At 58.7% G+C, this 115343-nt stretch carries 102 protein-coding genes and 2 tRNA genes (1 of these 104 running past the window's edge); 45 read left to right on the top strand and 59 right to left on the bottom strand.

Annotation, left to right across the window (positions count from 1 at the left end):
• The 3 genes from glcE to rmf all read left to right on the top strand — a co-directional run.
• Positions 1 to 228, top strand: the 3' portion of a protein-coding gene (glcE, locus tag RLO07_RS15595) for a glycolate oxidase subunit GlcE (protein WP_462293066.1). Its footprint begins 834 nt before the window's first position; 228 of the gene's 1062 nt are visible here — the last part of the coding sequence; the start codon falls outside the window, past its left edge; the stop codon is at positions 226 to 228.
• A 22-nt stretch (positions 229 to 250) separates the two neighbouring features.
• Complete coding sequence (gene glcF, locus RLO07_RS15590; protein WP_462293065.1) at positions 251 to 1465, top strand: glycolate oxidase subunit GlcF; 1215 nt, start codon at positions 251 to 253, stop codon at positions 1463 to 1465.
• Between the two features lie 181 nt (positions 1466 to 1646).
• Positions 1647 to 1850, top strand: a complete 204-nt coding sequence (rmf, locus tag RLO07_RS15585) for a ribosome modulation factor (RefSeq protein ID WP_462293064.1) — start codon at positions 1647 to 1649, stop codon at positions 1848 to 1850.
• 59 nt (positions 1851 to 1909) lie between these two features.
• Here the strand turns inward: rmf and RLO07_RS15580 are convergent, their stop codons facing one another.
• On the bottom strand, positions 1910 to 6754 hold the full coding sequence (locus tag RLO07_RS15580; RefSeq protein ID WP_462293063.1) for an NAD-glutamate dehydrogenase: 4845 nt from the start codon (positions 6752 to 6754) through the stop codon (positions 1910 to 1912).
• Positions 6755 to 7000: 246 nt separating this feature from the next.
• Between RLO07_RS15580 and RLO07_RS15575 the strand changes: the two genes are divergently transcribed.
• Genes RLO07_RS15575 through RLO07_RS15550 form a run of 6 tightly spaced genes read left to right on the top strand, consistent with a single transcriptional unit; the run spans position 7001 to position 13924 of the window.
• Positions 7001 to 7957, top strand: coding sequence for an AAA family ATPase (locus tag RLO07_RS15575; RefSeq protein ID WP_462293062.1), 957 nt, complete (start codon positions 7001 to 7003; stop codon positions 7955 to 7957).
• Positions 7958 to 7966: 9 nt separating this feature from the next.
• On the top strand, positions 7967 to 8905 hold the full coding sequence (locus RLO07_RS15570; protein ID WP_462293061.1) for a DUF58 domain-containing protein: 939 nt from the start codon (positions 7967 to 7969) through the stop codon (positions 8903 to 8905).
• Complete coding sequence (locus tag RLO07_RS15565) at positions 8902 to 9384, top strand: DUF4381 domain-containing protein (protein ID WP_462293060.1); 483 nt, start codon at positions 8902 to 8904, stop codon at positions 9382 to 9384. Before RLO07_RS15570 ends, RLO07_RS15565 begins: the two co-directional genes overlap by 4 nt.
• Positions 9381 to 10424, top strand: a complete 1044-nt coding sequence (locus RLO07_RS15560) for a vWA domain-containing protein (protein ID WP_462293059.1) — start codon at positions 9381 to 9383, stop codon at positions 10422 to 10424. The genes RLO07_RS15565 and RLO07_RS15560 overlap by 4 nt, the downstream gene beginning before the upstream one ends.
• The gene (locus RLO07_RS15555) at positions 10417 to 12246 is read left to right on the top strand and encodes a vWA domain-containing protein (RefSeq protein WP_462293058.1); all 1830 of its coding nucleotides are present in this window, start codon (positions 10417 to 10419) and stop codon (positions 12244 to 12246) included. Before RLO07_RS15560 ends, RLO07_RS15555 begins: the two co-directional genes overlap by 8 nt.
• A complete protein-coding gene (locus RLO07_RS15550; RefSeq protein ID WP_462293057.1) occupies positions 12230 to 13924 on the top strand; it encodes a BatD family protein in 1695 nt (564 codons plus the stop codon). The genes RLO07_RS15555 and RLO07_RS15550 overlap by 17 nt, the downstream gene beginning before the upstream one ends.
• Before the next feature lie 24 nt (positions 13925 to 13948).
• Here RLO07_RS15550 and pepN read toward each other — a convergent pair whose 3' ends face one another.
• From pepN to lipA, 7 genes are all read right to left on the bottom strand, one after another.
• Positions 13949 to 16609, bottom strand: a complete 2661-nt coding sequence (gene pepN / locus RLO07_RS15545) for an aminopeptidase N (RefSeq protein ID WP_462293056.1) — start codon at positions 16607 to 16609, stop codon at positions 13949 to 13951.
• A gap of 8 nt (positions 16610 to 16617) precedes the next feature.
• A complete protein-coding gene (locus RLO07_RS15540) occupies positions 16618 to 17451 on the bottom strand; it encodes a DUF2797 domain-containing protein (RefSeq protein WP_462293055.1) in 834 nt (277 codons plus the stop codon).
• Between the two features lie 2 nt (positions 17452 to 17453).
• Positions 17454 to 17723: a YeaC family protein gene (locus RLO07_RS15535; protein WP_462293054.1), complete on the bottom strand. Its 270-nt coding sequence runs from the start codon at positions 17721 to 17723 to the stop codon at positions 17454 to 17456.
• A gap of 67 nt (positions 17724 to 17790) precedes the next feature.
• Positions 17791 to 18651 (bottom strand): rhomboid family intramembrane serine protease, encoded by an 861-nt coding sequence (locus tag RLO07_RS15530; protein WP_462293053.1) that lies wholly within the window; start codon positions 18649 to 18651, stop codon positions 17791 to 17793.
• On the bottom strand, positions 18651 to 19535 hold the full coding sequence (locus RLO07_RS15525) for an NAD(+) kinase (protein ID WP_462293052.1): 885 nt from the start codon (positions 19533 to 19535) through the stop codon (positions 18651 to 18653). The genes RLO07_RS15530 and RLO07_RS15525 overlap by 1 nt, the downstream gene beginning before the upstream one ends.
• A 75-nt stretch (positions 19536 to 19610) precedes the next feature.
• On the bottom strand, positions 19611 to 20444 hold the full coding sequence (locus RLO07_RS15520) for a 1-aminocyclopropane-1-carboxylate deaminase/D-cysteine desulfhydrase (RefSeq protein ID WP_462293051.1): 834 nt from the start codon (positions 20442 to 20444) through the stop codon (positions 19611 to 19613).
• A 77-nt stretch (positions 20445 to 20521) separates the two neighbouring features.
• The gene (gene lipA / locus RLO07_RS15515; RefSeq protein WP_462293050.1) at positions 20522 to 21511 is read right to left on the bottom strand and encodes a lipoyl synthase; all 990 of its coding nucleotides are present in this window, start codon (positions 21509 to 21511) and stop codon (positions 20522 to 20524) included.
• Positions 21512 to 21697: 186 nt separating this feature from the next.
• Between lipA and RLO07_RS15510 the strand changes: the two genes are divergently transcribed.
• The gene (locus RLO07_RS15510) at positions 21698 to 23101 is read left to right on the top strand and encodes an MBL fold metallo-hydrolase RNA specificity domain-containing protein (protein WP_462293049.1); all 1404 of its coding nucleotides are present in this window, start codon (positions 21698 to 21700) and stop codon (positions 23099 to 23101) included.
• Positions 23102 to 23152: 51 nt separating this feature from the next.
• On the opposite strand, the gene RLO07_RS15505 is transcribed toward RLO07_RS15510, so the two are convergent.
• On the bottom strand, positions 23153 to 24142 hold the full coding sequence (locus tag RLO07_RS15505) for an aromatic ring-hydroxylating oxygenase subunit alpha (protein WP_462293048.1): 990 nt from the start codon (positions 24140 to 24142) through the stop codon (positions 23153 to 23155).
• A 233-nt stretch (positions 24143 to 24375) separates the two neighbouring features.
• Between RLO07_RS15505 and RLO07_RS15500 the strand changes: the two genes are divergently transcribed.
• The 5 genes from RLO07_RS15500 to RLO07_RS15480 all read left to right on the top strand — a co-directional run bounded on the left by RLO07_RS15500 (position 24376) and on the right by RLO07_RS15480 (position 28677).
• Complete coding sequence (locus RLO07_RS15500; protein ID WP_462293047.1) at positions 24376 to 24813, top strand: PPOX class F420-dependent oxidoreductase; 438 nt, start codon at positions 24376 to 24378, stop codon at positions 24811 to 24813.
• A 70-nt stretch (positions 24814 to 24883) separates the two neighbouring features.
• Positions 24884 to 26095, top strand: coding sequence for a thiolase family protein (locus tag RLO07_RS15495; protein ID WP_462293046.1), 1212 nt, complete (start codon positions 24884 to 24886; stop codon positions 26093 to 26095).
• Complete coding sequence (locus RLO07_RS15490) at positions 26092 to 26502, top strand: Zn-ribbon domain-containing OB-fold protein (protein WP_462293045.1); 411 nt, start codon at positions 26092 to 26094, stop codon at positions 26500 to 26502. The genes RLO07_RS15495 and RLO07_RS15490 overlap by 4 nt, the downstream gene beginning before the upstream one ends.
• 123 nt (positions 26503 to 26625) lie before the next feature.
• A complete protein-coding gene (locus RLO07_RS15485) occupies positions 26626 to 27393 on the top strand; it encodes a crotonase/enoyl-CoA hydratase family protein (RefSeq protein WP_462293044.1) in 768 nt (255 codons plus the stop codon).
• 51 nt (positions 27394 to 27444) lie between these two features.
• Positions 27445 to 28677: an acetyl-CoA C-acetyltransferase gene (locus RLO07_RS15480; protein WP_462293043.1), complete on the top strand. Its 1233-nt coding sequence runs from the start codon at positions 27445 to 27447 to the stop codon at positions 28675 to 28677.
• A gap of 83 nt (positions 28678 to 28760) precedes the next feature.
• Here RLO07_RS15480 and RLO07_RS15475 read toward each other — a convergent pair.
• Together RLO07_RS15475 and RLO07_RS15470 are read right to left on the bottom strand one after the other, a co-directional pair.
• A tRNA-Asp gene (locus tag RLO07_RS15475) sits at positions 28761 to 28837 on the bottom strand.
• Positions 28838 to 28854: 17 nt separating this feature from the next.
• Positions 28855 to 28930 (bottom strand) — tRNA-Val (locus RLO07_RS15470).
• A 171-nt stretch (positions 28931 to 29101) separates the two neighbouring features.
• On the opposite strand from RLO07_RS15470, the gene queD reads away from it, so the two are divergent.
• Positions 29102 to 29461 (top strand): 6-carboxytetrahydropterin synthase QueD, encoded by a 360-nt coding sequence (gene queD, locus RLO07_RS15465; RefSeq protein WP_462293042.1) that lies wholly within the window; start codon positions 29102 to 29104, stop codon positions 29459 to 29461.
• Positions 29462 to 29892: 431 nt separating this feature from the next.
• Positions 29893 to 30522 carry a LysE family translocator gene (locus RLO07_RS15460; protein WP_462293041.1) on the top strand — a complete coding sequence of 210 codons (630 nt, stop codon included), beginning with the start codon at positions 29893 to 29895 and terminating at the stop codon, positions 30520 to 30522.
• Between the two features lie 15 nt (positions 30523 to 30537).
• Here RLO07_RS15460 and RLO07_RS15455 read toward each other — a convergent pair whose 3' ends face one another.
• Both RLO07_RS15455 and RLO07_RS15450 read right to left on the bottom strand, forming a co-directional pair.
• Positions 30538 to 30864, bottom strand: coding sequence for a DUF3301 domain-containing protein (locus RLO07_RS15455; RefSeq protein ID WP_462293040.1), 327 nt, complete (start codon positions 30862 to 30864; stop codon positions 30538 to 30540).
• A gap of 23 nt (positions 30865 to 30887) precedes the next feature.
• A complete protein-coding gene (locus tag RLO07_RS15450; protein WP_462293039.1) occupies positions 30888 to 31658 on the bottom strand; it encodes an alpha/beta fold hydrolase in 771 nt (256 codons plus the stop codon).
• Between the two features lie 63 nt (positions 31659 to 31721).
• Between RLO07_RS15450 and RLO07_RS15445 the strand changes: the two genes are divergently transcribed.
• Positions 31722 to 32513 carry a hypothetical protein gene (locus RLO07_RS15445; RefSeq protein ID WP_462293038.1) on the top strand — a complete coding sequence of 264 codons (792 nt, stop codon included), beginning with the start codon at positions 31722 to 31724 and terminating at the stop codon, positions 32511 to 32513.
• A gap of 108 nt (positions 32514 to 32621) precedes the next feature.
• Here the strand turns inward: RLO07_RS15445 and RLO07_RS15440 are convergent, their stop codons facing one another.
• Positions 32622 to 33437 carry a crotonase/enoyl-CoA hydratase family protein gene (locus tag RLO07_RS15440; RefSeq protein ID WP_462293037.1) on the bottom strand — a complete coding sequence of 272 codons (816 nt, stop codon included), beginning with the start codon at positions 33435 to 33437 and terminating at the stop codon, positions 32622 to 32624.
• 38 nt (positions 33438 to 33475) lie between these two features.
• The gene (locus RLO07_RS15435) at positions 33476 to 34033 is read right to left on the bottom strand and encodes a nitroreductase family protein (RefSeq protein ID WP_462293036.1); all 558 of its coding nucleotides are present in this window, start codon (positions 34031 to 34033) and stop codon (positions 33476 to 33478) included.
• A gap of 315 nt (positions 34034 to 34348) precedes the next feature.
• On the opposite strand from RLO07_RS15435, the gene RLO07_RS15430 reads away from it, so the two are divergent.
• Complete coding sequence (locus RLO07_RS15430; protein ID WP_462293035.1) at positions 34349 to 36682, top strand: TonB-dependent receptor; 2334 nt, start codon at positions 34349 to 34351, stop codon at positions 36680 to 36682.
• A 45-nt stretch (positions 36683 to 36727) separates the two neighbouring features.
• Here RLO07_RS15430 and RLO07_RS15425 read toward each other — a convergent pair whose 3' ends face one another.
• Positions 36728 to 38593 carry a beta-ketoacyl synthase gene (locus RLO07_RS15425; RefSeq protein ID WP_462293034.1) on the bottom strand — a complete coding sequence of 622 codons (1866 nt, stop codon included), beginning with the start codon at positions 38591 to 38593 and terminating at the stop codon, positions 36728 to 36730.
• Between the two features lie 129 nt (positions 38594 to 38722).
• On the opposite strand from RLO07_RS15425, the gene RLO07_RS15420 reads away from it, so the two are divergent.
• The 8 genes from RLO07_RS15420 to ribB all read left to right on the top strand — a co-directional run bounded on the left by RLO07_RS15420 (position 38723) and on the right by ribB (position 50449).
• The gene (locus RLO07_RS15420) at positions 38723 to 39709 is read left to right on the top strand and encodes a GlxA family transcriptional regulator (protein WP_462293033.1); all 987 of its coding nucleotides are present in this window, start codon (positions 38723 to 38725) and stop codon (positions 39707 to 39709) included.
• 120 nt (positions 39710 to 39829) lie between these two features.
• Positions 39830 to 41389, top strand: a complete 1560-nt coding sequence (locus RLO07_RS15415; RefSeq protein ID WP_462293032.1) for a tetratricopeptide repeat-containing sulfotransferase family protein — start codon at positions 39830 to 39832, stop codon at positions 41387 to 41389.
• Between the two features lie 300 nt (positions 41390 to 41689).
• Positions 41690 to 44149: a TonB-dependent receptor gene (locus RLO07_RS15410; protein WP_462293031.1), complete on the top strand. Its 2460-nt coding sequence runs from the start codon at positions 41690 to 41692 to the stop codon at positions 44147 to 44149.
• A 14-nt stretch (positions 44150 to 44163) separates the two neighbouring features.
• Positions 44164 to 46074: an NAD(P)-binding protein gene (locus tag RLO07_RS15405; protein ID WP_462293030.1), complete on the top strand. Its 1911-nt coding sequence runs from the start codon at positions 44164 to 44166 to the stop codon at positions 46072 to 46074.
• Positions 46075 to 46079: 5 nt separating this feature from the next.
• Positions 46080 to 47450, top strand: coding sequence for a Na+/H+ antiporter NhaC family protein (locus RLO07_RS15400; RefSeq protein ID WP_462293029.1), 1371 nt, complete (start codon positions 46080 to 46082; stop codon positions 47448 to 47450).
• Between the two features lie 25 nt (positions 47451 to 47475).
• Complete coding sequence (locus tag RLO07_RS15395; protein ID WP_462293028.1) at positions 47476 to 47925, top strand: cupin domain-containing protein; 450 nt, start codon at positions 47476 to 47478, stop codon at positions 47923 to 47925.
• A 185-nt stretch (positions 47926 to 48110) separates the two neighbouring features.
• On the top strand, positions 48111 to 49292 hold the full coding sequence (locus RLO07_RS15390; RefSeq protein WP_462293027.1) for an acetyl-CoA C-acyltransferase: 1182 nt from the start codon (positions 48111 to 48113) through the stop codon (positions 49290 to 49292).
• 44 nt (positions 49293 to 49336) lie between these two features.
• Positions 49337 to 50449 (top strand): 3,4-dihydroxy-2-butanone-4-phosphate synthase, encoded by a 1113-nt coding sequence (ribB, locus tag RLO07_RS15385; protein ID WP_462293026.1) that lies wholly within the window; start codon positions 49337 to 49339, stop codon positions 50447 to 50449.
• Positions 50450 to 50464: 15 nt separating this feature from the next.
• Here the strand turns inward: ribB and RLO07_RS15380 are convergent, their stop codons facing one another.
• From RLO07_RS15380 to RLO07_RS15345, 8 genes are all read right to left on the bottom strand, one after another.
• Positions 50465 to 51223 carry an enoyl-CoA hydratase-related protein gene (locus RLO07_RS15380; RefSeq protein ID WP_462293025.1) on the bottom strand — a complete coding sequence of 253 codons (759 nt, stop codon included), beginning with the start codon at positions 51221 to 51223 and terminating at the stop codon, positions 50465 to 50467.
• A 10-nt stretch (positions 51224 to 51233) separates the two neighbouring features.
• The gene (locus RLO07_RS15375; protein ID WP_462293024.1) at positions 51234 to 51908 is read right to left on the bottom strand and encodes a nitroreductase; all 675 of its coding nucleotides are present in this window, start codon (positions 51906 to 51908) and stop codon (positions 51234 to 51236) included.
• Positions 51909 to 51997: 89 nt separating this feature from the next.
• The gene (locus RLO07_RS15370; protein WP_462293023.1) at positions 51998 to 52816 is read right to left on the bottom strand and encodes a crotonase/enoyl-CoA hydratase family protein; all 819 of its coding nucleotides are present in this window, start codon (positions 52814 to 52816) and stop codon (positions 51998 to 52000) included.
• Between the two features lie 15 nt (positions 52817 to 52831).
• Entirely contained in the window at positions 52832 to 54460 is a 1629-nt protein-coding gene (locus RLO07_RS15365; protein ID WP_462293022.1) for an acyl-CoA synthetase, read from the bottom strand.
• A gap of 11 nt (positions 54461 to 54471) precedes the next feature.
• Positions 54472 to 55632, bottom strand: coding sequence for a thiolase domain-containing protein (locus RLO07_RS15360; RefSeq protein WP_462293021.1), 1161 nt, complete (start codon positions 55630 to 55632; stop codon positions 54472 to 54474).
• Entirely contained in the window at positions 55632 to 56690 is a 1059-nt protein-coding gene (locus RLO07_RS15355) for a lipid-transfer protein (RefSeq protein WP_462293020.1), read from the bottom strand. The genes RLO07_RS15360 and RLO07_RS15355 overlap by 1 nt, the downstream gene beginning before the upstream one ends.
• Before the next feature lie 3 nt (positions 56691 to 56693).
• The gene (locus RLO07_RS15350) at positions 56694 to 57209 is read right to left on the bottom strand and encodes a Zn-ribbon domain-containing OB-fold protein (RefSeq protein WP_462293019.1); all 516 of its coding nucleotides are present in this window, start codon (positions 57207 to 57209) and stop codon (positions 56694 to 56696) included.
• Entirely contained in the window at positions 57206 to 57661 is a 456-nt protein-coding gene (locus tag RLO07_RS15345) for a Zn-ribbon domain-containing OB-fold protein (protein ID WP_462293018.1), read from the bottom strand. The genes RLO07_RS15350 and RLO07_RS15345 overlap by 4 nt, the downstream gene beginning before the upstream one ends.
• A gap of 231 nt (positions 57662 to 57892) precedes the next feature.
• Between RLO07_RS15345 and RLO07_RS15340 the strand changes: the two genes are divergently transcribed.
• Entirely contained in the window at positions 57893 to 58798 is a 906-nt protein-coding gene (locus tag RLO07_RS15340; protein ID WP_462293017.1) for a VOC family protein, read from the top strand.
• On the opposite strand, the gene RLO07_RS15335 is transcribed toward RLO07_RS15340, so the two are convergent.
• Genes RLO07_RS15335 through RLO07_RS15325 form a run of 3 tightly spaced genes read right to left on the bottom strand, consistent with a single transcriptional unit; the run spans position 58799 to position 61792 of the window.
• Complete coding sequence (locus RLO07_RS15335) at positions 58799 to 59557, bottom strand: transporter substrate-binding domain-containing protein (protein ID WP_462293016.1); 759 nt, start codon at positions 59555 to 59557, stop codon at positions 58799 to 58801. It lies immediately after the preceding gene.
• A gap of 33 nt (positions 59558 to 59590) precedes the next feature.
• Positions 59591 to 60931, bottom strand: a complete 1341-nt coding sequence (locus RLO07_RS15330; protein ID WP_462293015.1) for an MFS transporter — start codon at positions 60929 to 60931, stop codon at positions 59591 to 59593.
• 3 nt (positions 60932 to 60934) lie between these two features.
• The gene (locus tag RLO07_RS15325) at positions 60935 to 61792 is read right to left on the bottom strand and encodes a PA4780 family RIO1-like protein kinase (protein ID WP_462293014.1); all 858 of its coding nucleotides are present in this window, start codon (positions 61790 to 61792) and stop codon (positions 60935 to 60937) included.
• Positions 61793 to 61943: 151 nt separating this feature from the next.
• Between RLO07_RS15325 and RLO07_RS15320 the strand changes: the two genes are divergently transcribed.
• From RLO07_RS15320 to RLO07_RS15280, 9 genes are read left to right on the top strand one after another with little or no spacing between them, the layout of a single operon-like run.
• Positions 61944 to 62423, top strand: a complete 480-nt coding sequence (locus tag RLO07_RS15320) for a Na+/H+ antiporter subunit E (RefSeq protein WP_462293013.1) — start codon at positions 61944 to 61946, stop codon at positions 62421 to 62423.
• Positions 62423 to 62734: a monovalent cation/H+ antiporter complex subunit F gene (locus RLO07_RS15315; protein ID WP_462293012.1), complete on the top strand. Its 312-nt coding sequence runs from the start codon at positions 62423 to 62425 to the stop codon at positions 62732 to 62734. Before RLO07_RS15320 ends, RLO07_RS15315 begins: the two co-directional genes overlap by 1 nt.
• Complete coding sequence (mnhG, locus tag RLO07_RS15310; protein ID WP_462293011.1) at positions 62731 to 63081, top strand: monovalent cation/H(+) antiporter subunit G; 351 nt, start codon at positions 62731 to 62733, stop codon at positions 63079 to 63081. Before RLO07_RS15315 ends, mnhG begins: the two co-directional genes overlap by 4 nt.
• Positions 63078 to 64055, top strand: a complete 978-nt coding sequence (locus RLO07_RS15305; RefSeq protein ID WP_462293010.1) for a DUF4040 domain-containing protein — start codon at positions 63078 to 63080, stop codon at positions 64053 to 64055. The genes mnhG and RLO07_RS15305 overlap by 4 nt, the downstream gene beginning before the upstream one ends.
• A gap of 6 nt (positions 64056 to 64061) precedes the next feature.
• Positions 64062 to 64421 (top strand): cation:proton antiporter subunit C, encoded by a 360-nt coding sequence (locus RLO07_RS15300; RefSeq protein ID WP_462293009.1) that lies wholly within the window; start codon positions 64062 to 64064, stop codon positions 64419 to 64421.
• Entirely contained in the window at positions 64418 to 65908 is a 1491-nt protein-coding gene (locus RLO07_RS15295) for a monovalent cation/H+ antiporter subunit D family protein (protein ID WP_462293008.1), read from the top strand. The genes RLO07_RS15300 and RLO07_RS15295 overlap by 4 nt, the downstream gene beginning before the upstream one ends.
• Positions 65908 to 67374, top strand: a complete 1467-nt coding sequence (locus tag RLO07_RS15290; protein ID WP_462293007.1) for a proton-conducting transporter transmembrane domain-containing protein — start codon at positions 65908 to 65910, stop codon at positions 67372 to 67374. Before RLO07_RS15295 ends, RLO07_RS15290 begins: the two co-directional genes overlap by 1 nt.
• On the top strand, positions 67371 to 67619 hold the full coding sequence (locus tag RLO07_RS15285; protein WP_462293006.1) for a hypothetical protein: 249 nt from the start codon (positions 67371 to 67373) through the stop codon (positions 67617 to 67619). Before RLO07_RS15290 ends, RLO07_RS15285 begins: the two co-directional genes overlap by 4 nt.
• Positions 67612 to 69300 (top strand): Na(+)/H(+) antiporter subunit D, encoded by a 1689-nt coding sequence (locus RLO07_RS15280; protein ID WP_462293005.1) that lies wholly within the window; start codon positions 67612 to 67614, stop codon positions 69298 to 69300. Before RLO07_RS15285 ends, RLO07_RS15280 begins: the two co-directional genes overlap by 8 nt.
• A gap of 473 nt (positions 69301 to 69773) precedes the next feature.
• Here RLO07_RS15280 and RLO07_RS15275 read toward each other — a convergent pair whose 3' ends face one another.
• A complete protein-coding gene (locus RLO07_RS15275) occupies positions 69774 to 70892 on the bottom strand; it encodes a hypothetical protein (RefSeq protein WP_462293004.1) in 1119 nt (372 codons plus the stop codon).
• A 160-nt stretch (positions 70893 to 71052) separates the two neighbouring features.
• The gene (locus RLO07_RS15270) at positions 71053 to 73284 is read right to left on the bottom strand and encodes a TonB-dependent receptor (RefSeq protein ID WP_462293003.1); all 2232 of its coding nucleotides are present in this window, start codon (positions 73282 to 73284) and stop codon (positions 71053 to 71055) included.
• A gap of 170 nt (positions 73285 to 73454) precedes the next feature.
• Between RLO07_RS15270 and RLO07_RS15265 the strand changes: the two genes are divergently transcribed.
• Positions 73455 to 73931: a MarR family winged helix-turn-helix transcriptional regulator gene (locus RLO07_RS15265; RefSeq protein WP_462293002.1), complete on the top strand. Its 477-nt coding sequence runs from the start codon at positions 73455 to 73457 to the stop codon at positions 73929 to 73931.
• Positions 73932 to 73948: 17 nt separating this feature from the next.
• Here the strand turns inward: RLO07_RS15265 and RLO07_RS15260 are convergent, their stop codons facing one another.
• Positions 73949 to 74752, bottom strand: a complete 804-nt coding sequence (locus RLO07_RS15260; RefSeq protein ID WP_462293001.1) for a cupin domain-containing protein — start codon at positions 74750 to 74752, stop codon at positions 73949 to 73951.
• 290 nt (positions 74753 to 75042) lie between these two features.
• Between RLO07_RS15260 and RLO07_RS15255 the strand changes: the two genes are divergently transcribed.
• Complete coding sequence (locus RLO07_RS15255; RefSeq protein WP_462293503.1) at positions 75043 to 75231, top strand: Lrp/AsnC family transcriptional regulator; 189 nt, start codon at positions 75043 to 75045, stop codon at positions 75229 to 75231.
• 161 nt (positions 75232 to 75392) lie between these two features.
• Here RLO07_RS15255 and boxA read toward each other — a convergent pair whose 3' ends face one another.
• From boxA to RLO07_RS15230, 5 genes are all read right to left on the bottom strand, one after another.
• The gene (gene boxA / locus RLO07_RS15250) at positions 75393 to 76601 is read right to left on the bottom strand and encodes a benzoyl-CoA 2,3-epoxidase subunit BoxA (protein ID WP_462293000.1); all 1209 of its coding nucleotides are present in this window, start codon (positions 76599 to 76601) and stop codon (positions 75393 to 75395) included.
• Between the two features lie 19 nt (positions 76602 to 76620).
• A complete protein-coding gene (gene boxB, locus RLO07_RS15245; RefSeq protein WP_462292999.1) occupies positions 76621 to 78075 on the bottom strand; it encodes a benzoyl-CoA 2,3-epoxidase subunit BoxB in 1455 nt (484 codons plus the stop codon).
• Positions 78076 to 78078: 3 nt separating this feature from the next.
• Positions 78079 to 79728, bottom strand: a complete 1650-nt coding sequence (boxC, locus tag RLO07_RS15240) for a 2,3-epoxybenzoyl-CoA dihydrolase (protein WP_462292998.1) — start codon at positions 79726 to 79728, stop codon at positions 78079 to 78081.
• 109 nt (positions 79729 to 79837) lie between these two features.
• The gene (locus RLO07_RS15235; protein WP_462292997.1) at positions 79838 to 81379 is read right to left on the bottom strand and encodes a benzoate-CoA ligase family protein; all 1542 of its coding nucleotides are present in this window, start codon (positions 81377 to 81379) and stop codon (positions 79838 to 79840) included.
• Positions 81376 to 81846, bottom strand: coding sequence for a 4-hydroxylaminobenzoate lyase (locus RLO07_RS15230; RefSeq protein WP_462292996.1), 471 nt, complete (start codon positions 81844 to 81846; stop codon positions 81376 to 81378). Before RLO07_RS15230 ends, RLO07_RS15235 begins: the two co-directional genes overlap by 4 nt.
• Positions 81847 to 81979: 133 nt before the next feature.
• Here RLO07_RS15230 and RLO07_RS15225 point away from each other — a divergent pair, with 133 nt between their 5' ends.
• Entirely contained in the window at positions 81980 to 82930 is a 951-nt protein-coding gene (locus tag RLO07_RS15225) for a helix-turn-helix transcriptional regulator (RefSeq protein WP_462292995.1), read from the top strand.
• Positions 82931 to 83281: 351 nt separating this feature from the next.
• Here the strand turns inward: RLO07_RS15225 and RLO07_RS15220 are convergent, their stop codons facing one another.
• Complete coding sequence (locus RLO07_RS15220) at positions 83282 to 83410, bottom strand: DUF4372 domain-containing protein (RefSeq protein ID WP_462293502.1); 129 nt, start codon at positions 83408 to 83410, stop codon at positions 83282 to 83284.
• Positions 83411 to 83621: 211 nt separating this feature from the next.
• Here RLO07_RS15220 and RLO07_RS15215 point away from each other — a divergent pair, with 211 nt between their 5' ends.
• Complete coding sequence (locus tag RLO07_RS15215) at positions 83622 to 83936, top strand: hypothetical protein (protein ID WP_462292994.1); 315 nt, start codon at positions 83622 to 83624, stop codon at positions 83934 to 83936.
• A 24-nt stretch (positions 83937 to 83960) separates the two neighbouring features.
• Here the strand turns inward: RLO07_RS15215 and RLO07_RS15210 are convergent, their stop codons facing one another.
• The gene (locus tag RLO07_RS15210) at positions 83961 to 85046 is read right to left on the bottom strand and encodes a Rieske 2Fe-2S domain-containing protein (protein WP_462292993.1); all 1086 of its coding nucleotides are present in this window, start codon (positions 85044 to 85046) and stop codon (positions 83961 to 83963) included.
• A gap of 242 nt (positions 85047 to 85288) precedes the next feature.
• Here RLO07_RS15210 and RLO07_RS15205 point away from each other — a divergent pair, with 242 nt between their 5' ends.
• Positions 85289 to 86221, top strand: coding sequence for a helix-turn-helix transcriptional regulator (locus RLO07_RS15205; protein ID WP_462292992.1), 933 nt, complete (start codon positions 85289 to 85291; stop codon positions 86219 to 86221).
• A 296-nt stretch (positions 86222 to 86517) separates the two neighbouring features.
• On the opposite strand, the gene RLO07_RS15200 is transcribed toward RLO07_RS15205, so the two are convergent.
• From RLO07_RS15200 to RLO07_RS15180, 5 genes are all read right to left on the bottom strand, one after another.
• On the bottom strand, positions 86518 to 86826 hold the full coding sequence (locus tag RLO07_RS15200; RefSeq protein ID WP_462292991.1) for a hypothetical protein: 309 nt from the start codon (positions 86824 to 86826) through the stop codon (positions 86518 to 86520).
• A gap of 126 nt (positions 86827 to 86952) precedes the next feature.
• The gene (locus RLO07_RS15195) at positions 86953 to 87543 is read right to left on the bottom strand and encodes a cytochrome b (RefSeq protein WP_462292990.1); all 591 of its coding nucleotides are present in this window, start codon (positions 87541 to 87543) and stop codon (positions 86953 to 86955) included.
• 107 nt (positions 87544 to 87650) lie between these two features.
• Positions 87651 to 88946 carry a homogentisate 1,2-dioxygenase gene (hmgA, locus tag RLO07_RS15190; RefSeq protein WP_462292989.1) on the bottom strand — a complete coding sequence of 432 codons (1296 nt, stop codon included), beginning with the start codon at positions 88944 to 88946 and terminating at the stop codon, positions 87651 to 87653.
• A gap of 79 nt (positions 88947 to 89025) precedes the next feature.
• Positions 89026 to 90726 (bottom strand): arylsulfatase, encoded by a 1701-nt coding sequence (locus tag RLO07_RS15185; RefSeq protein ID WP_462292988.1) that lies wholly within the window; start codon positions 90724 to 90726, stop codon positions 89026 to 89028.
• A 91-nt stretch (positions 90727 to 90817) separates the two neighbouring features.
• Positions 90818 to 92170 (bottom strand): multidrug effflux MFS transporter, encoded by a 1353-nt coding sequence (locus RLO07_RS15180; RefSeq protein ID WP_462292987.1) that lies wholly within the window; start codon positions 92168 to 92170, stop codon positions 90818 to 90820.
• 235 nt (positions 92171 to 92405) lie between these two features.
• Here RLO07_RS15180 and RLO07_RS15175 point away from each other — a divergent pair, with 235 nt between their 5' ends.
• Positions 92406 to 93473 carry a glutathione S-transferase family protein gene (locus RLO07_RS15175; protein WP_462292986.1) on the top strand — a complete coding sequence of 356 codons (1068 nt, stop codon included), beginning with the start codon at positions 92406 to 92408 and terminating at the stop codon, positions 93471 to 93473.
• A 101-nt stretch (positions 93474 to 93574) separates the two neighbouring features.
• On the opposite strand, the gene RLO07_RS15170 is transcribed toward RLO07_RS15175, so the two are convergent.
• The 16 genes from RLO07_RS15170 to RLO07_RS15095 form a co-directional block, all read right to left on the bottom strand.
• Positions 93575 to 95251 carry a thiamine pyrophosphate-dependent enzyme gene (locus RLO07_RS15170; protein WP_462292985.1) on the bottom strand — a complete coding sequence of 559 codons (1677 nt, stop codon included), beginning with the start codon at positions 95249 to 95251 and terminating at the stop codon, positions 93575 to 93577.
• 57 nt (positions 95252 to 95308) lie between these two features.
• A complete protein-coding gene (locus RLO07_RS15165) occupies positions 95309 to 96811 on the bottom strand; it encodes an aldehyde dehydrogenase family protein (protein ID WP_462292984.1) in 1503 nt (500 codons plus the stop codon).
• Between the two features lie 78 nt (positions 96812 to 96889).
• Positions 96890 to 98317, bottom strand: coding sequence for an SMP-30/gluconolactonase/LRE family protein (locus tag RLO07_RS15160; RefSeq protein ID WP_462292983.1), 1428 nt, complete (start codon positions 98315 to 98317; stop codon positions 96890 to 96892).
• Between the two features lie 9 nt (positions 98318 to 98326).
• Positions 98327 to 98731, bottom strand: a complete 405-nt coding sequence (locus RLO07_RS15155) for a Zn-ribbon domain-containing OB-fold protein (protein ID WP_462292982.1) — start codon at positions 98729 to 98731, stop codon at positions 98327 to 98329.
• Entirely contained in the window at positions 98728 to 99891 is a 1164-nt protein-coding gene (locus RLO07_RS15150) for a thiolase family protein (protein WP_462292981.1), read from the bottom strand. Before RLO07_RS15150 ends, RLO07_RS15155 begins: the two co-directional genes overlap by 4 nt.
• 39 nt (positions 99892 to 99930) lie before the next feature.
• Positions 99931 to 100953: a 4-hydroxy-2-oxovalerate aldolase gene (dmpG, locus tag RLO07_RS15145; protein ID WP_462292980.1), complete on the bottom strand. Its 1023-nt coding sequence runs from the start codon at positions 100951 to 100953 to the stop codon at positions 99931 to 99933.
• The gene (locus RLO07_RS15140) at positions 100946 to 101893 is read right to left on the bottom strand and encodes an acetaldehyde dehydrogenase (acetylating) (protein ID WP_462292979.1); all 948 of its coding nucleotides are present in this window, start codon (positions 101891 to 101893) and stop codon (positions 100946 to 100948) included. Before RLO07_RS15140 ends, dmpG begins: the two co-directional genes overlap by 8 nt.
• 11 nt (positions 101894 to 101904) lie before the next feature.
• The gene (locus RLO07_RS15135) at positions 101905 to 102747 is read right to left on the bottom strand and encodes an alpha/beta fold hydrolase (RefSeq protein WP_462292978.1); all 843 of its coding nucleotides are present in this window, start codon (positions 102745 to 102747) and stop codon (positions 101905 to 101907) included.
• Between the two features lie 25 nt (positions 102748 to 102772).
• A complete protein-coding gene (locus RLO07_RS15130) occupies positions 102773 to 103681 on the bottom strand; it encodes a VOC family protein (protein WP_462292977.1) in 909 nt (302 codons plus the stop codon).
• A 13-nt stretch (positions 103682 to 103694) separates the two neighbouring features.
• Positions 103695 to 104546, bottom strand: coding sequence for a 3-(cis-5,6-dihydroxycyclohexa-1,3-dien-1-yl)propanoate dehydrogenase (gene hcaB / locus RLO07_RS15125; protein WP_462292976.1), 852 nt, complete (start codon positions 104544 to 104546; stop codon positions 103695 to 103697).
• On the bottom strand, positions 104543 to 105748 hold the full coding sequence (locus tag RLO07_RS15120) for an NAD(P)/FAD-dependent oxidoreductase (protein ID WP_462292975.1): 1206 nt from the start codon (positions 105746 to 105748) through the stop codon (positions 104543 to 104545). Before RLO07_RS15120 ends, hcaB begins: the two co-directional genes overlap by 4 nt.
• Positions 105741 to 106055 (bottom strand): bifunctional 3-phenylpropionate/cinnamic acid dioxygenase ferredoxin subunit, encoded by a 315-nt coding sequence (locus RLO07_RS15115; RefSeq protein WP_462292974.1) that lies wholly within the window; start codon positions 106053 to 106055, stop codon positions 105741 to 105743. The genes RLO07_RS15120 and RLO07_RS15115 overlap by 8 nt, the downstream gene beginning before the upstream one ends.
• 50 nt (positions 106056 to 106105) lie before the next feature.
• Entirely contained in the window at positions 106106 to 106672 is a 567-nt protein-coding gene (locus RLO07_RS15110) for an aromatic-ring-hydroxylating dioxygenase subunit beta (RefSeq protein WP_462292973.1), read from the bottom strand.
• A 33-nt stretch (positions 106673 to 106705) separates the two neighbouring features.
• On the bottom strand, positions 106706 to 107977 hold the full coding sequence (locus RLO07_RS15105) for an aromatic ring-hydroxylating oxygenase subunit alpha (RefSeq protein ID WP_462292972.1): 1272 nt from the start codon (positions 107975 to 107977) through the stop codon (positions 106706 to 106708).
• Positions 107978 to 108003: 26 nt separating this feature from the next.
• On the bottom strand, positions 108004 to 108777 hold the full coding sequence (locus RLO07_RS15100; protein ID WP_462292971.1) for a 2-keto-4-pentenoate hydratase: 774 nt from the start codon (positions 108775 to 108777) through the stop codon (positions 108004 to 108006).
• A complete protein-coding gene (locus RLO07_RS15095; RefSeq protein WP_462292970.1) occupies positions 108774 to 110405 on the bottom strand; it encodes a class I adenylate-forming enzyme family protein in 1632 nt (543 codons plus the stop codon). Before RLO07_RS15095 ends, RLO07_RS15100 begins: the two co-directional genes overlap by 4 nt.
• Before the next feature lie 171 nt (positions 110406 to 110576).
• Here RLO07_RS15095 and RLO07_RS15090 point away from each other — a divergent pair, with 171 nt between their 5' ends.
• Both RLO07_RS15090 and RLO07_RS15085 read left to right on the top strand, forming a co-directional pair.
• Positions 110577 to 111377 (top strand): transposase, encoded by an 801-nt coding sequence (locus RLO07_RS15090; protein ID WP_462292969.1) that lies wholly within the window; start codon positions 110577 to 110579, stop codon positions 111375 to 111377.
• 314 nt (positions 111378 to 111691) lie between these two features.
• Positions 111692 to 112465: an enoyl-CoA hydratase/isomerase family protein gene (locus tag RLO07_RS15085; protein ID WP_462292968.1), complete on the top strand. Its 774-nt coding sequence runs from the start codon at positions 111692 to 111694 to the stop codon at positions 112463 to 112465.
• A 55-nt stretch (positions 112466 to 112520) separates the two neighbouring features.
• On the opposite strand, the gene RLO07_RS15080 is transcribed toward RLO07_RS15085, so the two are convergent.
• Complete coding sequence (locus RLO07_RS15080) at positions 112521 to 114857, bottom strand: TonB-dependent receptor (RefSeq protein WP_462292967.1); 2337 nt, start codon at positions 114855 to 114857, stop codon at positions 112521 to 112523.
• Between the last annotated feature and the right edge of the window lie 486 nt (positions 114858 to 115343).

Raw genomic sequence — 115343 nt, 5'->3', positions numbered from 1 at the left:
ATTGACTGGGCCGGTGCCCTGCGCTGGTTCGCTGTCGACGGTTTCGACGCCCACGGCTATGCTGGCGACCACGGCGGCCACGCCAGCCTCTGGTGGCCCGGCGCGAACCGGGATGGTGAGACCGCGCAGCCGCTGTCACCCCCCTTGCAGGCGCTGCACCAGCGACTCAAGCTGACCGTTGATCCGGATCGCATTCTCAATCCCGGCCGCCTTTACAGCTGGCTCTAGGTGGGGCCGCCAAGGCAATCCTATGCACACTGAACTACACCACCACTATGCCAACAACAGCGATGCCCAACGGGCCCGGCACTTGCTCAGCGCCTGCGTTCACTGTGGCTTTTGCCTGGAAACCTGCCCCACTTACCTGGAGACCCGGGACGAACGCGACAGCCCCCGGGGCCGGATCTACCTGATCCGGCAACTGCTGGAAACCGGTGCCGCGGCAGCCCCCACCAGCCATCACCTGGACCGCTGCCTCACCTGCCGCAGTTGTGAGACCACCTGCCCTTCCGGTGTGCAGTACGCACAGCTTGCGGAGATTGGGCAGCACCTGGCCGAGGACGCCGCCCCAAGGCCTCGTCTGCAGGCTGCCCTGCGCCAGATGCTGAGGGCGGTCATTAGCCGGCCCGGGTTATTCCGCTCGCTGTTGCGCATCGGCCAATTGCTGCGCCCGGTGCTGCCCGCCGTCCTGCGTCAGCAGATTCCACCGCGGCAGCGACGACTGCCGCTGCCCACAGCAGCCAGTAGCCGCACGCTGCTGGTCCTCGAAGGCTGTGTTCAGGCCGCGGCCACCCCCCGTACCAACGACGCCGCACGCCGGGTCTGCGCCGCTCTTGGAATCACTCTGCAGGCAGCGCCACAAGCCGGTTGCTGCGGCGCAGTACAGCAACACCTCGGTGGCGCGGCTGCCGCCCGTGACAACATGCGCCGCAATATCGACGCCTGGTGGCCAGCCATCGAGGCGGGCGCAGAAGGCATAGTCACTACCGCATCCGGCTGCGGGGCCATGCTGGCAGACTACGGCCGCCTGCTCGCCGACGACCCGGTCTACGCACAGCGCGCGGCGCAGGTATCAGCCCTGGCCCGGGATCTGGGCGAGGTGCTTCTCGACGCAGACTTGAGTGTACTGGCCGCGGATACCAGCTGCGGCAAAGTGGCGGTTCATACCCCCTGCTCCCTGCAGCATGCCCTGCACCAGCCCGAGTTGTTGGCGACGCTGCTCCGGAGTGCCGGATTTACTCTCGCACGGACCGAGGAAACCCATATCTGCTGCGGCTCGGCCGGCACCTACTCGCTGCTGCAGCCCGAACTGAGCCAGCGCCTGCGACGACGCAAGCAGGCAGCCTTGACGGTGGATACGCCAGCCCTGATCGCCACCGCCAACGTGGGCTGTCAACTGCATCTCGCCAGCGCCGAGGTGCCCGTGGTGCACTGGATAGAGCTATTGGATCCTGCACGCCCCTGACTGAGCAAGAGAAGAGACGGGGGGCCCATTCAGATTCCTTTCCGGACGCATTTACCGTTGGATACGGTTTGGTTATAAGCATCCTGAATCTTGTTCCAAATCGGTAGTGGCCCGGGCGATGACAGTCTGGTTACATGAGGTTGCGTCGCTCGACGCCATGTCATGAACGGAGACACTATCTATGAGAAGACAGAAGCGCGACACCAGTTCCCGGGCGTACGACCACGGCTATCGGGCCGGTGTTTCCGGCCGCAGTATCGATTTCTGCCCCCACGCCCAAGAGGAACAGCGTCAGCAGTGGGTATCCGGCTGGCGAGAAGGTCGTGTAGATCAATGGGACGGCCTGACGGGTGTGTCAGGGGTCCACAAGATGAGGATTTCCTGAGGCGGCCATCCGCCCCCGGCAATAACGCAAGGAATGACGGGCGCCAGTGGCGCCCGTTTTCATGTCCGCAGGCTGCTCTGCGCCAGGTCCAGCAACTCCCTGACCGCTACCGCATACATGGCAAAGTCCGGTGCATCCGTGGTGTGCAACTCGGTAAGCATGTCCTGCCAGCGGGACAACAGCATGAATTGCTGCTGTTCCCAGGCCTCCAGGCAGCCCTCCAGGGTACCGGCTTCGTCCAGATAACGCAGGGCGCCGACCGCCAGGGTCCGCTGCTGCCACTCCAGGTCCTCCAGATAGGTATCCCGCGCCAGCGCCTGCCATTCGTTGTCGACCTTGCTGGCCAGAATCTGGCCGCTGAACCAGTCCAGCTCAAGCCGTTCACCCATCTCGAAGTAGAGCTCGGCAACCTGCAACAGCGGCGCCTCGGTCTCGCAGGCGGCGTGAATGATTCCCAGGGTGGTAGAACCCTGCAGTGCACAGGCAACCGCTTCTGCCAGTGCCGGCTCGACACCGGTTTCCTGCCAGCGCCGGGACAGTGCCCGGTACTGCTCCACCGCCCGCCCGCGCAGCATGCCCGGCAGGGCCTCGCTCAACTGGGCAACACCCTCGCTGAATTCGGCGATGGAGCGGGTCGGCGCCAGTTCATGGCGCCGATTGCGCAACAGCCAGCGGCTGGCACGGCGTACCAGGCGGATCAGGCTGTGCATCATCTCCTGCTGCACCACCGCGTCAACCTGGTGGTCCAGGCCCTCGATACGCAGCCAGAGGGCATCCACGGCGTAGATCTTCATCACCGAGGTATAGGCACGGGCAATATCGGCGACCGAGGCGCCGGTCGCCTTGCGCAGGCGTGGAATGAAGTTGAATCCCACCCGGTTGACGATGTCATTGGCCACCTGGGTGCACATGATTTCCCGGCGCAGGCGGTGCTCCGCCACTTCTTCCGGGTAGCGCTCCAGCAGGCGCGGCGGGAAAGCCGTCGCCACTGCTGCCGCCAGGTGCGGATCAATGCCCAGGTCGGAGGCGATCAGCTCCTCCTTGAGAATTGCCTTGCTGTAGGACACCAGCACCGCCAGTTCGGGCCGGGTCAGGCCGTGGCCCTGTACCCGCCGGTCGGCCAGCTCCTGGTCGGTCGGAATGAACTCCAGCGCCCGGTTCAGCTTGCCCGCGGACTCCAGGTTACTGATCAAACGCCGGTATTCGCCGTTGCGTTCCGTGGCTTCCAGCTCGGCCAGGCTGATGGCCTGGGTCTGGCGATAATTGTTCTGCAGCACCAGCTGCGCCACGCTGTCGGTCATTTCCTGCAGCAGGCTGTCGCGCTGCTTGCCGGTGAGATCACCGCGATCCACCACCGCATTCAACAGGATCTTGATGTTGACCTCATGGTCGGAGCAATCCACACCCCCGGCATTGTCGATGAAATCGGTATTGGAGCGGCCGCCCCGCAGGCCGTATTCCACCCGCGCCAGCTGAGTCATGCCGAGGTTACCACCCTCGCCGATCACCCGGCAGCGCAGCTCGGTGGCATCGACCCGCACAGCGTCGTTGGACTTGTCACCCACGTCCGTGTGCGATTCGCGGCTGGCCTTGATGTAGGTGCCAATACCGCCATTCCAGAGCAGATCGGCCTGTGCCCGCAGCAAGTGGGAGATCAGCTCGTTCGGCGTCAGGTGATCGGCCTGAATGTCAAACCGGGCACGCATTTCCGGAGTAATGTGGATCGCCTTGGCGGCACGTTCAAATACCCCCCCTCCGGCAGAAATAAGGCTGCGGTCATAGTCGGTCCAGCTTGAGCGCGGCAGATCGAACAGACGCTTGCGCTCGACAAAACTGCCGGCGGCATCCGGCTCCGGATCAATGAAAATGTGCAGATGGTTGAACGCCGCAAGCAGGCGAATGTGCGGTGACAACAGCATGCCGTTGCCAAATACGTCCCCTGCCATGTCACCGATGCCGACCACGGTAAAATCCGTGCTCTGGACGTCAATGCCCAGCTCGCGGAAATGCCGCTGTACCGACACCCAGGCGCCGCGTGCGGTGATGGCCATTTTCTTGTGGTCATAGCCGGCGCTGCCACCGGAGGCAAAGGCATCGCCCAGCCAGAAGCCGTACTCTTTGGAAAGCCCGTTGGCGATATCGGAAAAAGTAGCGGTGCCCTTGTCCGCTGCAACCACCAGGTAAGGGTCCTCGTCATCCTTGGCAACTACCAGCGGCGGCCGCAGGATGCCGCCCTCGCTGCGGTTGTCGGTGATGTCGAGCAGGCCGCGAATAAAGGTACGGTAGCAGGCGATCCCCTCTTCCTGGACCTGGTCGCGACTCATGTCCGGCGTCAGGGATTTGGCGACAAAGCCGCCTTTGGCGCCTACCGGTACAATAACCGCGTTCTTCACCTGCTGCGCCTTGACCAGGCCCAGCACCTCGGTACGGAAATCCTCCAGCCGGTCCGACCAGCGCAGGCCGCCGCGGGCGACCTTGCCGCCGCGAAGGTGGACCCCTTCCACCCGCGGTGAATAGACAAATATCTCGTACAGCGGCACCGGCGCAGGCACATCGGGAATGTCCCGCGGGCTCAGCTTGAAGGAGAAGTAGGGTTTGAGCAGTCCGTCCTCGCCCTCCTGGAAGAAGTTGGTGCGCAGGGTCGCCTTGATGACCAGGATGAACTGGCGGATGATCCGGTCCTGACCCAGGTTCTGCACCTGTTCCAGCGCCGCCAGAATGCGCTGCTCCACCGCTTCCTCCCGCTGCGTGCGCCAATCCTCGTCACCGTCGAATACCGGCGAGAAGCGGGTGAGGAACAGCTCGACGATACCTGCGGTGATGTGCAGGTGGTCCGCCATGGTCTCGGCGATGTACTCGACGCTGTAGGGGAAGCGGATCTGGCGCAGGTAGCGGGCGTAGGCGCGCAGCAGGGCAATTTCCCGCCAGCTCAGACGTGTGCCCAGCAGCAGCCGGTTGAAGGAGTCGTTCTCCGCCTCACCAAACCAGATGCGGGCAAAGGCGTCCTCGAACTCATCGCGCACCTGTTCCAGATCGATGTTGTCCGACAGCGAGTAACTGAGACTGAACTCCTGGATCCAGAAGCGCTCGCCGTCGCTGCTGCGAACGCCATAGGGACGCTCGGACATTACCCGCAAGCCCAGGTTCTCCAGAATGGGCAGCACATCGGACAGTGGCAGCGACTCGCCGCAGTGGAACAGCCGCAGGCGCAGGCGGTCGGCATCCTCCTCCAGCATCCGGTACAGCATCATGCCGAGGGACTGGCCCTGACGCAGTTCCAGCAGATGCTTGATGTCATGCACCGCGATGCGGGGATCAAAGTCATCGCGGTAACCGGGCGGGAATCCGTTGCCGATCTCGCGCGCGTACTGTTCGCCGCTCTCCTCGCCAAATTCCTCTATCAGGCGCAGCCGCAGCCGGTCTTCCCATGCCAGTGTCGCCTGCACGATCTGCTCCTCGATTTCGTTGACGTCATAGGCCTGCTCCACCGCTGGATCCACCCGCAGGACAAAGTGGCAGCGCACCAGCACCGACTCGGAGAAGTAGGTGGTGAACTCGGATTCCTCGGCACCCAGCGCGCGGCACAGAATATTCTGCATGACCCGGCGTTGCTCGGTGCTGTAGCGATCCCGCGGCATGTATACCAGGCAGCTGAAGAACTTGCCGTGGGCGTCCCGACGCACAAACAACCGGGTCTGGCGCCGCTCCTGGATACGGTTGACTGCGAGCACGGTATTGCCGAGCTCACGGATGCTGGACTGGAACAGCTCGTCGCGCGGGAACAGCTCCAGCACTCGCGCAAGCTCGCGGCCATCGTGCTCGCGCGGGTCCAGTCCGGATTGCTGGATGACTTCCTGCACCTTGCGTCGCAGGATGGGAATCAACATCGGATTGGTGGTGTAAACAGAAGAAGTATAGAGCCCGAAAAAACGGTGCTGGCCGATGACCTCGCCTGCTTCATTGAACAACTTGACCTCGACATAGTCGGGGTAGGCCTGTCGGTGCACCCGTGAGCGGGTGCCGGACTTGGCGAAGCTCAGCTGCCGCCGCTGTTGCTCTTCCGGCGCCATGCTGTGCAGGTCCGCCTGCAGGTCCCGGGCACCGCGGGTGGAGCGCAGGCGCAACATCCCGAGGCTGCGCGCCGGGTCTGCCGCCACTTCAATCTCCGCGCCCGTTCGCTTGACCTCAAGATACTCGTAGCCGAGAAAGGTCATGCGATCAAACTCGAGCCATTTCAGGAACTCCATGGCCTCGTCGCGGTTGTCCGGGTCGACACAGCTGCTGGTGGCAACCGCGTCCACAGCCTCCTGCAGACGGGCGCGCATGGGTCCGAAGTCATCCACCACCAGGGCCACTTGCTGCAGGATATCGCGCAGGCAGTCGCGCAGCTCGCCCAGCTGGTCGGGCCGTGAGTGGCGCCCGATCTCGAAGTACAGCAGACTCTCATGGGAGCTGTCAGGGAAGGCTTCCTGGCCCACTTCCAGCACCTCTTCCAGCGCGCCCTGGGCAGTGCGCCGGGCCTCCAGGTTGCAGCTGGCAAGACTGTGAATGCGGATATTGCGCTGGTTCAGTTCCCCGCGGATCGATGCCGTACAAAACGGCAGGTCCCGGCAGAGAATGACAATGACCGTGTATTTGCTCTCCCAGCCATGGCCCTGGATCTCGGGATTGAAGATACGCACCTTGGGCTCGGGAGCCTGCCAGTCCTGCATGAAGTGCAACAGGCCGTAGAGGCAGCCGTAAAGATTCTCCACTGAGCGATGGCGCAGATCCTCCGCGGGAAAGCGGCTGAAAAAGGAATCCGCCAGCTGCAGCAGTGATTGCCGGTCAGCGTCATCGCTGCGCCGCTCAATCAGGGCTGTGAGTTCTTCCAGCAGTCTGTTTTTGTAAGCGTCCCATGCCATGACTCGCGCGTGCACCTCCGGCCGCTACCGGGCCGTGACTGAATCATTATCGTTGTCGCGTAGTCTAGCGCAAAGCGGCCCCGCATGTCGGGAGAGTAAACTGGAACTTTTACCCTGCCGGCCGGTCCCAGCGAGTGCTCGCGCGCGGTACGTGAACTCCGGCAGGGCTTTGGCTACAATGCCGCACGCGCCACCCGGCGCGAGAGGCCTCGCCGCCACGGCGATCAACCGGCATAAGGAGACTGCGTGGCTAGTGCAGACATACGTACCCTGGAAACCTGGCTCAGCGGCCAGATCATCGGTCAGGCGCATCTGGTGGAGCGCCTGCTGATCGCGCTGCTCGCAGACGGTCATCTGCTGGTGGAGGGCGCGCCCGGCCTGGCCAAGACCCGGGCCATCAAGGCACTGGCAGACGGGATTGAAGGCAGCTTCCACCGCATCCAGTTCACACCCGACCTGTTGCCCGGCGACGTCACCGGCACCGAGATCTATCGCCCCCAGGAGGGCAGCTTCCACTTCCAGCGCGGACCCATTTTTCACAACCTGGTACTCGCGGATGAGGTCAACCGCGCGCCGGCCAAGGTCCAGTCCGCCCTGCTCGAAGCCATGGCTGAACGCCAGGTGAGCGTGGGCAGCGAGACCTTTCCCCTGCCCCCCCTGTTTCTGGTGATGGCCACCCAGAACCCGATCGAGCAGGAAGGCACCTATCCTCTGCCGGAGGCACAACTGGACCGTTTCCTGATGCATGTGCGCGTGGGCTACCCCGATGCCGCCGCGGAAACCGCCATCCTGCGCCTGACCCGTACCGAGGCCAGCGGCGGCAGCGCCAGTGCCCCGCCGCCCCTGCGCCAGGACGCGGTGTTCGAAGCCAGGCGCGAGGTGCTGGCACTGCATATGGCGGAGACCGTCGAGCAGTACATCGTGCAGCTGGTGATTGCCAGCCGGCAGCCCGAACTTTACGCCGAGGAACTGGGCGGCTGGATCGAATACGGGGCCAGTCCCCGGGCCACGATCGCCCTGGATCGCTGCGCGCGGGCCCACGCCTGGCTGCGGGGCCAGGATTTTGTCAGCCCGGACGATGTCCAGGCGGTGGCCGGCGATGTCCTCCGCCACCGGCTGATCCTGAGCTTCGAAGCCGAGGCCAACGGTGTCACCCCGGACCAGGTCATCAACGAGTTGCTGACCCTGGTCCCGGCCGCGTAGGGGCCCGGCGTGCGCCTGGCCGATGTCAGCCAACCCGCGACCGGTGCCTATGTGACGCTGGAAACCCTGATCGGGCTTCGCTTTCCCGCCAGCCAGCTGCAGCTGACCCGGCGCAATCGTGCCCTGAGTGCCCTGGCCGGCCCCAACAAGGCCAATTTCCGCGGCCGCGGCATTGATTTCGAGGAGGTGCGCAGCTACCAGGCAGGCGATGATATCCGCACCATCGACTGGCGCGTCACCGCACGCACCGGGGCCGCCCACACCAAGGTTTTCCGCGAGGAGCGCGAGCGCCCGGTACTGGTGGTGGTCGATCAGCGCGGCAGCCAGTTCTTCGGTTCACAGCACTGCTTCAAGTCAGTACTGGCGGCGCACCTGGCCGGCCTGCTGGCCTGGAGCGCACTGGGCAACGGTGACCGGGTCGGCGGCCTGGTGTTCAATGACAGCCGCCACCGGGAAGTACGCCCGCGCCGCAGTCGCAAGACCGTGCTCACCATTCTATCCCAGATCGAGGCCTTCAACCGCAGCCTGCCGCCCGCCAGCGGCGACGACCACAGCCTCGCGGCCATGCTGGACAACCTGCGGCGCATTGCCCGGCCGGGTACCAGCATTTATCTGGTCAGCGACTTCTACGGCGCCGAGGATCCCGCGGTGCGCGAGCACCTGTTCCGGCTGGCACAGCACTCGGAAATTACTGCCCTGGCCTGCGCCGACCCGCTGGAGACCGAGCTGCCACCGGCGGGCCGCTACGCCTTTACCGACGGTCACCGCCGCGCCGAGCTCCGCACTGCCGACCGCCACCTGCGTCACAACTATTCCCGGGAACAGGCGCAGCGAATGGTCGCGCTGGGCACCGACCTGCAACGCCTGGGCATCCCCCTGCTGCAAGCCTCCACCACGGAGTCACCCTACCTGTTGCTGCAACGCTATTTCGGGGAGCAGCGCCGATGAATCCACAGGATCCGCTGGCGGCACTGCACCCGTTGCGAACACCGGAGCCTGTGCCCTGGTGGCCCCCGGCACCGGGCTGGTGGCTGCTCGCCGGGCTGCTGCTGGCGGCGCTGGTCTGGACCGTCTGGCGCGGTTGGCGGCACTACCGCAGCAACCGCTACCGGCGCACCGCCCGCCAGGCCGTGCAGGTAATCCTCGCGCGCCACGCCGGGCACGGCGATTCGGCGCGCACCCTGGGTGAGCTCAACTCGGTACTGAAGGCGGTGGCCCTGCAGTCCTGTCCGCGCGCCGAAGTCGCCTCACTCAGTGGTGAGCGCTGGCGCAGCTTCCTCAATGCAGGCCTGGAGCGGGCACGCTCGCCGCTGCGGTTTCCCGAGGCTGTCGCCCGCGCCCATGCGCCCGATCCAGGCCCTATCGACAGCGTCGCCCTGCAGCGCTGTAGCGAAACCTGGCTGCGCCGCCACAAGAGGGTGCAATGATCACCTGGCTCTGGGCCTGGGTGGCGCTGTTGCTGCCGCTGCCACTGCTGATGCAGCGCTTCTGGCCCGCGGCACACAGCGAGGAACCCGCATTGCGGGTACCATTTTTCCAGCGCTGGCAGGCGCTGGGCCAACAGCAGTCACGGCGCGGCGGCAACGGCAACCGCACGACCCTGTTCCTGCTGTGGCTGCTGTGGATCTGCCTGCTGCTGGCTGCGGCGAGACCGATCTGGATCGGGGATCCCGTCGAGTTGCCCAAGAGCGGGCGCGACCTGATGCTGGCCGTGGACCTGTCCGGCAGCATGCGGGTGGAAGACATGCAGGTGGGCAACAATCTGGTCCGGCGCATCGATGCAGTGAGAACCGTCGGTGCCGACTTTATCAGTCGCCGCCAGGGCGACCGGGTGGGGCTGATCCTGTTCGGCAGCAATGCCTACGTGCAGTCACCATTGACCTTCGATGTGGCCACCGTCGAGCAGTTTCTGCTGGATGCCCGGATCGGCTTCGCCGGCCAGGAAACTGCCATCGGTGACGCCATCGGCCTGGCGGTGAAACGCCTGCGTGAGCGTCCGGCGGAGAGCCGGGTGCTGGTGCTGCTGACCGATGGCCAGGACACTGCCAGCACCATCGGCACCATGGACGCTGCGCGCCTCGCTCAGGGGCTGGGAATCCGCATCTACACCATTGGCATCGGTGCCGATCAGCTGGCACTGCCGGGACTGTTCGGTTCCAGCTTCGGCAGTCGCCGGGTCAATCCGTCCAGCGACATGGACGAGGCCGCGCTGCAGGAAATCGCCAACACCACCGGCGGACGCTACTTTCGGGCCCGGGATCCCCAGGAACTGGTCGGTATCTACCAGTTGCTGGACGAACTCGAGCCCATAGAGCAGGAGGCGGCCACCTACCGACCGCGCCGGGCCCTGGGCCACTGGCCGCTGCTGCTGGCACTGTTGCTGAGTTTCGTCCTCGCCTGGCGACAGCGGGGGCAACAGCCCGCGCGCTCTGGTGCTTCCGGGGAGGTGCAGAAAAACCATGCCTGAAACCCTGTTCGGACTCCACCTGATGCGACCACTGTGGCTGCTGTCCGCCGTACCGGCGCTGCTCCTGACCGCGCTGCTGTGGCAACAGCGCGGCCGGGCCGGCGGCTGGAACCGGGTCATCGCACCCGAACTGCTGCGCCACCTGGTCCCGGAACAGCAACAACGACGGCGCAGCAACCTGCTGCTGCTGGTCTGCGCGGGCTGGCTGCTGGCCAGCATCGCCGCCGCCGGGCCCAGCTGGAAAAAAATTCCGCAACCGGTTGAGCAGGTGGAAGACGCGCTGGTGCTGGTGCTGGACCTCAGCTATTCGATGAAGGCCACGGATCAGCCGCCCTCGCGCCTGGACCGGGCGCGGCAAAAACTGCTGGACCTGCTCGCTACCCGGCGCGAGGGCCAGACCGGGCTGGTAGCCTATGCCGGGGACGCCCACGTGGTCACACCACTGACCGACGACACCGGCACCATCGCCAACCTGTTGCCGGCGCTAAACCCGGACATGATGCCCCTGCCGGGCAGCGATACTCCCGGCGCCCTGCGCCTGGCTCTGGAGTTGCTGGAATCCGCGGGCGTCAGCGGCGGCCGTATCCTGTTGCTGTCCGATGGCGTCGAGGAGGCGCAGGTACCGCGCATGGCGCGGCAGATACGCAGTGCAGGCGTCACGCTCTCGGTGCTCGGACTCGGCACCGATAATGGCGCGCCCATGCCCCTGCCCCGCGGCGGGTTTTTGCGCGACGACGCCGGTGCCATTGTCATCCCGCGCCTCGACGAGGAACCCCTGCAGGCTCTGGCGCAGGCTGCCGGCGGGCGTTATCAGCGTCTGCAGGTGGACGACAGCGACCTGGAAACGCTGCTGGCGCAGTCCGCTACCGCCACCGAGACCCGCCTGGCGGAGGACCTGTCGACGGACGCCTGGGAAGACCAGGGCTACTGGTTGATCATTCTCTTGCTGCCTCTGGCGCTGGCCCTGTTCCGGCGCGGCTGGCTGCTGGGTCTGCTGCCACTCCTGCTGTTGTTGGAGCCCGCAACCGCGCGCGCCGAACCCTGGCAAAACCTCTGGCTCACCCCCGACCAGAGGGCCCAACGCGCCCTGGAAGCGGGCGACCCGGAGCGTGCCGCGGCCTTGTTCGAGGATCCCGCCCGGGCCGGTGCTGCCGCCTACGAGAGCGGCGACTATGCAGGGGCAGCGGAACGTTTCCGGGCGGATGACAGCGCCGACAGCTGGTATAACCGCGGCAACGCCCTGGCCCGCGCCGGCGATCTGGAGGGTGCCATGGACGCCTACCAGCGCTCTCTGGAGCTGCAGCCGGGACAAGAAGATGCCGTCGCCAACCTGGCCCTGGTGGAGAAACTGCAACAACAGCAGGAGCAGGAGCAGGAGCAGCAAGCAGGCGAGGACGGCGAGCCGCAGCCGGACAGCGGCGAGGAAAACCAGGGCCAGGAGCAGGGTCAGCCCGACGCAGAAAAACAGCAGGAAGAACAGCAGGAAGAACAGCAGGAAGGAGAGCCGCAGCAGCACGCAGGTGATCCGGAGCAGGGCTCGCCCCGGGACTCTGCCGCAGAATCAGAGGATGCGGGCACGGCGGATGAGGACTCCGGTGCCATGCAGCCGGAACCAGCGCCGGAGCCGACCGCCGCACCGGAACCGCTGACCAATATCGAGGTGCCGGAGCTGTCGCTGGAAGAGGCCGAGCGCAACCAGGCCATGGAACAGTGGCTGCGACGGGTCCCGGATGACCCTTCCGGCCTGCTGCGAGAAAAATTTCGCTACGAGAGCCGCAAGCGGCAACAACAACCCGGGAGTGGAAATGAGCGTGACTGGTAGCCGCACATGGCTGGGACTGGGACTATTGCTATGGCTGTGGTGCGCGGCGCCACAGGCGGCACTGGAAGTCGCCGTAGACCGTCAGCAGGTGGCGCTGGGAGACAGTCTGCGCCTGGTGATCACCGCTACCGGAGACGAGGACCTGGAGGGCCTTGAGCTGCGCACCCTGCTGGCGGACTTCGAGATCCTGCAACGCAGCATGAGCAGCAGTACCAGCATTATCAACGGCCAGACCACGCGCACCCGGCAGCTGTCGCTGGACCTTACGCCGCGGCGGGAAGGCACACTGGCAATACCGGCGTTCCGCGCCGGCGTGGAGACCACGCAACCGGTCGCCATCGAGGTTGGCCCCCCGCCCACCCCGGCCGACGCCGACCAGCAGGTGCTGTTCAGTGCCGAGGTCGATCGCAGCGAAGTCTATGTACAGGGACAGCTGCTGCTGACCCTGCGCATCCAGCAGGCAATCAACCTGGACTCCCGCAGCGTCAGTGAGCTGCAACTGGATGGCGCTTTCGTGAAGCCGCTGGAGCAGAATTCTTTCCAGCGCACGATCGACGGCCGGCCGTGGCTGGTGCACGAAGTACGCTATGCCATCTTTCCCGAGCAGAGCGGCACCCTGGAGATACCGGCCCAGCTGTTTACCGCCCGCGAGAGCAGTGGCCGCCGCAGCGTGTTCGACATTGGCGGCGGCGGTCGCCAAATCCAACGGCGCACCCAGCCGGTCGTGATCACCGTGCATCCGCGCCCGGCCGCGTTCCCCGCGGGCAGTACCTGGCTGCCGGCGCGCAATCTCACCCTGGAGGAAGACTGGTCCACCCCCCCGGACCAATTGCAGGCCGGCGAGTCCGCCACCCGCACCCTGCGTTTGCGCGGCGAAGGCGTGCACGGCGCGCAACTGCCCCCGGTGGAGTTCACGGCGCCAGACGCCCTGCGCTACTATCCGGACCAGCCGCTGGTGGATGACCGCGAGGACAGCAATGGCGTGGTTGGTCTGCGCCGGGACAGCGCGGCCCTGGTGGCGAGCCGGGCCGGCAGCTGGACACTGCCGGAAGTGCGCATTCCCTGGTGGGACACGGAAACCGACAGCCTGCGCCATGCGGTGCTGCCGGCCCGGGAAATCAGCATCGCCGCCGCTCCCGGCAGCGCTGCCGGGTTGGACCCGGTGACCGTGCCTGGCACTGCCCCGACATCTCCTGTAGCCACGACTGCCGGCGACAATGTTGGGCAGCGGCCATGGCAGGCGCTGGCGGCGGTACTTGCCCTGGGCTGGCTGGCGACACTGGCCTGGCACTGGCGGGTCACGCGCGGCGCGGGCGCTGCACCTGCAACGCACACGGTACCGAACGCCAATCCGGGGGAGGCACGCGCCTTCAAACAACTGCAGGCGGCCTGCGCCAGCAACAGCACACCCCAGGCCCGACGTGCCCTGGTTGCCTGGGGCAGGGCGCGTCTGCCTGGACCCGCAGGAGCGAATGCCGCGGCACTGGCTGCCAGCTTCGGTGATGCCGCCCTGGAAGCGGCAGTGGCAGACCTGGACCGCGCCCTGTACCGGGACTGTGGCAGCGCCTGGGACGGAGCCGCGCTGCTGGCAGCGGTCAAGCGCCTGCGCAAAGCTGAGCCCAGGCACGACGCCAGTACCGGCGACAACGCCCTGACGCTCTACCCCCGAGGCACTTGAAACAACGCCGGAGAATAGCGCCGCTCAGGCGGCGAGCGCCTTGTCCAGCACCTCGTAGACATCCCGTGATACGTTTGGCAGATCCGCCAGGCGCTGCAGCTGCGCGCGCATGAGCTGTTCCCGGCCCCAATAGTTGCGCCACTTGGTAAGGGGCGTCAACAGGCGGGCGGCTATCTGTGGGTTGCGGCTGTCCAGTTCTTCGATCCGGTCTGCCAGGAAGCGGTAGCCGGCGCCATCAGCACGGTGAAAATTGACCGGGTTGGCACTGCAGAACGCGCCGATCAGGGCCCGCAGCTTGTTGGGATTGCGGCTGTCGAAAGCCGGGTGCTGCAGCAGCCGCTGCACCCGCTCCAGGGTATCCGTCGCGGGCAACGTCGCCTGCACCTGCAGCCACTGATTCACCACCAGCGTCTCGTGCTGCCAGTCCTGGTAAAACCACTCGAGTGTCGCATCGCGCTGCGCCGCACTACCGTGGCTGGCGAGTGTCTGCAGGGCGGCCAGGCGATCAGACATGTTGTCGGCATCGGCAAACTGGGCCGCCGCCAGGGCCAGGCCCTCCTCCCCCGCCAGGGCCAGATAGTCCAGGCAGATGTTGCGCAGGCTGCGCGCGCCGATCTGGGCGGAATCCGGCGCATAGGGTTCAGTGCTTGCCAGGCGCTGGTAGCAGTCCATGAATGCCGCGCCGTGGCGCTGCGCCAGGGCTGCCCGCACGGCATTGCGGGCGGCATGAATAGCGTCCACATCGGCGCCGCCGCGGCTGGCGGCCAGTTCGGCGAGATAGCTTTCACCCGGCAGGCGCAGCATTTCCGCGACCATGGCCGGATCCAGCGCGGCATTCGCCAGCAGCTCTCCGCAGGCCTCGAGGTACAGGGCGTCAACCGCCACCGCGGCATTGGCCGCCAGCTGCTGCTGGGCCGTGTCGAGCACCCGCAGGGCCAGCTGCTGGGCGGCATCCCAGCGTACGAAGCCATCGTCTTCCAGGCTCATCAGGGCGCAGAGCTCGGCGCTGCTGTAGTCGTAGTCCAGGCGGACGGGTGCGGAAAAGCCCCGCAACAGTGCCGGCACCGGCGGCTCCATCACCCCCTCGAAGCAGAAGGTCTGCTCCTCCCCGGTCAGCACCAGCACCCGATGGGTGTTGTCTGCGTTCTCTCCATCCGGCGTCTCGCCCGCCAGTCGCAACGGCAGATTGCCCGCGGCCCCGAGCAAGCCCAGGGCGACCGGAATCATCAGCGGCACCTTGTCCGGCTGTCCCGGCGTGGCCGGCGTACTCTGGCTCAGGGTCAGGGTATAGCGCCGGGCCTGGGCATCGTGCTCGCCACGGGCGCTTAGCCGGGGGGTGCCGGCCTGGGAGTACCAGCGCCGGAACTGGGTGAGGTCTATACCCGAGGCGTCCTCCATCGCCCGCACGAATTCCTCGCAGGTCACGGCCTGACCGTCGTGGCGCTCGAAATACAGGTCCGAACCCGCGCGGAAGCGCTCTGGCCCCAGCAGGGTGTGGATCATGCGCACCACTTCCGCACCCTTCTGGTAGATGGTCGCGGTGTAGAAATTGGAGATCTCGACAAAGGAATCGGGCCGCACCGGATGCGCCATGGGGCCCGCGTCCTCGGCGAACTGGGCGCTGCGCAATACATTCACCTCCTCCACCCGCTTGACCGTTGGCGAACCCATGTCCGCGGAAAACGCCTCGTCCCGAAACACGGTGAAGCCTTCCTTGAGACTGAGCTGGAACCAGTCCCGGCAGGTGACCCGGTTGCCCGACCAGTTGTGGAAGTACTCGTGGGCGACAATGGACTGTACCCGCTCGAAACCGGCATCGGTGGTGGTTTCGGGGCTGCACAGCACACAGGAGCTGTTGAAGATATTCAGCCCCTTGTTTTCCATGGCGCCCATGTTGAAATCATCGACCGCGACAATGTTGAACACGTCGAGGTCGTACTCGCGGCCGTACACGTCCTCGTCCCAGCGCATGGACTGCTGCAGCGAGCGCATGGCATGGTCGCACTTGTCCAGGTCCTTTTCCTCGACGTAGATGCGCAGAGTGACATCGCGACCACTGGCGGTACGGAACCGATCCTCGATATGGCGCAGGTCTCCGGCCACCAGCGCGAATAGATAGGCCGGCTTGGGGAAAGGGTCGTGCCAGCTGGCACGGTGGCGGCCGTTGCCCAGCGGCTCCAGCGTCAGTGGATTGCCGTTGCTCAGCAACACCGGATAGCGGTCCTGGTCGGCCTCGATGGTAACGTGGAATTCCGCCATGACATCGGGGCGGTCCAGGTACCAGGTTATTTTGCGAAAACCCTCCGCCTCACACTGGGTGCAGAACATGGCGCGGGATTTGTACAGGCCATCCAGGGAGGTGTTGTCCTGGGGCCGGATGCGAGCCTCGCTGCGCAACTGAAAGGCATCCGGAACCGCTGACAGCACCAGCCCCTCGGCGCTGAGTTGATACTCTGCGGGCGCCAGCTCGCGTCCGTCAATCGCCAGTGACAGCAGCTCCAGCTCCTGGCCATGCAATTCCAGCGCCGCACCAGGCTCGCCCTCGGGATTGCGCCGCAGATGGAGACAGGCGCTGACCAGGGCGTGGTCCTCGTGCAGGTCGAAGGCCAGCTCGGTGCGTTCGATCAGGAACGCCGGTGCCCGATAATCCTTGCGGTGAATAACTTGCGGCTGTGCATCGCGCATGGTTTACCTCAATGTTGTGACAGGGCGACCTGATAGCCGCCGAATTTGCGAAGATTGATGACGCCGGTATCCAGGATCAGGTACTGACCCTTGATCCCCAGCAGGGTTCCGGCCACCTGCGCGTCCTTGTCGAAATTGAACGAGGTGACCTTGCGCGGGTACTCCAGTACCGGATACTCGATCGCGGTCACAGCCTGTTGCTCGAGCGGGGCCAGCGCCTGCAGGCCAAACTGTTGTTGCAGCGCGGCGATTTCAGCCGCGCAAACCGCCATCAGGCGTTGCCGTTCAGACTCAAGGTCGGCTGGCCCGGAGGGTCCCTTGAGCATCGCCTGCCAGTTGGTTCTGTCGGCGATATGCGACTTGAATACTGTTTCCACCAGCCCGGACTGGCGGCGACTGGCGACCCGGAAGATCGGCAATGCCTGGGTCGCCCCCTGGTCCATCCAGCGCGTGGGGACCTGGCTGTGGCGGGTGATGCCCACCTTGAGACCGGAGGTGTTGGCCAGGTACACGAAGTGGTCAATCATGCAATTGGCTTCGCCCCACTCCGGCTCCCGGCAGGTACCCAGGTGGTAGTGACACTTTTCCGGGCTCATGATGCAGCTGTCGCACTGTGCCAGGCGGCGAAAGCAGGGATAGCAGTAGCCCTGGTTGAAGCTTTTGCTGGTAAGGCGGTCGCAGTGGATACAGTTGATCGCACCGAGGAACTCCAGCTGCAGCGATTGCCCCAACAGCGCGTTGAGGGGCACCCGGCTATCGCCCAGCACCATCTCGTAGGCCACCGGTGCCTCGAGCCGGGTTTGCATCTTGCGCAGGACCCCGCGGGCCAGTTCTGCTGCCATGGCTATTGACCACCGGGCGTGTCGCGCCAGCGCAGCGGTTCTGGCTGCGGATCATCGCATTCGCTACCGGCCTTGCTGCCCTTGTCGATATAACCGACACGCTGCTCCGGCGGCAGATGACGCTCCCCCCAGGCAATCAGCGCCTGCAGGGCATTCGCACGCTGCTCGGGCGACACCGGGCGGCCATCGGGCCAGCGCCCCAGCTCCACCGAGCGCTTCAGGCTTTTGTAGACCTCCGGGGTAAGCTGATTGATGACGTCCTCGTATTCCATGATGGCTCCGGGGCAGAAAAGCCGCGCATTATAACCGCCTGCGGCCGCCCCTGTCCCACCCGCGACCTCAGCCGGGCCGGGCTCGCGACAGCAGGGCCATGCCGGCCCCCAGGGCCCCACCTGAGAGCAATCCGCCGACGTGAGCCGCGTTGGCGATCGCACCGAAGCCCAGCACCTCGATCACTCCCACCATGCACAACACCAGCCAACCCACCATCAGCAGCATGATCGGGCGGCTGGGTTCGAAGGTCCAGCGCGGCTGCAAGCGGGCTCCGACAAAGCTGAAGCCCAGCAGACCGTAGACCACCCCGGACATGCCACCGAAGATGGATGGGCCCCCGAACAGGTACTGGCAGGCGTTGGAGACCAGGGCGATGGCAAAGAACAATCCCAGCATGTGCACCGCGCCGAGAGTGCGCTCCACCTTGTTGCCCAGCTCCCAGAGCCAGAGGCTGTTGAACACAATATGCAGCCAGCCGAAATGCAGAAACGCGGGCGTTAGCAAACGCCAGTACTCGGAGCCCATGCTGCCAAAGCTGATGGCACCGTCCTGCAGGGTAAAGGGAGCGAAGGTGAACAGTGACAGCCAGGCCATCGGCGCGCGCAGATACACCAGCAGGAAACCGGCCACGCTGAGCGCCATCAGTAGCAGGGTGACCGGGGCGGACAGCACCCGCTGCAGGGTGCTGGAGCCCTGCTGGGTTGTCGATGGCGCCTGTGCCGCAATCTGCAGCTGCAGCTCGCCCGAGCGCCAGGCGCGATAAAGGTTCCTCACCCCCTCGACCTGGGCCGGATCAGCCACCTCCAGCACTTGCTCGCCCCCGGCTTCATAGACTCGATGCGGGACCCGCCGCTGCTGCAGCAGGACCAGGAGGGGCAGCAAATCCTCGCTTGCCGGCACCCGCAATACCGTGCAACCTCGCGCCATCAGCTCACCAACGCAGTGCTCCAGCGCAGTTTGTCCCTGCAGCTGGCGTAAAAGCTGTGTCCGACCGGGTGCAGCAGGGTCAGGCGGTGCGGTTTTTTGGTAATGACCACGGAATCACCCGGGCGCGCGGTCATGTTGACCTGGCCATCGCAGGTGACCGGGGGGTGGATGCGGTTGCGCTCAAGTATGTCCAACCGCAGTTCACTGTTGCCGTCCACCACAATGGGACGACTGCTGAGGGCGTGGGGAAACATGGGCACCAGTACCACCGCGTCCAGGGTCGGATGCATGATCGGCCCGCCACCGGACAGGGAATAGGCTGTGGACCCGGTGGGGGTGGAAATTATCAGTCCATCAGCCCGCTGGCGATAGACAAACACCCCGTTGATGTAGAGCTCGAATTCGATCATCTGCGCCGAGGTGCCGGAGTTGACCACGACATCGTTGAGGGCATCGGCGCGCGCCACGGTCTTGCCGTCGCGCAGTACCCGCGCGTCCAGCAGGAACCGGCTTTCCCGCGCAAACTCGCCCGCCAGCACCGCGGGCACCTGGGTAGCGATGTCATCGGGGGTGATGTCGGTCAGGAAGCCCAGGCGGCCACGATTGACCCCCAGTACCGGGGTCTCGTACTTGGCGAGGGTGCGGGCGGCGCTGAGCAGGCTGCCATCGCCGCCGACAACGATCACCAGATCGCTGTCTTCGCCAATCTCATCCAGCGTAGCCCGGGGAATGCCGGTATCGGCCACCAGCTCGCCGAGTCGGGCCTCCAGCACCAGCTCCTTGTCATGCGCCTGCAACAGACTGATCAGCTGCTCCAGCACTTCCTCCAGGCCGTCCTGCTGGCTGCGCCCGACCAGGCCGATCTTGTCAAAACCAGTTTGCATAACCGCACTGCCCTGTTCGCAAGCGAACGCCATTATAAACACACACCCGGTAGCCGACACACGCGCCGCGGCCTCTCAGTCCAACCAGGGGTAGCCGCGCCGCCCCTGCAGTCCACCGCTGTGTACCAGAATGATCGGTTCCCGCGCGGACCATGTCCCCCCGGCGAGTAAACTGTGCAGGGCCAACAGGGCCTTGCCGGTGTACACCGGCTCCAGCTCCAGGCCCAGCTCCCGGTCACAGTGACGCATGAGCGCCCGCAGGCGCGCATTGGTACGGGCGAAGCCGCCGCAGTGGAAGTCGCGGTGCAGGCGCCAGCCGGCGTGAGTTTCGGCTGCCATGTCCGACACCCAGCCAGCGATGGTCGATTCAAGTTGGCCGTCCCCGCGCAGGGCGACAACACCCTCAATGGAGAACCTCGCCGGCAACGCGGCTGCCAGTCCCGCGAGCGTTGTCCCGGTGCCCACGCCGACGACGATGCGCGCACCCTGCGGAAAGCGGGCCACAATCAAATCTGCCATTGGGCGACAGCCGGCCACAGCCAGCGGCCCGGCGCCACCCTCGGGTATGACATAGTCAGCGCGCAACTGCCGCGAGAGCGTGGCGACATAGTCGGGATCCTCGCGGCGCCGATACTCACCGCGACTGACAAAATGCAACTGCATGCCCCAGGCGGCGGCATCGGCCAGGGTTGGCGACAGGATTTGCGGGCGTTCGCCGCGAATCACACCCACGCTCTCCAGACCAGCTGCCTGCGCTACGGCCGCCAGCGCGTGCAGGTGGTTGGACCAGGCGCCGCCAAAGGACAGCACCCGACGGTGCCCCGCCGCGGCGCTCACGGCCAGGTGGGGCGCCAGCTTGAATTGCTTGTTGCCGGGAGCAGCGCCGCCACTGCGATCCAGCCGCAGCACGGTGACGTTATCGAGGGCAACGCCCTCCAGGATCCGGCCTGCCAGCGTTTGCCAGAGGCCATCGTCGCTGTCAGCGCTTATGCCAGCCCCACATTGTCTTTTTGCAGTACCTGCTCGGCGCGGTAGCTGGAGCGCACGAATACCCCGGAGACCACTTCAAGAAAGCCCCGCTCCAGGCCCCATTCGCGGTACTGTTCGAATTCGCGCGGCGCAACGTAGCGGTCGATGGGGTAGTGATTGACGGTGGGCTGCAGATACTGCCCCAGGGTGAGGATATCGACGCTGGCGGCGCGCAGATCATCCATCGCCTGCTGGATTTCGTCGTCGCTCTCGCCCAGACCCAGCATCAGGCTGGTTTTGGTGAGTACATCCGGGCGGTAGCGCTTGGCGTGGGCCAGCACCGCCAGGGTCTGTTCGTAGCTGGCGCGGGGATCGCGCACGGGGTGCGTCAGGCGGCGCACGGTTTCCACGTTCTGGGCGAAAACCGCAATGCCAGAGTCCAGCACTGTCTCCACATCCGTCAGCACGCCGAGGAAATCGGGAGTCAGGGCTTCCACCGCGGTTTCCGGGTTGTCCTGCTTCACCCGCTGCACGCAAGCGGCGTAGTGCCCGGCGCCGCCGTCGGGCAGATCGTCGCGATTGACCGACGTCAGCACCACGTACTTAAGCCCCATCAGACGCACGGACTCGGCCGTGTTGGCCGGCTCCTCCGGGTCCAGCCAACCCCGCGGATTACCGGTATTGACGGCGCAAAACCGACAGGCTCGGGTGCAGGTATCACCCATCAGCATGATGGTCGCGGTTCCCGCACTCCAGCATTCACTCATGTTGGGGCACTTTGCTTCCTCGCAGACAGTGGCAAGGCGATGGGTGTGGACAATGTCCTTGACCTTCTCGTAACTGTCGCCACCCCGGACCCGAATGCGCAACCAGTCCGGCTTGGCCGGGCGTTCGCCGCCACTGGCAGCCGCCTTGATGCCGTCCTTGATCGCAGTAATACCGCGCTCATTGACAAACTTGTTGCCGCTGGCCACCTGCACGGTGGGAATGAGTTTGCTGTCTGACATGTCACGATCCCGTCACGGCGACGGCCACACGGCTGCGACCCGCCTGTTTTAGGGGCGTCATTATAGCGAACCCGGCGCGACAAAGCAGCGCGAAAGACCAACGAGCTGCCGTCAACCAACCCGTTACTGCGCAGCGGGCGGCAACCGGGTTATAGTTGCCGCTGTCTACTATTACAAGGACCCTACATGGCAACCATCACTTTTTACGGCGCAGCCCAGGAAGTCACCGGTTCCTGCCACCTGCTGGAATCCCCCGCCTGTGGCCGGGTACTGCTGGACTGTGGCCTGCGCCAGGGCGGCGATGCCGTGGAGCGAATCCACAATGAACGCTTCAGCTTCGACCCATCCAGCATTGACGCAGTCATCCTGTCCCACGCCCATCTGGATCATTGCGGGATGCTGCCGCTATTGGTGCACCAGGGCTTCCGAGGCCCCATCTACTGTACCCGCGCCAGCGCCGACCTGCTGCCGATCATGCTCAAGGACGCGGTCGGACTGTACCTGCGCGATCTCGAGCGGGAGAACCTGCGGGCGGAGCGACGCGGCCGCAAGCCCAGGGAACCTATCTATGATGAGCATGATGTGGAAAAAGTCCTGCACCAGCTCAAGCCCTACCGCTACGGCAAGACCTTCAAGGTAGGCACTGGCTGCCAGGTCTGTCTGCATGACGGCGGCCACATTCTCGGCTCTGCCATTGTCGAAGTGTCCCTGGAAGAGAACCGGGGCGCCAAAACACTGGTGTTTTCAGGCGACCTGGGTCGCAGTGGCTCGGTGTTGATGAATGATCCCGAGCTGCTGGAAAAAGCCGATCTGCTGCTGCTGGAGAGTACCTACGGCGATCGCAATCACCGCGAAGAAGACGAGACCATGGAGGAGCTGCGAACCGCGCTGCACGAGACTTGGGAACAGGGCGGCAGCGTCATGATCCCCGCTTTCGCGGTGGGGCGCACCCAGGAAATCCTGTTCCATCTGGGCCGCCTGCACTATGCCGGCCAGCTGGACGCCTGGCAGATCTTCCTGGACAGCCCAATGGCCATCGAGGTGACCCGGGTCTACGACCGCTGGCTGGACCTGATGGACGGCGACGACATCCGCGAACTGTCCGCTGCCCATCGCGACTCCCTGGCAGACTTCCTTCCCCGCCTGCAGCTGACGGCGGATACGGAGGCATCCATGGCCATCAACCGGATCAAGAGCGGCGCCATCATCATCGCCGGCAGTGGCATGTGCACCGGTGGGCGTATACGGCACCACTTCAAGCAGCGCATCTGGGACGCCCGCAACATGGTAGTTTTCACCGGTTTCCAGGCTCAGGGCACACTTGGCCGCCTGCTGGTCGATGGCATGAAGACCGTGAAACTGTTTGGCGAGGAATATGCCGTCAAGGCGCGGATGGAGACCCTGGGCTGTTTTTCCGCCCATGCCGGCCAGAGCGAGCTGATTGCCTGGGCGGCACATTTCAAGCCAACCCCGCGGATCGCCCTGGTCCATGGAGAGCCCAGGTCCCAGGACGCTCTCGCCGACAAGTTGTGGGAGGAACTGCAAGTGCGCGTTGCCATCCCGGCCGTCGGCGAATCCATCACCTTCTGACTGCGCCCCTGGCCGGCCGGGTGACGCCGGCGGGGGGCGCATCAAGTTGACTCAGCTGGTGGCCAACGGCTCGGTGTAGAACTGGCTGTACCACTTGCGGAAACGGGCGATAGGGCCGTCACCATCACAAAGGACAGGCTGGGGCCGGAACATCTTGTGCTCCCAAATCGGCTTGTCTTCATCCAGCTGCTTGCAGATGTCACGGATGATGGCCGCGTTCACACCCCCCTCCTTGACCTCGCCGTTGACCTTGGGCTGGGTAAATGCAAAACGAACATGTACTGTCTCGTCGTCTATCGGTGTGACGTTGCCCATCAGGAAAGTGTCGGCAATGCCCTCGAAACGGGTAAAACCCTGCCCGGGCCCAATATTCCTGGATGTGATACTGCCCTTGACCATACCCTTTGGTGTTTGCAGATCCGCGCGCTGGATGCCCAGCGAGTAGTGCTGGTCGTAGGTCAGATCAGTTTCGGGGAAGGTCGCTGTCTGGTGCACGTAGCGGAAGTGGGCGGAATCGGCGCCATTCTCGGCCATTTCCTGGCAGGCGGTCTTGATCACCCACTCGAAGCGCTGCAGCGGCGCCCAGTCATCACTGTTGGCCTCGGGAAAGGACTCGACCTCCCACAGCGGCGCAGCATCGTCGGGATGGTACCAGGCATAGATCACCTGGTTGTCTTCCACTAGCGGGTAGGTCTGCAGGCACTGCTTGCCCTGGATCTTGGGCGGCATGTTTTTCGCGTAGGGGACTTCCGTGCAGAAACCCTCGGCGTTGAATTTCCAGGCGTGGAAGGGACAGACGATCGTCTCCCCCTCAATGCGGCCACCCTGGCCACTGCTCTCGTTGATGCCATAGCCCAGATGCGCACCCAGGTGCGGGCAGTAGGCGTCCAGCAGGACGGCCTTGCCCGATTCGGTCCTGAACAACACCAGTTCCTTGCCAAAATATTCCACCGCCCGGGACTGGCCGACGGCAAGCTCATCGCTGTACGAAATCACGAACCAGCCGAAGGGTATCGGCATGGGGGGACGGGGTTTGGGCATGACAGGACTCCTCGCGGGTTGGAACGGGCCCGCCGTGGCAATACGGCTTTGGGGGCTCAGCAGAGGCATGATAGACGCTTTTATCACCGGCCTTAAGCAGCGTGGTACAAGCACTTGGACCGGACGCCTGCGGCGCAGAAAAGAAATTTCCGGCACAATAGCCGCGACCATTGCAGACCGGGGCGTCGTACCAGGCGCTCCGCGATCACGATAACCCGCCAGGAGCGCTGAGCATGAGCAGCCGGAAAACCGTCCCGGACAGCCACAAGGCTATTCTTGAAACTGCCATATTCGCTTTTGTCAGTACAATACGGGCAAAGGATCAATTCATTTCCACCAACCCTGTAAGTTTTGATTGGGATGGAGACAAACTTCGCTTCAGCACGCTCAAAAGTCGCATCAAATACAAGAATCTACAGGCTGATTCGCGCATCACGATCTGTGTGCTGGACCCGGTGAACCCGACCCGCTACGTCGAAATCAGAGGCCACGCCTCACTCGCGGACGATCCGGATGGTAGTCTCAATCAGAAAATCTACCGGAAGAACATGGGCCGGGACTTCGACATGGACGAGCCCGGCGCCGAGCGGGTGATCGTCACCGTCGAACCCGAGCAGGTCTCGGCGCCACTGCTTTACGGCGGCCGCCTGGATCATATAGGTAGCGAGTGACACACGCCCGGGCATCGGGCCAGGTCTGATGGCGACCCAGTCGCTACAAGCCTTGAGGCAGCGAGCCGAAGTGCCAGCCTGGGGACAATCCCTGCCGCTGGAGGACACCCACGGGGAAGTCGCGATCACTGGCATAGGCGAGACCACTGTCAGCGGCCCCTCAGGTCGTCATGCGAAAGCCATGGCCCTGGAAGCTGTTGCAGCCGCAATTGCAGATGCCGGTCTGCGTCCGCAAGATATTGACGGACTGATGGTTTCTGCGGGGATTCAGGAACAATTGCAGCCCGAGGACTTCCACGCCCACTTCGCCACTTCGCAGCCGCTGTGGTTCTCCACCGCGGGCGGCGCCATGATCTGGGCCGCCACCTGTGCCCACACCGCAGCCATGGCCATGCGCGCCGGCAAGGCCCGGCACATTGTCAACGTGTTCGCGGTGGACTGGGCCAGCCGCCGTGCAGCCGGCACCGGCACCCCCGGCGACTGGCACGCGGGAGAAGACATGAAGGCCCGCTTCGAACTTCCCTTCGGCTGGTTCCCACAGCCGGTGTATTTTGCCACTTTCGCCCGCCGGTACATGCACGAATTCGGTCTCAGCGGCGAGCAGCTTGCCGCCCTCCCCCTGACCTTCCGCCGCCACGCCAACCGCCATCCGGATGCGGTGATGCACCGACGTGAACTGACGCTCGAAGGCTATCTGGCACGGCCACCGCTGGCAGACCCGTTGCGGGTAGAGGATTGCTGCCTTGTTTCCGATGGCGCCGCGGCCTGGGTCATGAGCCCTGCCGCGTATGCTGCGGACATGCGCCACCCACAAGTTCTGGTGGCAGGGGTTGGTCACGGCCAGGTACAGGGCGCACCCTATATCAGTCAACAGCCGGTGATCACCGCGACACCGCAGACTTTTGCCGCACCCTGGGCCTTCGCCATGGCCGATACCGACCCTGCCGAAGTGGACGTCATCGCGGTGTACGACTGTTTTTCCAGCACCGCCCTGATGCAGATCGAGGACATGGGCTTTTGCCGCAAAGGCGAAGGCGGCCACTTTATCCAGAATGAAAGGCTCTATTACCAACGACATCGGCGTCTGGGCGGCATCCCCTGCAATACCCATGGCGGGCTGCTTTCCCATAGCTATCTACTGGGGATTTCCCACGTCGTAGAGCTGGTGAAACAACTTCGTGGCACTGCCGTCAATCAGGTCGAAAGCGCTCGCACCGCCGCCTACGCGGGTTTCACCGCCGATGAGGGCTCCACCCTGATCCTCAAGCGAGGCGACGCGTGATACAGCCCGACCTGGCAGACCCGCTGACAGGGCAATTCTGGCAGAGCGCACGCGAGGGAAAACTGCAGGTAAGCTGGTGTGGTACCTGTGATCAAGCGGTATGGTACCCGCGAGCATGCTGCAACATCTGCGGTGGCACACTGTACTGGCAAACCCTGTCTGGACAAGGCACGTTGATCGCCTGGAGTGAGGTGACAGGCTCACTCAACCCGGATTTCAACGGTCCCTACCTGACTGGGCTGGTAAGTCCGCGGGAGGCCCCCTACATTCGTCTGGTAACTCAACTGGTCGATTGCAGGGCTCGGGATCTGTGCTGCGACATGGCCGTTGCAGTGCGTTTCCGCGAACTGCAGCCGCGGCGGGGAGCAGCCTTTGTGGCGCCCGTATTTACTCCAGACATCCGGTAGAGGCCAGAAATACGATTATTCATTCCACGCCAGCCACAGTATCATCGGGGGCGGAGTTGCGTCCCCGGCCGGCACCAATGCCGGTCCAACACAGACCATAAACCCGACAGATGGAGTAAACGCATGTCTGAACAACCCGTCCTGACCGAAATTGCCGATGGCATTCTCACCATTACCCTGAACCGCCCCGCCGCCAAAAATGCCGCCAACAAGGCGCTGGCGGAGGGCGTTGCAGCTGCCATCGACGAGCTCGAGAGCAACCCGGAGCTGCGCGTCGCCATTCTCACCGGCGCCGGTGGCACCTTCTGCTCGGGCATGGACCTGAAAGCATTCGTTACCGGCGAACTGCCCGTGGTGGAGGGGCGCGGCTTTGCCGGTATCTGTGAATACGCGGGCAAAAAACCGCTGATTGCCGCGGTGGAGGGTTACGCCCTGGCCGGGGGCTTCGAGGTCGCCATCAGCTGCGACCTGATTGTCGCCGCCGAGGACTCGAAATTCGGCATTCCGGAAGTCAAGCGCGGGCTGGCGGCCGGCGCCGGTGGCCTGGCCAAGCTGCCCAAGCAGATACCCTCCCGCATCGCCAAGGAACTGGCACTGACCGGCGACTTCATCAGCGCCCAACGCGCCTATGACCTGGGCCTGATCAACCAGGTAGTCCCTTCCGGCTCTGCCCTGCAAGCGGCAAAGGAACTGGCGCAGAAGATCGCGGCCAACGGCCCCCTGGCTGTCGCCGCCAGCAAACAGGTTGTCGATCAGGCCCAGGACTGGCACACAGATGAAATGTTTGCGAAACAGGGGGTAATCATCCAGCCGATATTCACCAGCGAGGACGCCATTGAGGGTGCTACCGCCTTTGCCGAGAAGCGTGCCCCGCAGTGGAAGGGCCGCTGAGTCACTAATGGCTCACAACTCATTTTGAATTCATGGAACCGGAGCAAGAACATGTCAGAAGCATGGATTATTGACGCCTGTCGCACCCCGCGCGGCATCGGCAAGAAAGGCAAGGGCGCTCTCGCCGACCAGCACCCGCAGCATCTCGCGGCAACAGTGCTGCGTGCGATCGCAGAGCGCAACCAGCTCAACACGGCGGAAGTCGACGACATCATTTTCGGCACCAGCACCCAGCGCGGCCAGCAAGGGGCCGACCTGGCCCGCATGGCGGCCCTGGACGCAGGCTACGACGTTCGCTCATCCGGCGTGACCCTGGACCGCTTCTGCGGCTCGGGTATCACCTCAGTGAGCATGGCCGCTGCGTCCATCATGGCCGGCATGGAGGACCTGGTGATTGGCGGTGGCTGCGAAATGATGTCCACCTTCGGCCAGGATGCAAGCCAGTCGCCCTTTATCGACAGCGACAACCTGCGCCTGCGTGAAAAGCACCCGCAGCCCCACCAGGGCGTTTGCGCCGATGCCATCGCCACTCTTGAAGGCATTGACCGCGAAGCGGTGGACAGCCTGGCGGTGGTCTCGCAGCAGCGCGCCGCCCACGCCATTGCCAACGGCCACTTCGCCCGCAGCCTGATCCCCGTGTACAAGCTCGATGGCAGCCTGGCACTGGATCACGAGGAATTCCCCCGGCCCAATACCACACTCGCAAGCCTGGCCGAACTCAAGCCCGCCTTCGAGGCCCTGGCGGACTATCCGCTCACCGAATCCGGCACCACGTTTCGGAAGCTGGTAAACCAGGTGTTCCCGGACCTGAAGATTAACCACGTGCACCACGCCGGCAACTCCTCCGGGGTCGTCGACGGCGCCGCAGCGCTACTGCTGGCCTCCCCCGACTACGCCCGGGCCCACGGCATGAAGCCTCGCGCGCGGATTCGCGCCATGTGCAATATGGGCGATTCACCCACGCTGATGCTGAACGCGCCGGTACCGGCGGCGAAGAAAGTATTGGCCAAGGCTGGCCTGCAGTTGTCGGACATCGACCTGTTCGAAATCAACGAGGCATTCTCGGTCGTGGCCGAGAAGTTCATCCGCGACCTCAACCTCGACCGCGACAAGGTCAATGTCAACGGTGGCGCCATGGCTCTGGGACACCCAATTGGCGCCACCGGCTCCATCCTGATCGGCACCCTGCTCGACGAGTTGGAGCGTCAGGACAAGCAGTTCGGCCTGGTGACCATGTGCGCCGCGGGCGGGATGGCGCCGGCGATCATCATCGAGCGCATCTGACAGGCAAAAAGTCCGGCAGACTGCTTGGGCATCCACTGCCCGGAAACGAAAAAAGCCACCTTCGCGGTGGCTTTTTTCGTGTTTGGCGGAGCGGACGGGACTCGAACCCGCGACCCCCGGCGTGACAGGCCGGTATTCTAACCAACTGAACTACCGCTCCAAAAGGGGCTCGGAAAATGGTGGGTGGTGACGGGATCGAACCGCCGACCCTCTGCTTGTAAGGCAGATGCTCTCCCAGCTGAGCTAACCACCCCCTGACCGAGAGGCGCATTATAGAGATAAAAAAAAGGCTGTCAAACCTTCGCCGACGATTTCACTGATATTTTTCCAACGCTGTAAAAACACGGGTTTGATAGTAGTATTCCCGTTCCCGACCACGGCGCAGGAACTGCGCCTCTGCCACCCTGCCACAGGTTCACCAGCCATGGACATTTTCAAGGAATTTCATTTCGAGGCTGCCCACCGCCTGCCCAATGTGCCAGCGGGACACAAGTGTGCCCGCCTGCACGGCCACTCGTTTCAGGTTCGGCTGGTGGTCTCCGGACCCGCTGCGGAACCCAGCGGCTGGGTCATGGACTTCGGTGACATCAAGGCGGCGTTCAAGCCGGTTCTGGACAGGCTGGACCACTACTATCTGAACGACATTCCGGGCCTGGAAAACCCTACCAGCGAAAACATTGCCCGCTGGATATGGCGTGAACTGTCCCCCGCGCTACCGGAGCTGGTAGAGGTAGAAATTCGCGAGACCTGCACATCGGGCTGCATCTATAGGGGCCAGGACTGAGGTGTCACAAAACCGTTACGTCCCGGTAACATCGCACAAATGGCTTGACGGCGAGAAAAACGCTATGCGCACAGGGGTCCCAATGAATGCCAGTTATGTTACCCGCACAGACCCCACTTGCTCTGTTCCCCAGCCAGCGGGGAAGTTACGTTAGGTAGCAAGATGGAAAAGGTTATGCACAAATACACTGCGAGTGCAATTCGAGGCGAGCTTAGCTCAACAAAGCCACAACGAACTTTAGGTGAAAGACTTAACTTGTTGTTTTATAAAGCTATTTATCTATTGTTTATTTTTTAACCAATCTGTAACACTGCCCCGCGCCACTGGCCTGGGGGCTCCATTGAACAAAATATGCACCGACTTATCCACAGAATCTGTGGAAAAATGATGAGGTCTTGACAGGTGTTACCGACAGAAAAGGAGCGCCACCCGTGACCCTGAGCGCCTGGCTGTCGCTGCTCGGTGTGTGCTTGCTCGGGGCGATGGCGCCGGGACCCAGCCTCGCCGTGGTTCTACGGTCAGCGCTTGCCGGAGGCCGTGCCAGCGGACTTGCCGCAGCCCTCGCCCACGGGCTGGCAGTGGGCTGTTACGCGCTGTTTACAGTCGGCGGCCTGTCCCTGCTGATAACACGCTCACCGCGCATCTTTTTCCTGCTGCAACTCGCCGGTGCCGGCTGGTTGATCTACCTCGGCGTCTCGGCATTGCTCGCGCGCGGTGCCAATGCCGCCACCACTACCACTGCCCATTCAGCGCCTCGAACCAGCCCCGGGCGGGGCGCGCTCAACGGCTTCTTCATCGCCTTCCTGAACCCCAAACTGGCGCTGTTCATGCTGGCCCTGTTCAGCCAGTTCCTCCCCGAGGAGCCCAACTGGCTGGTCTATACCCTGCTCGTAACCACCATCTCGGTCACCGATGCCCTGTGGTATTGCCTGGTGGTGATCCTGGTCAGCAAACCGGCCTGGATGGCGCTGCTCCAGCGCCAGGCGAGACGTGTCGACCTGCTGCTGGGTACTGTCCTGGTCACGCTCGGCGCTGTCGTTATCCTGAGACTGTTCTGGTAGGTGCTGCCGACGCGCTCAGTGCAGGGTAGCATTCGGTTCCCGCACCACCACCGCCTGCAAACGCTTGCCCAACATGATGACAAAGCCCTCATGTCGCTCCAACCCATCGTAGCTGTACTCGAAACGGTACTGGCGCCAGATGTGCCAGCTGCCACGCTCGTCCCGGCTCAGGGACACACGGGATATCTGGACAGTCTGGTCGAGGAGCTGGAAGTCATCGCGCTTGCCGGCGCGGGCAACCGCCGCTACCGCCAACTCCCGAACCCGGATAGACGCCAGAAACCAAACGCACAGGGCGCCGAACGCGAGCACAGCGAGTACTTCCCACAGCGTAAAATACATCTCAGGCCCCGTGTCGGCGCAAATCAGCCATCAAGAAAACGCATCACCAGCTTATTGAACAAGGCTGGCTGCTCCGCATGCAGCCAGTGGCCACAGCCGGGAATTTCTTCCAGCTCGGCCTGCGGGAAGCGCGCCTCTATCGCGGGCAGGTACTCGTCCAGTACGTAGTTGGACTCTCCGCCCCTGATAAACAGGGTGCGGCCATTGAATGGTGGCTGCAGGTCCACCTCGGCGCGTACCTCGGCATAGTGCTCGCGCAGAACCTTGTGGTTGAAGCGCCAGTGGTACTCGCCGGCGTCATTGCGCTGCAGGCTCAGCAGCAGGAACTGGATCACGCTGTCTTCCTGCAGGTGCTCCGCCATCAGTTTTGCGGCCTCGTTGCGGCTGTGACAGCCGGCGCCGTCAACCGCCGCCAGCGCGGCAAACACGGCGTCGTGGGAGGCGGGGTAGGCCACCGGAGCGATATCCGCAACCACCAGGGCATCGACCCTGTAGGGGGCATCGAGGGCCAGTTGCATGGCCACCTTGCCGCCCAGCGAGTGGCCGACAAAATGCGCCATTTCCAGATCGCGATGCTCCATCCAGCGCTGCACCGCATCCGCCAGATCCGGCAGTGCCATGCTCTCGGTCCAGGCAGAGCGGCCGTGGTTGGGGAGGTCGAGACTGTGTACCCGATAGTGGCTCTGCAGTGCGCGTGACAGTCCTCCCAGATTGCTGCCCATCCCGAACAGACCGTGCAAAAGCACCACGTCAGGGCCGTCTCCAGCCACCGAGTCGAATACTTCAGCTGCCATTGTCGCTGTCTCCCCCGCGAGATTTTGCTACCATGCGCGCACTATAAACGAACTGGAGCCACTATGCGTTACTTCCGCACTCTGGGCCGCACGGCAATTGCCCTTGCGGCACTGTTGGGTCTGGCTGCCTGCAGCGGCGCACCGACCTACAATCCCACCGTATTCCCATACGAACTGGACGAGGAGCGACTGGCGCAGCGCAGGATACAAACCGTCATCATTCCCCACGTCAATCTCGGGCAGCCATCCCGCGCCTACCTCGACAAGGAAGCCCCCCGCATCGATGGCATGGTCAACACCTACCTGAAGCAGCACGGCTACAAGGTACTGCCCCAGCGCGATTTCATTCAGCACTGGAACACCGCTGTACGTGCCTTTGGCAACCCGTTTGACCCGACTACTGGCCGGGTCGACATGGGCACTTTTGCCCAGGTCATGCAGAGCGTGCGTGACCGTCTGCAGGAAACCACCGAGCTCGACGCCTTTGTGTTCACCGACCTGATCGAATCACAGGTGCCATTCGGCGCCGGCATGCAACGTATCGCCCGCTGGCACGGGGTTAGTCGCAAGCCCTCCCTGCAGGGCCCCGGCACTGGCGTTTCCGCCGATTTTGACTGGAACCAGGGCGCCGCGGTGGCGTCGCTGCAGATCAGCATCTACGACATGGAACTGCAACGCGTGTTCGCCAGTGTTGGCGGCCTCGACGCCACGGACGCCATTGATGCGCGATCCTCCGCCGGGCGCTTCATACGCCGCCGCAACATCCTGGAGAACGAGAATTTCGTCAACGAGGGCATCGCCATCGCCTTTCACCCATTCATAGTTTCCGAAATCTGGCCCGGCAACCCCGACTGAAGCGGAGACCCCGGGTGGCGCCCATTGGGCGGGGGCCTGACGGGTCCTCTGGGCGGACTCTGGGCGCCCCCTGGGCAGGCCCCCAGGCGGCCCCCCTGGGCGGGCCCCCTAATCCTCGTAAGCGGCACTCTTTTTCTCGGCCTGGGCCTGGATGCCCGCCATCAGATCCGTCTGGCTCATCATGCCGGCGTTCCAGGTAGCGATATAGTTGAGGCCGTCGCGAACGCTGTGGTCTCGGGTATAGAGCAGCATTTCCTTGGTGCCGCGCACGGCCAGGGGTGACTTGCCGGCAATAGCGCGGGCGATGGCGGTAACCTCGCGCAGCATGGTCTCGCGATCCTCGTAGACACAGTTCACGAAGCCGATCTTCCGGGCCTCTTCCGCGTCCATGCTGCGGCCTGTGTAGGCCAGCTCTCGCACCACGCCCTCCGCGACCAGTTTCGGCATGCGTTGCAGGGTGCCGACATCCGCAGTCATGCCGATATCGATTTCGCGAATCGCGAACCAGGCGTCCCCGGTGGCGTAGCGCATGTCGCAGCAACAGACCAGGTCCACGCCACCGCCGATACAGGTATTGTGGATCGCGGCCAGCACCGGCTTGCGGCACTTCTCTATGGCGCTGAGGTTGTCCTGCATCCGCAATACGTTGCGCCGCAGCTCCTCGCCCTGGCGCGCCGGATCCCTGGACTGCCCCTTGAGACCATTGAACATGGCAAGGTCCAGACCGGCGCAAAAATGTTTGCCATTGCCGCTCAGTACCACCGCCCGCACACCGGGTTCGGCGTCCAGCCACTCGAAGCAGGCCTGCAGCTCGGGCCACATGGCGGCGTTCATGGAATTGGCCTTGTCCGGGCGGTTGAGGGCGACGGTGGCGACCTGCTGCTCAACGCTCAGGTCCAGGGTCGCGAATTCAGGTATCGACATGGTGGCAGTCACTCCAGGGATGCAATAGGGGTCGCCGCTTACCAGCGGCTGAGAAAATCGGCGGGCTTCAACGCCGGCAGGTTCTTGGGATTTCCGTCCCGGGTACCCAGATAGAGAAAGGCTATCACCTCCTCGTTGCTTTCCAGGCCCAGTGCGGATGCCACGTAGGGATCAAGGGCCGCGTTGCCGGTGCGCCAGATCCCGGCATAACCGAGTGTTTCCGCCGCCAGCAGAATGGCGTGGGCGGCACAGCCGGCGGACAACCGCTGTTCGTCACTGGGGACCTTGGGATGCTCCTGCAGACGGGCGACGACCACCAGCACCAGCGGCGCCCGCAGCGGTGCCGCGCGGGCCTTTTCCCGGGCCGAGGAGTCGGCAGCCGGATCCCGCCGCAACAGGCAGCGCTCCAGAACCTCACCAAAGTCCTCGCGCCGTTCGCCTTCTATGGCAATAAAGCGCCAGGGTCGCAGCCAGGCGTGATCGGGAGCCCGCAGGGCGGCCTGCAGGAGTTCGTCGAGCTGCTCCCGCGACGGCGCAGGCGCCGTCAGTCGCGGCGCCGAATTGCGGGTTTGCAGGCATTGCAATACATCGGGCATGGGGTTCGCGCACAAGCCGCTGGCTACAAGGGAGGGCCATCATACCAGTGGCCACGGAAAACCGCGAAGCCCACTGCCGCAGCCGCGCTGGCGGTAATTTTTACGTGGCCTCGGGCTGGCATCCGGGCCCACGCATGTTTAAAGTGTCAACTTGGCGCGACCGCAAGAAAAACTGCGGTAATAATCAGGCTTGTTCGCCCTTGCCAAAAACACCACAATTTGTCGGCAAGCCAACAACCGCGCAGCGCACGCACAGGGGACTGGCGCACCACCGCAATACCAGCAGTGATTTTATAATTAAAAGGAGCACACAACATGCAGCACACCACTCAACCGCAATACCTCAGAAAAAGCCCACTGGCTGCCGGGGTTGCCGCCCTGCTGGGTACAGTCATGGCAACCACATTTACCGCCGGAGCCCAGGCCCAGGAAACCCGTCGCGGCACTTCCGCCCTGCTGGAAGAGGTCGTGGTCACTGCCCGGAAGCGCGAGGAAGGGTCCCAGGACGTACCGATGGCCATTTCCGCACTCGGTGCCGATCAGCTCGAATCCCTGAAGATTCGCGACCTGACCAACCTCTCCGTGCGCTTGCCCAACGTGGCCCTGGACGATGTCGGCACCGCCCGCGGCACCGCCAACTTTTCGATTCGCGGTCTCGGCGTCAACAGCTCCATCCCGGGCATTGACCCGACGGTCGGCATAATCGTCGACGGCGTCTATATCGGCCTCAACCTCGGCGTCCTGTTTGACACATTCGATCTTGAGAGCGTAGAAGTATTGCGCGGCCCTCAGGGGACCCTGTTTGGGCGCAATGTGACCGGGGGCGCGGTGCTACTGAACAGCAAGAAGCCCGGCGATGAGTTCGAGTTCTCTGCGCGCGCCGCCATGGACCAGGGTCCGGACGGCGGCCCCAGCCGCTACGTTATGGCCAGCGTTGGCGGTCCGGTAAACGACTGGCTGGCTGCCCGCGTCACCGCCTACCACAACGACGATGACGGCTTTATCGAAAACCAGTTTGACGGCGAGGACATCGGCGCTATCCGCCAGACGATGGTCCGGCCGGTGGCGGTGCTCACCCCGACTGACGCCCTGGAAGTGACCCTCCGCTACGAGTACAGCGAAGTGAGCGGCGACGGCCCTATCGGCCAGAGCCACACCAACGGCTCCGGTGTCCCCGGCTTCCCCTTCAACGGCGACCGCGAGGAGTTCGAGGTATCCATCGACGAGCCCGGCTCCCAGGACAACGAGACCAATGCGTTTACCGCCGAGGTCAACTACGATGTCGCCTTTGGTGACGGCACCGTCACCAATATCTTTGGCTGGCGCGATTACTCTGCGCAGGGCCTCGGAGACATCGACTCCCAGCCCCAATGGGTTTTCCACGCGCCCTCATGGCTGGAGTACGAGCAGGTCAGCAACGAGCTGCGCTACAACGGCCTGTTCAACGAACGCTACAACGTCACCACCGGCGTGTTCTATTTCGACAGCGAGATCAACTATCACGAGCGGCGGGACATGGTGGGTGTTATCGCCAGCGCCTTCGGGGCGGAGGGGATCCCGTTTGCCCGCTTCGACGGCGGCGGCAATCTGCTGACCGAGACCTGGGGCGTCTTTGCCTCGGTGGATATCGACCTCAATGAAAAGTGGATCCTGAGCCTGGGCGCCCGCTATTCCGAGGAGGACAAGGAAACCGAGATTGCGTCGCTGAGCCGGAATATTTCCAGCAACTTCCCGACGGCCGTACCCCTGCCCACTATCCCGCTGGCACAGTCTTGTAATGTGGTACTGCGAGGTGACTGCAACTATGACTTTGTGAGCAAGGACAATTGGGACAGCTTTTCACCCAAGATTGGTCTGACCTACAACATGTCTGATGACGCGTTCATCTACGGTTCCTACAGTCAGGGTACCCGCTCCGGTGGCTACAATATGCGCAACACCTCTTTTAACCCTGCGGACAACCCCGGACCGTTCGACCAGGAGACCGTGGACAGTCTGGAGATCGGCTACAAGTCCTCCTTCGGCGGCCGCGGCATCCTCAACGCCGCGGTGTTCTACAACCAGATTGATGACATGCAGCGGGAGATCAATCTGCCCGGCCCGATCGGCGTGATCCAGCTGGTACGCAACACCGCCGAGGCCACCATCATGGGCCTGGAAGTGGATGCGACCTGGGGTCTGACCGACAGCCTGGTGGCCATCGCCTCGGTCGGCATCCTCGATGCCAGCTATGACAAGGTGCTGGTGGACTTGAACGGCGACGGCGTCATCGACGGTGCCGACAAGGACCTGGACCTGCCGCGGGCCGCAGACCTGACCTGGACTGTGGGCCTGAACCACGACCTGGAGCTGGGCAGCTGGGGGTACCTCGGCTCGCGAATCAGCTATTCCTACCGGGATGAGTCGGCCTACACCGACAACAACCTGGGTTTCATCAACGAGCAGAAGCGGGTCGATGCCGGCCTGGATTTCTACAGCAACGACGGCCACTGGGTGTTCTCCATCTACGGCCGCAACCTGCTGGACGAAGTGCTGCACGGCAACGACACCCAGCTCCCGAATGACATATTCGGCATACCGCTGGGTGGCACCTTCGCGCCCATGTCCAAAGGGCGCCGGGTCGGCGTGGAGGTCACCTACAACCTGTAGGTCACCACTAAGGCTCTTCGCAAGGCAGCCTCCGGGCTGCCTTTTTTATGGCTGCCCTGCTTGCATATCGGCGTAGGGATTGGCCAGGTCGAGATCGATACGGTAGCTGCCCACCTGCATGTCGCGTTCGCTGATGCTGACATCGGCGTCCCCCAGCACCCCGAAATCAAAGCGGTAGGTGGGCGCGACCGTGCCGGCGATCATCGCGGTATCGTATTCCTGCTGGCGCGCGCGGACACCTTCATTCGCCCGCTCCCAGGCCTGCCACTGAGTGCCGCCGTGACGCGACTGCAACATGCGCGCGGTCACCGCTGGACTCAGCAATGCGGCCGAGGCGTTGTTGCCGCCAAAGCCCTTGGAGTTGATGATGGCGTAGGACTGGCGGGCGGGGTCGATTTCCCGGTGATGCAGGCTAAACGCCAGGTGGTCGCGGCAGACATCCTCCGCCAGCGCATCAATGGTGTTGATGCCGGGGATAATGCCGTCGGCCCAGATCCCCAGGGTCGCGGTGACCTGGTCGCCGGAGGCGGAACCCAGAGAGTGCCCCAGATAGGATTTCAACGCCGCCACCGGCCAGGCGTCAATACCGAACGCCCTGGCCGTGGTCGACAGGATCTGTGACTCCGTCACCCGGTTCTGCGGGGTGCCGGTACCGTGGGCCTGGACCAGCCCGCCCTCCCGCACAGCGCGCTCGCCGAGCATGGCGCGCACCGCAGCCGCGGCCTTGGCCATGGTGATGTAGTTGCCGACACCGGGGCCGGAAATGGACTTCTTGTAGCCGTCGGCATTGACGAATACATCGGTGGCGGCGCCGTAGACGGTGGCGCCCAGTTCCAGAGCCAGGGCATCGTCAAAGAGCACCACCATCTGCGCGGATTCGGCAATGGTAAAGCCACAGTTTTCCGCGAACGGCCGACAGGCGCGGCGATGATCCGGTTCCGCGTCAGCCGGCAGGCCGTCGAGTTCACGCAGTCCCTTGTCCGAGGCCAGCGCACCCATGGCACCATAGCCTTCCATCACTTCCGGGTTCACCGGCGCTTCCGATGAACCAATGAAGGCAACCCGGGCCCTGCCGCTGCGGATATCTTCAATACCGAGACGCAGGTTGTACAGGAACGAGGCGCAGGCGCCGAGCGTTGCGCCGGTGGCGCCAAAGCTGCCCAGCACGTAGGCATTGACGAAATCGGCCGGCATTTCCGCCAGGGACAGGGGACAGAACTTGGACGTCACCCGCTGGCCGTTGTAGCGGGCCTTGAGCATGCCGCCGGCACCGGCGTCGTCCAGCTGGCCCATGGCGCTGCCGGCGTAGACGCTGATCTGGTCCGCGGCGACCGACTGCTGGATGTTCTCCCAGGGAATCCCGAGACTGCCCAGGGCGTCGGAAGCTGCATAGATCATCATTTGCAGGCCGCGCGGGTGATTGCGCGACTGGTACAACTTGCCGGGGTCAAAGCCGGTAGGGAGCTGCCCTGCCGCCTTGATCTCGAACTCGCGCAGGCTCGGCAGCAACATGTCGAGGGCACCGTCGATACGCACGGAGACCTGGGTCTGGCTCAGCGGGGTGACAGTCCAGCTGGGCGGAATGACGGCGGGCAACTGCTGTTTGCGCAGGGTAAGCTGCAGGGGGCCACCTTCGCCCTGGGCGACCAGGCGCTGATTCCAGCTGACGGCGTCGGGATCGAAGTGATTGGCTTCGACGCGCCGGATCAGGGTGTGATCGAGGATCCACGCCGTGCTGGCCGCAGGATCCTCCAGCCCCATGAGGCGGGCCAGTGCCGCCAGCGTTCGCTGCCGCGTTGCCGCGGGCAGTGCATCCTGAACCAGGCGCCGGTAGGCGTGATGACCGGAGGCCCGACCCGCCCCATTGATGCCACCAAAACCCACTATCACCGGTAACCGCGGCTGACCCATCCATCCCTCCCTGCAGGCAACAAAGCCAGTACCAATAAACCAGCCAGTGTACTGAGACAGGCAGCGCATGAATATGCTATTTTTGCCACTTGTCATGCCGTTTTCGCCAAACTGGACAGATACCCCGCGATGTTTACCGTTGCCGCCCTGGTCTATCCGGACGCTCTTGCCAGCAGTCTGACCCTGCCCATGGAGATCCTCGGTGCCTCCAGCCAGACTGCGTTGGGCGCCAACCGTAACGCACGCCCGCTGTCATTCCTGCTCGCCGCCGAGACAGTGGGCACGATGACCCTGGCCAGCGGCCTGACCCTGCACACCACAGAGTCCCGCGATAGCTTGCCGCCCCTGGACCTGCTGATCCTCCCAGCCATCTGGCGGACCCCCCTGCCCACCTTGCGGGCCTGCCGCGACTGGTTGCCGGAACTGCGCCGAATCGCGGCGACAGGAACCCGTATCTGCAGTGTCGGCACCGCCAGTTGCATCCTCGCCGAGGCGGGCCTGCTCACCGGGCGCCCCGCCACCACTCACTGGAACTGGTTTGAACGTTTTGCCAAGCGCTATCCGGACGTCAACCTGAAAACCCGGCACCTGATCACCCAGAGTGATAACATCTACTGCGTGGGCAGCGTCAATTCCATCGCCGACCTTTGTGTCCACATGGCCGAGGACTGGTACGGCAGCCGCATCGCCAGAGCCGTGGAGCACCAGTTCTCGCCGGAGATCCGCCGGCCGTTCCGGGCCGCGGCCTGGCAGGACCCGCCCCGCAGCAGCCACCATGACGAAACCGTGCTCCAGGCCCAGCAGTGGTTGCAGGACAGGCTGCATCAACCCGTGACCCTGCAGATGCTGGCGCCGGCGCTGGGCGTCAGTGGCCGCACTCTGCACCGCCGTTTCCAGCAGGCTACCGGGATGACACCGCAGCAATATCTGAACACGTTGCGCAACAACAGCGCCCGCGACCTGCTGCGCCGCAGCAACCTGAGTATCAGTGAAATCGCCTGGCAATTGGGATTGCAGGATGCGAGCCACTTTTCGCGCCTGTTCCGGCGCCTGAACGGCGTGTCTCCCGGCCAGTATCGCGCGGCGGTCCGGGGCAAGCTGTTTGATCCGGGCTGAATCCTGCACGACTCACCCGGTGCCGGGTGCCATGCGCCTGGTGCTCTGGTACTCTTCGCCACATTCCAACAGCAGAAGCAGCGCCCCATGCCCCCACCACCCGGCAGTCCCGAACCCTGGATGCAACAAACCCTTCAGGAGGGTTACAAGAGGCTCGCACAGGGCGACCGGCAGGGCGCCACAGACTGCTGCCGCAGGGTACTGACTGCGCGACCGGACCTGCCCGAAGGCCACTTTCTGGTAGGGCTGGTCGCCGCGGACAGCAACGACCTCGGCACCGCGGTACAGGCCTTCGGCTCGGTCACCAAGCTCGCGCCCGAGCACGGTGCGGCATGGGCCCAGCTGGCGCGCCTGTTCATGCGCCTGGGCCACGTCAATCGCGCCGATGAAGCCCTGGCCCGCGCGGTGCAATACCAGGATGGGAACCCGGTGGTGCAGGACACCATAGCCACGGTCCATACCCTGCTGGGGGATACGGCAGCGGCGGCGACCTGGCTGCAACGCGCGGTCGCGCAACAGCCACGCAATGTCGCCTTCAGGATCAACCAGGCCAACAACCAGATGTTCACCGGCGACTTTGACGCCGCCCGCAAGAGTCTCCAGTGCGCGCTGGCCGAACAGCCGGAGAATGCCAATGCCCACTGGTTGTTGAGCGGACTCGGCCGCGCCAGCGACGACCGCCATGTGCAACAGCTGCAGGTCCTGTTGCAGCGCGCACAGGGGAACCCTCGTGACCAGGCCTACCTGGGCTATGCCCTGGGCAAGGAGCTGGAGGATCTGGAGCAGTGGCCACAGGCCTTTGCTGCCTATGCCACCGGTGCCGCCGCCAGACGCCAGTCCATCAGCTACAACGAGAGCGCCGAAGTCGCCATGTTCAGGGCCCTGGAGCAGACCTTCGACCGGGCCTGGCTGGAGCGCCAGGCACCGGGTTGCGAGGATCCGGCGCCCGTGTTCATCATCGGCCAGCCGCGCACGGGCACCACCCTGGTGGAGCGCATCATTACCAGCCATTCCATGGTGCATTCCGCCGGCGAACTGCGCCAGTTCGACAGCTCGCTGCGGCGCCTGCTGAACTACCGGGGGCGCGAGCGCCACTCGGCGGAACTCGTTACCGCGGCGGCAGGCATGGACCTGCACCGGCTGGGCGAAGCCTACATGAGCACCAGTCGCAAATTCCAGGGCACACTGCCGCGCTTCGTGGACAAGCTGCCGACCAATTACCGCTACCTGCCGCTGATTCTGGCAGCGCTGCCGCAGGCAAAAATCATCCACTTGCGCCGCGACCCCATGGACGCCTGCTTTGCCAGTTTCAAGCAACTGTTCGCCGAGGCCTATCCGCACTCCTACCAGCAGGAAGAGATGGCACGCCATCACGCGCGCTATCTGCACCTGATGAATTGCTGGCGGGAGCGCTTTGGTGATCGCTTTCATGAAGTGCACTACGAGGACGTCGCGGCGAATGTGGAGCCCAACGCACGGGCCCTGATCGCGTTCCTCGGCCTGCCCTGGGAGTCTGCCTGTCTGGACTTTCACCGGCAGGAATCGGCGGTAACCACCGCCAGCGTGGTGCAGGTCAGGGAAGCGGCGCATACCCGCTCAGTCGGACGCTGGCGGCGCTACGCAACACAGCTCGAACCCATGCGCCGAACGCTTGCGGAGGAAGGCGTCAGCACAGAATGAATCGTCTTTGCGCGAGTGCCTCTCACTGCGCCTACCCCTAAAGTGGTAGCAGAAAGCGGGCTGCGGCGATTGCAATGCCAGTCCGAATCTCGTAACTTCAATCGCGTCTGTTCGGAGTTGACCGGCGCAGGACAACTGTCTCCTGACAGTAACCTGCGAATAGAGTTTTCCCGAACGAACCATCCACAATAACGAAGACTGTGGTTCAGGTGACACCGTGACGCCCGCAATAACGTCATCTGCCGTTCGGCCCCAGGGGTCGGCGTTCGCAGTGCCACATGACTTCAAAAGGGGTACGTCATGACCAAAGCGCCAAGCAGCAAGCTCAGCACCAGCTCGTCCTTTTCCCACCACCCGCGCCTTTCGCGCTCCGCCCTCGCCGCGGCGGTATCCGCCGCGCTACTGGCGGGTCCCATGGCCAGTCCCGCCCGCGCCCAGCTCGAGGAAGTCATTGTTACCGCGACCAAACGCGCGGAGTCGGTGATGGATGTGCCGCTGGCAGTGCAGGCGCTGTCGGGAGAGTTTCTGCGCGAGGTCAATCTCGATGACATCAAGGACCTGGTGTCTTTCACTCCGGGCGTAACCGGCAATTCCAAGGACAGCTTTCTCGACACCATCCGGGTGCGCGGTATTGTCACCAACGATTTCGGCAACGGTGGCGACCCATCTCTCGGCGTCTACAAGAACGGCTTCTACCAGGGTCGCAACGGCTCCGCTGTTACCAGCCTGTTTGACCTCGACCGCGCCGAGATCCTGCGCGGGCCACAGGGCTTCCTGTTTGGCCGCAACTCAATATCCGGCGCCTTCAGCGTCTTCACCACCAAGCCCGTTCGCGGCGACAGCGATGCCTACGTGGATGTACGTGTAGGCGAGCGCGGCGTCTTCACCGGCGAGGCGGGCGGCAATATCGATATCGGTGATTCCTTCGCGATGCGTATCGCGGGCTACCACTCGGAGGAAGATGGCTACGTCACCAATATCGCCACCGGCAACAAGTTTATCAAGCACAACAAGGATGCCCTGCGCCTGACTGGTGTTTACGACGCGGGCGGCGCCCTTGAGGCCACGCTATTCCTGGAGTACGAGGACCGCAAGCAGTCCGGCACAATCTACCGGGCCACGGGCAACGCGGGCTCCTTCGCCCTGCTGGAGGATATCTACGGCGAGATCGAAGTGCCGTCCGACCCCCGCCGGATCAATATTGATGAACCCGACAATGGAGTGTTCGAGAACGGCGAGATCTTCAGTATCGGTCTGGAAGCAAACTACGACATGGGTTGGGCGCGGATCACTTCGCTCACCAACTACAAGGATCACGATTACCGCTATACAGAGGATTTCGACGGCACCCCGCTGACCATCTTCAACTATGAACAGATCCAGTCCGGCGATTATTTCGAGCAGGAGATCCGGCTGACCTCGCAGAACGAGGGCATGTTCAACTGGTATACGGGGGTCTCCTACTACCGCGAGGAAATCGACACCCTGTTCCTGGGCCAGCAGGACGAGGACCTCTACTGCAATGTCTACTGGGGCGACACCTGCGAGGGTGTATTCGACTACTACAACAACGCCTATGACGGCGCCTACGCCTATGTACTCTACGACTATTTCGGCACCTACGACTGGGAGGCCAGCCCCACCGGGCGCATGGACGACTGGAACCGCACCAAAGGTGTGTTCCAGGGCTGGGCCGCCTATCTCGATCTCAGCTTTCGTTTCAGTGAAAAGCTCGACGCCAGTGTCGGCGTGCGTTTCAACGACGACGAGAAGCGCATGTCCCAGGAGGTGCTGACAGCGCTGAACCCCAGCCCGGTACTGGGCAACCGGGTCCAGACCGGTTTCACGACGCCTGACGGGCCGGTAGAGGATACCCGCAGCTGGACCAAGCCAACCTGGCGCGCGGTGCTCAATTACCGGCCGACTGACGACATGCTGTTCTACGGCACTGTGACCACCGGCCACAAACAGGGCGGCTTCAACAGCTTCAAGGTCATACCCGACGGCCTCTGGGGAACCATAGAAGCACGTCCGGGCACCCACGTCCCCGGTTCCTTCGACGAGGAGAGCGTGATCTCCTACGAGATCGGCTACAAGGGCACCCACCTCGACGGCCGCAGCCAGGTGCAGCTCAACGCCTTTATCTATGAGTATGAGGATCTGCAGGCCACCTGCGGCATTCCCGGCCAGCCGGGGGTGATAATCTGCAACGTTGGCACTGTGGACGCCCACGGCATGGAGGCAACCTGGAACTTTGCCCTTAACGAAAACTGGCGCCTGGGCGCTGGCGGCTCCTGGTTCGACAGCGAGGCGACCGGCATCCAGGCCTTCTGCTCCGAGGGCGAGCGCATCTTCGGCGACGCCAACGCCTGCGAGGGCGAACCGATGCCCGGCACCCCGGAGTACACCTTCTACGCCATGCTGGATGGTCAATTCCCGGTCGGCAATGGCGCCTGGTTTGGCAACCTTGCCTTCAGCTGGGAAGACGAGGCCCGCGCCAGCTATCTGCCGCTGACCCCGGAAAGCACCAACTTCCCGGAGGGTAACCGCCTGCGCAGCGACTGGAGCGAGCTGCAGGGTCTGGTGGGCTACCGTTCCGACGTTGGCTGGTCGCTGGCGCTGTATGTGGAAAATATACTCGACGAAGAGTACTTCGACTCCAGCGGCAGTGGCGGCAACCCCAACAATCCCTATGTGCAAACGGACATCAGCCCGAGCCGTCCCCGCACCGCGGGAATGCGCTTCAGCTACTCGTTCTAGGCGAGGTTTGCGCGATGGCCGAACGCCTCAGTATCACCCGCCGGGACTTTCTCGGCGGCCTGGCTCTCGGTGTCGGCGCCACGGCGCTGTCACCACTGGAACTGCTGGCCCAGATCCCGGGCGGCAGCGCCGCGGGCAGCTACTACCCGCCCCTGCTGAGTGGCCTGCGCGGCAGTCATCCCGGTTCCTTTGAGGTCGCCCACGCGGTCTCCTGGCAAGGTGTACGCTATCCGAGGCCAAGTGACCAGACCGACGCCACCTACGACCTGGTGGTGGTGGGCGGCGGGATCTCCGGCCTCGCGGCGGCCTGGTTCTACCGGCAGCAGGCGGGACCCGACGCGCGCATCCTGATTCTGGACAACCACGATGACTTCGGTGGCCATGCCAAGCGCAACGAGTTCGAGGTTGATGGTCAGCGCCTGATCGGCTACGGCGGCAGTCAGTCCATCGACACGCCCTCCAGCTACTCGCCGGTGGCAGCCCAACTGTTGCGGGACACAGGCATCCAAACCGAGCGCTTCTACGACTATTTCGACCAGCAGTATTTTGCCAGGCAGGAACTCGGCACCGGCCTCTATTTCAGTGCCAGTCGCTACGGCACGGCGGTGACACGGCCCCATTTCAATCCTCCGCGGTGGCAGAGCGGCAAATCAATCGACGCCGGGGAACTGGCCGCCACCATCGGCAGCTATCCGCTACCGGAGCAGGCTCGAACGGCATTGATGGCGCTACTCACCGAACCGCGAGACTACCTTCCGGGTCTCAGCCGGGACGAGAAAATCGCCTTCCTGCGCAGCACCAGCTACCGGGATTTTCTGCTGCAAACGGTGGGTGCCCCGGAAGCGGTCTACCTGCTGTTGCGGGACACCATGCGCGGACTGTGGGGAGTCGGTTACGACGCCCTGTCAGCACTCGAAGGCTACCGCTACGGTGCCCCGGGTACCGAGCATCTGGGAATCGGTGCCCTGTCGGAGGACAAGCCCGATCATCAGTCCGAGCCGTACATCTTCCACTTTCCAGACGGCAACGCCGGTGTCGCCCGGGCGCTGGTCCGCCAGCTGATTCCCGCTGCACTCCCCGGTACCGGCATGGAAAAGCTGGTACTGCCGAAAGTGGATTATGCCGCGTTGGACAGCGCCAACAACGCAACCCGCCTGCGCCTCAACAGTTCCGCCGTGGAAGCTCGCCACAGCAGCGATGGCAAGTTTGTGGACATCAGCTATGTCCGTGGCGGCGAGGTTTACCGGGTGCGTGGCAAGCATGCGGTCATGGCTTGCTATAACAACATCCTGCCTCATATTTGCCCCGAGCTGCCCGCTGAGCAGACGCAGGCCATTGCCTATGCCAGCAAGGTGCCGCTGGTCTACATCAGCGTGGCGGTGCGCAACTGGCGCGCCTTTGCCGAGCTCGGCTTCAGCAATATCAGCGTACCGCAGCCGGAACTGATGCACAGCTTCGGTCTTGATTTCCCGGTCACCATGGGCGGCTACCAGGCCGTGCGCGACCCCAACCAACCTACCATCCTCCACGGCAGCTTTGTGCCCACGATGCCCGACCAGGGACTCAGCTCCCGGGAGCAGCACACCCGCGGCCGTCGGGCCCTGTACGAAATGAGCTTCCAGCAGTTCGAAGAATCCATTGTCAGCCAGCTGCAGGGCGCCCTGGAACCCGGGGGCTTTGACAGCGCGCGGGATATCGCTGGTATCACCGTCAACCGCTGGCCCCACGGCTATGCCTACGAGTACAACGAACTGTTCGATCCGGTAGAGTTTGGTCCGGGCAATGGCCCACACCTGCTGGGAGCGCGCCAGCTCGGGCGCATTTCGATCGCCAATTCGGACGCCTCGGCTTTCGCCTATGTCGACGGCGCTGTGGATGCCGCCTGGCGGGCGGTAAGAGAACAAACCAGCTCAGCAGCGGGGTAATCTGCATGGAAGCTCCTGTGCTGGGCGCAGTCGCGGTCGTCCCGACACTGCTGGTGTTTGTGCTCGCCATCTGGAGCCACAGGCCCATAGAATCACTGATCAGCGGCTCCCTGCTGGGCCTGGTAATCCTTCACGGCGCAGGTTTTGTCAGCGGCCTGGCTGAAACCTCACTGCGGGTAATGACCGACGCGGATGTGGCCTGGGTTATCCTGGTCTGCGGTTTCATGGGCAGCCTGATCGGGCTACTGATGCGCACCGGGGCCACCAGGGCCTTCACCGCACGCCTCACCCGGCTGGTCCACAGTCAGAAGTCCGCCCTCTTCACCACCTGGGGCCTGGGTATCTTCATGTTCGTGGACGACTACCTCAACTCCCTGGCGGTAGGCGCGGCCATGCGCGACATCTCCGACAAGTTCCGTATTTCCCGGGAAAAGCTGGCCTACGTTGTCGACTCCACCGCGGCGCCCATCAGCGTCATCATCCCCTATTCGACCTGGGGCGCATTTTTCGGCGGCCTGCTGGTGGCGAATGGGGTGGCACCCGAAGGCCAGGGCCTGACGGTCTACATCCAGTCCATCCCCTACATGTTCTACGCCTGGATCGCGGTATTCCTCGTACCCGTGGTCATTGCCGGCCTCCTGCCCGCGCTGGGACCGATGCGGGCCGCGGAGAGGCGCGCCTTTGAAACCGGCATCACGGTGCCCCCGGAGGCTGCCAAGATCGAGGAGGCCAACAACGCCATTGTACCCAAGGAGGGCGCGAACCCGAGCCTGGCGTTGTTCGTTGTGCCGATGCTGACCCTGGTATTCGCCACCATGTACTTCGACAACGATTTCCTGATCGGCATCTACCTGACGCTCGGCGCAACCATTGCCGCCATTCTTGGGCTGCGCATACTGGACCTGCACGACACCTTCGACACCGTCATCGACGGCTTCAAGACCATGCTTGAACCACTCGCGGTGCTGGTGGCGGCATTCATCCTCAAGGATGTGAACGACGCCCTGGGCCTGCCTGCCCTGGTGGTGACCTCGGTACAGCCGCTGCTCACCCCGGAGCTGCTGCCGGCAATCATCTTTGTCAGCATGGGGCTGGTCTCATTCATGACCGGCTCCAACTGGGGCGTATTCGTGATCATCCTGCCCATTGTCACCGCCCTCGCCCACAACCTGGGCGCGGACATGACCCTGGTGATCGGCGCCACGCTGTCGGCCAGCACCTTTGGCAGCCACGCCTGCTTCTATTCGGACGCCACTGTACTCACCTCCCAGGCCACCGGCTGTACACCATTGCAGCACGCCCTGACCCAACTCCCCTATGCGCTGATCGCCGCCGCCATCACGGTGGTCGGCTACCTGGCCATAGGTTACCTGTAAGCCACTCGCAAACTGGAGAATGACCATGAAAACACTGACCACCCTCACCTGCATCGCCGTGCTCGCGTCCTTCACCGGTGCCCAGACCGTGGCCGAGGACACTGCCCTGCCCGCCAAGATGACCGCCAAGGACATGAGCGGCGCCATGTTTGAGCGCGAGGACACCACCCGTACCGAGCGCAACGGCCACACCGTGCTGGATGTGACCTCGCTGCTCAGCAGTGACGGCAAGTTCGGCTCCGGGCTGTATCGCGCCGGGCCCTCGCGCTTTGAAATCAGCGAGCCATACGGCGTGGATGAATTCATGTACTTCCTGGAGGGCGGCGTCACCCTGACTTCCGCCGACGGCAGCGTAATGGAAATTGAAGCCGGTGAAGCCGTCACCCTGCCGAAAGAGTGGACCGGGGTCTGGGAGACCGATGGCTACACCAAGATCTGGGTGATTTACTCCGAGGACGGCTCCGGACTGGAGTAAGCTTCCCGCCTGCCGCGGTGGCTGTGCAGGAGGCGTCCGGTGCCAGCCGCACTTAGCCAGCCGCCTTGCCGGCCGCCGGCTTGAGTCACAAGGCTGTCTGTGGCCTAATGTGCCCCCGTTTCAGGGGGGCAGGCGGCCGCACAGGCTGCGCCCGACCGCACTAACCAGCAGCCGGAAAATACACTATGAGCAATGATCCTGTCGTTATCATCAACGGTGCCCGCACCCCCATGGGGGGCCTCCAGGGCAGTCTCGCCACCCTTACTGCAGCGCAACTCGGCAGCACCGCCATCGCTGCCGCACTGGCGCGCAGCGGCGTTGCCGCTGACGATGTCGATGAAATCTTCATGGGCTGCGTGCTCCCCGCGGGCCTCAAGCAGGGCCCTGCCCGGCAGGCCGCACGCGGCGCCGGCATCCCCGACGCCGCCGGCGCGGTCACCCTGAACAAGCTCTGCGGCAGCGGCATGCAGGCGACCATTTTCGGCTTTGACAGCATTGTCGCCGGCACCAACCAGGTCGTTGTCACCGGCGGCATGGAAAGCATGAGCAACGCCCCGCACCTGCTGCCGGGCGCCCGCGGCGGAGTGCGCACGGGCCACGCCAAAATGCTGGACCACATGTTTGTGGACGGCCTGGAGGACGCCGACAGCGGTCGCGCCATGGGCAGCTTCGCCCAGGAAACCGCCGATGCCCGCGGCCTGACCCGGGAGCAGATGGACGCCTTCGCCGTGGAGTCCCTGACCCGCGCCAAACGCGCCATCGAAGACGGTTCACTGCAAGCGGAAACCGCACCGGTGACGATCACTACCCGCGCCGGTGAATCCGTGGTAAGCGACGACGAGCAGCCACACAAGGCCGCGATCGACAAAATCCCCAACCTGCGTCCGGCTTTCGCCGCCGATGGCACGATAACCGCCGCCAACAGCAGTTCGATCTCCGACGGCGCCAGTGCCCTGGTGTTGATGAGCGGCAGCCAGGCGGAAGAGCGCGGCCTCAAGCCCATGGCCCGCATTGTCGCCCACGCCCGCCACAGCCAGCACCCGTCGGAATTCACCATCGCCCCCATTGGCGCGGTCACCAAGCTGTTTGCCAAGACCGGCTGGACCGCGGCCGATGTGGACCTGTTCGAGATCAATGAAGCCTTTGCCATGGTGACCATGCTGGCGATGCAGGATCTCGGGCTGGATCACGACAAGGTCAATATCCACGGCGGTGCCTGCGCCCAGGGCCACCCCATCGGCTCTACCGGATCACGGATCATCGTCAGCCTGATGTATGCCCTGCAGAAGCTGGGCAAGAAGCGCGGCGTTGCCGCCCTGTGCATCGGTGGCGGCGAGGCCACCGCAGTTGCGATTGAACTGATCTGAGACTGAAACGGCGGGCCCTGCGCCCGCCAGTTCCGAGGCGCCCCATGGCACTGAGCAGTATTCCCGACATCCTCGACGATATTCGCGCCGGGAAGATGGTCATCCTGATGGATGACGAAGACCGCGAGAACGAGGGCGACCTGATTGTCGCTGCGGAAGCAGTAACTCCCGAGATCATCACCTTTTTTTCCAGCGAAGCCTGCGGCCTGATCTGCATGCCGCTCACGGAAGAGCGGGCGCGGCAGCTGCAACTGCCATTGATGGTGCGCGACAATCGTTCCCAACACGAAACCAACTTCACCGTGTCCATCGATGCAGCGGAGCGCAAGGGGCCGGGGATCAGCTCGGTGCAGCGCGCGCACACTGTGCGCAAGGCCGTGGCAGCGGATGCCAGGCCGGTGGACATCATCCAGCCGGGGCACATTTTCCCGCTGGTTGCCAAGCCCGGTGGGGTCCTGCGCCGGGCCGGCCACACCGAAGCCGGCGTCGATCTGGCACGCATGGCCGGCTTCGAACCCGCGGCCCTGATCGTGGAGATCATGAACGAAGACGGCACCATGGCGCGGCGGCCACAACTGGAAGTATTTGCCGAACGCCACGGCCTGCGCATGGGCACCATCGCCGACCTGATCGAGTACCGCTCGCTGCACGAACAGTCCATCGACCTCAGTGACAGCAAAACCGTCAACACTGAATTCGGCGAATTCCAGCTGCATACCTTCAGCGACCTGATCGACGACACCCTGCACTTCGCCCTGACCCGGGGCACCCTGGGGGAGAACACCGCCACCCTGGTGCGTGTGCAGACCGTCAGCATGTTGCGCGACGTCATCGGCACGGTGATCGAGGACCAGGCGCCCGGCTGGTCCTGTCGTCGCGCCCTGGAGCGCATCGCCCGTGAAGGCAGTGGCGCGCTGGTCCTGATCGGGCAGCCGGTCACCGCCGCCCAGGCGCTTGCGGATGTACTCCAGTTCCCGGCCCCACCGACCGTCACCGGCAGCAGCACCGGCGGTATCGGCAACTATAGGGTGATCGGCACCGGAGCGCAGATTCTGAAGCGCCTCGGCATCGGCCAGATGCGCCTGATGTCGGCGCCGGTGCGCTTCAATGCCCTCTCCGGTTTCAGCCTGGAAGTGACCGAGTTCGTCCAGCCTTGAGCACTCGCCACTGACTCAGACGAAGCGCGGCGGCCGCTTCTCGAAAAACGCCGTTAGCGCCTCGATGTTATCCGCAGACCCTGCCTGGCGCACCATGGCGGCCTGCTCGGCCACGAAGGCAGCATCAATGCTGTGTTGGTGATGCATGCGCAGACAGCGCTTGATTTCGCGCAGGGAACTGACCGGCCATTGAGCGACAGCTTCGGCGCGGGCGAAAGCGTGATCCAGCAATTCCGTATCCGGCAGGACCTCGGCCACGATTCCCAGCTCGTGGGCGCGGGCGGCGTCGACCCAGTCGGCGGTGTAGAACAGTTCCGCGGCCCGCTGGGCGCCGATATTGGCCTGCAGCATGTAGCTGCTGGCCCACTCGGGCACCAGGCCCAGGGCGGCGAACGGCAGCCGCAGACGCAGGCTCTGCCCCGCATAGACCATGTCCGCGTGGAACAGCACGGTGGCCCCACCGCCAACGGCGACGCCTCTGGCGGCAATGACCAGCGGCTTGTCAAACTCCGCCACCGCCCGCGCGGCGCTCTCGAACGGGTGGGGCTCATCGCCAGCAGTACCGCCAAAACTCGCCAGATCGACGCCGGCACTGAAGCTGTCGCCGGCGCCGGTCAACAGCACGCAGGCAACCTGCGGGTCCTCGGCGGCGTCCCTGAAGGCTTCACGGATGGCCACCCACAGGGCATCGTTGATGGCATTTTTCTTGGCCGGGCGGTTCAGGGTCAGTACCCGTACCCGGCCGCGCTGCTCCTGTAAAAGTACGGATTCCATCGGCCCGCCCTCAGCTGTGGAAAATCACGAAGTCATCCAGCGACGCCCGCTCGGTCACGCACTGGTTTGCCGCAGCTTGCGGATCCGGATAGCCGAAGGAGATCCCGAACATCAGCTTGTGTGAGGGATCCACCGCCAGCGCTGCCCGCAACTGGTCCGCCTGGAACCCCAGCGCCGTTTGCGGGCAGGAGCCGAAACCGCGGGCTGTCAGTGCCAGCATCAGGGTCTGCGCAAACATGCCCAGGTCGCAGGCCTCGCGCAGACCAAAGGGTTCGGGCAGGAACAGGAAGGCAACGTGGGGCGCATCGAAGAAGGTAAAGTTGCGCATGAAGGCTTGCTGCCGACTGGCCTTGTCCTCCCGCGGGATGCCCATGGCGTTGTAGAGCGCCTGTGCGGCAGCGTGCTGGCGAGTCTTGTACACCCCCTCGTAAACTCCGTCGTAGGGGAAATCCATGCTGATGCGACCCGCCAGGAGCTCGCCGGGCAGAGTCTCCCTCAGTTCTTCCAGTTTGGCCCCGGAAACCACGTGCACGACCCAGGGCTGGGTATTGCAGTTGCTGGGTGCGCGGGCGGCGTCCTCGAATATCGCCGTCAGCTCTGCGCTCGGTATCGGGTCGGGGAGAAAGGCGCGCAGGGAGCGGCGCTCGCGGACAACAGTACTGAAAGCGTGGGCATGATCAGACATCAAGGGGTTCCGTCAGAGTGTGAGTCGCCATTATGCGCAGCCCGACCGCAACAGGCCAGCGCGCCGGTGGCTGACAAGTGCCGGCGGGACTATTCGCCGCGAAATTGCGGCGGCCGTTTATCCCGGAAAGCGCGCATGCCCTCCTTCGCATCGGCGGAGGCAAACACCGGCCCGGCCAGAGTATCAGAGGCCAGCATGGCTTCGTCTTCCGCCATGCACTCCTGGTGTTCGCGCAGGGAGCGGGTCACCGCAGCGACCGCCAACGGCGCGTTGGCACAAATTCGCGCGGCGTACTCCCGCGCTACCGCCAGGGTTTGCCCCGGCGGCACCAGGCGATTGACCAGGCCCCAATTCAGCGCCTGTTGCGCAGTGATGTGCTCGCCGCAGAGCAGCATCTCCGCCGCCAGGCAGTAGGGAATCTGCCGCCGCAGACGCACCGTGGAGCCACCCATGGGATACAGGCCACGGGCAACCTCGGTAACGCCGAAGATGGCGTTGTCCGCGGCGACGCGGATATCGGTACCCTGCAGGATCTCGGTGCCCCCGGCCAGGGCATAGCCTTCCACCGCAAGGATCAGCGGCTTGTTGGGGCGATTGTCCCGCAGCAGGGCTTGCCAGTGCAGGTTGGGGACGTCCCCCATCAGCGCCATGAATTCCTCACTGGCGCCGTGATCGCCGTCGGCACCGGCTTTCAGATCCATGCCCGCGCAGAAGGTGCTGCCATTGGCGGTGAGAATCGCGCATCGCAGGCTGCTGTCTTCCTCCAGCCGGCGCCAGGCCCGGTACAGACCCAGCAGCATGGCGGGGTTGAAGGCATTTTTCGCCTGCGGACGGTTCAGGGTTACCACCAGGACGCCCTCTTCCTGCTGCACCAGGCAGCTGGGAGTACTGATATCGAGTTCCTGCACGTTTGTCACTCCTTGCTAGCCCGCCCGGCACTGGCCGGACAGGGCGATTTCCAGGGCCCTGGGATAGGCGGGCTTGCCGCTGGGCGCGCGTGGCACCTCGGCGACGATGTGCAATTCACGCGGCACCTTGTAGCCGGCGATATGCTTGCGGGCCTCTTCCTGCAGTGCCTGCAGGTCAAGGGCGTGGCCCTCGCGCGTGGCGACAACAGCGGTGACCTTGCTGCCCAGGCGCTCATCCGGTGTCGCCACCACCAGGCAGTCGAATACCGCCGGGTGATTTTTCAGGGCCTGCTCCACCTCCTCCGGGAAAATCTTCTCGCCGCCACTGTTGATGCAGTTGGAACCGCGGCCGTAGACGGTGATGGTGCCGTCCTCTTCCAGCTGTGCTTCGTCCCCGGTCAGCAGCCAGGTCTTGCCATCCACCGGCACAAAGGTTTGCGCCGTCTTCACCGGGTCATTGTAGTAACCGACCGGAATATGGCCGCTGCGGGCAAAGATGCCCCTGGCGCCGGGTTCGACGTGAAAATGCGTGCCGTCTTGCGCTTCAGCCACGACGGACATGAACGGGTCGCGAACAATATTGCCCAGGCCCTGCCCCGCCTTGCCGCCGCTGTCAGCGCCCATGGCGCCCGACTCGGAGGAACCGAAGCTGTTGCGAATCATGATATTGGGCAGGTGACGGCGGAAAGCCTCCTGCTTGCTGGCGGAGAAGACCGCGCCGCCGGAGCCCACGGCGAACACCGAGCTCAGGTCCCAGCGTCCGGGGTTGGCTTCGAGTGCATCGAGCAGCGGCACTGCCATGGCGTCGCCAACGATGGTGATGGAGTTGACCTTTTCCCGTTCGACGATATCCCACACATCCTCACCCACCAGGTGGTGTGCCGGATTCAGCACCAGCAGGTTGCCCGACAACAGCTGGATACAGGCATACCACCAGCAGGCCCCGTGCATCAACGGCGCCAGGGCAATGCCAACTATCGCGAAGTCTCCGACCCGGTCGGCAATCTGCTCCGGCTCGGTAATCACCCCGTCCGGATGAAAGTAGCCACCGCCGCCCATGGCGGCATGGAACACGCTCTTGTGCGGCCACATCACTCCCTTGGGCATGCCGGTGGTGCCGCCGGTGTAGAGAATGAACAGGTCGTCATCGGCACGCTCGGGAAAATCCCGTGCGGCACTGTGGCCCGCGAGCGCGTCCTCATAGGCAGTGCTGCCGATGGCGGCGGCATCGGCGCCACTGTCATCGTCGACATGCACCAACGTCTTCAGCTCTGGAGAGCTGGCAAGCACGGCGTCGATATGGGGCGCAAACTCCCGGTGGTGAATGCAGGCCACCAGGTCCGCATTGTTGAAGATGTACGACAGCTCCTCCTCGACATAGCGGTAATTGATATTGATCGGCACCGCACGCAACTTGAAACAGGCCAGCATGCCCTCGAGATACTCGTTGCAGTTGTACAGGTACAGGCCGACATGGTCGCCCGCGCCCACGCCATGCTCCCGCAGATAGTGCGCAAGGGCATTGGCGCGCTGTTCCAGCTGCGCGTAGGTGGCACGCTGGGCGCCACAAACCAGCGCGGTACGCTCGGGGACCTTGTCCGCTACCAGTTCGAACATGTCCGCTATGTTGAAGTGCCTTGCCATAAGTCTACCCTTCAGCCCTTGTCAGCGCCCACGATCCACATGGCAAAAAACTGGGCGCCGCCGCCGTAGGCGTGGCCCATGGCCAACCGTGCGCCTTCGACCTGATGGTCCCCGGCATCACCGCGCACCTGTCGCGCCGCTTCCGCAAAGCGGATCATGCCGGAGGCGCCTATGGGATTGGAAGACAGAACGCCGCCGGAGCAGTTCCAGGGAATGTCACCGCCCGCGTCCAGCGAAGTCGCACCCTCGAGAGTCAGTTTCCAGCCCTCGCCTTCGGGGGCAAAGCCCAGGTTTTCCAGCCACATGGGCTCGTACCAGCTGAACGGTACGTAGATTTCCGCGCAGTCCAGGTCGCGCCGTGGATTGGTGATCCCGGCCTGGGCGTAGACATCCGCGGCGCAGTCGCGCCCCGCCTGCGGACTCACTTCCTCCCGTCCCGCGTACATGGTGGGCTCGGAGCGCATCGCCACGCCGCGAATCCAGGCTGGCGGCTTGCTGCCGGTAATGCTGTCCTCCGCGGCGATCACCATCGCGCAGGCGCCGTCCGAGGAAGGGCAGGCTTCAAGGAAACGCAGCGGGTCCCACAGCATCATCGAATCGCGCACTTCCTGTTCGGTGATATCCGGCAGTTGCAGGTGCGCCAGCGGATTGCGGGCACCGTGGCGCCGGTCCTTCACCGCCACCTTGATGCCGATATCATCCGGCGCCCCGGAACGGCGTATGTACTCGCGAATGATTGGCGCAAAATAACCGCCCGCACCCGCATTGAGATGCACCGAGAATGGCTGCGGCGTGGACAGGGCCCACATGGCGTTGGATTCCGACTGCTTCTCGAAGGTGACCGTCAGCACCCGCTTGAAGGTACCGCTCTGCACGTGCGAGGCGGCCACAATGGCAGTGGAGCCACCCACGGAACCAGCGGTGTGCACCCGCATCATGGGCTTGCCCATCGCCCCAAGGGCATCGGCCAGATAGCTCTCGGGCATGATCACGCCTTCGAACATGTCCGGCGCCTTGCCGATAATCACCGCGTCAATGTCATCGAAAGTCACATCCGCATCCGCCAGCGCCCGATCCACCGCCTCGCGCAGGAGGCCGGCGATCGACACATCGCTGCGCCGGGTTTTATAGCGGGTCTGGCCAATCCCGACCACTGCAGCCCATTCAGCCATTACGCGCCCTCCAGTACAGCGACCAGGTTGTGTTGCAGGCAGGGGCCACTGGTGGCATGTGCCACTCCGCGCCCGGCCTCACCATTGATTATCCGGCGGAATACCTCGCCCACCCTGGCCAGGCCAGAGGCCATCATCAGGTTGCCTGCAAGTACGCCACCACCGGGATTGACGACGGTATCGTCGCCCAGCCCCAGTGCCCGTGTCAGCAGGATTTCCTGGTGACTGAACGGCGCGTAGATTTCCGCCACATCCACCGGGCCCCGGTGAACGCCCGCGGCAGCGGCGGCTTGCCGGGTAGACACCGAGTCCGTCAGGTCGCGCAGGCAGGGGTTGTGATTCTCGATGCGATGATCAATGCCGGTAATGCGCGCGTAGGGCGCGCCCCAGGCTTGCGCCTGCTCCACCGTGGCGATGACCATCGCCGCGGCCCCGTCCGACACCGGGCAGCAGTCGGCGCGCCGCAGGGGTGCGACAAAGGCCTCCTCCGCCAGCAGTTCCTCGACAGTGAACTCCCCCGCCAGCTGCGCCAGCGGGTTGTCCATGGCGTTGCGCCGGGAGCGCGCCACCACAGCGGCCATGTCGCGCTCGCTGAGCAGCCCCTGCTCCAGCATCAACCGTGCCTGCAGCGCCGCCAGGGATACGGTGTCCAGCCACAGTGGGGCCAGATAGTAAGGGTCCAGGCGTTGCGACAAAACGATGGGCAGCTCGCCCGGCGAGGACTTGCCAAAACCGTAGATCAGCGCCGAATCGGCGTGACCCATGCGGATCTTGAGAATGGACTCGTACAGCGCCCAGGCCGCATCCATCTCGACATGGGACTCCTTGATCGGCGGCACCGCACCCAGGGCATCGACCCCGGCGACAAAGGCGAACGCGGCACCCTGCAGGTAGTCGCAGCTGCCGGAGCAGACGAAATCGACATCCTGGGCGCTGGCCAGGCCCAGCTGGCTGTACACCGCCTGCAGCTGGGGCATGATCAATTCGACCTCATTGGTGGCGCCCGCGTCGGCGACGCAGGGCGACTGGCTATAGGCGACAATGGCAATCTCGCGCACGCTCTAGCCCTCCAGTCCGGTGACCGGCAGCTTGCCGATCCTGTCCACGGGTACATCCGGTTCATCCAGCGGCCGGAAGTAAAGAATATTGTCCATCGCGTAACCCCACTCTTCCGCCGGCTTCCACAGCGCCTGGACGCGCTGGCCGATATGCACCTCTTCATTCACGCACTCGCTGAGCAGGTGAATGAAGGAGATGTTGGCACCGTCGGGGACGATATTGGCGACGATATACGGCGGCTCGATCGGGTTGCCGGGGATCGGGATCGAGACGATGGTGAAGGACTGGATCGTACCCTTGTCGGACAGCACCACCTCTTCTTCCGTGGGCACGCCGCAGGCGGGGCAGGAACCCCGCGCCGGTATGTAGACATTGCTGCAGCGGGGGCAGCGCTGGCCGGTGAGAACCCCTTCCTTGAGGCGACCCAGGAAGCGCGCTGGTGCGCTGCCGGCGGTAAACCGGTACTTGAGGTATACGGGGGCCTTGATGCCGGTGACATCGGCCTGTGGCTCGCTCATGACGCGGCTCCTCCCAGCAGGGTAAAACAACGGATATCGGTGATAAAGCCCTGGCGCTCAGCGGCCCAGCTGACTGCTACCCGGGCGCCGCTCGTGACCGCCTCTGCGGAGGGTGCTTCGAGGCAGTGGATCATCGCCACATCGGCGCCATCCAGCTGCACCATGGCCCAGGCAAACGGCTGCTGCAGGGGATGCGCTTCCCGCGGCTCGCTCACCCAGCACCAGCTGAGCAGGCGTCCCTCCTGCCCGACTTCGACAAACTCGTCGAGCGCCGCGCCGGTCACTGGATCGTATTCCGCCGGGGGTACCAGCACGCGGCCGTCACTGCCGCGAATCCCGTACACCCTGCCAACTCTCAGGCCGGTGAGAAACTTCCCCACCACGGGACCGGTGGAGCGGGTATAGGTAAATCCCAACTCGAAGTTCTGGCTCAGTGTTTCCGCAGCTGCCATATGCTGACGCTCCCTGCCTGTGTGAAGCACGGAGTATTCAACAGCGCCCCTCCCGGCTCAATGACGCAATGCAGCAACTGCCAGTGACATATCTGATCACCGCCGGGCGAGTGCCTGCGGGTTTCCCTGTTTATACCAGACCCCGGCTCTCCTGCGGCAGGCTTTGTGCGCACAGGGCAAAGCCGCTTAAGATGACGACAGACCGCAAAAACACACCGAGGAGAGACCCGCATGAGTATCGCCAGCATCGGCTACCTGAGAATCGCCGCCACTGACACGGCCGCCTGGATGACCTTTGGCACAGAGATACTGGGCCTGATGGATGCGGGCCGGGAAGACGCCGCGGGTGCCCGTTTCCTGCGCATGGATGACCACCCGTTCCGGTTCATGCTGGAGCCGGCAGAGACTGACGGCTTGCTCGCGGCGGGCCTGGAGTGCCGCGACCGCAGCGCCTGGCTGGATCTGTGTGAGCGCTTGCGCAATGCCGGCCACACCCTGGAGGACGGCGATGCTGCCGCGGCGGCGCGACGCTGCGTGACCGCATTCGTCACCCTGCAAGATCCCTGTGGCAATACCCTGGAACTGTACTACGGTCGCCGCCTGGATTATGCGCCCCTGATATCACCCACCGGCGTCAAACGCTTCATCACCGGCGACGAGTATACCGGCGACATGGGCTTCGGCCACGCGGTACTGCCGACGCCGGACATGGATGCGGCGGCCAGCTTCTACACCGACCTGCTCGGCCTCGGGGTCAGCGACGAACTCTACCCGCCGATGCCGGAGGGCGCACCGGAAACCAAAATCCTGTTCCTGCATGCGGACAACCCGCGCCAGCACTCCCTGGCCCTGTACAACCACCCCTATCCCGGCGACGTCGTCCACATCATGGTGGAAGTGAGCACGCTGGACGAAGTGGGCCGGGGCCTCGATCGCGCCAAGGCGGCCGGCCACAACATCCTCGCCAGTCTGGGCCGCCATGTGAACGACAACATGTGTTCCTTTTATGTGCTGGCGCCGGGTGGTATCGCGGTGGAGTATGGCTATGACGGCCTGCTGGTCGACTGGGACAACTATACGCCAACCGTCAGCACCGAGGGTGACCACTGGGGCCATGAGTACAACTTCCCCGGCTGATCAATTCCCCCGCGGCGCCTCGGGCCGAACCGGGATCCAGCGGTCGACAATGTAGTCCAGGGTGCCGTTGCGGCGCATCATCGACAGCGCCCGCGCCAGCTCAGCCGCCAGCGCCGGGTCGTCCGGGCGCACCGCCCAGGCCAGCGGCTCTTCGGTCAGCAGGTGGTTCTGGCTGATCAGGTCGGCGTAGGCATCCGAGGTTGCCAGCAGCCAGCTGGTCGCCGCATCGTGCACGAACAGGTCTGCCTCTCCCGCACGCAACGCGGCGAGCGCCTCTGGCACACCGGGATAGGCCAGTACTGTGGCATCGTCGAGATCGCGGCGGGCAAAGGCCTCACCGGCGCTATCGGTGACCACAGCGATGCGGATACCTTCGCGGTATATCGCCCATGGCTGACCCAAACGACTGACCCGATTGATCTGCATGATCGCCATCTGCCCGGCTTGCAGGTAAGGCTCCACGAACTGCACTCGCGCGGCGCGCTCCGGGGTCACGGACAGGCCCGACATGATGACATCGATCCGGCCCTGCTCCAGCGCCGGAATCAGCTCGGAAGAGGCCATTGCCAGCAACCGGGCGCCGCGGCCGATAATTTCGCCGACCGCGCGGGCATTGTCGGCTTCAAGACCGACTATCCGTTCGCCGTCGCGAAATGCCAGCGGCGGCTGCTCCGGGGTCACACCCACACGCAGGATTTGCGCCTGGGCGGTTGCCCCGGTGGTCGCGAGCAGCAAGCTCAATAGCAGTCGTCTGATCATGCGGGTTCTCTCTGCACAGAAGGTTGGCGGGAATCAGTCGGACACGGAGGGCAGGGACAGGCTGCGCCACACCGCCAGCACACCGGTCAGCGCCAGGAACAGCAATACCGAGGCAGTCCCGTAGACCGCATCGATAACGCCCAGGCCGGCGCCGGAAAACAGGAACAGGCCGATCACAGTATTACTGACCGCAGTATACTGGGCACGATTGTCGCTGGTAGCCATGTCCACCAGGTAGGTTTTGCGGCCGACCCGCGCGCCCTGATGGGCAACCGCCGCGCCAAACAGCAATAACGACGCCACCAACACCATGCCAATCGTCTCCGGCAGCAGCCAGTGCAGACCCAGCGCCACAGACATTACCACCACCGACAAGGCGCCAGCGGCTGCCATTACCCTGTGCGCACCAACATCAGACCAGCGCCCCCAGAATGGCGCCGACAACAGCCCAGCGGCACCCTCCGCCAGCAACAGCGCGGCGAAACCCAGCAGTTGGCCCTCGGCTGCACGCTGAATCAACACGACTATGTAGGGAATCGCAAAAGCAGAGCTGATCAGGAGCATGCGGGCAATGACGAAATCGCGGAACTGTTGATCACTGCGCAACAGGCTCAAGCTGCGCAGAGCCTCGATGATGGCATTCGAGCCGCCCTCCGTCGCGCCGGGCACCTCGGGCACAGCGGCGTAGACCGCCGCTGCGGCCAACCACAGCAGCGCCGCCAGCCCCAGGATAACTGCGAACAAGCTGGCACTCCCTGCCGAGCCCTGCCCCGCGAGGCCGGGGAAGAGCAGCAATAACACCGCCACGGCAAGCGTAACGGCTCCCGCGGCAGAGGCCGAGAGACCGCTGAGACGTCCGCGTCGTGACTTGGATATGGTCTTGCCGAGAACATCCTTGGCTGCAACCGAGCAGACACCGCGCGCCAGACTGAAGATTGCCAGCAGGGTTACCACGACCAGGCCCAGGGCGAACCCGCGCAACAGCAACACCGCGGGCACCATCAGCGCCAGCGCCAGCCCCTGGACCACGCTGCCCCAGACCCAGAACATTTTGCGTACAGCATGTTCGCGCACGAATTGGGCCACGAACAGCTGCGGCATAAGAGACAGGGATTCACGCAGGGGCACCAGCAGGGCAATGAAAATAGCCGGGGAACCGAGCGCCGACAGCATCCACGCCAGTACCAGGCGGCTACTGGTCAGGGCATCGCCAATCTTGGTGAGGGTTTGGGCCGACAACTGCAGGATGAAAGCCCGGGGCTGCTCATGGCAGGCAGAGTCAGGGATATCGCGGCAGACACGCGCGTCCTCTTCCTCTACCAGGAGGGAATAAATCTGGTCCGGCAGGTCGCCCCCCCGTGCGGCTCGGATCACGGCTTAATCGTCCTCCTCGGCGTCCCTGATCCGCTGCAGGCGGTCCTGTTCCTCTTGCAGCGCAGCGCGGATCTCCAGCATTACCGCATCCAGATCAGCGGGAGTCTCATCTTCCGCGGAGACACCGGTCAGAACGTGTTCCGGGGTGAGCTCCCCCTCCTCGAACAGCTCCCAGATCTCCTCACCGTAACGGGTAGTGAGCAACTCGGGGGCGAACAGACCATAGTAGTCCGTCACTCTTCGCACGTCGCGCAACAGCATGCTGCGGGCGTTGTTGTTGGCAGCAGCATCGACTGCCTGGGGCAGGTCTATAACCACCGGGCCGTCCGGATCCACCAGAATGTTGAACTCCGACAGGTCGCCGTGAATCACCCCGGCACAAAGCATGCGCACCACATAGCGCAGCATCTGAGCATGGTCTTCCAGTGCCTGCTCCGGAGACATGGTGACATCCGCCAGACGCGGGGCGACGTCCCCGCTCTCATCGGTGATCAACTCCATGAGCAGCACACCGTCGAAACAACCCAAAGGTTCGGGCACACGGACGTCGGCGCGGGCGAGCCGGTACAGGGCATCGACCTCCGCGTTCTGCCAGGTCTCTTCCTGTTGCTTGCGGCCATAGCTGGAGCCCTTCTCCATGGCCCGGGCCCGGCGGCTGTTGCGCACCTTGCGTCCCTCGGTGTACGCGGCAGCTTTCTTGAAGCTGCGCTTGTAGGCCTCCTTGTAGATTTTGGCACAGCGGGTGCGGCCGCCACAGCGGACCACGAATATATCGGCCTCCTTGCCACTCATGAGGGGGTAGAGCACCTCATCGACCAGGCCGTCCTCAACCAGGGGCTGCAGGCGAGGCGGTACTTTCATAAACAGGATTCCGGCGGCAAATTTGCCTGCCAGTCTAGCATGAAAAACCTGATCGCCTGTGCACTGGCGGAGCCGTCCAGGACGCGACAGGTGGCATATTCTCGCATCGTTAAGGTATGATTCCCGCTTTGTCGGCAAGAGCTATCATTCTATGCGCCTGTTGCGACCGCTGCTCGCAGTCATAGCCCTGTTTATCGTATGGTTACTTTGGGGCGGCCTGTACAAGACGCCTGTCCTGCAACTGGGCATCGCTTCCTGTTGCCTGGTGGCGTGGCTGACGCACCGCATGGCGCGCCCTGATCAAGAGACCCACGGTTGGGCGCTGTATTACCGAGTACCCATCTACTGGATATGGCTGCTGGGCCAGATGATTGTTTCCAACATACAGGTACTGCGCATGGTTTTGGGGCCATTGTCCGCCCTGTCACCGACGATCGTAGAGGTGGACGCCAAGGCTTCCAGCAAGTTCGCCCTGACCCTGCTGGGCAATTCCATAACGCTGACTCCGGGAACCCTGACCATCGATATTGACGACAACAAGATTACCGCCCACTGTCTGACGGCAGCAACTGCAAGAGACCTTGAGACCGGCGCCATGATCCGACGTGTTGCGGCCGTGGATCCGAACTGATGCTGCTGGTCGCCGCAATCGCCATTCTGGTCACCATGGCCCTGGCGCTGGCACGCGCGCTGCTGGGGCCCAGCGTCTACGATCGGGTGCTAGCGGTAAACATGTTCGGCACCAAAACCGTGCTCCTGATTGCCGTCATGGCCTTCGCCATGGGTCGCACAGACTTCCTTGACCTGGCCCTGGCCTACGCCTTGATCAACTTTATTGGCGTACTCGCGGTGCTCTGGTTCGTACACGAAAGCCGGCTGCGGGAACAACATCGTGCGGCAGCCACAGACCACAGCCAGGCACCGGAGAGCGACAGGGAATGAACGACATCCTGGAACTGCTCTCGGCGCTGCTGGTGGTTAGCGGCAGTCTTTTTGTACTCGCCGGCGGCATCGGCGCGTTGCGCATGCCCGACTTCTACACCAGAATCCACGGCGCCAGCCTGACGGACTCGCTGGGGCCAGTGCTGATCCTCGGCGGGCTAATGTTCCATGCCGGGCTGTCTCTGGTAACGGTGAAACTGGCGGCGGTCATGCTGTTCCTGATGGTCACCTCACCCACCGCCAGCTACGCGCTTGCCAACGCCGCGTTGTTGGCCGGATTGCGCCCCGAAGGGATGGAGAGCAAAGGGCCCAAGATAGACACCGGGGAACAGGAGGACGCAAAGTGACTACCCTGCTAATCGGAGTCTTCCTCCTGTCCTTGCTGGTTATAACTGCCATTGCCATTGTGCGCGCGACCGACCTGTTCTCGGCGGTGATGCTGTCCGGCATTTTCAGCCTGCTCATGGCTCTGAACTTTTTCCTGCTGGACGCGGCCGATGTGGCGCTGACCGAAGCCGCGGTAGGTGCCGGCGTGGCCACTGTACTGTTGCTGGCGGGCCTGCGCCTGACCCCGTCCACCGAGGCCAAGGGGCGTTCCCTGAGTACCCTCTCGGTGGTGGTGATAGCAGCCGTCGCCCTGCTGATGATCTATGCGAGCTTTGGCCAACCCACTCTGGGTGACCCCACTGCACCAGCCCAGCAGCACGTCGCTCCCTGGTATATCGAAAATACACCTGAACTGGTGGACATCCCCAATATCGTAACCGCAGTGCTGTCAAGCTACCGTGGCTACGACACCCTGGGCGAAGTGTTCGTGGTATTGACTGCGGGTATCGGCGTCATGTTCCTGCTGGGTGGCGGCCGGGGCAGGCCCTTTTCACGACTCGACAGCAATGTCGAGGAGGGTCTGAGCAAGCACCTGATCCCCAAGGTCATGGCGCGCCTGCTGGTACCCTTTATTCTGCTGTTTGCCCTGTTCATTCAGTTCCACGGGGAATACAGTCCGGGCGGCGGATTCCAGGCGGGAGCCATCTTTGTCGCCGGTATCATCCTGTTCTCACTGGTCCGTGGGGAGCGCCTTACGCTGGCGGTCATTCCGCCGCGGGTACTGCTCTGGATGAGCGCCGGTGGCGCCCTGCTCTACGGCTCCGTCGGTATTGCCGGCATTGCCATGGGCGGCAACTTCCTCGACTACTCGGTACTCGCGGAAGATCCGGTGCTCGGCCAGCACATCGGCATCATTGTCATAGAGCTGGGCGTCGGACTGACTGTTACCGGTGTCCTGTTGTCCATTTTCCACGCTTTTTCTGCCAGAGACTGATTCACCATGAAACTGCTGGGCCTTTTCAATTATTGGGTGTTCGCGGTACTGCTGATGATTGGCCTTGCCACCCTTATCAGCAGACAGAACCTGGTCAAGAAAATCATGGCGCTGGCCATCTTCCAGTCCGCCGTATTCCTGTTCTTCATTACCATGAGCAAGATCGATGATGGCACCGCGCCCATCATCCAGGCTGGCGTGGACAACCAGATCTATTCCAACCCGTTACCGCAGGTGCTGATCCTGACTGCGATAGTGGTGGGCATTTCCACCACAGCCCTGGGGCTTGCCATCGTGGTGCGCCTGTACGAGGAGTACGGCACCATAGAAGACAATGAAATCCTGGCGATGGACCGCAACGCGTGAATCTGGCCGACCACCTGCCGGCGCTGCAGGTCGCCCTGCCGTTACTGACCGCCCCACTGGTGATCTTGTTGCGGGCTGGCTTCCTGGCCTGGCTGGCCGCACTAATCGCCAGCCTGGCATCGCTGGGGCTGGCGATCCTGTTGACCATAACGGTACTGGAGACCGGCACCCAGCAGTACGCCGTAGGTGGCTGGCAGCCGCCGTTCGGTATCGCCCTGACAGTTGATGGCCTCAGTGCCTTGGTCCTGCTGCTGATCACCGGCGCCTCATCCCTGGCGCTGGCCGGGGGCCGCCAATCTCTTCGCCTGGATATCGACAACCGCCGGGCTCCCATGTTCTACGGGGCGTGGCTGATCGCCATGGCCGGGCTCTGCGGCATCGCCGTCGCCGGCGATGCCTTCAACGTTTTCGTGTTCATGGAAATTTCATCCCTGGCCACCTATATCCTGATCGCCGCGGGGCGCGACCGGCGCGCGCTGTCGGCGGTATTCAAGTACCTGATCATCGGCACTATCGGCGCCACGTTCTACCTGATCGGCGTCGGCTTCATCTACATGATGACCGGCACCCTGAATTTCGCCGACATGGCCCTGCGCTTGAACGATGTCATAGAAACGCGCCCGATCATCATTGCCGCCGGCTTCATCACCATCGGCCTGGCGCTGAAAGCGGCCATATTCCCTCTGCACATCTGGCTGCCCCGCGCCTACACCTACGCACCCAACGCGGTTACCGTGTTCATTGCCGCCTGCTCCACCAAAGTTTCCATCTACGTCTTGCTGCGCTTCAACTACGCGGTATTCCACGGCAACTTGCTCGGCCATTCCGACCTGTTCACCGTGTTCATTATTCCCCTGGCGCTGTCGGGTATCCTGCTGGCTTCGGCGATAGCCATTTACCAGGGCAACGTCAAAAAGATGCTGGCCTTCTCTTCGGTGGCGCAGATCAGCTACATAGCATTGGCCGCGGGCCTGGCCTCCCAGTCTGGCTTGATGGCAGCACTGCTGCACATGTTCAATCATGCGCTCGCCAAGGGCACCCTGTTCCTGTGCGTGCTGGCCTTTGTGCTCACCTCACGCAGCGCGACCATCACCGATCTGCACGGGATAGGCCGCCGCATGCCCTGGACCATGGCCGCCTTTGTCCTCGCCAGCCTGAGCCTCATAGGCGTCCCCGGCACTGCCGGCTTTGTCAGCAAGTGGTACCTGGTGGTCGCCGTGATGGAGGTGCCGGGCTGGGGTATACCGCTGGTGATCGCCATCATTGCCAGCTCCCTGATGGCCGTGGTGTACCTGTGGAAGTTTATTGAGGCCGCCTATTACGGCGAAGCGCCCAATGGGGAAACCGGGACCATGGAAGTTGCCCTGCCGCTGCGAGCGTTGATCTGGGTGGCAGCCCTCAGCAATGTCTACTTCGGTCTGTTCCCGCAGCTGCCGCTGGCGCTGGCCCAGAGCGGCACCGGCACCCTGCTTGGAGGCCTGCACTGATGGGCGCGAACACCCTGCCAGTGATTCTGCTGCTGCCACTGCTTGGGGCGATCGGCATCGCCTGTACTGCACGCTGGCCCAACGTCCGGGAAACCGTCAGCGTGCTCACCGCGCTGGGGCTGGCCGTTGTGGTGTTCTCCTGGTTCCCGGAAGTGTCGGCCGGCGCCCGCCCCCACATTATCCTGTCGGAACCGCTGCCGGGCCTGACTCTGGCGCTGTCCCTGGAGCCGCTGGGGATGATGTTTGCCTGTATTGCCTCGTTCCTGTGGATTATCAATACCATCTACTCGATCGGCTACATGCGCGGCAACAGGGAAAAACACCAGACCCGGTTCTATATCTGTTTTGCGCTGGCTATCGCCGCGGCAATGGGGATCGCCCTGGCCGACAACCTGTTCACCCTGTTCCTGTTCTACGAAATCCTCACCCTTTCGACCTACCCGCTGGTAGCACACAAGGGAGACCCCAAGACCATAGCCTCCGCTCGTGTCTACCTCGGCATCCTGATCGGAACCTCTATCGGCCTGCTGCTGCCGGCGATCATCTGGACCTACGTCGCCACCGGCACCACCACCTTCACTCTCGGAGGGATCATTCAGGGCAATGTACCCGGGCCCGCGGTGGGGCTGCTACTGGGCCTGTTTGTCTTTGGTGTGGGCAAGGCCGCGATCATGCCGGTGCACCGCTGGCTGCCGGCAGCCATGGTGGCACCGACGCCGGTCAGCGCCCTGTTGCACGCGGTCGCGGTGGTCAAGGCCGGCGTCTTCTGCGTTACCAAAATCATTATTTACATATTCGGTGTCGACTTCCTGTTCAGCCAGCCCAGTGCCCAATGGCTACAATATATTGCGGCGTTTACCATTATCAGCGCCAGCGTTGTGGCGCTGTATCAGACCAACCTGAAGCGGATGCTGGCCTACTCTACCATCGCCCAGCTCTCCTACGTCATCATGGCGACCGTGATCCTGAAGCCGCTGGCGGAGATTGGTGCGGCGGTGCATATCGCGGCCCACGCCTTTGGCAAGATCACCCTGTTTTTCGCCGCCGGAGCGATCTATACCGCTGCCCACAAGACCGAGCTGTGGCAACTTGCGGGCATCGGCAGGCGTATGCCCATTACCATGGCGGCCTTCACCATCGGTGCCCTGAGCATGATTGGCGTGCCTCCCACCGTCGGCTTTGTCTCCAAGTGGTTTATCCTGGCCGGCGCCTTCCAGGCGGAAAACTACCTGGCGATCTTCACCATCATTGCCAGCACGGTCCTGAATGCAATGTACTTCCTGCCGATTATCTACTTCGCCTGGCTGGCCCCAGACGCGCCGGACGTAGACATGAACCACGGCGAGGCGCCGCCAGCCATGCTGTTGGCGCTCGGCGTCACCGCCGCCCTGACCATCGGATTTTTCTTCTTCAACCAGCCCCTGCTGGATCTTGAATCCCAGTTGGTAGAGAGTCTGCCGTTATGAACTCACCCGACAATCATTGGCTTACCCGACCCGGCACTATCCGCTGGCTGTGGATCATCGGTTACACGATGCTCGCAGTGACCGTGGCTCTGCAATGGCTGGTGCCCGTCAAGGGCCACTTCGGCATCGACGGCTGGTTTGGCTTCGGCGCCCTGTTCGGGTTTTTCAGCTGCGTCCTGATGGTCTTCGGGGCCAAGTTGCTCGCCGTGTTCCTGAAACGTCCGGACAACTACTACGATGTTTGAAGTCCTGCCACCTGCCCTTGCCTTGATTGCGGGGGCGCTGCTGACCGCCGCCATCGGTTCGCGCCGGCTGCGCGCCTTTGTAGTGATCGGCGCTCCGCTGCTGTGTCTGTACGGGATCTGGCAGGTTCCGGACGGAGTGAGCCTTGAAGGCGCCTTCCTGGGTTACCCCCTGGAACTGGTGGAGGGCAGCCCGGTACGCCGGCTCTTTGCCACCATCTTTGCCATCATGTCGGCCACCGGTGCCGTATTCGCCTTCAACGATGCCCGGCGCACGGAACTGGTGGCAGCCCAGTTTTACGCCGCCGGTGCGGTCGGCGTCTGCTTCGCCGGCGACCTGCTCACCCTGTTTGTATTCTGGGAACTGATGGCCCTCTTTTCCACTGTCGTTGTATGGTGCGGTGGCACGGAAAAGGCGCGCGCCGCCGGCATACGCTATGCCATCATGCACCTTCTGGGCGGCGTCATTCTCAAGGTAGGTATTGAAGGCTTGCTGATCAGTACCGGGTCACTGGATGTACGGCCGCTACAGGCCAATGACTTCAATACCTGGATGATTTTGATTGGCGTCCTGATCAACGCAGCCGCGCCGCCGCTGTCGGCCTGGCTGTCCGACGCCTACCCAAACGCCAGCCCCACCGGCTCGGTATACCTGTCGGCCTTCACCACCAAGACTGCGATACTCGCCTTGATCCTGCTGTTCCCGGGTGAGTCGGTCCTGATCTGGGTCGGCGTATTCATGATCTTCTACGGCATCATCTATGCCCTGCTGGAAAACGACATCCGCCGCATTCTGGCCTTCTCCATCGTCAACCAGGTGGGCTTCATGGTTTGCGCTGTGGGCATCGGTACGGAAATGGCGATCAACGGCGCCGCCGCCCACGCCTTCGCCCACATCATCTACAAGGCGCTGCTGTTCATGAGCGCGGGGGTTGTGGTGATGCGCACCGGCATGCACCTGTGTACCGATGTCGGTGGCCTGTTCCGTACCATGCCTGTCACCATGTGGTGTGGCATGATCGGGGCCCTGGCAATCTCCAGCTTCCCGCTCACTTCGGGGTTCACGACCAAGACCATGATTTCCCAGGCCTCCATCGACGAGGGGCTGGTGTTGGTGTACTTCCTGCTGGCCGCGGCTTCTGCCGGGGTATTCCTGCACGCCGGTATCAAGTTCCCCTGGTTCGTATTCTTCCAGAAGGATTCCGGGCTGCGTCCCAAGGATGCACCCTGGAACATGACCCTGGCGATGCTGTTCTTCGCCGGCCTCTGTATCCTGCTGGGGGTCTTCCCGCAACTGCTCTACCCGCTCTTGCCCTACGCCGTTGACTACGAGCCCTACAAGGCAGGCAAAGTGCTGTTTTACCTGCAACTGCTGTTGTTCTCGGGTCTCGCGTTCTTCCTGCTGTTGCCCTGGATGCAGCGCACCTTGACCATTTCGCTGGATGTGGACTGGCTCTGGCGCAAGGGCCTGCCGCTACTGACTCGCTTTGGGGCCCGGATCGGATCGCCACTGGTCAGCGCCTTACAATCCCGTTTCGCCCAGGCCTCTATAGCCGTTACCAGCACTGCCCGCAACACCATGGACCACGCAGGACCCCTGGGGCGTTCCTGGGAGATCGGCACCACGGCGCTGTGGATCGTGCTGCTGCTGATGGTCTACGTGTTTGCGTACTACTTGTTCTGACCATAAAAAACCCTCTGTGCCAGATGAGAAAGAGGGTTTGTCTGGTGGAGCTAGACGGGATCGAACCGTCGACCTCTTGCATGCCATCTTCGCCCCGCTGGATAGCGACTATGCCGCCCTGCCCCCTGGTCAGAAATTCAAGGGGGCGAAGCCGATTGGAAGACGCATTCAGCTAGCCATGTGGATCTGTCTCAGCACGCTGTGCCGCATCGGGGAGCTGATGCAAGCCGAGTGGTCCCATGTTGATCTTGATGCCGCCACCTGGCTCATTCCTGCCCCCAACACCAAAGGCCGACGCCGCCAACGACAGGACCACCACGTCTTTCTGTCGCGGTTTCTGGTTTTACCCCGGTGTTACCGAGATCTTAGGGTAAGAGCGTTCAGTCAACGGAGTTGGGCGGTGCCTTGAGCGTCGACAGCAGATTTCTGCGATCTGGATGACTTAATTTGCCAATACCCGTTGAACACATGCCCTACTTCAAGCGGAATATCAGGTATGTCAGCCCTAGCCCAAGAAGCGCTGCGATCGACAATAAGCTCCATACACGCAGGAAGCCGCCAGGATAATAAGAAAGTGCGGTCTTGCTATCGAACATGGCTCTATGGTTCAACCATGCGATGAATGGGCCAATCAAAAAGGTTATTAAGCCCAGAAAATCAATTAGGACCGTAAAGGATTTCGCAAAACCGACGATGACGGTGAAAGCCGCAGAACACAGTATGATCATCGTTACTCTGTAACGTTGCACTTCGGTTTGTTCATAAGCAGGACTTTTCACCATATGCCAAAGCGCGACAGAAACCCGCGTCAAGCCGTCTACTACGGTAATCAAGGTCGAAAAAATAACAAGAAACGCTGCTCCAGCGACAATAGGAAAGGTCCAAGCACCCAACACATCAGTGAAGACCTGCAGCAGTTGCTCAGCAAAGCCTATGTTAGATTTTTCAATTACTATGCCGTTGTTATGGAGTAAAGCAGCGCCGAGCACTATAAAGCACAACGCTAAAAAACACGTCGTGATGTAGCCAATATCGAAGTCTAAGCGGACCCCCCGGCTATCTCTAGCGGCCAGTCCTTCATATTTAGCGACCGTCCACAGTGATTGCATGACCGATGCCGTCGGTGTGGTTGGCATGAATCCAATTAAAGGGAGCAAATACAGCACCAGCGTACCGTCTATCATTGGTGGCAGGAAGACTAGCGGACTTTGGAATAACCTTGGTGTGGCTAGACTTGTTGCAACAAGAATGAGTATCGTGAAAAGCACGACCATGACCGTCGTCATACTCTCAAGGAGGCGATATTTCCCGCTGATAAGAAGAGCGGTAATTATTGAGAGAAGGCCTGCACTGACAGCCACACCCGGTAACTGCGGCACAAGGGCACTGTGCACCAGCCCCGTGAGAAACAGCGTAATTGCTGCTATCACAAACGCGGCACCGCCGACTTCAAATAGCGCGTATATCACTATCGCCCATCGGCCTTGCTTGCGATAGCTTTCGATGAGGGTCTGGCCCGTCGCTGCCGCGTAGTCCCCACCGAAACGTAGGCTTGGGTATTTTATGATACAGGCAAGGATAATGAGTCCCATTAGGGCGAGCCCGTGACTCGCCCCTGCCCGCGTGGCCTGCACCAGATGCGACAATCCAACTGCAGAGGCAGCAAAAAGCAGCCCGGGACCAAAACTTGCCCTTAGTCGTGCGAAGGCCGACTCGGAAGAGTCCTTCAAAATCAGTGAGCCCTACATGAGATTAAAATGACTTTTCAACGCTGAGATACCAATTGCGCGGCCTTGCAAATGTGCCTAGGTCGTAGCCGAGAGCGGCATTCGCATCAGCGGAGACAAGATAACGTGCATCTGTAAGGTTATTGATTCCAAAGACCACCTGCCAATCATCATCCACGCTGAGCCAGCTGACAGAGGCGTTCACATATGAATAGCCATCTTCATTTGTCGCGATTCTATTTTGTGGCTCGAAAAACAGCTCTCCGGAAACAAAGGCATCTGCGCGCAATCGAATCGAGCCCAGATCCCCATTCAGGGGGTATAGATAACTGCCGCCAATCGCGACAGTGAACGGTGGTGTGCGAATGAATTCATCATCTTCAGTGATTTCCGTCCCGGTACCCTCCACATTCAAGTATTTGGCTTCCAGTACACCGACTGAAACATCAATCAACAGGTTTTCGACAGGCGTAATCGTACCTTCGATCTCAACCCCGTAGATTTCTGCCTTTGCGCCGTTGAACGTTTCTGTTGCAATTGATCCCGGAGGCGCTCCGGAAATTTGAACGTTAGTGTAATCAGTATAAAACGCCGAAGCGTTAAGGCGCAGAAAATCATTGTCGAATTTTACCCCGAGCTCTGAGGATTTTACTTCCTCTGGCTCGAAACTGTCTGGCATGGCGATGCCGCCAGGTGCAAAGCCTACGAGCCTCTGATTAAACCCACCGCTCTTAAAGCCGGTTGACCACGAGACATAAGCATTCAGCGAATCCGTAAAGTCGTATTGCACAATACCGCGGTAATTGACTTCGGAGAAATCTAAAGACTGTGGGTTGGAAAATCCGATAGCCTCGGTAACTGGATCGCCCACAATTGTGCCTGGACTGCGGCCAGGTACGCTAGCGCTGGTAAAACTGGCTTCTTTACGTTCGTCTGTATAGCGCACACCGGCTATGATTCTTAGGTGATCTGTTACGGGGACAGTTGCCTCAGCGAACAGGGCGACAGAGCGGTTAGAAATATCAGTGACGCCTACCTCACGCGGGAAAGGCGCTGGAGACGGTGGAATATCGATGATCGCGGTATTAAATCCATCTTCCAGGAAAACGAAGCCTCCTACTACAAAGCTTGCGAAATCATAATCACCAAGAAGTTGCAGTTCCTGACTGATTTGGGATTGCCGGTAGACATCCTCAGAAGAAAAATTGCTGATTGATGCTGGATTGCGGTTAAATTCCCCGTCTATGTCGCGGTAAGCAGTAACCGACTTGATCGCCAGGGTTTCCGTAAGATTGTAGTCAGCTGTGAGCGCCAGGCCGAAATTGTCCAGACTATTGGTATTAGGCCCTTGCGCGGCACTGGATGTAGCACGGAAATAATCAGTGTTGCCTCCATCCACACTACCATCAGCCGAGCGTGCCAGGGTAACTTCGGCAAGCCCACCTTCATCCTCCTGCACGTAATCCGAGCTAATCGTAAGCCGCAGTTTCTCGATAGGCGTCCAGACAGCTTTGATGCGACCTCCACGAACGTTGTCGTCGCCCAATTCCCGCCCGGACGCGTCAATCACTGTCCCTTCTTGACTGCGCACAAGCCCGCTGACAATCACACCGAAATCCTCAGTCAGCGGGACGTTCAAAGAGCCGTAGGTCTCTATACGCTCATCGCCACCCACAATGACGCGAATATCGCCGCCAAACTCGTCCGATGGGTCGGTAGTGGTAATGGAAATCGCCCCGCCAATGGTATTACGCCCAAAGAGAGTGCCTTGTGGGCCACGCAGAACTTCGATGCGTGCAACATCCACCAAGTCGACAGCAGATCCGATGACGCGTGCGTAGTAAACACCATCCACATAGAGACCCACACCGGGGTCCGTCACCAAAGAAAAATCATTTTGACCAACGCCGCGAACGAAAAGATTGGCCTGCGCTCCTGACCCGGAACCACCGCCAAATCCAAAGCTCACATTTGGCGCGAAATCTGAGATACCAGCCGCATTTTGTATGTCACGAAGCTTTAGCCCGTCACCTGTCATGGCTGTAATCGAGATAGGGGCATCTTGCAGACTCTCCGTAGTTTTACGAGCCGTAACAGTGATCTCCTCAAGAACCAGACCGCGGGCAGCGCTCTGTGTTTGAGCAAAGGCGTCAACAACGGCACTGGCAGCAACGAGAGCAGTAAGCGCGAACGATGTAGCTTTTCCGTGGAGAGGGTTTAGCAGGTCATAAATACGTAGTGTTGTTTTATTTTTCATGAGAACATCCCTTTTTAGATGTAACATCTATGAGCATTTGAGCATTTTTAAAGTGACAAATGTCATCTAGAATGTAACAAACGTTACCTATATTGGCAACCCCTTTGTGAAACATGGCTTCACCTGGCCTATCGCATGAGGACATCGGCAGACAATTGGACGAAACATCTGTGACACAGAACAAAAATGACTCTCACTCAATCGAAGGGCTATCGATCTACTTCATAATGCTGTCTGTGACTAACTTAACGGCTCAGCCTTTCTCCCGGTGGTTTGAGAAGCGCTTTGATATTTCTTTGAATGAGTGGCGGGTCATGTACATCATCGCGCTCCATCCCAAGATCTCCCAAAGTAACGTGGCATATTATTTAGGCATGGATAAAATGGCGGTATCCCGGGCAGTTCGCCGCCTATTGAAGCACAAACGAGTCATTCGTCAGCCGCAGAGCGGCAAAAAACGGGAGATGTCGCTGTCTCTGAGCGCGGCTGGAAAACAGCTTTATAATGTTATTGCAACAGCTGGCGCTTTACGCGAAGAGCGCCTTCAGAAGGGCTTCAAGCCCTATGAGCTAGAGGCGATGCGCGACTACTTAAACCGCTTTCATGCAAATGCCCGAACCATGTCGGAGGATGACGACTTGGAATAGCGAAGTGATCTGCGGCTTTAAAAGCCAAAGAGATCAGGCATTTCCTTGCCATGTTCCCACGGGGCTGGCCCGTCAGCCCAGGCAAGACAGAGCGCGCCAAATTCTGTTTTAAGCCGCACACTGGTCCCAGGCTCTATGATGACAAAGTCGCCCGCTGACGCCAGCAAATCATTGACCATCAAAGCGCCGCCACGAATCCAGAATTCAATACTATCCGAGGCAACGAACGTCGTGCTCTGCGCTCCCGGCAGGCATTGCAGCTGCGAAAAACGTTGCTTACCACCAATCGGAGCATAATCAAAAACCATGCGGCGGGAGATGTGACCGCACGCTGTGGGCTGACCCAAAACGCTATCGACATCAATATTCAGATCGGGCAACGCTTCTGGATTGTCATTTGTAATCGCGCTGTATCGGGCGCCCGCATGGAGACGGTGTAAAGGCTCATCACTTGGTGGATAGATGGCAGGGCCCTCCATACGAGACACAAGCACCGATCGACTGTAAGCTATTGCATCATGGGTTGCGCCTTTTAGATTGATTCCAGCCTCGCCAGGTCTGGCCGAACCCTGGTAGTCAGTCAAACCACCATCAATAAAATAACTGATTGCTGTTGCCTGATGTTGATGAAGGCCGCTCGTCACCATTGGGTCAAACGCAATATAGCCGAGAAATAGTCCTTTTAATTCATCCTCACGAACAATCTTCTGGTAAATGCCAGGTTTTCCGGCTTCGACCCAGGGCGAATCTTTTATCGACACGACATATATACCTGGTTGCTTCGCAACCTGGCTGTTCGTTCGCTTTAACGCTTTATCCATAGCACTTTTCCAGAAGTATATTATTTGTAACGTATGTTACTTCAATAGGTCTTGTCAATATTAAAATGGTACGACGCAAGGAACGCTACGCATGAGTAATGGAAAGTAGGGTATTCGGACGAAATCCAGTAGCGCCCTACAGGCTGAGGGGTGTGCGCTCGTTTGTTCCCTGAGCGATATTTATGCCCCGGTTTGCTTCTGGAAAGTAAGATGCTATTTGTTGCTGCTTAGGAACCAATTTGGCAGGATTGGGCTTTGTTTTCCAAATTACAGAGAGGAATCTTGCTTTGGTGCTGAATAGGGTGGAAAGAATCATTCTGCGTGAGCTGCAATCGCATGGCCGCATGTCAAACGTTGACCTTGCAGAGGCGGTTGGCCTGTCGGAATCGCCGTGCTTTCGTCGCATGCGCGCCCTCGAAACGGCGGGTGTGATCGAAGGGTCTCAAGCCCGACTTAATCAGCGGGCGTTGGGGCTTTGAAGTGTCCATAAAAGCTGGGTAGAACCCCATATTCTTCTATTGGAATAAAAGTCACTAAGCGAAAAGATTCGCACCTTGATGCAGTGTAGGCGTAGAAATAATTCATTGGAAAGGCATCACCATGAAACCTTGGTCCACCTTCCATAGATTCAGAACAAGATTTAATACGTTTCACAGTGGTACCTGCCGGTGCAGCGCATGGTAGCTATCAAATCCGACCAATTCAGGGCATTGTCGCTGCAGATTTTTTGGAAAGATGCCTCGACTCCCTCTTCCATTCCCTTCAGGCCGCAGATGTACACATAAGTTTCATCGTCCTGCAGAAGCCGCGCAATATCGCCTGAACGAGTGAGCATGCGGTCCTGCACGTATTCTTTCGGCTTTCCGGGCAATCGCGAAAACACCAGCTCTTTGTCAAGAAAACTGGCGGGTAATCTACTAAGCGGACCGAAGTACGGCAACTCCTCTGGCGTGCGCGCGCCAAAGAACAGCATAAGCCTTCCCTCAGCCAGTGGCCTGGTGCGCCTGCGTTGCTCTGTCATGGCACGAAAAGGCGCCGAGCCCGTGCCGGTACAAATCATAATAATGTTGGCGGTGGGGGCATTGGGCATCAGAAACGTACTGCCAAATGGCCCCGTCACTTCCACTGTATCGCCCTTGACAAGATCACACAAAAAGTTTGAGCAAAGGCCTGGTATCTTCTCGCCCGATTCTGACTCGATTACCCGCTTTACTGTGAGGGACAGGTTGTTGTGATTGGGGCGTTCGCCATTGCGGGGGCTGGCTACGGAGTACAGACGTATCGGGTGAGCGCGTCCGCTCTCGTCACGCCCTGGAGGGACGATACCGATACTTTGACCCTCCAGTACCGGGAAGGCAGAGGCACCGAAATCAAGCACGATATGGTGAATATCGGATTCGGTCTCCGAGTTGGTGATCGTATAGTTGCCAGCCACCCGCCCAACCAGAGGTTCAGTTCTGGAAAATAGATTGATATAGGGTTCCGAGGCAGAGACGGGACGTACCGATCGCCCACCCTGGCCTGCATGTGCTTGCTGCAACAGGTTCTGAACCTCCAGTTCCAGGGCTTCATCCCGGTCACCGGAATCCTCTACGATCTCCAGTTGTTCAGGCAAATCCTCCCACTCTAACTGTTCTTCCAGCGAATAACTGCGTTCCACCACACGCCAATTGTCGATCGAGCCCGTGGGACAGGGTGAAATGCAGTCAAGGCAAAAATTACACTTGGACGCATCCACCACATAATTATCGGCATTGTGGGTAATGGCATTTACCGGGCAGGTTTCTTCGCAGGTGTTGCAGCGAATACATATTTCCGGATCAATCAGGTGCTGTCGTGTCGGCTGCATATTCCCGTTGTCCAGTATCCTAACACTCGTGCAATTTCACATACTCGAAGTCTCCGGGCTTGCGATCAATACCCACCTTCGGCTCTGCAATCCAGCTAGCATACTTACCCGGCGAGGTTTCTGAAATCATCAGTGAATTGATGAACGCAAGATCACTGCCGGACGCGAGGTACTCATCGCGAGAGTTCTCCCAGGTACCGGCATCGATGACTTCCCCTGCGGGAGTCACTGAAAGATCGGAAAACTCGCCCACTGCCCTGTTGAATGCGATGTGTGGTAGGGCGAGTTCAAACTCGATACCGGTCTTGGCGATGATCTTGTTCCAGCGGCCAACACCGCCTTGCGCATCGACCACGTAATCGTCACGCAGGCGTGCATTAAGCGCATTTAACGCAGGCTCCTCCACCGTCGTGAACTTGCCTTCAATACACCTGATGACCGGATAAGTGGCACTGTGCAACTGATGGTCGTCTTCGATCTTGGTCTCCTGGAAGCGACCCTTGATTCCAGCCTCGAAGGCAGCTGCAGCATTTGTGGACACCTCTGCACCAAATAGGTCCAAGGTTACAGCGAAGTGGAAGTTGAGCTTTTTCTGTATCGTGGGCAGATCGATCACGCCCAACTTGCGCACATTCTCGATATCATTGACATCATTTATCCCGGCTTCGACCATCGCTTCACAGGTGCGCTGAATGGTGCGGCCAACACCAGTCTCACCCACGAACATATGATGTGCTTCCTCGGTGAGCATGAACCGGCAGGTACGCGACAGCGGGTCAAAACCGGATTGAGCCAGAGCTTCCAACTGCATCTTTCCATCGCGGTCGGTAAAATATGTAAACATGAAGAATGACAACCAATCAGGTGTAGCCTCATTGAACGCGCCAAGAATGCGAGGGCGATCCTCGTTTCCAGAGCGGCGCTGTAACAGACCCTCTGCCTCCTCGCGACCGTCGCGCCCAAAATACTTTTGTAGAAGGTAGACCATGGCCCAAAGGTGGCGCCCCTCCTCCACATTGACCTGAAACAGGTTGCGCATGTCATAAAGCGAAGGTGCGGTCATTCCGAGGTGACGCTGTTGTTCAACCGACGCGGGCTCCGTATCGCCCTGAATCACCAGCAGTCGGCGCAGCAAAGAGCGGTACTCGCCTGGCACCTCCTGCCAAGCCGGTTCACCCTTGTGCTTACCGAAAGGGATGGTGCGGCCCTCTTCCTGGTTGGCGAGCAGAATACCCCAGCGATACTCAGGCATTTTTACATGATCGAACACCGCCCAGCCTTTTGGATCCACACCTACCGCTGTGCGCAGATAGACCTCAGCGTTCTGGAAACCTTCCGGTCCCATGTCTTTCCACCAGTCGATAAAGCCCGGATGCCACTCTTCCAGCGCTCGTCTGAGACGTCGGTCCGAAGCAAGCTCGACATTATTGGGGATTAGATCGTCGTAGTTCACTTCCTGTATCGGCTGATTCATAACTTACACTCTCTCCAGGTCATATTCCGGGCGGGTACCGCTGCCGTACAGCTTGAGCGCCCCCTTGGTGCCAACTGAGTTCGGGCGCTGGAAAATCCAGTTCTGCCACGCTGACAGGCGCCCAAATATCTTTGTTTCCATGGTTTCTGGCCCGGGAAATCGCAAGTTCGCCTCCATCCCGATCATGGCGTCGGGGGAAAAGCTTGCGCGTTCCTCCAGGAACAGTCGCAACTCGTCTTCCCAATCGATATCGTCCGGTGCATACGTCAATAGCCCGACATCCAGGGCAGCCTTAGCCACCAGTGGATGTCCCACTAGCGCCTGTGCGGCAGTGACACTCTCTGGCTCCCCCAGAAACCGGGTTTGCAGACGGGTCAGGCCATTGCCCATGGGAAAGGGACCGAAACTGGCCTCTCCGAGTTGCAACAGGGCCGCAGGGGCATCATCATCTTCAAACTGCCCGTCCAGCATGTAACTGCGGTCCGCGGCAAACACCAGCTCCGCCAGTGTGCCAGCAAAGCAGCTACCCGGGTCTATCAGGCTGATCAGGGAGCGCGATGTCACGTCCACCCGCTTCAGCAAGCGCTTCCAGTACAGCAGAATTTCGTTGGCCAGCCAGTTGTCGCGGTTGGCCAACAGCAGCCGGTCGTAGCCCAATACCCGTTCGCCGTCGCCACGGGTCTTGAAAATCAGGGTACCCAGTTCGGGCTCGTTCAGGCGCAGGTGCAGGATCGCATCGTCCAGTTCCCGCACTACCGCCAAGGACCAGAAGTCACAGGCCTGGGCCAGGATATCGTCCACGCCGTCGGGCGCAGCCGCCACAGGGCCCAGCAGTGTAATGGTCGCCGTGCGCAGTTGCCGATCCAGATCGACAATCACGTTCGAATAGCGGATATGATCGTCCTCCATCTCTCGCTCGATCCTGCTCAACTCAAAACTGCTGGCAGCGGTGGGCCGAGAGGACTTAGCGGCAAACTCGGCAGCCCGGGCTTTAACTGTCTCGGCAAACCTGGAGCTAGGTGCAACTTCATCCACCAGCCGCCACTCCACAGCCCGCTGCCCCCGCACGCCCTCCTCCACACTGCAAAAAACATCAGCCAGGTCTCGGCGCACCTTGCGCTTGTCTACCAACCGAGTTAAACCGCCAGTACCAGGAAGCACCGCCAACAACGGAACCTCTGGGAGAGATACTGAGGCGTTGCCATCATCCACCAGCATGATGTAATCCGTTGCCAGAGCGAGTTCGTAGCCACCCCCGGCAGCCGTGCCATTCACCGCACAGAGATAACGCTGACCGGAAAACTCGGTGGCATCCTCTATCGAGTTACGTGTTTCATTGGTGAATTTACAGAAGTTGACCTTGTGGCCGTGAGGCGAGCCGCCCAGCATCCGGATGTTGGCGCCTGCACAAAAAATTCGCTCCTTGCCCGAGCGCATTACCACCGACTTCACCTCCGGGTGCTCAAAACGCAGGCGCTGTACCGCATCGGAGAGCTCAATATCTACACCGATATCGTAAGAATTCATCTTCAACTCGTACCCTGGAAACACTCCGCCAGCTTCGGCCACGTCCATGGTGAGGTAGGCTACTTCGCCATCAAACTCCAGGCGCCAGTGGGCGTAATTGTTCGGATGGGTGCGAAAATCAATCATTGTAAGGCGAATCTCCAAGTGCGCGGTTCTAATGGTGTATTATATTGCATATTTCGTATGATGAAAGCATTATATATCATTATTCGGAGCAAATATCGACGCGTGCCGTCTAGCCCAGGGCGCGCAGCTTGAATCGTTGTATTTTCCCGGTCGCGGTTTTGGGCAATTCGTCCATGAACTCTATCCAGCGGGGGTACTTGTAGGGTGCCAGTCGGCTTTTCACATGGGATTTCAACTCAGCTGCCAGGGCATCGCTACCGTCTAGACCCGGCTTTAGCACGATATAGGCCACCGGCTTGATCAAAGCACCCGCGTCCTCGCGTCCGATCACGGCCGCCTCGAGCACGGCAGCATGCTCCATCAACACCCCCTCTATCTCGATGGGCGAGACGTAGATCCCGCCGACTTTGAGCATGTCATCACTGCGGCCGGCGTAGATGAAATACCCCTCCTCATCCTGCCAGTACTTGTCGCCACTGCGGACCCAATGACCCTGGAAGGTATGGACTGACTTCTCCCGGGAGTTCCAGTAGAACAGTGCCCCGGTAGACCCTTTAATCTGTAGCTCGCCGATCTCTCCAGAGCTCACCGACGCCCCCTCCTCATTGACAATCCGCAACTCGTAACCAGGCACAGGCCGGCCCGTGGTGCCGTAGCGTACAGACCCTGGACGGTTGCTGAGAAAGATATGCAGCATTTCTGTTGAACCGATCCCGTCAAGCAGGTCAATGCCGAAACGATTGCTCCACTGGCGGCCGATTTCTTCCGGCAGGGCCTCCCCTGCCGACACGCAGCAACGCAGATTCACTTTCGAGGGCAGCGGCAGGTCTGTGCTGGCCAGCATCGCGGCATACAGAGTAGGCACACCGAAAAAAATAGTAGGCTGATATTTCAGCAGACGCTCCGACACGGATTCCGGCGTGGGGCGGTCCGTCATCAGCAATGAAGTAGCCCCTACCGCCAGCGGAAAGGTCAGCGCATTACCAAGCCCGTACGCGAAGAACAGCTTGGCTGCGGAGAACACCAAATCATCCTCACCAATGTCGAGGATGGGGATCGCGTAATTCTCGGCAGTCAGCAACAAGCTGGAGTGCTTGTGCACGGTACCTTTAGGGGAACCGGTAGAGCCGGATGAATAGAGCCAGAAACACATATCATCAGCGGTGGTTGAAGCTACCTCGAACTCGTTCGATGCCGAGGCCAACAGAGTGTCCATATCGTGGTCGCCCGGAGATTCCTCACCGGATACGATAAAGTAATCGAGAAATGGCGAGGACTCCCCCGCTTGCTGCATTGTGGGCAACAGTGGAGCGGACACCACCGCCAGCCTCACTCGACTGTCCTGCAACATATAGCGGTAGTCTTTTACGGTCAGCAGGGTATTGACGGCCACCGGTACTATGCCTGCCTTAATTGCTCCCAGAAACGCTACCGGGAAATGAATCGAGTCGTGCAGACACAACAGGATTCGCTGCTCCATCTGTAGGCCCCTGGCCACCAAAACGTTAGCGAACGCGGAGGACATCTGGTCGAGCTCTGCATAGGTGTAACTGCCGCGGTCATCGATAAACGCGATTTTGTCTGCCCGACCCGCATCCAGGTTACGCTGAATCAGGTCGCTGGCGGCGTTGTAACTGCCACGCAAACTCATGGGCGAGTGAACTCGATAGCACCTTCTGGCAGCAGGTACAGCACAATAGCCTCGCCCCCGGTGACTGTGGGTGAATGGGCAGTGGTATCGCTGTAGACCAGCCAGCCCTCGGGACGATCATCAAAACGCGCACCGGGGTCCACCGGCATGATCATATCGATCTCGCCTCTGGGGTGGGCATGGTGAGGGCCAACACACTCTCTCATGAGGACCACGTCGACACTAAAGCCATGGGTTGCCGGGCCAGGCTTGATCACGCGACCGAAGCGCAGTCCGCCAGCCTCCCTGTCGCACAGCCAACCCGCTGCAATTCCCGCCTCGCAAGCCGCCCGGATGTTATCAAAGGTTTCGCCTCCGGGGGGAAAATCGCGATTGAGAAAGACTTCAAGGCTTTCATCGAGTTGCTTGCCGGCGATTTCCCGAGACAAGTCAGACAGTAACTGCTGGAATCTATCAACTGTGGCCATGGGTACACTTCACCTAGGTATAATAGATGTGCCTTATTTGCTATTGTAATAGGCACTTTAATGCAACTAAAAATACTACTTCAATCAGATCGTCAAGTAAAGGCATTATAATGCATATATTGGAATTACTGCTGTGAGCGTAAAGCGCGATTCAGCCGCGTTGGGAGAACGCACAACTGAGTCCTCGCCTCGGATGGGTGAGTATCAGGACATCGACGCTTATATCACGGCCATTGGACAGCGTGTCAGGGGGGCGCGCGCACGCCGCGGTATGACCCGCAAGGATTTATCACGGCACTCGGACATTTCCCAACGCTATCTCGCCCAGGTGGAGTCCGGCCAGGCCAACATTTCCGTTGGCCTGCTGTCCCGCGTTGCCCAGGCACTTAATCTGGACATCCAGGAGCTGCTGCCACCTTCGAGCAATGAGGCGGTTGCAGGGCAGGCTGAGTTGCAGCATTTGTTGGAACGCCTGACGGCAGAGCAGTTGGTGCAGGCACGACAGCTGCTTGCAGCTCACTTTGAACACCCCCCCCGGGATGTAAAGGGAATTGCCCTGGTGGGCCTGCGCGGTGGGGGCAAATCCACCCTGGGCCGGTTACTCGCCGAGCACCAGCGTATCCCGTTTATCCGCCTGGGCAACGTTATAGAAAGCCTGGCAGGCATGGACATCCCCGAGTTATTTTCCCGCGGTGGGCAAGATGTGTACCGGCAAGTAGAGCTGCAGGCGGTGGAATATGTTCTGGGATCCTATGACAAGGTCATTCTGGAAACCGGCGGTAGTCTAGTCTCCGAGCGGGAGACGTATAACCTGGTAATCAACTCTTTTTATACCGTGTGGATCCAGGCTTCCCCCGGCGAACACATGGCGAGGGTGATCGAACAGGGTGACCTCAGACCCATAAAGGGCAACAGTGAGGCGATGGACGACCTGAAGCTGATACTGGAAGAGCGCCGTCCTCAGTATGGGGCCGCACATTACGCTCTGGATACATCCGGCCGCGATATTGATGAGAGCCTTCAGGAACTTGTGGATGTCTGCGCCCCTTACTGTGGCCCCTCCCCGCCCGGTGGCTCGAGATAGGGCTTCGCCGATACGCTCCCACTGCCGGCCCGATTGACACACGATAGCCGTGAACTGTCTCCGACTCTGATCGTAACATGGGTCGCATTGAGCGACCCTCAAATGGATATGCAGATCGCCCACTAAACGAATCTTGATGATCAGCAATGCCCGCATAGTCCAGCAGCGTTGGCAGAATCTCTTTAGCGATGAATTCGGTCGCTGTAAAAGTCGGTTGCACAGCGAAGACACTGCGCAAATGGGTACGCCAGACCGAGCAAGATGTTGGGAGTACTCCGTTGGCAGCCGGGGGGGTTCTTGTGACAACGCCTTAGCAGAGACGATCAACGGCCTGTACAAGACAGAGGTGATTCAGCCGGCAACCTGAGCCGGGCAGAGGGCGACATACTGTGACCACCGCGACATCTTGCGTAGTTTTTGACCCTCATGGTGACGGTTGGCGAGGGAGTCAAACTCATGTCTCGAAACAAATTTCAGCAACTGTGCGAAGACCGCATTATGATGTGCCAAAGCTTGAATCTCCCTGTTTCTACAGTGTTTGATCGCACACCCATTGTGACAACTTGTTGAGATTTAAGCCTTTTTTAATTCCAACTTATGGGACAGCAGTGCTTGCAAATATATATTGTCTGACATTATTATAGGACTACATTCGAGATTTGATCGCTTCGCCAACTACAGGAGAGAACACGTGGCCTGGTACCATTTTTTAGCTTACCTATTTGCCGGCATCTTGATTACCAATGCCATACCCCATTATGTGATGGGACTTACCGGTCGCAAATTTCCGAGCCCCTTCTCCGTACCACCGGGCAAAGGTGAGTCTTCACCTAAGGTGAACGTACTGTGGGCGCTAGGTAATATTGCGGCTGGATTCCTGTTGTTGCAGGCTGGCACCTTCAAGCTCGGTCTGACCGGGGCGACTCTGGCGTTCGCTATTGGAATGGTTGTTATGAGCCTGCTACTGGTGAAGCAGTTCGGCCAGCTTTACTCACCCCACCAATAGCGGGCGAATAAAGCCCGCTGCCGATTAGACCACTTCGATACGCTGCGCTCCGTCGCGATAATCATTACATATCAGGTCCTGTGCGATAGTGGAACGCGGATAACTGGTGGCGAAATCGAAATACGTTTTCAGCGCCTTATCTGCATTACCCGCCAATCGGTCCATGCGCGGGCTCATGGTCCGAAAGATTGGATCGTCTTCTGCATTAAGCCGTTTGCCGAAGGCATCTACCAGTTTAATGTGTGCCCGGATTGCCAATCTCTCCCGCATTTGCGACAAAACTGAACCGCAGGTTGAGGCCTCAGTGCGACGGGTTGCAGACACATTGAACGTTTTGGTGAGCGGGCCACGGATCGCCAGGCCGGCAGACATCATAAACGTTTCGCGCCCCTTGACCTCCGATACAAGGGTGATGCAGTTGGTACCATGGCAGGTTACCTGCTGAGTAGAATGGCCCAACTTCGGCATAGACATGGCCTGGCTATAAGATATGGTTCGCTCACCAACTTCGAACTTATCCGGCAGCGAATCAAACTTCGCCTTGTGCAATGAAATAAGATGCTGCAGATCCATGGTATTGGAAAATAACATGAATGGATCCATTGGGACCTCGGAGGCCCGGCACACGATATATTCCAGTTCATGTTCCGGAACGGGAAATACCGGAAGATCGTAACCGGGTTCCTCCCCATTATACGCCCAGATCAGACCAAACGATTCCCGGGTGGGAAATTCAAACAATTTGGCCCGTGGTGGTGGTTCCGCACCGATCGCGGTTTTTACGCACTGACCCGTTTGATCGTAATCCCAGTGATGGTAAGGGCAGCGGATAGTGGATCCGACTACGCTACCCTCACTGAGGTCTACCCCGAGATGTCGACAGTAGGCGCTCAATACCTGCGCCTTGCCATCGTGAGTGCGAAAAACAATAACCTTCCCGTTGAGGTATTTAAAGCCGTGCAACTTCCCAGGCTTCACCTCCTTGGCCAGGCATATGGGATACCAGTTCTCGTCGTAACCGTTTACTCCCTGGGGCACAAATCGCTTGCCACGCTGAAAGCGTGACTCACTGGATGTCGTATTTACCAAATTGGTGACATCATCAGTCATGATCAAATCTCCTTACATACCATTGTGAAAACAGTGCTCAACACACAGTATCCGGATCACCCGGCAAGTTACCCGATTACTCGACTATACAAGCCCAATCGTGGCTGAAGGATGCCTCTCTGTCTTTACATTATTACGCCAAATAAGATATAAACACGCCGTTACATTGCACAATTGCGCCATTTTTAATTGATTCGACCTATCACTTCTACAATGTTTTGGAATCATTGGAACCGATCAGCATGCGCAAACATGAACAGGACTCTGTCTGGGAACTCCTCGCTCATATCAAAAACTCGGCGCGCCTTAGCCGTCTCGGCGATGACAGTGAATTCGATGCACAGTCCATAGAGTGCGGCGGCTGGCTCTTCTCACTAATGACCGGCAACGGCCTGGTGGAGCTCCATTATGATTCTCCGGGCCTGGAGAGCCTGCAGCGTTATACATCACTTATCTTCATGATGTCCGGCGTAGTTTCCAGCGGTGCCTCGCCTGATGTCCCTGTGGTCAAGCTGGGACAACTGATTCTGTTTCGCAGTCCCCAACATTACGAACTACGCTTTGCTGGGAATTTTCGCTATCTCGTCGTGGTTATCGAGACCAGTGAGCTTACGGATTTTGGTGCCTGCGCAATACAGGAAAACAAGGCGGTAAGTGCCTATTCCGGCAGCGGCGCCGTGCTAGGCGGGGCGCTGCGAGGTTTGTGTTCCAGCCTCTTCCTGGAGGACAAATGTGCCTACCTCGAGGAAATCAAGCCGGCATTGCGCAACCTGATTCGCGCCACCTTCAAACCAGTTGCCCCAGAGTCGCGTAAGGTGATCAACACCGCCGACCCAGCCGATATAGTTATCGACTGGATAGAACGTAACATCGATAGACCATCCATAAAAATAGGTGAGGCAGCCAGTGCGGTCGGGGTTTCCGTACGCACACTGCAGCGGGCATTCACCAAACGACATACGAGTTTTCAATCCACCTTGGTAAAAACGCGCATGGCGATTGCGGCAGAGCGACTCACGGATCCATCCAAGGCCAGACTTTCCGTCGGCGAGATTGCGGCCAGTTGCGGCATCAGTGTCCCATCCCAATTTGCTGCTGCCTTCCGCAAGACATTCGGAATGTCTGCGAGCGAGTTTCGCAGGAGCCATTCCCGCAATGACTCGCAGCGCCATTAAACGAACGAAATCCCCCGCCACTAAAACCGTTTGGTTACATCTATCCCATATGTGCGAGACCGATTTGGAATGCCAGTAAGTAGGTTGCCACCCGTTAGCAGGCTGCTGTGATTCGAAACGATGACGATGGACACATTGCTCGAGCCTTGATCGGAGCCACCAGGGCTGGATTCACCTTGGGCAGCGCCTTGCGAAGGCGGTAATACACTGTCCTCGCGGCACATCAAACCAGCGACACAGCTGGCTGATCGATACGCAGTGGCCGTCTTCGGCCATTCCCTACTGGATCGAGAGAATCAGCTGTCGTCCTTGCCCAGCAGAGATTCCAACTTTTTTCGCGCGCGGAGCTCCAGCATGGCCTCGCCATACGCCTCCTGTAGCTCGTTGAGTTGCCGGTCGTACTGCTCCCGGATGTCTTCTGGCCGAGCCTTGAGCGCGCTCCCCATGCCCCGCTTGGCATCGTCCAGCCAATCTTCAACCTCAGAAGGCCTAAGGTCGTACTGCCGACTGGCCTCTGCCCCGGTAGTCGTCCCTTGGATGTTTTCCATTACCAGCGCAGACCTCCTCCGGGCTGTCCACTGTTTGATCTCTTCGTCCATTTCCATGCTCTTCGGTATCTCCTTTCACAAGATAATACCTGAGCAGAAGTTCACTGGGTCATTACAGGGATTTCTTATGTCTTTGAAGTATTTTTCCTTTAATATCAGATCATTAGAGTTTCCGGATGCGCACTAGCTGGAACTGCTTGTCATTTTATAAACCGTATTGTCTTTCTTCACCAAATGATGGTACATCGCCGCAGCGACGTGTCCTGAAATAAGAATCCATGCCACCCAAGCGCCAAGAATCTCTTTGTGGATGAAGTCAACCGGTGGCTCAAAGGCTTCAAACGTCATGCCTAGATTTTGCTCGATTAGTACCTGGAAAATCCTAGTATCTGCAAAACGGGGAATATCAAACATGGCGAAAAACTCTGTCTGCACACCTGTACCCATGTATCCGGTAACGGGAAGCAGAATCATTACAGCATATAACGAGTAGTGGCCAATCGCCGCAGCACGATGCTCCCAATACCCGCCGGGCTCGGGGTCGGGATTTCGGTTGATTATTCGCCAGTAAATGCGAAGAAACACAATAACCCCCAGCGATACACCGCAAGATAAGTGAATTTGTAACGCCGTCCAATTCAGGTCCGATCCAAGTTCCGTAAACCATTGTCGGAAGTAAACGCTGCAATACGAAACCAGAAAAAGCAGTGCTGTTATCCAATGTAGGAACTTCGCAACAGAGCCGTATGCCTCAACAGTATTTTTTAATGGCATTGAATACCCTCTATTTGTAGAACATCTATTCTGCCCATGCAGGAAAAACGCCACGTCTACGGGGCGCTCTACCCATCAACTGCCTTGAATTGATTGAGATGGAGTCACTATCTTAATGTTGCAAAGTTCCTGTCCAAATTTAACCAGACATCTGCATAATCTTTCTGCCGTTCAGGCGCGTGCAGTGCGAAATCGGTCGGCTTGATCAAATACCTCGACTCAAACATGAATGCCATGGTGTCCTGTGGCGGAAAGGGCTCCAGTTCAGCCGAGGCCGCATTTCGATAGGCCTCGCGATCCGGACCGTGGGGAACCATGCAATGGTGCAAACTGGAACCGCCTGGGTCGAATCCTCCACCGGGTTTAGCGTCATACACTCCTTTCACAAGACCCATAAACTCCGACATAATATTTCGGTGGTACCAGGGCGGCCTGAAGGTATCTTCCATCACAAGCCAGCGGGGTGGGAATATTACGAAATCCAAGCTTGCCCAACCCGGTGAATCGGATGGCGAGGTTAGTACGGTAAATATGGACGGATCGGGATGGTCATAACTAATGGATCCGATCACGTTAAAGCGATTCAATTCGTATCGATAAGGATATACACGCCCATGCCAGGCAACGACATCCAAGGGTGAATGAGACAAGTCGGTCACAAAAAACTCACCGCCCAACTTGCACACTAATTCGAATTCACCCGATTGGTCCTCATAGGCCGCCACCGGAATTTCAAAGTCTCTTGGGTTTGCCAGGCCATCACTACCGATGGGACCAAGCTCAGGCAGTTGAAAAGCCATGCCATAGTTTTCACATACATAACCCCTCGCGGGGCCGTCTGGCAGGTCGACGCGGAATGCGATACCTCGCGGTATCACAGCTATCCAGCCGGGTTCAACTTCGAGTATTCCGCATTCCGTATGAATAACAAGCTTGCCGGTTTGTGGAACTATCAATAGTTCTCCATCAGAATTTTGAAAGTATCTCGTGCCCATCGACTTATTTGCGCAATACAAATGAATGCCAGCACCTTGCTGCGCAGCAGCATCACCACACGCAGCAAGCGTAAACAGGCCGTCCAGGAAATCTTTGGGTGCGCTACCAATTTCAAATGGGCTCCAGCGAAGTGGGTCGGGATACAGCGGCACACTTGAAAATGGCGCTGTTTGCAAATTGATACCCTCGAGTGGCCTAAATCCAACTCGTACAACGGATGGCTGTATGCGGTAGAACCAGCTTCGATAATTTTGAGCTCTGGGAGCAGTAAAGGCCGTGGCGCTGAACTTTTCTGCGTAGAGTCCCAAGGGAGCACGTTGAGGCGAATTTCTTCCCTTGGGAAGCGCTCCTTTGTGGGCCTCGGTCTGATGCTGATTACCAAGCCCTTCTATGTATTTAAGGTTCATTGATCCTCCTTTGCTAGCTCATTAAAAGTGGTTGCTGGATGGGCTTTATCGCGGATGTGATATCGCTAGCGCAATAACATTAGAGGGGTACCACCCCTACCCTGTCAGAATATGTTTGATACCGATCCATCATCATCTGGAAAATATCTGGCTCTTCCTCAGATAAATCTATCTGTTCCTGTGGGTCTTCAATCATGTTGTGTAATCGCCATTCAACTTGACCGAAAAATAGACCTACCCGAAGTAGTTTCCATTTATCGTAATAAATCGCGGAAGAACCCACGTGCTCGATTGCGTATCTCCACTGTCCGTCACCTGACGGCTCAACACCCGCCAGCAATTCTGGTATTGAACCCCCCGCCAATTGACCCAACTCGGCAACCGGAATATCCCCAGGCTGATCCGCGGCGGCCTCTACCAGGGAGGGCAACAGATCCAGAACATCAACGAAAACATCCGTTCGGTTTGGCGGCCGGTCATTCATGTTGGCAATGATCAGAGGAACGCGTATTCCTCCCTCAGCAACTGTCATCTTGTGTAGGTGGTAGGGCGCGGCGCTTACCTGGGCCCACCCCAGGTGATAGGTAGCAAATGAGTCTGCGCTTCCGAGGTTAGCCAAACGGTTGTCGTAAGACATCGCTTCAATCCAGTCCTGTACAACAGGTACGCGTCGCACTTCGCCTGAATCTGGCCCGTTGTCTGACATAAAAACAACAATGGTATTTTCAAGAACATTCCGCTTGGATAGCTCGTTTAGAATTCGACCTATATTCATGTCGAGCCTGTCAACCATGGCCGCGTAAACCGCCATCATTTTTGATTCAAATGCTTTTTGTTCTTCTGTGAGAGACTCCCATGCAGGAACATTTTCCCATCTTGTTGGAAGCGAATAGGCGTTGTTGACGAGACCCAATTGAACAGCCCGCAGATAACGCTGCTCTCTGAGAAAATCCCAACCGTCTGCATAGGTCGTAATGTATTTTTCTATTTCTTCTTGTGGGGCCTGCAGCGGCCAATGGGGTGCCGTATAAGACAGCATATGGAAAAACGGCCGGCCTTCTTCTACGGCGGCCCCTATCCACTGGATTGATAAGTCTGTATAGAAATCCGTGGAATAGAACTGGGCAGGAATTCCCGCTTCGATTCCGTCCAGATAATATTTTGCAGCCGGATGATTTTGATCGTAGCCCTGACTGTTAAAGTGATTCGCAGCTCCATAAGGCATGACAAATGACCGCTCGAATCCCCGCTGGTCCGGCAGCAAACTCGACTGGTGCCCCAAGTGCCATTTACCAACTATAGAAGTTGAATAGCCAAGCTGTAACAAGAATTCGGGAAGTATCCTTACGTCCGGGTCAAGCACACCTGCATAGCCTGCCTTGCCATGTAACTGGGGAAACAGGTCGAGAACTTCATGCATGCTTCCCATACCTACCAAATGCGAGTCTTGCCCTGATAGCAGCATCGCTCGTGTAATTGAGCAGCTTGGAGCTACGTGAAAATTGGTAAACTGCGTGCCGCGCTCCGCCAAAGCATCCAGGTTCGGGGTGCTAATTTCACCGCCATAGGAACCCAAATCGGCAAACCCCAAATCATCTGCAACGATCAAAAGAATATTTGGCTGGGAGCCGTACGCAAAAGCGCAACTGCATAATAAAAATACGACCACACTTAGTTGTCTACAGGGATTTTTCATACTGTATTCACCAACAAAATAGATGCATTCATAGGGTTCGTCGAGTTTAGTAAAATTACAAAGGCCTGTGAGCGTCGTCGACAACAGGAGTTTGCGCCAGCAAGCTGCGGAACAGCCCGCCGTATAAACCAAGCGTCGCGCCCATTTCAGCTTGAAGAGAACGATTTAGTGATCATCAATTGTCGGGTTCCTTTTTGCCTTCAAATTTGGGCCTTATTAGAAGATATGCGAGCAGCGAACCAAGACCTCCGATTGCCATGCCAGTCGCCATGGCAACAGGGGTACCCACATAGGCGAAACTGACAACTGCACTGAATGCTGCACTGGCGAGAAACTGAAAAAAACCGAGCACAGCCGAAACTGTGCCGGCTTGACTGGCGGAAGCGGACAACAAGCCAGCCATACCATTCGCTGCAACCAACTGGAGCGAGATTGCATAACCGCTGATTAGCAGTACTAGTAACGGCAACGCGGTGTTTGAGGTTAGGACACACAGTATCAATAGCCCACTGCTGGCGGCAGCGATTTTAATACTGGCCGCAAATAATGCACGGTGACCAAATATTTTTACAAAAGCTGCGTTGAAAAAGCATGACAGTAGTAGCCCGCCAACAATTAGTGCGAAACAACCTGCATATAGCTTTGGGTTCATATGATAGTAATCATGAAAAAGCAAAGGAGAATTTGACAGAAACACGCTAAAGCCCGCGAAAACGAGGCCAATTGATAGAACATACCTAACTATTTTTATCTGACGCAACAATAAAAAATAAGACCCTATATGCGCTTTAACTGAAATACTTTTACGCTGACTTCTGGGCAAGGTTTCTTTTAGCAATACCACTACAAGAACCAAATACAGTATTCCCAAAATCGCAAGAAACCAAAAGTTGGATCTCCACCCAAGGCTTTCTAACAAATAGGCCCCAAACATGGGAGCAATCAATGGAACCGCCGTGAAAAACATTATCGAGAATGAGAAAACGCGAGAAGCCTGATCGCCTTTATACAAGTCTCGAATTATGGCTCGCCCAACCACTGAGCAAGAACAACCGCCGACTGCTTGAAGCCCTCGAGCAACAATCAAGAGCTCAACAGAAGGTGCAACCGCACAAAGAACCGACGCCAACACGTAGACACCTATACCGATCAACAGCGCTTGACGCCTGCCTAGTTGATCTGCCATCGGTCCAAAAATAAGCTGTCCGAACCCAAACCCAAGAAAAAATACACTCAGCGTCAACTGGACCTGACCATCCTCTGCGTGAAGCCCCTCTCGGATAGCTGCAAAGCTCGGCAAATACAGGTCTATTGAAAAAGCAGCAAGGGAAAAAAGGCCCGCAATAAAAAGAACCATCGCGGTATCTGAATGGCTGATCACAGCAGTTCTTTCGGTTTGCCCAATGTCGCTGTCACTCGGTCGACCGGATGACAAAACCGTACCCGAATCGTCAGAGATACCCATTTTTTTTGCGTACTCAGCTTCCAAACTTATTTGACTCCACGCAGAAATCCGCTGCGTATTCATGACGTAGTGCTGGCATAGGTCGGCCTGACAGTTCAAGCCTGACCGCAAAATACATAGCTCGTCTCTTGTTCATATTACACAATCTTAGTATGATATGATACTAATATAAGGCTATCATTGCAGTAAGTACAACAGATAACGGCTTACATGCAACGAGCCCTACGTGCTGCCAGCCCTCAGATGGTAATGCTCGAGGCCTGAACCACCTGTAGCAACCTCAAAGAAAGGATAGAACATGAAGAACAGCCCGCCTCAAACGCCACTTAGCACGCCGGCCCTTGAACAAGCACTGCATGCGGTCGCCGATAAAGTTAGAAAAAATGACCTTGCCCTGGGACGAGAATGTAGGAATTACGATTTTGGGACGAACAACCAACCCTTCCTGCATCTATTCCACGCTCCATTTTCGCTCTGCTCCCATAAAGTCCGAAGCGTGTTCTTTGAACACCAAATTCCGTTCACTTCTTATCCACTTTCCCTGTTTCCAAAAAACGGTGTGCACTCAGAAAACTACTACCCCGAGTTCTTGAACCTAAGACTTCTGGGGCGATCACCGGACAGTATGGATGAGGGCTTATCTGAATCTTTCTCCGGCGCTTCATCTGTGACCCAAGAGGGTTTTGATCCCTGTGTAGTGCCCGTGCTAGTCGACTTAAAAAATAGTCAGGTGGTCACGGACTCATTGGCTATTTGTCTATACCTCGATAAGCACTACGGAAATAGCCGGCTTATTTCTGACGACTCCAATCGAGCAAGCGAGGTTGAAAGTCAGTTGCGAATTGTGGACGAGACACCTCACGTTGCGCTGCTATATGGAGCAAATCCCGATCGTGATGAGCGTCCCGCACCGATGCAACAAATGCTAGTTGGCATCCATGCAAAAAAGGTATCTGAGCTGCTATATCAACTATCAGAATTGGGATCTGAAGATCGACATCTGGAGCCTGCTTACCAAGCAAAGATTGCGAAAGAAAAATCAGCAGGAGAGTTTGTCGCCGACCCTGAAAAAATGCGCGTCGTTATAAGCAGGACAAGAGAAATCCTGCTTCAACTTGAGAAAGATATTGCCCAAGGTGACGACTGGATTTTACCCGGGCCATTGTCAATGGCAGATCTTTTCTGGGCTATCAGTTTATACAGGCTCCAATGGCTAGGTTATAGCCATTTCTGGAATTCGGATGATTCACTTCCAAAAGTTGCAGCATTTGCCAGTAGGGCGTTCGAGCTGGACTGCGTTCGCAAAGCTGTCATTGAATGGCCGGGCATGCCGCCCTCTCAACACACCCAAAGCTTGCTCAACTAGTTGGAGTTCAAGGCAGGCCGCCGCCCCAGGGGTGGGGGCCTGCCTTGAATTATCTCGCCACCAGATGCATCGTTAGGCGATTCCAAATCGTTTCAGATTAGCTATACTGACACGGACTCCAGCGATTTGGCCGGGTGGATAAAGGGCCATGGGGTAGGCTCACTTCCTCGATCAACAACTACTTCGATTAACCAGGGCTCGTTGCGTTCCATTGCGGCCTTAAGGGCGCTCTCAAACTGATCGATATCTCGAACACGCGACGATTGGACGCCTAAAGCATTGCTCATTGCCTGAAAATCGGGATTGTCAAAATCCGCAGCAATTACGCGCGATTCAAACCGCAACTCTTGATCTCTGCGTACATTTGCAAATCCGCCATTGTTAATCAAAACAACTACAACACCGAGTTTATAAGTTGCGGCGGTCACCAATTCCTGAGCCGCAAACATAAAGCCCCCATCACCGGTTACAGAGACAACTGCGCGTTCGGGATGAGCTGCCTTAACCCCTAAGGCTGTGGGAAATCCAGACCCAAGGGTTCCTTGTGGACCACTACTGACAAATGTACGCGGTTCGTAAATTGGAAACCCGTTCCACGACGCGAATCCCAACTGGCAGAGCTCGTCCACAAAAAATCCATCTTTGGGCAACACGCGGCGAATCACACTTAGCAACTCCATCTGAGGAGCTAGCTGTGCATTCATTTGCGCCTTTGCGATTTCTTTTGCTTTGCGCGCCGCCGCAGCTAACCTAAAGCTTGCGATTCCACCGGCCTTAACCTCGCTCAATAAAGCAGCAACCGCTACTTTGGCATCGGCTGTAATCGCTACATCGGCCGGCCAGCGCACATGTTCCATAGGGTCTATATCAATTCTCACAAGCTTCGGGTACGAGGGCCGCGGGCTATACCTGTCATACTGCTGCCACCGCAGATATGGCATCTCCAATCGCGTGCCAATCGCAATCACCAGATCGACATGCTCCCACAGAAGTCGACCCGCGTATCCAAATAGCCCCAAGTCTTCTGATTCGCTGACAACACCACGTCCGGCGCGATGAGCAACAACGGGGATTTCAAGCAAATTTGCGAGTTCTTGAATCTCCTCGCAGGCACCTGTTGCCCCACCCCCAACAAACAACATGGGAAATTTTGATTCTTTAATTAGCTCTATTGCGTTTTCAACGTCGAACGCTTCAGGAATGGCTACCGATCGCTCGTGGATGCCCGATTCGGAAATCAAAACGCTGGAGGTTCTGCTAAGCTCATCCCAGGTCATCTCGAGGTGAACCGCACCAGGACGACCCGTTGTCATCTGCTCAAAGGCGTCATTAACTAAAGCGGGTGCCTGTGCGCCGTGCTCAATTCGACGCGCACTTTTTGTAAAGGAACCCACCGTAGCAAGCTGATCAGGCAACTCATGTAAATGCCCGTAGCCTTTGCCCAGAAACCCCGAAGGGACCTGCCCTGTAATACACATTACTGGCGCACTAGCGCCCTGCGCGGTACATAACGCCGCGCCCGCATTGAGCACTCCTGGTCCGGGCACAACACTAAAAATTCCTGCCCCGGCGCCACTTTTTGCATAGCCATAGGCCATATATCCAGCAGTTTGCTCATGTTTGGGCACATAAAGGGTAACTTTATCCGAGTGGGTATAAAGTGCATCGAAGATCTCGTACGTTTGCACACCGGGCAAACCGAAGAAAGTATCAACATTATGGCTAAGAAGAGAGTTAACAATCGCTTCCCCGCCTTTCATTAATCTAGGCTTTTGCATTATTTAAAATCCAAGTTTGTCCTAACAAAAAATAGAAAAATGTTTACGACAGCGCACCTAGGTAAGCATGCACACGGTTTTTAGTTGGGTGTAGTGCTCAATAAGAGTCGAACCATGTTCTCGACCTATGCCTGATTGTTTATACCCGCCGTGTGGCATGGTGGGGTCGAGAATCGCATGCGCGTTCACCCAGACAGTACCGGCCTTTAATCGAGGGATTAGATAGTTGATTCTGGACAAATCATTTGACCAAATACTGGCTGCAAGACCGTAATCCGAATCGTTGGCCAACCTGATGCCCTCATCCAATCCATCGAAGGGAAACAAGGCACTTACCGGGCCAAAAATCTCCTCTCGCATCAAACGTGATGTTTGCTGTGAACCCACTACCACTGCAGGATTTACAAAAAACCCGGCAGAGTTAACCGGATCGCCTCCGGCGGCGAGCGACGCGCCCTCCGATAGGCTCTCTTGAAGGTAATTTTCAATCCTTTCCAGTTGAGCCTTGGACTGCACCGGACCGATTTGCGTGGATTCTTCCTCAGGATTTCCAACTTTCATCCCGCTTACCACCGCAGAATAGGCATCGGCGAAATCCTCGTAAATGCCCCGCTCAACATATATTCGTGTACCCGCAACACAAACCTGGCCAGAATGCAGGAAAACCAACTCAGCGATTGTTTTCGCTGCAGCTTCTGGATCCGCATCATTCAGCACGAGAACAGGAGACTTGCCGCCCAATTCCAGGGTGCAGGGGATAATTCGATCCGCTGCTGCGTGAGCAATGCTTTTGCCAGTTTGGGTAGACCCGGTGAAGGTAAGCTTATCGATTCCATTGTTCTGCGTTAGATATGATCCAGCTTGTGCTCCGCCCGTGACCAAGCCCACCACTCCCTCAGGAATTCCTGCCTCTTGTATCAGTTCGATCAATTTGAAGGTAGTTAGCGGAGCCAACTCGGAAGGTTTGATCACAACCGAATTGCCGCAAGCCAGAGCCGGGATAATCTTCCAGATTGCCATCATAAATGGAAAGTTCCAGGGTGTAATCGCACCTACCACCCCGATTGGCTCCCTATTGGTATGGGCCTGCCAACGCTTCCCTTCGGGTGCAGGTATAGAAGTCGGCAAAGTTTCACCGCCAATTCGGGTCGGCCATCCTGCCATATACTGAACGTATTCAACAGAAGCACCAACCTCGATGTTGCGTGCCACTCGACGCAGCTTGCCTGTATTAACCATTTCCAGTTCTGCAAGAAAGTCGGCATTTTTTTCGATCAGGTCAGCCAGCCGCATGAGCGCTGATTGGCGCTGATAAGGTGACCAGCGCGCCCAATCTCCAGAATCAACTTGTTGGCGAGCGTTACTGATAACCCGGTCAACCTCTGTTTCTGTTGAATCAGGCACCGAAAGCATAACTTCTCCTGAAGCCGGATTGATAACTTCATGAAAGTTTGACCCAGCTCGATTCTTAAACAAATCTTTTTCTATGCCACTTTCTATATAGGCCTGCACGTCCTTTGATACTGGTAGATTTTTAATACTTGACCCATGGGCACCCATAAAATACTCCCTAATCAAATTATTGATAAATTTTTACAGAACAGATGCAGAATTCCGTCTTCGCGGAACATCATTCTGCTAGTACTCAAATTTAAAAACCTGAGCTTGAAAGGCGTTTGCAAACCCACGACCAAATAAGCCGCCGTCGGTTCCAACGTAATAAAGCGCTTTTGATTCACTCAACGCGAAACTGCCCACGGCTGCGGGGCCCCATACTCCTTCCTGTTCGGTAAAGAGCGAATATCGATCATCAACCTGTGGATCATATATTTCTATGGAATTATATGGATGTGTGGTTAAAACATACCGACCACGATTGTCGATTATAAAGTCGTCAACGCCCGCGCCTTTAGTAACGATCCTCGGTGCTTTGGTATTCCAGTCAAAATCTACGACCAAACCGGTATCCGATACGGATGCGGAAACACCCGTGTTTGACCTGCGAACCCCGTTTATGCCTGGCCAAACATTCACGAAGGGAGTTGGATTTAAAATTGGATGTGAAACCCATACCTGCGCCATCTGCCCAGCCGAATGCGTAGAATCGACGTGCCATATCGTCCCGGAAAGAGTATCTGCGACAAAGACGTTTCCGTCCTCATCCACGTCAATTCCATTCAGCACTGCTGGACCCGGCACCTGCGCCCACAGGACGGGCTGTGCATCGGGGGAAAGCTTCCAGATGCCCCGTATACTTTCATCGGGACTATTGACGCTGACAAAAAAGTTTCCTTCTGCGTCGATATCCAGACAGAATATACCCTGCATAATTTGCCGATTTGAATCGAACGGCAGAGTCGCAAATATCGATTTAGAACCATCTTTTTCAATTCGCCAGATATTGTTGTCAAGAATAAGGCTTACATACACGGTGCCACCTTTATCTACAGCTAACCCTTCGATAAATGCACCTTTGTCAAAGGATGAAAGCACAGACCCAGGTGGTCTTATGGGTTTGGTTGGCGCAACGCCCAGGCTTGGAAGTACGGATTCACCATTTCTGCTGAAATCTGTTTTTACATTGGCTAGCGTATTTTCTTCACTGAAACCAAATTCCTGCTCCAACACGAACTCGCTGGTTTCAGCTGGTCCCAACCCACCGAACTCTGCACATGTGGCAACGAACTCATGTTTAACTATTAACGCGCTTTCTGTACTGACTATATTTGAGTTTTGCACTTGGATTTCCCGGCATAAATCGTTTAACGATTTATACGCCCATAGATACCCCGGGGCACCCGTATTCAATCCGGAAAGGTTTTCAAATCCTGGCGAAATTAATTCGGCAAGCCCCTCGGAACTACCCAAAAGTGCTTGCTCAACCGCAACTAATACAAGCTCGTTGCCCGAAGCGGCGGCACCAGATTGTTGAGAAACGCTATCACTTTCCGAACAAGCCGCCATAAGCGCACAGCAAGTTGCAATAATTGTTCCTGATAAAAGTTTGCTCATGGTATTTTTCCCACCTGAATTTGCCATGATTCTTGGTTTCATAAAAATCAGCACGATTGGCGCTCATTTGACCAGTTTGAATATTGGAATTTTTACTGAAGCACCTTGAGAAAAAACTACTGCTACCGTGTCGCCAATTTTGGGAATTCTTTCCTGACCTTCTAATATAATTCTGGACATCATTCTTGGGCCTTCGTCCAGAGCAATGATTGCCAAGTAATATGGATGTGATCCAAATTCGGGTGTTAGCGGCCTATGTAAGAGAGTAAGCGCATCAATGCTTCCTCGGCCCGACAGTTCAATCCATTTATCTGAAATTGAATTTTTCCCTTTTCCAATCGGTGCGGCGTATAGCCACGCAATGGCTCCGTCCTCGGATGTTCTTGCCACCAGTCGATTTTCCAGGGTTGCATCCCAATACACAGTAGATTCGAAATCGGGCGTTGGCTGATATGGGATACCACTCATTTCACTTTTCCTTGTTGCAGTATCAAGGTTGAATGCAAGCCCATAACTCCGCCGTTGCCATGTACCAACGCAGTCCGGGCATCGCTAACCTGTCGCTCTCCGGCCTTTCCTTTTAGCTGGCTAACTGCTTCAACCACATGCAGAAAACCGCCTGCCAAGCCCGGGTGACCACCCGACAACAATCCACCATGTGTATTGGTGGGTATTTTTCCATTTGGGCCCAAAGCGCCCGAGGCAACAAAACGGCCGCCTTCACCTTTCTCGCAAAAGCCCAAGTCTTCAAGCTCAATAAGAAGTGCAATTGTGAAACAGTCATATAGTTCTGCGATATCTATGTCGCTGGGGCCCAGCCCGGCCATGTTGTATGCCTTCTGCCCGGATATCACAGCAGCACTGGATGCAAGCTCAGCCTGTGACCCAACATAGGCCCAGCCATAGCCTTGCCCGTGCCCTGCTACTCGGACCGAAATGTCAGAGGCCATGTCTTCTCTTTCCAGGATAAATGCTGCCGCCCCGTCGGTAACGATGGAGCAGTCCAACATTTTTAGTGGTGTGCTAATAGGTCGGGAACTCATCACGTCATCTACCGAAATGAGCTCGCGAAGCCGGGCATTTGGGTTGCGCGATGCGTAGGCCCGCGCAGCTACGGCAATCTCAGCCAATTGCTCTTCAGTTGTACCGAATTCGTGGCAATGCTTACTTGCAACTAACGCGTAGAGTGACGCCAAAGTAGGCCCATAGGGCAACTCAAACTGCGGATGCGCAGTACCGGTTTCTGCCATGTGTGCGATCAGGTCTTTTTCTTGCCCAAATGTCTTCAGGCTTGCTCCGCCAACACAAAGCACTCTTTGACACAATCCAGCCTCGATGGCCATTTTCGCCTGCACCACCGCGGCACAGCCGGACGCGCCGGCCACATCTACCGTGGCGAAATAATCTGGTTTCATACCAAGCGCATCAGCTACCACCGCAATCGGCATCATCCAGGAATCAGTCCCCAGCGGGACTGTAATCAACCCATCAATGTCAGAAAGCTGTATGCCGGCATCCGCAACTGCGATGAGCGCAGCCTCTGCTTGCAACCGAAGATTGGTTTTTCCGGATGCCTTGCGCATTGGGGTTTGTCCAACCCCTGTGATAACAGCACTAGATGATTTCAATATTCTTTCCATTCGACGGTGAGCGAAAAAGAAGGCAAACTAGCTGCCACTGCTGAGGTCCAGGGCTACATCCACGATCATGTCTTCTTGACCGCCAACCAGACGACGTCGCCCCGCCTCTACCAGAATAGACCGCACATCTACACCATACCTGCTGGACGCTGTTTCGGCATGGCGCAGGAAGCTGGAATACACTCCTGCGTAACCAAGCGACAATGTTTCCCTGTCTACGCGAACAGGGCGATCCTGCAATGGCCTCACCAGGTCTTCGGCGGCATCCATCAGGCCATAGAGATCGGCACCATGTTTCCAGCCTTTTCGGTTTATCGCGGCGATGAAAACCTCGATGGGTGTATTTCCAGCGCCCGCACCCATTCCCGCCAATGAAGCATCGACACGAATGGCACCCTGCTCGACAGCGACAATTGAGTTTGCGACACCCAAAGCAAGATTATGGTGCGCATGAATGCCGCGTTCCGTTTCTGGCTTTAACACGCGATCGAGCGCCTGAAATCGCTCCCGAATGCCATCCATATCCAGCGCACCGCCAGAATCTGTAACATACACACAAGTGGCTCCATAGCTCTCCATCAGAGCTGCCTGCTTGGCCAGTTCTTCCGGCTCAATCATGTGTGACATCATCAAAAATCCGACCGTATCCATACCCAGATCGCGCGCCTGCATGATGTGCTGCCTGGAGATGTCCGCCTCAGTACAATGAGTGGCAATACGAACTATGGATACACCGGCCGCTCTTGCATTTTTCAGGTCTTCAACCGTGCCAATACCGGGCAAAAGCAATGTGGTCAGCTTTGCCCGTTTCAACTTATCGGCAACTGATTCAATCCATTCCAGATCCGTGTGAGCACCGAAACCATAGTTAAAAGAAGAGCCAGACAGACCGTCGCCATGCGCAACTTCGATTGCATCGACCCCCGACTCATCGAGCGCCTGTGCAATTTTCACCACCTTATCCAGACTATATTGGTGCCGTATGGCATGCATTCCGTCGCGCAGAGTGACGTCTTGTATAAACAGTTTTGTCTTGAGCGGATCAAGCATGCGACACCTCTCTCTCAATTCGCATTGCCGCGAAATGTTCTGCCGTGCGCATTGCAGCCGACGTCATAATGTCCAAATTCCCTGCATAAGATGGTAGGTAGTGGGCCGCGCCCTCTATCTCCAGAAACACAGTGGTTTTCAGGCCAGAAAACTTTCCAACGCCGGGAATGGTTATCGGCTTGTCACTGCCAATTACTTCAAATTGGATATCTTGCTTTAGCTGATAGCCAGGCACGTACTCCTGCACTAACTCAACCATCGCGTGAACCGATTGTGTGACTTTTTCCTTATCTGTTTCCTTGGACAGGGTAAGGACGGTATCCCGCATTTTCATCGGTGGCTCGGCCGGATTGAGAATAATAATGGCCTTGCCATGCTCCGCCCCTCCCACTTTACTAAGGGCGTTTGCCGTGGTTTCTGTAAACTCGTCAATATTTGCTCGAGTGCCCGGGCCAGCTGATTTGGAAGCTATCGAAGCAACAATTTCAGCGTAGTAAACTTTCGACACCTGTGATATCGCGGCAACAATAGGAATAGTTGCCTGCCCGCCGCAAGTCACCATATTCAGATTATTGGCTTTTGACTCACTGTTTAGATTGACTGAAGGGATTACATACGGGCCTATCGCCGCCGGCGTAAGATCGACAACCAGTTTTTGGTGCTCTTGCAGTATTTTGTTGTGGCTTGCGTGCGCTCCCGCAGAGGTTGCATCGAACACCAACATAACATCTTCAAATTCCCGCATGCGCACCAAGCCATCCAGTCCATCGCTGGTGGTTGCAACTCCCATGCGCTTCGCGCGAGCTAGCCCATCGCTGTCGGGATCAATCCCGACCAGCACTTTCAATTCCAGGCTCTTGGAAAGGCGCAGTATTTTGATCATGAGATCGGTTCCAATATTTCCGGAACCAATAATGGCTACACCTATTTTCTCTTTCATAGCTCAACTGCCTATTTGGTTTCGCTGCCCAAAAACAGGGTCACGAGCTGATTGAATTCGTCAGCTTTCTCCCACTGAACCCAGTGGCCACATTGGGGAAATATATGCAGTTGTGCATTTGGCATTTGGCTGAGGAATATCAAAGCTGAATCGACGGGTATCACCCGATCTTCGCGGCCCCAAAGAACGAGCGTTTTGTGTTTAATTTTGTGCAAGTCCTGCCAAAGCGGCTCAAAAGGTGACTCGGCGCTGGGCGGACCAGGTGGGTGCTCCAAAATGTCTTCGCGAACACTTGCCTCAAAGCGATCTTTTACAATCTCATCGCTTATCAAGCTTTGATCAGCGACCATTACTGAAACAAAGCGCTTCATTTTTTCGAATGAAGGCCCGGGCTCTCGATAATAATTCATCATGTGCTTCAGCCCTTCCGACGGGAAAGGTGTAGTCAGCGCAAAACTTACCGCCGGCCCCATCAGCACAAGCTTATTCACCTTCTCAGGCTCAAGCAACGCTGTCATCACAGATGTGGCACCGCCCAGTGAATTACCCACAAAGTTTGCTTTCGGTAGGTTTAGCGCATCCATCAACCTGCATACAATTCTTGAATAAAATGCGATGCGGGGTTCTTTTAATGTCAACTTGGTGGACTCGCCATACCCGGGAAGGTCAACTGCAATTACCCGATGTGTTTTTGCAAGTTCAGGTATATTGCGATGGAAGTTGCTCCACCCCGAGGCACCCGGCCCTCCTCCATGAATAAAAATCAAAGGAAAGCCGGTTCCCGCCTCATGGTATCGAACGGACAAACCCTCAATCTCAACGCTACGATCAACAATTTCCATGCCAGCACCCACTAGTTAATCTCCTCTTTTAGCCACACTATTTATGATCTACTTTGGGCGGGGGCGTACCAGGGCCCGGCGCGTGTCCCCATATGGACATTTGATGGTGAACCTGAACAGCCCAATCGGAATCATCTACTTCAATGGCTCCCCAACCCACTTCAACTTCAAAGCCAGAGGGTGTGGCCATGTAAAAAGAAACCATGTGGTCATTTGTATGTCTGCCCAACGTTAGCGTGATGGGTAGCTTGTCCCGCACCGCTTCATCGTATGACAAGCCCACATCGTCAAGCTCGTCATACTGCAGCATGAAATGCTGGACTTTTTTTGGCATTGGCATCTTCGCAACTGCTATAGAATGGTGCCGGGGATTGCATCGTAGAAAAGCAAGGTCTACGTTAAACCCCTCGAATGGACTAAAGCGAATGAAGTCCGAAAGTCGAAAACCAAGTACATTTTGGTAAAATTCGATGGTTGCCTGAGGGTTCTGGGAATTGAGGACGATATGGCCCAGGCCCTGGTCACCGGTAACAAATTTCGAAATCGCTCTTGGCGAATGAAACGGTTCTTCGAACTTTACAACCTGACCACAGAAAACCTCTTGCAGCACCCCATCCGGATTGGCAAACAGGATTGCCCGATTAACACCACGCTGCTCCAATAACTCATCATCTGCCTCGCGGGATTCAGTTCCACTTTCGGTTAGCCTGGCCTTTAGCTGATCCAGCGCTTTGTTATCGGCCACCTCCCAACCCATAAAACAAAGGTCGTTTTGCGGACCTTCTTGAAGAAACAATCGGGCCGCTCGTTCGTCCATGCGATATTTTTTTATACCGCCAGCGGATCCAGCTGGCATCAAACCCAGACGATTGAGCAGGTAATCTTCCCAGTCAAGCTGACTTGAAACTTCAAAGCCCAGGTAAGCCAGATTTTTAATTAACGACATAGGTACTCCAGAATTAAGATGATTTACTGTACTTTTCCAGCAGGTCATAGCCACCGCCCGGGCGAGGAAAACCCCGCACGCCCATGCCACCGTGGGCTTCGATAACCGAGCCTGTAATAGGCATTGAATCAGTCTCGGATGCGAGCAGAACATAGGCGCCGCAATAATCTGATGCCTGGGGCAACCTGGAAATGGGTAAGATATCTGGTGCGAACTCGGCCAGCGGCACTTCCCTAATCGATCGATTGTTTTGATCGAGCGCATTCGGACCTCTTAGCTCTGAGTCAAATGGACCAACGGCCACTCCATTAACCCTCACTCTGGGCGCCAATTCATAAGCCAATTGTTTAACAAGCCCTACGCCCGCATGTTTGGACGCGGTATAGATCGGTCCGCCGCCTGCAACGTAAAAAGCAGCGTTTGACAGGGTAAAAATCATGGTGCCGCTGCTGCGCACAAGCGCCGGCAATGCAGCTTTCGCACCCAAAAGGTAGCCTTTAACATTTACTGAAAAAATCTCATCAAAAGCGCCCTCGATCTTTTCGTCCTCCAGGTCGGCAAGTGATTGCATGAAATCCCATATACCGGCATTGCCTACAAACACATCGAGGCCACCAAATTTTTCGACACAAGCATCGACGGCGCGGTTGTTGGCCGACAGGTCAGTTACGTCACCCTCGACCACAACGCATTCGTCAATGATTTCCTTGTCGAGTGCTTTCAGTTTGTTCGAGGAGTTTGCCATAAGGCCAACTTTTGCCCCCTCTTCCAGAAACCTCTTTACCAGCGCAAATCCCAGCCCCGAGGAACCTCCCGTTACCAAAATACGACGCCCATTCAGCTGGCTTTGCTTGCTCTTCTTCATACAACTTTATTCTCTTTGATAAGCTCACGGATATTGCGGCTTGCATCGGTTAACTCTGCCGTATCCAAAACAAGATCGGCTTCAATAATTCTGTGAAACAGTCGCATTTCTTTTGTTGAAGAAATGCCGGAAGCAAAGACTACTTGACCCTGCTTTGTGCCAAACTCGATCAAAGTAGATTCTCCAGATCGGGTATGAAATTGCTCCACCTCGCCTAAATTTCCGGCAGCTTCTACTCGTAAATCGTATTGATCAGACCAAACCCAGGACGTTCGCGGAACATACCTTTGACCTGTCAAAATTGAGTGTGCGACCGCCATTCCCTGCGCCTGTGCAGATGTCCAATGCTCTTGTCGGCCCACACCTTGAATGTTTGCGGTGTCACCAATGCAATAAACATTCTGGTAATTCGTTTGAAACGAATCGTTAACTGAAACTCCATTGAATACCTCTATACCGGATGATTCAGCCAGTTCGATATTCGGCCTTGAACCTACTGCCATCAAAATGAAGTCTGCTTCTATGTTAGTTCCATCTTCAAAACAGGCCGTGCTGAAATCCAGACCCAACAAGCGTTTTTCAAACTTGAACTGTACCCCCTCTGCCTGGTGCCTACTTGTTAAGTGCTTACGAATATGGGCTGGAAACACCCTCTCCATGGGTGCCTTGGAAGCATCGACCAGGGTTACATCGCAACCGCATTGCCGAAGCGACGCGGCAACCTCACACCCGATCAGCCCCGCCCCAACAATCAAGCCGGTGTTGGACGATTTCGCCATTTGCCGCAGCTTGATTGCATCCGAATAGCTCTTCAGCCTGTAGTAGGACGCGCCGTTTCTAACTTCAATTGAAGGCTCTATCGGGCGTCCTCCCGTAGCAATAATAATTGCATCGGCTGAAATTCTCTCGCCGGAACGGGCTCGCAACTGGAGAGCTATCGGATCAATTTCCGCAACTTCCCAGTCCAATAATAGATTTACGTTGTTTGATCGATAAAATTCCGATGGCTGCAGCATGATTTGTTCGACAGAAGTGCCACTACTTATTACTGTCTTGGACAAGGGCGGGAGGTCATAGGGGTAATCACGCTGATTGCTTAGTAGCGTAATATCACCTTTATACCCTTCTTGCCGAAGCGACGCTGCCGCTGTGACACCGGCCACACCTGCACCTACAATTGCAATTTTTTGATAACTAGTCATTGGACTCTAGTTGTACAAACACTGCGCCGTCTTTAATCACCACAGGATATGTTTTAAGCGCCTCACAAGGTGGCATTGAAACGACATCACCAGTTCGCACGCAAAACTTACCCATGTGCCAAGAGCACTCAATAATATCGCCGTCAAGATAGCCATCGGAAAGCGATGATTGCCCATGAGTGCAAGTATCCTGTGTCGCATAGAATTCGCCATCGACGTTAAAAACAGCAATCGGAGGCTCACACAGCAGTTTTAATGCATCCCCCGGATCAATTTCATCGATACCGCATGCCCTAAGTAATTTCATATCCCACCCACGCTACGCCAAAAATTCCCCGTGCAGGAGAAATAGACTGACTAGAAGAAAATTCCAAGATTGGACCCATGCACAATCGCATCATCAAAAACAATGTTTCTGTATGCCAGTTGCCACGCCGCTGGATCTGTCTGGATGCGCCAGATATCAAAGCGCGCGCATGAGAACAACTCCTTCTGGTGGTCTAACCTGGATCGATAAACTAGTTGATTTGAACCAACCAGAACCTCACCCTCTGAAGCGCTCTTGACGACTATATTGCTGACTAATCGTCGCGTTCTGGAAGGTGGGTCCTCAGACCAGGCCATATTGGTCCCCAGCCTTCTTAACCGCAACGCAATTCCACCCTTATCTTCTTCAAAATGGGACAACTCGCCTGGATCATTGAACTCAAATTGAAGCTCGCGCCCCAGCCGGTTGGTTCTCAGCGGCATTTCATAGAGCAGATCGTCGGAGAGCATTTCCAACCACTCGGCGTAGCGTCTTGAATCGAGCAGTTCAGCTTCTCGATAGAGCACCCGCTGCGCCAGAAAGTGTTGTTGCGCATCCCCGTAATCGGACTGCTCAAATTTCTCTGTAATTTTTCGGTTGTAAGTTACTGGTTGCATTTTGGTTTTCCGTCAATTAGTTCGCTCCGGGTTTCACGAGGTCATCAGCTTGTGCCAACGCCCGTAAAACGCCCGAGCGGCAGACTCACTAACGATACTATCGCTCATGCCTTCTGTTTGGCCGCTGGGATCCCTTGTTTCGTGCTTGCCAAGACCAGCGTAGAAATTTGTACGCTTTCCTATAGGACCCCGAAGGCTGCGCATGACCTCTGCCCAGTTTTCTGAATCATCTTGTTCAAACACACCGGACGTGCCGAACGTTCGGGTAGTAGATCTGCGAACTTCTTCTTTTGCTTCAGCCGGGGCATCTTTGTCTACCAAGGTCCAGGCCCACACTTCTATCTCATTTGGCCCCCTGGGGTGCCACACACGCAGCGTCTGGTTTGTTTGCAGATAACCCAGGTTTGGAAACAGGTTCATATGGACGCTGAGAAAGGTTTCACCTCGAGCTTTTCCCAGTCGATTATTTGCTTCTTCTCGCTGTTGCTCACTGAAGTATTTTGCCCAGTTTTTTCCGACAGTCATGGCCCCAAAAGCATCGTAGAAATCGGTATTGGCACCGAAGCCGCCGCCATGCCCCTCAAGTGAAAACCCCTGTCTTCCGGTAGGCAATTCCGGCGGAGGCGCGCCCTCCGGTACATAAGCCAATACACCGGAAGCGTGCGTGATCGTAAAATGGTAAATGTCGCTGGTAAATTGCTCTGCAGCCAATTTCCAATTGGCGGGAACCACCCACTTGTGAACTCCGCCGATAACTTCAGTGCCGGCTTCTGTTCGGTTAAATACGCCGTCGGCCCACCATTTGAACTCGCCAAGCGACTCTTCGAATGGCGCAACATTCTCATCCCAACAACCGAAGATCAGACCGCAATAAATGTGCATTCGAGGAACAGGAATAGCGCTAAGCGTCTGTTTGTCGAGTTTATCCATTACTACAACTTCTTCGGCGGTAATTCCCATCAGTTCGCCCGCGGTGCCGTAAGTCCAACCGTGGTACGGACAAGTAAAAGCTTTTGAATTGCCTTTGTCTGCGCGACACAGCCTTGCACCGCGATGTCGACACTGGTTCAGGAAGGCCTTGAAAGTGCCATCCTTCTGCAATACCACCAGCACCTCATCAAGCCCCATGTAGGTACGAAAAAAGTCGCCGGGTTTGGAAAACTGAGATTCGTGAGCCAGAAACAACCAGCTCCTCGTGAAAACCTTTTCCATTTCCAGATCAAAAATCTCCTGATCAGAATAGATCCCTGCCGGGATAACCCCATTCTCGGCATCCATTCCATTTAATACTGAAGTTGTTGACATTTGACCTCCAGAGATACTCGATTCAACTAGCCAGCTTGCGCTGCCACCTCTCCCAAACCGCCTATTCTCGCGCGGTAAGCACACCGCGCATCGAAAGAAACCATCGGCCCAAGAGCCCCACTTAATATAATGTTGCCGGCGGCAACAGGAAGACCCTGGCGAAGCATGGTGCGAACCAACCACTCGGCTGCGTTCAAGGGGTTACCCATGCAGGCGGCTCCGCAGCCATGGGCTACTGCTTCCCCATTTCGCTCCAACACCATCCCGCATAGCTCTAAATCAATCTCAGAAAGCAATCTTCTTTCGCTTCCCAGAACGAATCTACCGCTAGATGCATTGTCAGCAACCGTGTCTACTATGTTGATATCCCAATCCTTGATTCGACTATCAGCAATTTCCAATGCAGGAACAGCGAAATCAATAGCCGCCACCAACTCATCTCTGGAAAAATCCTCATTCTCGATAGCCGAACCTAATACAAAGGCTACCTCGGCCTCGATCCTTGGACTGATTAGCCCGGTGATATCAATTTCACCTGCGTCGCCAATCTGCATGTCTGCAAATAGCACACCGTAATCTGGCTGATCTACACCAAGCTGCCGCTGGACTGCCGCCGACGTAAGACCGATTTTGTATCCGACTATTTCCCTTCCCGCTTCAAGTGCCACTTTTGTATTGACAGATTGAATCTTATAGGCGACCTCTACGTCCAATTCGGGAAGATGTGAACGTATCGGTGGTATCGCCGTTGCGCTTGCCGCTGAGTTGCGCAGCTTTTGCGCAATCGTCTCGATACTCATCTGCTCACCGACCCTGCATTATTCAGTATTTTCTTTACCGCCAAACGATCAATTTTGCCTGTTGGACCAAGCGGCAAGCTTTCCACGAAAACGATTTCTCGCGGATGCGAATAGGCTGCGGATTTTTCAATGTAGTAGTCTTTCAGAGCCGCTGCCCCAAGCTCGCTACCCGCCCGAACCTGCACTACTGCAGCAGGAACCCAAGACTTCCCTGGATGGGGAAGCGCCACCACACTGGCGGCTACAACTTCTGGATGCGACTGGAGCGTTTTCTCTACCTCCAAAGGGTAGATATTTTCTCCGCCGCAAACGAACATGTCGTCGACACGCCCTTTAAAAAAATACCATCCCTCGGCGTCTCGCACCATCAAATCGCCACTCTTGAGCCAGCCATCGACAAACTTGGCCTGAGTCAAATCTGGCAAATTGTGATAGCCCAGCGCAAGCCCAGGATTCCTGATCCACAACTCCCCCTCTTCTGCGTTCCTGGCCTCTGTTCCATCCGGGCGGATTAGCTTTAGCTCGATACTAGAGTCTTCAGCCTTACCACAACTCTCCAGACTGCCTCGAGGCTCGCCCGGAGGATGAGCCAGAACTCCCGGCCCTCCTTCGGTAAGCCCGTATACATGGCATGCGCGAACACCAAAGTAGTCTTCGCACTGCGTCAGCAAATCCAGCGCCCCGGGAGCCGAGCCGCAAAATATCGCCCTGAATTCGCTGAAATTTGTTGCGTTTATATCTTTCGCTGAGTCGAGAAGCATTTGATACATGGCGGGAACGCCAATGGTGAAATCACACTTGTGCTGCTGAATTGCCGTTACGGCCTGCGCGGGTTCAAAAGTCTCGGCCAACACCACACAACCACCCAGCATCAGCAGGGGATTTATCGATCCAAATAGCGCATTGATATGGAATATTGGCACCGCAAGAAAGCAGGACATCGGCTGCAGCTGAGTTGAATCAGGCAACAGATCGCGCATGTAGCGCGCATGCATAGCTGCCGACCAAATTTGTCCAGAGTGGGTTAAAAGGACGCCTTTCGGCTTTCCTGTAGACCCCGACGTATAGGGCTGAATCGACAGACTTTCAGCTTCGGGCTGAAATACTGCATTGCTTACAGTTGCTCCGCTAAAGATCTCGGCATATTTTTCCCAATCAGCCGGGGGCTCACCCTCATCGATAGACAACCTGATCATCGAGCTTGCTTCGGCGCCGGCGGCGGACAAATGAGGAAAGCTTTTGGGGCTCCCCACCAACAACCTGGCGCCACAGTCGTTCAAAACATGAACCAGCGTATCTACCCCCTGCCGAGGGTTTGTTAGAACAGGTACCGCCCCAAGAAGCAGGCTGCCATACAATAGCTCGATAAACTCGATTCGATTTCCAACTGCCAGAACAACCCGGTCTCCCTGCTGTAGGCCGGTACTTTGCAAGGCGCCAGCAACCAAATTTACTCTGGCTGCAAGGTCGTCAAAGCTAACCTCTACTGTATTTTTACTGTCTGCAGAAAGCCACACCAATGCGGTCCGCTTACCATACTTTTCAGCCGCACGCAACGGCAGTTCGCCCAAGTTGGCAACTGAAGTCTCGATGTCGTCAATTTCTTTGTATTTAATTAAACAGTCCATGACACCTAGTGTAAAAATCCGATTTCGTAGAAGATACCATTTTATATCAGGTTTTCATAGTATGATATGTTATGAATTACAGCGTTCTTACGCCAAAAGATGCCTAGCAGGTTGCTGAAAAAGTCCCTCGAATGAGGGAAAATAGCGCAATCGCAGGTTGGAGGCCAAACAATGCGCGGTGATTACCAGGAAGGTGGTGACTTGTTCAGTTATGTGTCGCTGGAACAGCGCATTCCCAAGGGCCACCCGATCCGCAAGATGCGTAAACTGGTCGATGAAGCGTTGACCAATCTGGACTCGGTTTTTGATGAGATCTACGCAGACTGCGGCCGCCCCTCTATCCCGCCTGAGCGTCTGATCCGCGCATCCTTGCTGCAGGTGTTCTATTCGATTCGGAGTGAGCGGCAATTGATGGGGCAGCTGGACTACAACCTGATGTTCCGCTGGTTCGTGGGCTTGAGTGTTGACGATTTCGTGTGGAACCCCTCGACCTTCTCCAAGAATCGGGACCGGTTGGCGCAGGCCGGCATCGGGCGCCGCCTGTTCGAGGAAATCGTCGAGATGGAGAATCGCAGTGGCCTGCTGGTCAATGCCGATCTCACTTTGGCCACCGCTACAGCCGAGCGCGATGCAGCGATCGACATGGCGACGGTACTGAAAGATGGGGCGACACTGGAAGCTGATAAAGGGTATGACACACGGAAGTTTGTCGACGTGTTGAAATTCCTGGATGTTACACCGCACGTCGCCCAAAACCTGAGGTATCCCGACGGGTCTGCGATAGACGACAGAACGACCCGTCATGCAAGCTACGAAATTGGCCAGCGGGTTCGCAAACGGGTGGAGGAGCCCTTCGGCGGGCTCAGACAAACAAAGTTCAGAGGTCTGACTCGGGTAAGGCAGGACTTCCTGAGGGTGATGGCTGCCTACAGTCTGGTGCGTATCAGAAATTTGCTGCCCGAGGCGGCGTAGTGACAGGATGCAGGAAAGCGACAGCGCCCATGAAGAACTCTGACACAGCGGAAATCGGCACAGAATTTCCAGTTTGGCGAAGCTGCCACGAATCCGGCGCGCTGTTTACCAAACACGGGCATGTAACGACGAAAAATTTGAGTGCTCCAGAATCATGCCTTTTTCAGCAGCCTGCCAGGTAGCATGGCGGAAACCTGCTGATACCTCGGGCTCGTCCCAGGGTAGTGCAATCGCTGCAACCTCGGCACTGCAGTGATAAGGGGTAACGACCAGGGTATAGACTACTTCACGAACAAAATTCAGGAGAGCGTGAGATGAACTACATTGAGAGCGACATGAGCGAAAATGGAGTGGCTACGGTCACCATAAACCGACCCAGTAAAAAAAACGCCCTTAACAAAGCCTTAATAGAGGAACTTGTTTCAACCCTACAAGTACACGACCAGAATGAAAAAGTAAGAGTGCACGTAGTCACCGGCTCACAGGGCAACTTTGCTGCTGGCGCCGATATTAACGAGTTGATGGATGAAACCGCACAAGCCCTGCAGCTTGAAAAGAACGAGGCACTTGACAGGCGCGCCATTGCCTCGCTAAAAAAACCCATAGTAGCTGCCGTTGAGGGTGCCGCTTTCGGTGGCGGCTGCGAGATCGCACTGATGTGTGACATCATTGTTTGCTCGACAACAGCAACATTCTGCTTGCCAGAGATCAATGTCGGAACACTGCCGGGAGCCGGAGGAACCCAGCGACTCTGTCAGATTGCAGGTAAATACAAAGCAATGGAGCTCTGTCTCACCGGACGCAAATTTGGTGCTGAAGAAGCTATGGACTTGGGAATTGTTTCCACAATCGCTGACGCAGGGCATGCACTTGAAGTTGCAACCGAGTTGGCCGCATTAATCGCCTCAAAATCCACCTATGCAGCACAGCTGGTAAAAAAATCTGTGAATTTTGCCCACCTCTCCAGTATTGCTGCCGGACTGGAATACGAAGAAGCGCTGTTTTATCAAAGCCTGGGGTCAGACTCGTTGCGGGAGGGTACAAGTGCCTTTATTGAGCGACGCTCGCCAAACTTTTCCAACCTTTGACCCATTAAAAAAGCCAGAGTTTTTTGGCTCTGGCTTTTTTAATATTTACTTTTTACTAAAAATCTTTTCGCAGATTAATCCCGTACGACACGCCTCTGTTTGGGTATCCCAACAACGTTGTGCCGCCTGCCTCAAAGAGCTGGCGGTAGGTCGGTTCATCTGTCAAATTGGTACCGAAAAGCGATACTTCGTAGCCCTGATTCGCATTGGCATAGCTTATTCGAGCCCCCACCAACCCGTACGCATCTTCCAGAGTGTCAGGCGTATTCGCCGCGCGGTGATACACCTCATCCTGCCAGCTATAATCAACCTTGAAAGAAATATCACCTGATTCAACGGGTTGGATATAGGTTAAAGAAGCGCTGTAATTCCACTCCGGCGTTTTTGAAAGTACAAAGCCTTCCTGGATACCAGTAGTTGCCGAGGTAGCAGGGTCAATTTCGGAAATCTCTGAATTCTGATACCCACCCGAACCCGCGAAGAACAGGTTGTCGGTCAGCGACGCAAGGACCTCTACTTCCAGCCCATATATTTTTGCTTTCGATGCATTCACCAAAAATACCTCAAACGCTCCACCGCCTCCCGGTATCGCAACGTTTGACTGCGTATGGATTTCGGCGTAGTCATTATAGAAGACAGCGCCATTAACTCGGAGACGTCCATCGGCCCAATCAGATTTATAGCCAACCTCGAATGCGTCTACAACTTCCGGATCTACCGCATTGGTTACTCCAGAAAGCGAATTGGCCCGGCCATTGAAAGCACCGCTTTTGAATCCGCGACTGTAAACCGCGTACAGAAGATTCCCTCCAGTGGTCTGATAATCGACACCAATACGGGGAGATAGGTTATCCCAACTCTCTTTGGCGTTGGCGGGTGCAACAATATATTGAGGCGTACCTAGCAGCAAACTACCCTGGTAATTGAGCGTCGCATAGTCAAACTCTTTCTCTTCATAGGTGTACCGCAATCCCAGTGTCAAGGCCAGGTCGTCGGTCAGGTTATAAGATGTCTGGCCGTATAGCGCCATGTTATCCACACTTAGCTCTTGAGTTTCCTGATAACCAGGTGAAAGCGTTGGAATGCCCAACCCTGCGACCAGACCCGGGAAGATATCTACAACCGCGCTGCGATCACTATCTTCGTGGAAGAAATAAAGGCCCCCGATCCAATACATATTATCGGTTTCACCCGATATCTGAATCTCTTGCGAAACTTGAGATTGCTCGAAGTCGCTACTTTGATCTACTACGTTGCCGTAAGTACCGTCGCCATCATAAGCCAACGCGGTCTCTACCGTTCGATATGACGTAATCGATTTAACTGACACACCCATAACATCATCGAAATCAACTGTGACTGAAATACCACCTGTCTCGGTATCGTTTTGTGCGGGGCCAGTTGATGTTGTTCGATCGATACCTTCGCCAAAAGGAACAAACGCATCGGCCATCACGACCGGGCCAAGCTGGGGCTGAGCGGGAAATCCCAGTGTGCCCTGCACGAACCCGTTATAACCAAAAAACACATTGGGAAAACCGTTGGTACCTGCTGATGAAACCGGAACCGGGTTTTCATCCGCTGAATAGTAGTCCGCGGCGACAAGCAACGAAGTACTGGCGGTCGGCTCGTATAAAAACTGGCCTCTAACGGTATAGTTGTCGGAGTTGCCGAAATCAATTCCGGGGGCGTACTCAGACTCAGAGAAACCGTCTCTCATATCAAAGTTAGCCGATAGTCGGGCCGCTGCTCGATCGGCAAGCGGTATATTTACGACCCCGGTAGCTCCATACCAGGAATCGTTTCCGGCGGTCAGATCAACAAAACCGCTGTGCGAATCGAATTCGGGCTTCCGGGAGATAACATTGATAGCGCCACCGATGGTATTTCGCCCAAACAAGGTTCCCTGAGGCCCTCGGAGTACTTCAACCCGCTCCAAATCTACTATATTGAATATTCCTCCAACCGAGCGACCGAGATAAACACCGTCCAGATACATACCAACGCCGGGATCGGCGGTAGGCAAAATATCAAACTGACCAACACCTCTAATATAGACCATCGCATTGTTCCCGTCTCCCGAGCCAGCGGCACCGGCCTGGAAGGTCAGGTTCGGGGTGTATTGCCCGATTCCCTCAATACTATGGATATTGTTGTCTTGAAGCGACTTGGCACTAAAAGCCGTGACCGAGACCGGCGCTTCCTGCAGGTTTTCTTCCCGCTTTCGCGCCACCACGGTGACCTCTTCAATAAAGGCTGAGCTAGCTGACTTGGACCGGGATTCTGGGTCCTGCGCCGCGGCACTTTGCAGGCACATCGTTGCGGCAATAAACGCAACCGGGATAGTAAATGGCGCTGCTATCATCTTACTAAATTTGAATGGAATGAACATCTGACTAGACCTCCGCCCTGTAATAGTTCTTATGTAGTACATCGCAGTAGTAGCACAATTTATTATGTGTTACTAACTTATCATATTAGGATTAGTTAGTATATGCAATAGCATCAGCGTGTTTCACCTACAGATCAAGAAAAAGTCGTGCGACCTGTGCAGCAGCGCCGAGCAACTATAACTATATATATCAATATGTTGCGTCATCGCATCAATTCAGAGCAGATTCAAACCTACACCTTTTCGCATGTTTTTATAGCAGGGTTTGATAACATCATCTGTCAGAGTTACCTACGTAATCACCACTGGCTAGGCGGTGCGTGAACCGCGGGGTTGCCTATGACTTTTCATTCCCTGAGGTGTTCAGTCAACGATTTCATGCCGCCGCAGCTACCAGTGGCGAGCCTCGCTTTTGAAGGGCCTTCAGGTACTTCGACTCGTCATACAGTGTCCGGGATTGCCAGCAACGGTAGAGTATTCGTAGCC

This window comes from Haliea sp., assembly GCF_040221975.1.
GTDB lineage: Bacteria > Pseudomonadota > Gammaproteobacteria > Pseudomonadales > Halieaceae > Haliea.
The sequence above is the reverse complement of the archived record's forward strand: the minus strand, read 5'-3'. Positions and strand labels throughout refer to the sequence as shown.

Bases quoted from the DNA above. Each gene is read 5' to 3' on its own strand.
- glcF (WP_462293065.1), top strand. From the start codon at position 251: ATGCACACTGAACTACACCACCACTATGCCAACAACAGCGATGCCCAA.
- rmf (WP_462293064.1), top strand. From the start codon at position 1,647: ATGAGAAGACAGAAGCGCGACACCAGTTCCCGGGCGTACGACCACGGC.
- RLO07_RS15580 (WP_462293063.1), bottom strand. From the start codon at position 6,754: ATGGCATGGGACGCTTACAAAAACAGACTGCTGGAAGAACTCACAGCC.
- RLO07_RS15565 (WP_462293060.1), top strand. From the start codon at position 8,902: ATGAATCCACAGGATCCGCTGGCGGCACTGCACCCGTTGCGAACACCG.
- RLO07_RS15560 (WP_462293059.1), top strand. From the start codon at position 9,381: ATGATCACCTGGCTCTGGGCCTGGGTGGCGCTGTTGCTGCCGCTGCCA.
- RLO07_RS15555 (WP_462293058.1), top strand. From the start codon at position 10,417: ATGCCTGAAACCCTGTTCGGACTCCACCTGATGCGACCACTGTGGCTG.
- RLO07_RS15550 (WP_462293057.1), top strand. From the start codon at position 12,230: ATGAGCGTGACTGGTAGCCGCACATGGCTGGGACTGGGACTATTGCTA.
- pepN (WP_462293056.1), bottom strand. From the start codon at position 16,609: ATGCGCGATGCACAGCCGCAAGTTATTCACCGCAAGGATTATCGGGCA.
- RLO07_RS15540 (WP_462293055.1), bottom strand. From the start codon at position 17,451: ATGGCAGCAGAACTGGCCCGCGGGGTCCTGCGCAAGATGCAAACCCGG.
- RLO07_RS15535 (WP_462293054.1), bottom strand. From the start codon at position 17,723: ATGGAATACGAGGACGTCATCAATCAGCTTACCCCGGAGGTCTACAAA.
- RLO07_RS15530 (WP_462293053.1), bottom strand. From the start codon at position 18,651: ATGGCGCGAGGTTGCACGGTATTGCGGGTGCCGGCAAGCGAGGATTTG.
- RLO07_RS15525 (WP_462293052.1), bottom strand. From the start codon at position 19,535: ATGCAAACTGGTTTTGACAAGATCGGCCTGGTCGGGCGCAGCCAGCAG.
- lipA (WP_462293050.1), bottom strand. From the start codon at position 21,511: ATGTCAGACAGCAAACTCATTCCCACCGTGCAGGTGGCCAGCGGCAAC.
- RLO07_RS15510 (WP_462293049.1), top strand. From the start codon at position 21,698: ATGGCAACCATCACTTTTTACGGCGCAGCCCAGGAAGTCACCGGTTCC.
- RLO07_RS15505 (WP_462293048.1), bottom strand. From the start codon at position 24,142: ATGCCCAAACCCCGTCCCCCCATGCCGATACCCTTCGGCTGGTTCGTG.
- RLO07_RS15500 (WP_462293047.1), top strand. From the start codon at position 24,376: ATGAGCAGCCGGAAAACCGTCCCGGACAGCCACAAGGCTATTCTTGAA.
- RLO07_RS15485 (WP_462293044.1), top strand. From the start codon at position 26,626: ATGTCTGAACAACCCGTCCTGACCGAAATTGCCGATGGCATTCTCACC.
- RLO07_RS15480 (WP_462293043.1), top strand. From the start codon at position 27,445: ATGTCAGAAGCATGGATTATTGACGCCTGTCGCACCCCGCGCGGCATC.
- queD (WP_462293042.1), top strand. From the start codon at position 29,102: ATGGACATTTTCAAGGAATTTCATTTCGAGGCTGCCCACCGCCTGCCC.
- RLO07_RS15455 (WP_462293040.1), bottom strand. From the start codon at position 30,864: ATGTATTTTACGCTGTGGGAAGTACTCGCTGTGCTCGCGTTCGGCGCC.
- RLO07_RS15450 (WP_462293039.1), bottom strand. From the start codon at position 31,658: ATGGCAGCTGAAGTATTCGACTCGGTGGCTGGAGACGGCCCTGACGTG.
- RLO07_RS15445 (WP_462293038.1), top strand. From the start codon at position 31,722: ATGCGTTACTTCCGCACTCTGGGCCGCACGGCAATTGCCCTTGCGGCA.
- RLO07_RS15440 (WP_462293037.1), bottom strand. From the start codon at position 33,437: ATGTCGATACCTGAATTCGCGACCCTGGACCTGAGCGTTGAGCAGCAG.
- RLO07_RS15435 (WP_462293036.1), bottom strand. From the start codon at position 34,033: ATGCCCGATGTATTGCAATGCCTGCAAACCCGCAATTCGGCGCCGCGA.
- RLO07_RS15430 (WP_462293035.1), top strand. From the start codon at position 34,349: ATGCAGCACACCACTCAACCGCAATACCTCAGAAAAAGCCCACTGGCT.
- RLO07_RS15425 (WP_462293034.1), bottom strand. From the start codon at position 38,593: ATGGGTCAGCCGCGGTTACCGGTGATAGTGGGTTTTGGTGGCATCAAT.
- RLO07_RS15420 (WP_462293033.1), top strand. From the start codon at position 38,723: ATGTTTACCGTTGCCGCCCTGGTCTATCCGGACGCTCTTGCCAGCAGT.
- RLO07_RS15415 (WP_462293032.1), top strand. From the start codon at position 39,830: ATGCAACAAACCCTTCAGGAGGGTTACAAGAGGCTCGCACAGGGCGAC.
- RLO07_RS15410 (WP_462293031.1), top strand. From the start codon at position 41,690: ATGACCAAAGCGCCAAGCAGCAAGCTCAGCACCAGCTCGTCCTTTTCC.
- RLO07_RS15405 (WP_462293030.1), top strand. From the start codon at position 44,164: ATGGCCGAACGCCTCAGTATCACCCGCCGGGACTTTCTCGGCGGCCTG.
- RLO07_RS15400 (WP_462293029.1), top strand. From the start codon at position 46,080: ATGGAAGCTCCTGTGCTGGGCGCAGTCGCGGTCGTCCCGACACTGCTG.
- RLO07_RS15395 (WP_462293028.1), top strand. From the start codon at position 47,476: ATGAAAACACTGACCACCCTCACCTGCATCGCCGTGCTCGCGTCCTTC.
- RLO07_RS15390 (WP_462293027.1), top strand. From the start codon at position 48,111: ATGAGCAATGATCCTGTCGTTATCATCAACGGTGCCCGCACCCCCATG.
- ribB (WP_462293026.1), top strand. From the start codon at position 49,337: ATGGCACTGAGCAGTATTCCCGACATCCTCGACGATATTCGCGCCGGG.
- RLO07_RS15380 (WP_462293025.1), bottom strand. From the start codon at position 51,223: ATGGAATCCGTACTTTTACAGGAGCAGCGCGGCCGGGTACGGGTACTG.
- RLO07_RS15375 (WP_462293024.1), bottom strand. From the start codon at position 51,908: ATGTCTGATCATGCCCACGCTTTCAGTACTGTTGTCCGCGAGCGCCGC.
- RLO07_RS15365 (WP_462293022.1), bottom strand. From the start codon at position 54,460: ATGGCAAGGCACTTCAACATAGCGGACATGTTCGAACTGGTAGCGGAC.
- RLO07_RS15360 (WP_462293021.1), bottom strand. From the start codon at position 55,632: ATGGCTGAATGGGCTGCAGTGGTCGGGATTGGCCAGACCCGCTATAAA.
- RLO07_RS15350 (WP_462293019.1), bottom strand. From the start codon at position 57,209: ATGAGCGAGCCACAGGCCGATGTCACCGGCATCAAGGCCCCCGTATAC.
- RLO07_RS15345 (WP_462293018.1), bottom strand. From the start codon at position 57,661: ATGGCAGCTGCGGAAACACTGAGCCAGAACTTCGAGTTGGGATTTACC.
- RLO07_RS15340 (WP_462293017.1), top strand. From the start codon at position 57,893: ATGAGTATCGCCAGCATCGGCTACCTGAGAATCGCCGCCACTGACACG.
- RLO07_RS15335 (WP_462293016.1), bottom strand. From the start codon at position 59,557: ATGATCAGACGACTGCTATTGAGCTTGCTGCTCGCGACCACCGGGGCA.
- RLO07_RS15325 (WP_462293014.1), bottom strand. From the start codon at position 61,792: ATGAAAGTACCGCCTCGCCTGCAGCCCCTGGTTGAGGACGGCCTGGTC.
- RLO07_RS15320 (WP_462293013.1), top strand. From the start codon at position 61,944: ATGCGCCTGTTGCGACCGCTGCTCGCAGTCATAGCCCTGTTTATCGTA.
- RLO07_RS15315 (WP_462293012.1), top strand. From the start codon at position 62,423: ATGCTGCTGGTCGCCGCAATCGCCATTCTGGTCACCATGGCCCTGGCG.
- mnhG (WP_462293011.1), top strand. From the start codon at position 62,731: ATGAACGACATCCTGGAACTGCTCTCGGCGCTGCTGGTGGTTAGCGGC.
- RLO07_RS15300 (WP_462293009.1), top strand. From the start codon at position 64,062: ATGAAACTGCTGGGCCTTTTCAATTATTGGGTGTTCGCGGTACTGCTG.
- RLO07_RS15290 (WP_462293007.1), top strand. From the start codon at position 65,908: ATGGGCGCGAACACCCTGCCAGTGATTCTGCTGCTGCCACTGCTTGGG.
- RLO07_RS15285 (WP_462293006.1), top strand. From the start codon at position 67,371: ATGAACTCACCCGACAATCATTGGCTTACCCGACCCGGCACTATCCGC.
- RLO07_RS15280 (WP_462293005.1), top strand. From the start codon at position 67,612: ATGTTTGAAGTCCTGCCACCTGCCCTTGCCTTGATTGCGGGGGCGCTG.
- RLO07_RS15275 (WP_462293004.1), bottom strand. From the start codon at position 70,892: ATGGGACTCATTATCCTTGCCTGTATCATAAAATACCCAAGCCTACGT.
- RLO07_RS15270 (WP_462293003.1), bottom strand. From the start codon at position 73,284: ATGAAAAATAAAACAACACTACGTATTTATGACCTGCTAAACCCTCTC.
- RLO07_RS15260 (WP_462293001.1), bottom strand. From the start codon at position 74,752: ATGGATAAAGCGTTAAAGCGAACGAACAGCCAGGTTGCGAAGCAACCA.
- boxA (WP_462293000.1), bottom strand. From the start codon at position 76,601: ATGCAGCCGACACGACAGCACCTGATTGATCCGGAAATATGTATTCGC.
- boxB (WP_462292999.1), bottom strand. From the start codon at position 78,075: ATGAATCAGCCGATACAGGAAGTGAACTACGACGATCTAATCCCCAAT.
- boxC (WP_462292998.1), bottom strand. From the start codon at position 79,728: ATGATTGATTTTCGCACCCATCCGAACAATTACGCCCACTGGCGCCTG.
- RLO07_RS15235 (WP_462292997.1), bottom strand. From the start codon at position 81,379: ATGAGTTTGCGTGGCAGTTACAACGCCGCCAGCGACCTGATTCAGCGT.
- RLO07_RS15230 (WP_462292996.1), bottom strand. From the start codon at position 81,846: ATGGCCACAGTTGATAGATTCCAGCAGTTACTGTCTGACTTGTCTCGG.
- RLO07_RS15210 (WP_462292993.1), bottom strand. From the start codon at position 85,046: ATGACTGATGATGTCACCAATTTGGTAAATACGACATCCAGTGAGTCA.
- RLO07_RS15205 (WP_462292992.1), top strand. From the start codon at position 85,289: ATGCGCAAACATGAACAGGACTCTGTCTGGGAACTCCTCGCTCATATC.
- RLO07_RS15200 (WP_462292991.1), bottom strand. From the start codon at position 86,826: ATGGAAATGGACGAAGAGATCAAACAGTGGACAGCCCGGAGGAGGTCT.
- RLO07_RS15195 (WP_462292990.1), bottom strand. From the start codon at position 87,543: ATGCCATTAAAAAATACTGTTGAGGCATACGGCTCTGTTGCGAAGTTC.
- hmgA (WP_462292989.1), bottom strand. From the start codon at position 88,946: ATGAACCTTAAATACATAGAAGGGCTTGGTAATCAGCATCAGACCGAG.
- RLO07_RS15180 (WP_462292987.1), bottom strand. From the start codon at position 92,170: ATGAATACGCAGCGGATTTCTGCGTGGAGTCAAATAAGTTTGGAAGCT.
- RLO07_RS15175 (WP_462292986.1), top strand. From the start codon at position 92,406: ATGAAGAACAGCCCGCCTCAAACGCCACTTAGCACGCCGGCCCTTGAA.
- RLO07_RS15170 (WP_462292985.1), bottom strand. From the start codon at position 95,251: ATGCAAAAGCCTAGATTAATGAAAGGCGGGGAAGCGATTGTTAACTCT.
- RLO07_RS15165 (WP_462292984.1), bottom strand. From the start codon at position 96,811: ATGGGTGCCCATGGGTCAAGTATTAAAAATCTACCAGTATCAAAGGAC.
- RLO07_RS15155 (WP_462292982.1), bottom strand. From the start codon at position 98,731: ATGAGTGGTATCCCATATCAGCCAACGCCCGATTTCGAATCTACTGTG.
- dmpG (WP_462292980.1), bottom strand. From the start codon at position 100,953: ATGCTTGATCCGCTCAAGACAAAACTGTTTATACAAGACGTCACTCTG.
- RLO07_RS15140 (WP_462292979.1), bottom strand. From the start codon at position 101,893: ATGAAAGAGAAAATAGGTGTAGCCATTATTGGTTCCGGAAATATTGGA.
- RLO07_RS15130 (WP_462292977.1), bottom strand. From the start codon at position 103,681: ATGTCGTTAATTAAAAATCTGGCTTACCTGGGCTTTGAAGTTTCAAGT.
- hcaB (WP_462292976.1), bottom strand. From the start codon at position 104,546: ATGAAGAAGAGCAAGCAAAGCCAGCTGAATGGGCGTCGTATTTTGGTA.
- RLO07_RS15120 (WP_462292975.1), bottom strand. From the start codon at position 105,748: ATGACTAGTTATCAAAAAATTGCAATTGTAGGTGCAGGTGTGGCCGGT.
- RLO07_RS15115 (WP_462292974.1), bottom strand. From the start codon at position 106,055: ATGAAATTACTTAGGGCATGCGGTATCGATGAAATTGATCCGGGGGAT.
- RLO07_RS15110 (WP_462292973.1), bottom strand. From the start codon at position 106,672: ATGCAACCAGTAACTTACAACCGAAAAATTACAGAGAAATTTGAGCAG.
- RLO07_RS15105 (WP_462292972.1), bottom strand. From the start codon at position 107,977: ATGTCAACAACTTCAGTATTAAATGGAATGGATGCCGAGAATGGGGTT.
- RLO07_RS15100 (WP_462292971.1), bottom strand. From the start codon at position 108,777: ATGAGTATCGAGACGATTGCGCAAAAGCTGCGCAACTCAGCGGCAAGC.
- RLO07_RS15095 (WP_462292970.1), bottom strand. From the start codon at position 110,405: ATGGACTGTTTAATTAAATACAAAGAAATTGACGACATCGAGACTTCA.
- RLO07_RS15090 (WP_462292969.1), top strand. From the start codon at position 110,577: ATGCGCGGTGATTACCAGGAAGGTGGTGACTTGTTCAGTTATGTGTCG.
- RLO07_RS15085 (WP_462292968.1), top strand. From the start codon at position 111,692: ATGAACTACATTGAGAGCGACATGAGCGAAAATGGAGTGGCTACGGTC.
- RLO07_RS15080 (WP_462292967.1), bottom strand. From the start codon at position 114,857: ATGTTCATTCCATTCAAATTTAGTAAGATGATAGCAGCGCCATTTACT.